The organism is Tabrizicola oligotrophica, assembly GCF_011008935.1.
GTDB classification, from domain to species: Bacteria; Pseudomonadota; Alphaproteobacteria; order Rhodobacterales; family Rhodobacteraceae; genus Tabrizicola_A; species Tabrizicola_A oligotrophica.
On record NZ_JAAIVJ010000003.1, the window covers coordinates 221,717 to 333,132 of the forward strand.

Sequence of the window (111,416 nt, forward strand, 5' to 3'; positions counted from 1 at the left end):
GATCGTCAAGCGGCTTCTGGGCGTGGTGACGGATCTCAAGGCCAGGGGCGTCGGCATCCTGTTGATCGAGCAGTTCACCGACCTTGCACTGGGCATTGCCGAAAGCGCCGTCGTGCTGCGCGGCGGCAAGATGCGCTATAACGGCCCGGCAAGCGCATTGGCCGAGGATTCCCGGCTGTTGCACGAGGCCTATTTCGGGATCTGAAGGAGGCAGGATGTTCGGACTTCAGGGCAAGACCTGTCTCATCACCGGTGGCGCGGGCAGCATCGGGCTGGCCTCGGCGCAACTTTTGCAAAGCCATGGGGCGCTGGTTGCCTTGGTAGACCGTGACGAAGATGCTCTGGACAAGGCCGCCCAGACGCTTTCCCCCGGCGCTCTGTCCATCGCCGCCGATGTCGCATCGGAACCTGACACCGCCCGCTATGTCGCCGAAACCGTCGCGCAGTTCGGCAAGATCGACGTGCTGTTCTCCAATGCCGGGAACTTCGGCACCGTGGCCCCGATCGAGACCTATCCGACCGAAACCTTCGACGCGGTGCTGGCGGTGCATGTGCGCGGGGCGTTTCTCGCGGCGAAACATGCCGTGCCACATATGGGCACGGGCGGCAGCATCATCATCACCTCGTCAGTCGCAGGCCTGCGCGGCGATCCTGGCGTCTACGGCTATATCACCGCCAAACACGCCCAGACCGGGCTGATGCGGGTCTTGGCCAAGGAACTTGCGCCGCGCGGCATCCGGGTGAACACCATCAACCCCGGTCCGGTGGCCAATGCCTTTCAGCAAAGGGTCGAAGACGACCTGACCCCGCTTCTCGGCCGCGATGCCACGCAGTTCTTTGACGCCAACATCCCGATGGGCCGCCACGCCAGACCCGAGGAAATTGCCGCCTCGGTGCTGTATCTCGCTTCCGACCAATCGGCTTTTACCACCGGGCTGATCCTGTCGGTCGATGGCGGGATGAGCGTTTAGGATGCAGCCCCGCCCGCTGCCGGCAGCTGCGGTAATGCTCAGGTTGTTTGTTTCAGCTACTGCATTTGATCTCTGAAGATGGCGTTTGCGATGGCGAGCACGCGCCCTGCAATTGCGATGAGTCTGCGCGGTCTTCCCTTTGTCACGTAGGCGCCGGACATTGTTTGCGAAGGGGCTGGCGGCGCGCGGCGCCGAAGGGATCTGTGCCACGCCATTGCCGCCCTAGTGGGCGCGGAGCGGGGCGATCCCGTCCGCTGAGGCGATAGCCTTGCGGTCCAACTGGCCCAGGTCGGGCAGATGGGCCGGTGGTGGCCCTGTCCGAGGACCGGCCTGACTTGTTCAGGCCGGCACAGGGGCTCACCACCGGTTCCAATCCTGGCATGTGACAACCAGACAGGAAGGTGCCGGGTGTTCGGGCTGGCGCTTGTGGCGCTGCCGGTTACTTCTTTTTCGGCGGCACGAAGCGTTTGGAGGTGTCGCGCGCATCGGTTCTGGGCGCGGCCGGTTTTGCCTTGGCGAAGGGCTTCTTGCCTTCGGCGGCGTGGCTCTTGAAGCCCGCGGCCTTGGCCGGCCCGGATTTCTTGGCGAAAGGCCGGGCCTCGGCGCCGTCCTTGCGCGGGGCATAGGGGCGTTTTTCTTCGCCGTAGCTGTCGCTGCGCGGCTTGGCAGGGCCCTCGCTGCGGTGGCTCTTGTAGCCCTCGGCGCGGGCCGGGCGGTCGGCCGAGCCGCCATGGGACTTGTAGCCAGCCGATTTCGGCGCCGGCTTGTCCCCGGCACTCCAACGCGGCTTGCGCTCGTCATCCTCGCGTTTGGCATAGGGCTTCGGCCCATCCTCGCTGCGCTTGGGGTAGGGCTTGCGCTCGCCATCCTCGCGCTTGGCGTAGGGCGCGCGCGGCGCCTCATCACGCTTGGCGTAGGGCTTGCGATCCTCGCCATCGCGCGAGCCATAGGGCTTGCGCTCGCCGGCGGCGCGCGGAGCATAGGGTTTGCGCTCGCCGTCCTCGCGGGGCGCGTAGGGCTTGCGCTCGGCAGCCTCACGCGGGGCGTAGGGTTTGCGCTCACTCTCTTCGCGGGGTGCGCGTGGCGGGCGGGCGGGGCCGTCGCCCTCGTCCTCGATAAAGCGCGAGGGCTTGGGCGTGTAGACCGGCTTGTCGGCGCGCGGCGCACGGGGCGCACGCGGAGCCGGAGCGCCACGCGGTGCCCGTTCGGGGCGTTCAAGGTTCGGCTCGCCCGCGATCTTTTCCATGCTCAGGCCGGATTCCAGCTCTTGCGCGGCGGGGAAGCGCCCGGCAACGGCTTCGGCGATCTGGACGAAGGTTTCGTCCTGTTGCACGCGGATTGCGCCGATGCTGTCCCGCGAAATGCCGCCTGCCTCGCAGATCTTCGGCAAAAGCCAGCGCGCCTCGGCGCGGCCGGTGTGGCCGACCGACAGCTTGAACCAGGTCGAGGGGCCGAACTCGCCACGCTCGCGTGGGGCGCGCGGTTCGGCGGGGGGCAGGGCGTCGGACAGCACCTCAGGGGCCGAGCGGCCCTCGCGCCACATCCGCACGAAGGCGGCGGCGACCTGTTCGGCGCCGAAGCGCGACAGCAGGGTGTCGGCCATCGCGGCCTCGTCGCCGGGGGCAGAGGCCAGGGCGGGATGTTCCAGAATGCGCAGGTCATCCTTGGCCTGCACATCGTCGGCGCTGGGGGCCGGGCCCCATTCGGCGACAACCTTGGCGCCCGCCAGCAGGCGTTGGGCCTTGCGGAATTCGGACGGCGCGGCGATCAGCGCCGAGACGCCCTTCTTGCCGGCGCGGCCCGTACGGCCCGAGCGGTGCAGCAGCGTTTCAGAGTTTTGCGGCAGGTCGGCGTGGATCACCAGCTCCAGCCCCGGCAGGTCAATGCCGCGCGCGGCAACGTCGGTTGCAATGCAGACGCGGGCGCGGCCGTCGCGCAGCGCTTGCAAGGCGTGCATGCGTTCGGTCTGGCTGAGTTCGCCCGACAGCGCCACAACCTGAAAGCCGCGGTTGCCCATGCGGGCCAGAAGGTGGTTCACATTGGCGCGGGTCTTGCAGAACACGATCGCCGTGCGCGCCTCATAGAACCGCAGAATGTTGAAGATCGCATGTTCGCGGTCGCGCACGGCGACCGAGATGCCGCGATATTCGATGTCGGAATGCTGCTTGGCCTCGCCCTGCGCCACGATCCGCAGCGCGTCTTTCTGGAAGGTCTGCGCCAGTTTGGCGATTTCCTGCGGCACGGTGGCCGAGAACATCAGCGTGCGGCGGGTGTCCGGCGCAGCGGCGAGGATGAATTCCAGATCTTCGGCAAAGCCGAGGTCGAGCATCTCGTCGGCCTCGTCCAGCACCACCGCCTTGATCCCAGACAGATCAAGGCTGCCGCGTTCGATATGGTCGCGCAGGCGGCCCGGCGTGCCGACGACGATATGGGCGCCACGATCGAGCGCGCGCTTTTCGGTGCGATAGTCCATGCCGCCGACGCAGGTGGCCAGCTTGGCGCCGGCCGAGCCATAGAGCCATTCCAGCTCGCGCGCGACCTGCTGGGCCAACTCGCGCGTCGGCGCGATGATGAGAGCGGCAGGGGTGTCGGCATAGAGAAGCTGGTCGGCGCCGTTCAGGATTTCCGGGGCAATCGCCAGACCGAAGGCCACTGTCTTGCCCGAGCCGGTCTGCGCCGACACCAGTGCGTCGCGCCCGGCGACACCATCGGCCAGAACGGCCTCTTGCACGGGGGTCAGGGATGCGTAGCCACGGGCCGACAAAGCCGCCGCGAGCGGCGCGGCGATATTCAGGTTCTGCATGTTCATTTCCAAAAGGGGGGCGGTCTTGCCGCCCGAGGGCACCAGTCCGGCACCTTTCCCCTTTGCTGGCAGCCGGGCCTCCCTGCCCGAACGCTGCCCAAGGATGCTTGCGCCGATGGGGGGCCATAACGGAAAAGGTGGCGCCTGTATAGCCCCGCCTGCGCGTGCTGCGGGGGATTTTGCGGCACGACCCGAATGTGATCCTGATCGGGGAAATCCGCGATGAGGAGACCGCCGAGATTGCGGTTCGGGCGGCGCAGGTGGGGCGGCTGGTCTTGTCGACCCTGCACACCAATTCCGCTGCCGGGGCAGTGACGCGGCTGGTCGATCTTGGGGGTGCCGGAGTTTTTGGTGCGCGATGTTTTGCGCGGCGTGCTGGGGCAGGAGTTGCTGGTCACCCCCTGCCTGGCTTGCAGCGGGGCGGGCTGTGCTGCATGCGGCGGGGCGGGGGTGGGGGAGCGGCGCTTGGCGGCGGAGTTGTGGGAGGGGTGAGGGGGTGTCCCGAGTCGGGACATTATTTTTGTTGTTTCATTTCAATCGGATAGGGTGGTTGGATTAGAGGTTTGTTAGGGTTTGGCGTCGGGTGTCTTGGGCACAGCGTAGCGCACAAATTGCGTATACTATGGCATGCCTACCTTCTTTAGACCATTTTGGAGGCTTCGCATTGAAATAGGTCTGTCAATCCTGTCATTTGCCGCTAGCCATTTACTAAAGGCGTTTATCGGAGGTTTAAACAATAAAGCTCCGTGAGGCTTAATGTCGGAATACCTCAATACACAGGTTCTAAACTCCTCCTTGGTCATCGTTTGAGCGCTGTCACTAAAGAGATCGTTGGAAGTCAAGAACTCAAAAAGCGAGTCGATCAACTTTACGGAGTGTTCGTAAAATTCTGGAATGTGCTCAACCGACTGCAACATCAACGCGAAGCTTGTAATCGCTCTGTCATTCCTTTCTGAAGTGCTCATGGTCTTCGCTCCACTCTGCTGATTAGGCCCGATATCTCAACAAGATTGCCAGTTGTCCGATCCCGAACAAAAACACTGCTGTTCGCATGTATTGATGCTTCACGACTGAGTTGTTGCCTTTTCGAGGCGTTCATACTTGTGACCTCAATAGGGTTCCCTACGACTTTTCCGTCCTTGATGACAACAATGTCAAGTCTTCGGCCCCTGTTATCATCTCCCTTTAGAATTTTTCCATTCGAGTCCCTAAGGTATTGCTCGGTTTGCACGCTCGCACCTGGGTTCTTGGCCTTCTGTATGGCAACTTCCTCTGCTTGTCTCCGTGCACCATCAATTTGGTTTTGTCGAATACCGCGAGGGCGGTCTAAGATGGCATCGGCTACTTTCTTTCCAACTGCAACGTTCCGCCTTGACATGTCGGTCATCATGTCAAGGACTTGCATAGACAGGCTCATGATCTCATTGACCGTGGAATGGTCGATTTGAGACTGGATTGCATCTCTCTCAGCAACCAAATCGGCAATGTCAGAAGGGTCAATACTTTCTCCGTTCGACATTGCGTCGTATGCCGAGTCGATCATGCCAGACAGTTGGTCGTGCTGCCGCTCGAGCGACCCCAGCGTTTCATTCCCCCCGGATCCATCTTGTTGACCGGATCCCCAAACGAATAGGCATACCGGTTGGTCCCGACGCCGGGTTTGGTGACTTCGAACCAATCCGGCTGGAGGAACATGCCAAGCTCGGGGTCGTAGTAGCGGGCGTTGAGGTATTGGAGGCCCGTTTCAGGATCAAACCGCTCGCCTATCCAGCCTTTGTCCTCGCGGTCTTCAGGTCCCGTGGCGAGATTGATGGTTGCCACCCGCTCGCCAAAGGGCTTGCAGACCGTCGCCGGGTGCCGCTGCCCTTGCCGCTTTCGCCCGCGCCCTCAGCTTTCGCGGAAAGCGACCGAGAAGTAATCGGTGAAGGGCTTCAGCAGATAGGCCATCGGGCTGCGGGCGCCGGTTTCGATGAAGGCTTCAACCGGCATGCCCGGGATCAGGGTCAGGCCTTCAAGCCGCTGCATCTCGCCGGGGTCGAGCACGATTTCGGCCTTGTAGAAGGCCATCTTGGCCTGTTCGTCCACCAGTGCATCGGCGGAAACCGAAACCACATGGCCCCAGAGTTCCGGCGTGGTGCGCGACGAAAACGCCGGGAACATCAGCCGCACTTTCTGGCCGACATGCACTTCGTCGACGTGGATCGTCTGCACCTGCGCGTTGATGACCAGCGGCCGGTCCTGCGGGATGAGATACAGCACCGGCTCTGCCGCCCGGATAACCGAGCGCGGCGTGGTTACGGCAAGGCCCAGAACCGTACCTGACACCGGCGCGCGAATCTCCAGCCGGGCGATCTGTTCGGACAGGGCGCGGCGGCGTTCGGCCAGTTCCAGCACCTTGGCGCCGATGTCGCGCAACTGGGTGTTGGCCTCTTCACGGCGCACGGCGGCCAGCCGCAAGACCTCCAGCTCGACTTCGGTCGCCCGGCCCTCGGCCTGCGCGCGCGAGGATTGCAGCTCGCCGACCGAACCCTGCAGGCGCGAAGCTTCGCGCTCCAGCGCCAGCACGCGGGACGATTGCGCCAACCCCTTTTCCAGCAGGCTGCGCTGGTCGGAAAGCTCTTGCTCGATCAGCGCCAGCTGTTCGGACAGCGAGGCGACCTGCGCGTCGATACCTTCGATCTGGGCGGCAATCTGGGCCGAACGTTTCTGCAACTGTTCGGACTGCTTCAAGATCGTTTCACGGCGGGCGACGAACAGGCTGCGCTGCCCTTCGACCAGTTCGGCAACCTCCGGCCGCTCCTTGGCCAGTGCCGCGATCTCGCCGGAAAACACCGGCTCTGCCGCGTCGTCGCGTTCGGCTTCCAGCCGGACCGAGCGGGCCATGACCTCGAACAGCTGGCCCTCGACGATGGCGAGTTCCGATTTCACCAGCGCCCCGTCAAGCCGGATCAGAAGATCGCCCTGCTTGACCGGCTGGGCCTCTTTCACCGCGATTTCGGCCACGACGCCACCATCGGGGTGCTGCACGATCTGGCGGTTCTGCGACACCTCGATCTGGCCCGAGGCCACGACCGCGCCCGAGATTTCCGACAAGACCGCCCAAAGGCCAAAGCCAAAGACCAGCACGCCCGCCGTGATGCCGCCCAGCAACAGCGATTTGCGCGCCGAAAGCAGATCCTGCACCTCGGCCTCGGTTGGCGGCTTCACCGGGGCGGCGAGATCGGTCCTGGCCGGTTTCGCCGGCAGCTTGGCGTCCTTTGCCTCGACGGCCCCGTCGGCAGGTTTCTTGCGCAACAGGCTCATGACACGCCTCCCGGCCCGGCAGAGCGGACAATTTCCGTGTGATTCTTGACCATTTCCTTCAGCACCTGATCGCGCGGGCCAAAAGCGCGACGCATGCCATCCTCGATGACCAGCAACAGGTCACATTCCTGAATGGCGGCGGGGCGGTGCGCCATGATGATGACCGATCCGCCAGCGGCTTTCAGGCTGCGGATGGCGACGTTCAGCGCCACCGTACCGTCATTGTCGAGGTTCGAGTTCGGCTCATCCAGCACCAGCAGCACCGGGTTGTCGTAAAGCGCCCGGGCAAGGCCGATGCGCTGGATCTGGCCGCCGGAAAGCCGCCCGCCAAGTGTGGAGACGCGGGTGTCATAGCCTTCGGGCAGACGCAGGATCATCTCATGCGCGGCGGCTTTCTGGGCGGCCTCGACGATCTTGGCGCTGTCCGCGTTCGGATGCAGACGGGCGATGTTTTCGGCAATCGTCCCCTCGAACAGCGTCACGCGCTGCGGAAGATAGCCGATATAGCTGCCCAGAACGTCAGGATCATACTGATCCAGCGCCGCACCATCCAGCCGCACCTTGCCCGCGGCGGGGCGCCAGACGCCGATGATGGCGCGGGCCAGCGTGGATTTGCCGGCGCCCGACGGCCCGATGATGCCAAGCGCCTGGCCTTCACCCAACTGGAAGGTCACGCCACGCAGAACGGCCTGGGTTTCTCCCGGCGGCACCACCGAAAGCGCCTGCACGTCCAGGTTGGCGCGCGGGCGCGGCAGGGCGGTGCGCTGCGGTTCCGGCGGCACGCGGGTCAGGAGTTCTGCCAGACGATGCGTGCCTTCCTGCGCCCGGGTCACCATGGCCCACTGGCTCACCGCCTGCTCGATCGGTTGCAGCGCCCGTCCCATCAGGATCGAGCCGGCAATCATCGCGCCGGGCGACAGTTCGTTCTGCAACACCAGCCATGCGCCCACGCCCAGCATGGCCGATTGCAGGAACAGTCGGAACGTCTTTGACACCGAGCCGAAGCGGCCGCCAAGATCGCCGGCCTTGAGGCCCTCGGCCAACGCCGCGCCGCGCGCCTTGTGCCAGCGCTGGAAGGCCGCGCCGGTCATGCCAAGGGCCTGCACCGCCTCGGCCTCGGTCTTGATGAGATCGGACATCCGCTCGGCCTGCAGGGTCAACCCGTTGGTGCGGTTGACCGGGGCCTGGGTCATGCTCTGGTTCAGGATCGTGACGGCGATCAGGAAAGCGCCACCAGCGACGGCCAGCCAGCCCAGAAGCGGATGAAAGACGAAGATCGCGGCCACGAAGAACGGCGTCCAGGGAATGTCGAAGATCGCCATCAGCACCGGCGAGGCCCAAAGCCTCTGCACTGCCTCGAGATCGCGCTGGGCGGCAAGTCCGACCTGATCGGTCGGCATCAGTGCCAGTCGCTTCATCGCGGCGGCAAAGACCCGGCGGTCCAGCTTGTCCTGCATGGCCGCGCCGATGCGGGCCATGACCCGGCCGCGGGCGTGGTCAAGCAGACCCATGGCCAGAAACAGGAAGCCGACCAGCAGGGACAGCGCGACCAGCGTCGCCTCGGACCGGCTGCCCAACACGCGGTCATAGACCTGAAGCATGTAAAGCGGCCCGGTCAGCATCAGAAGGTTGACCAGAACCGAAAAGAGACCCACCGCCCAGAACAGCTTGCGATGATCGGCCCGTGCGGCCTTCAGCTCGGCATAGCCCCGAGCGAATTCACTTTGAGACATGCGTCCCCCTGCCTGCTGCCCGCGGATGCCAAACTGGCATCGGCGGAAAATGTCCTGCGTCACCCGATGGCCACGTTTGGCCGTTGTCTTGGTCCGGGTGGCAACTTATCCCTTGCCTTCCGCGGCGCCAGTCTATGCTAGCTTGCTTCCGGCGGGAACCTAGACCCATGCAGCTTGCGATTCCATCACTTTCGATGCCCATGACACGGAAATTTGTGCCCTCGGTTCTGCTCTGTTGCCTTGTCGGCGCAGGGTTTTGCGGATGTTCGCGGACGGTCGATCCGATGGCGACGCGCGATCCGCTTGAGCCTTTCAATCGGCAGGTTCACGCCTTCAACCGAAGCGTTGACGAATTCGTGCTGCGACCGATGGCGGTTTCGGCCAAGGGGAATGGAGAGCTGGCCGAGCGGATCAGTGATTTCTCGGCCAACCTCGGCAAGCCCGCGGATATCGTGAACAACGTGCTGCAATTGCGGCTGGTGAAGGCGGGCGAGAACGTGTTGCGCTTTGGCATGAACACCGTTTTTGGCGTGGGCGGGCTGTTTGATGTGGCGACCGCCGCCGGCATGCCGGAAAACGACACCGACTTTGGCGAAACCCTGCATGTCTGGGGCTTTGGCGAAGGGGCCTATCTTGAGGTTCCCTTCATCGGGCCCTCGACGACGCGCGATCTTGCCGGCTCGCTGGTCGATCTGGCGATTGACCCGCTGAACCATCTGAACCGCGATCAGGTGCGCGGCGCAACTGTCGCCCGGCTGGCCTCAAGGATTGGTGACCGCGGGCGCTATTCCGAACTGGTTGATTCCGTTCTATATGAAAGTGCCGACAGCTATGCGCAGGCGCGTCTTCTGTATTTGCAGAACCGCCGCTACAAGCTGGGCCAGACTGCGGACGAAGGCAACTTCGTTGACCCCTACGAGGACCCCTATGCTGAATGACACCTCCACCCTTTCGCGCCGCCGCTTCGCGGCCGGTCTGGCGCTTGGCACCGTGGCCTTCGCCTTGCCGATGCGCGCCGCAGCGCTGACGGTGGATCAGGCCCGCTCGCTGATTGACAAGGCTGTGGGCGACATCAACGCCGTCATCGGCTCGGGCAAGTCCGAAAGCGCGATGATCGGCGATTTCGAGCGCATCTTCGCCAAATATGCCGACGTGCCGGTCATTGCGCGTTCGGCCCTTGGTCCGGCCGCGAAACAAGCCTCCAAGGCGCAGATGAGCGCCTTTACCAAGGCGTTTCAGGGCTACATCAGCCGCAAGTACGGCCGTCGTTTCCGTGAATTCATCGGCGGCACCATCGAAGTGACCGACGCCAAGCCGGTGAAAAGCTACTATGAAGTGATCTCGATTGCCCGGCTGAAGGGCGAAGCGCCGTTCGACCTGCGCTGGCATGTGTCGGATAAATCCGGCTCGCTCAGGTTCTTCAACCTCATCATCGAAGGCGTGAACATGCTGGCCAGCGAACGTGCCGAAATCGGCGCCATGCTGGACAAGCACAAGGGCGACGTGGACGCGCTGACGGCGGCACTGAAGAACACCTGATCCTTGCAAGCCGGGCTTTCCTGCCAGAGCGGGGTGCGGTATACGATAGTATGCAGATGACCCTGACCGAGATCTATGACGCCAAGGCGGCCGCAGGCGCATTGCGCCCTGATCCGGCGCAGCACGCGGTCTTGCCGGCGCTGGAGGCTTTGCGGATCTGGCTTGAGGCCAACGCGACACGCAAGGTCGGGCTTTTTGCCGGGCTGTTCGCCAGACCTGTCACGCCGCCACCGGGGCTTTACCTTTGGGGCGGGGTCGGGCGCGGCAAGTCCATGGTGATGGACCTGTTCGTCGAAAACACCGCGATCAGCCAGAAGCGCCGGGTGCATTTCCACGCCTTCATGCAGGAAATCCACCACGGCATGCACGAGGCCCGCAAGCAGGGCGTGGACGATGCCCTGGCCCCGGTTGCCGAGGCTGTGGCGCGCGACATCCGCCTTCTGGCCTTTGACGAAATGCAGATCACCGACATCACCGACGCGATGATCGTCGGGCGGCTGTTTGAAAAGCTGATGGCGGCGGGGGTGGTGATCGTCACCACCTCGAACCGGGCCCCGGAAGAGCTGTACAAGAACGGCCTCAACCGCCAGCTTTTCCTGCCCTTCATCGCCATGCTGCGCGACCGGCTGCAGGTGGTGGAGCTGGAAAGCCCGAACGACTATCGCCAACACCGTCTGGCCGGCGCGCAGGTCTATTTCCACCCTTCCGGCAAGGTGAAGGGCGAAATTCAAGGCATTTGGGACGACCTCACCGGCGGGGCGCCGGGCATGGCGCTGGTTCTGCCGGTCAACGGCCGCACCATCGATGTGCCGCGTTTTGCCAATGGCGTGGCGCGGGCGACGTTTTGGGATCTCTGCTCCCGTCCGCTGGGCCCCGGCGACTATCTGGCCATTGCGCAGGCGGTGCGGGTGCTGATCCTTGAGGATGTTCCCCAGCTTTCGGCGGAAAACTACAACGAGGCCAAGCGCTTCGTCACGCTGATCGACGCGCTTTACGAATCCAGGGTGCGGCTGATCTGTTCGGCCGCCGATGTGCCGGAGCGGCTTTATCTGGAAGGTTCGGGCGCCTTCGAATTCGAACGCACCGCCAGTCGCCTGCGGGAAATGCAGGGCGCGGGTTGGGGACAGGACTGACGGCCGGCGCTTGTTCGCGGCGAGGCGGGCTACACGAGGCCAAAACCCTCTCCCCATCCCCCTGTGCCTTCACAGATGACGTGCAGCACAGCTGAGGTTGTGTTGCGAAGGACAAGCCATATATGCACCTGAGCGGCGTGGAGCGGCTTTGCGATGCGCCATTTTGCACAATGCTGCCACTGCCACAGAGCGCAAGCCTCGGCGCGGCATCACAGATCCTGACTGCCCTGCCCGCCGCTTGCTGACACACGACAACAGCGGCAAGTTCGTCGCCCATGCCGGGATCGTGACCCACCTCACCCTCGCCTGCTGGCCCTTCGCGCCCCAACGCCCCCCGGCAGAAAGACAGCGCCGGAAACGCGGCGATCTCAGGCGCGTCCTGCCCCGCAAAACCTCGCAAAGACCGAATTTGACTGCAGGCTCGAACCATACATCGAGACACCCGGAAGATTCCTCGGATACAAACCTCCCCAAGCGAAGTTTTCAATCAAACCCTTGCACTTCAAACGTGGACCGAGAGGCAGCGGCCGGGGGACTGGTTCAGCCGATCATCGCCTTGATCGCCGCGGCGTGTCCCGGTTTGGCGACCAGCACATCGGCGGCCAGCGTCTTTGCGGTTTCCATCAGCGCGTCACCCGGCACGATGCGGTCGATCAGACCGCAGGCCAGGGCCTCCTCGGTCTCGATCCGCGCGCCGGCCATCAGGATCAGCTTGGCGCGCGCCGGACCGACCAGCGCCACCAGCCGGGCGGGGTCGGACGGCTGGGGCAGGAACCCGAGCTTCATCACCGGGTAGAAGAATTTCGCACCCGGCACCGCCAGTCGCAGGTCACAGGCCAGCGCCATGCCCATCGACCCTCCCGCGAGCGTGCCATTCAGCGCCGCGATGGTCAGACCGGGGAAGCCCGCGATGGCCGCGGACAGACGCTCCCAGACCGGATCGGTCGCCAGCCCGGCGCGGGCATCGTCCAGATCGGCCCCGGCAGAAAACACCTTGCCCGTGCCGGTCAGGATGAGCGCCGCTACACCAGCAGCGCGCGCCGCATCCACGGCGTCGGCAAGCGCGGTCAGCATGGCCTTCGTCACCGAATTGGCCTTGTCGGGGCGGTTGAGTGTCAGCACCCACAGCCCGGTATCGCGTGAAATCTCGATCATGAGTAAAGCCCCGCTGCCTTGCGCACCGCTTCATCGCGCAAGGAGATGTCGTTGCCAAGCCATGGATCGGCCTCCGGCCCGCACATCCACAACAGCGCCCGTGCAGGCCAGCGTGCCGGGATATGCACAGAGGGGTCCAGCTGGCTGACCGGGTTGAGACCGCTCGCCTTGATCTTGACCTGCATTTCGGTCGCCACGGTTCCGGGTGACAGGCCCAGAACCCGGATGCCGTGCGGGCCTTCCTCCAGATGTGCAGCCTGTGTCAGCATCAGGGCTCCGGCCTTGCCGGCGCAATAGCTGGACCAGCCCTCATAGGCGTTGCGCGCCGCGCCCGACGAGACCGTGATGACCGTGCCGCCACCTTGCGCCCGCATCACCGGCAGCGCCGCGCGCATGCCGTGAAACACGCCTTTCAGGTTCACATCAATGCCGCGGCCCCAGGCCCCGGGCTCTGCCTCGGCCAGCCGGGCAATCGGTTCGATGGTGCCGGCGTTGTTGATGAACACATCCAGCCTGCCGAAATGCTGCACCGTCGTCGCCACCGCCCGCTGCACCGAACTCCAGTCGGACACATCGCAGCGCAAGGCGAGCGCCTGCGGCCCGATCTCGGCGGCAAGCGCGTCAATCTCGGCCCGGTTCCGCGCCAGAAGCACCACCTTGGCGCCAGCTTCGGCGAAAACGCGCGCCGCCGCCGCTCCGATCCCGCGGCTGGCGCCGGTTATCGCCACCACCTTACCCTGCATCACGCACCTCTTGCTGGCCCCCGCCCCAGTGTTACCCCATGGCAAAGCCGAAGGGGAACCGCCGATTTGAAGCTTGACGCTGGTCTGCGGCGGGCGGATGTTTCGGGCGATCCATTTCTCGCAAAAGGGCTTCAAGATGCAACCGTGGAAATTGGCCGGCAGCGCCGCCATTCTGGCCCTGACGACCGGCACCGCCGCCCTTGCCGATGTGACGCCGGAAGAGGTCTGGCAAAGCTGGCAGGACTTTTTCGCCACCTCGGGCAGCACTATCACCACCGGATCGGCGGCGCGGGACGGCGACAGCCTGGTCATCACCGATTTCAAGGCCGCCTTTGACGGCGCAGAAGGCAAGGGCGAGACCGCCATTGCCGAGATCCGCCTGCGCGACAAGGGCGATGGCACGGTCGAAATGACCCTGTCGGAAGAGGCGAGTTTCTCGTCTTCCTCGCCGGGAAGCGAGGGCGGCAAACCGCGGGGGGCAACCGGCACCATGAAGATGCCCGGCCTTGTCGGCACGGTTTCCGGTTCTGCCGAGGATATGGCCTATGCCTTTGATTTCCCAAGTGTCGAAATCGCGCTGGAACCGAGCGAGGATGGCAAGCCGGTGGGCACGTTCGGTGTTCTGCTGTCAGGCAGCACCTCCAGCTATCACCTGACCGGGCCGGCCGAGGCCAAGGTGTTCGACGGCAGCTTTACCGCGGCTTCGGCGGCGATGAACCTTGAAGGCAAGGATGAGGCGACAACCTTTATGGGCTCCGTCAATGTCGCCGATCTGTCAGGCTCGACGAAGGGCACCTTCGCCGGTGTCGAACACGAGGACATCGCGGTGGCGCTGGGCAAGGGCTTTGCGCTGGACAGCAGCCTGTCGTTCGGCGCGCTGAGCTATGATTTCGACATCACCGACGACACCGGCCCGGCCAAGCTGACGGGCGGGTCGGAAGGCGGGTCGTTCCAGATGGCGATGGACGCGGCGAAAATGCTGCTGGCCGCGGCAGGCAAGAACGTCGAAGTCACCTTCTCGGGTGCGCAACTGCCATTCCCCGAGGTGAAGCTGACCTATGCCGAAAGCGGCTTCAACCTGACCATGCCCCTGTCGAAATCCGACGAGGCGCAGGAGTTCTCCTTCCTCACCAAGATCGTCGACCTGCAGGTCTCCGAGGAAATCTGGGGCATGTTCGACCCGACCGCGGCGCTGCCGCATGATCCGGCGACCGTGGTGATCGACACGGCCGGCAAGGCGCGGCTGAAGGCCGACCTGATGGCGACGCCGGAAGGTGGTCAACCGGACGGCGAGCTTCTGGCGCTGGATGTCAAGGATCTGACCGCGCGCATTGCCGGGGCGGAACTGACGGGCAACGGGGCCTTCACCTTCGACAACACCGACCTTGCAACCTATGACGGCCTGCCGGCGCCGACCGGGACGCTGGATCTGAAGATGACAGGCGGCAACACGCTGCTGGACAAGCTGGTGGCGATGGGTCTGGTCAGCGAGGATGAGGTCATGGGCATCCGCATGATGGTCGCCATGTTTGCCAAGGCGGGCGAGGGTGAGGATGTGCTGACCTCGACCCTGGAGTTCAAGGACAAGCATTTCTTCGCCAACGGCCAACAGCTGCAATAGCCGTCGCAGAAGGCAGGGGCGGCCCCGTATCGGGTGGCCCCCTGCTTTGGCCTTGCGGACCGGCCGCGCTTGTGGCCCAAAGCACGGGACAAAGGAGTTTTCCCATGCCCGAGATGCTTCAGCGCCTGACCCAAGCCCTGCTGGACGCCGCCCGCAAGGCCGGAGCCGAGAGTGCCGATGCCATGGCGCTGGATGGCAGCGCGACGTCGATCGACATTCGCGGCGGCGCGCTGGAACAGGCCGAACGGTCCGAGGCGGTGGAGATCGGGCTCAGGGTGCTGATCGCTGGACGGCAGGCTTGCGTTTCGGCCTCGGATACGTCGCTGGCCACGATTGCGGCGCTGGCCGAACGCGCCGTCGCCATGGCGCGCGAGGCGCCGGAGGACCCGACGGCGGGACTGGCCGACCCCTCGCAGATCGCCCGGACCTGGGATCTGGCGGGCCTTGAGCTTGCCGATCCTGCCGAAGAACCTTCGGCCGCCGCCTTGGAACGCGATGCCCGCGCGGCCGAGTCCGCGGCCATGGCGGCCAAGGGGATTACCCAGGTGCAGGCGAGTGCAGGCTATTCTGCCCGGCGGGTTTACCTGGCGGCCAGCAATGGTTTTTCCGGCCATTACGCCCGCACCTCGCGGTCGGTTTCCGCCGTGGCCTTCACCGGCAGCGGAACGGGAATGGAGCGGGATTTCGCGGGCGAGGGCCGGGTGTTTCAGGCCGATCTGCCGGATGCGGGCGGCATCGGCGCCCTTGCGGCCGAGCGCGCCTTGGCCCGCGCGGGGGCGGTGAAGCCAAAGACCGGCCATTTTCCGGTGCTGTTCGATGAGCGCATCGCCGCATCGCTGGTCGGGCATCTCTTGTCTGCCGTGAACGGCACCTCGATCGCGCGGGGGGCAAGCTGGTTGCTGGATGCCTTGGGTAGCCAGGTGCTGCCCAAGGGGATGTCGATCCTCGAAGATCCGCTGCGCCCACGGATTTCCGGCTCGCGGCCCTTCGACGGCGAGGGGCTGCCGACGGCGCGGCGGATGATCGTGCGGGATGGCGTGCTGATGGGCTGGACGCTGGATCTGGCCACCGGACGCAAGCTGGGGATGGCCAGCACGGCAAACGCGGCGCGGGGCACCTCCTCACCGCCCTCGCCCGCCACTTCGAACATTGACCTTGCGCCGGGGGCATATAGCCGTGACGATCTGATCGCCCGGATGGGCACCGGATTGCTGGTAACCTCGCTGATCGGGTCCACCATCAACCCCACCACCGGCGATTATTCGCGCGGAGCCTCGGGCTTCTGGGTCGAGGGCGGCGAGGTGACATTCCCGGTCAATGAATGCACCATCGCCGGCAACCTGCGCGACATGCTGCGCAGCATGATCGCCGCGAACGATGCCCGCCCGCATCTGTCGACCCGCGTGCCCAGCCTCCTGGTCGAAGGTCTGACCCTTGCCGGGGCCTGACCTTCTTCTGATCGCCGCGGCCGCCCGTGACGCCGGCCTCCTTGCGTTGCGCTACTGGAAAGCAGGTCCCAAGGTCTGGGAAAAGCCGGGCCTTGGCCCGGTGACAGAGGCCGATCTGGCGGTCAACGAGATGCTCGCCGACCGTCTGCGGGGCGCGCGTCCGGGCTATGGCTGGCTGTCCGAGGAAACCCCGGACGATCCCGCACGGCTTGATTGCGAACGGGTGTTCATCCTTGATCCGATTGACGGCACGCGCGCCTTTATTGCCGGAGAAAGGCACTTCGCCGTGTCGATTGCCGTGGCGGAAAAGGGCAACGTGGTCGCGGGGGCAATCTATCTGCCCGCACTGGATCGGCTTTACACGGCAAGCACAGATGGCTCCGCGCTATGCGACGGCCAACCGATCCGCTGCGCGCAAAGGGGCAGCTTGAACGGGGCCAACCTGCTGATGTCGAAAAGTTTTCTTGCGCCGGACCATTGGCGCCATCCGCCGCCGGATCTGAAGCGCAGCTTCCGGTCCTCCATCGCCTACCGGCTGTGCCTGACGGCGGAGGGCGCGTTCGACGGCATGATATCCACCCGCGACGCCTGGGAATGGGACATCGCGGCCGGCAGCCTGATTGCCGCACGGGCAGGGGCTGCGGTCAGCGACCGGCAGGGCGGACCGCTGCGCTTCAACTCGCCCGCCGCAAAAACCGCCGGCATCCTCGCCGCGCCGGGGCCGCTTCATCGGGAAATTCTGGCCGGGTTTCGGGCCTGATCCGCCCACTTCCCCCGGCCGCTCCCTGTCGGTCCACGATTGAAATGCAAGGGTTTGATTGAAGGCTTCGCTTGGGGGTCGCAGGGCCAACGAGCGGCTGGCCCTGGGCGGTCAGGACCGGCGATGCCGCGCCGAGACTTGCGCTCCGTGGCGGTGGCCGCATTCTGCAAGATGGGTACGCCGCAAAGCCGCCTCGGACACAGGCCTGCAGGCCCGACGCAGGCACCGAATCCCCACGCTCGCGCCCGTGAGAGTGCGCAAGCCGCGCCGCTCAAACGCACCTATGGCTGGCCCATCGCAGCACAACCTTGGCTGTGCTGCACCTTATCCGTGAAGGTTCAGGGGTGGGGAGCCCTGACGCCTCAGGTCGCCAGGCGTGGCCCGAACAGCCACCACTTGCGGCGGGGTTTCTTCGCCCCGTCGCGGCTGACCAGCATCAGCAGCGACGGCGTGACGATCAGCGTCAGGATGGTGGCGAAGGCAAGGCCGTAGACGATGGCCGAGGACAGCGAGATCCACCATTGCGTCGAGGGTGCGCCGATGGTGGTCTCGTGGTTCAAAAGCTCAAGGTTCAGCCCGAAGGCAATCGGCAACACCCCGAAGATCGCGGTCAGTGCCGTCAGCACCACCGGCCGCGCCCGCTCGCGGCAGGTTTCCAGAATTGCCTCGATCTTCGACATGCCGTGGTGGCGCAGATCGTCATAGGTGGCGATCAGCACGATGTTGTTGTTCACCACCACCCCGGCAAGCGCGATCACGCCGATGCCGGTCATCACCACGCCAAAGGGCTGGCCCATGATCATCAGGCCAAGGAACACTCCGATGGTCGACATCAGCACCGCCGACAGCACCAGCCCGACCGAGACGAATTTGTTGAACTGCGCCAGAAGGACACCGAAGATCAGGAAGACCGCCGCGCCGAAGGCCTTGGTCAGGAAGGCCCCGGCCTCGGCCTGTTCTTCGTCCTCGCCCGCCATGGTCCAGCGATAGCCGGCGTTTGCCAGACCCTTGTCGCGGAACGCAGCCTCGACCAGCTTTGCCACCGCGTCACGCACCGGCTGCTCCTGCACGCCTGCCGCGATGCCCGCCTGAATGGTGATGGCGCGCGCGCCGTCGATACGGGTCAGCGTGCCGACAGTGGGCGCCGGCTGGCGGCTGACAAAGTTGGAAATCGGCACCGGACCATCCTCGGTTTCGATGCGCAACTGGTCCAGCGCGGCAATGTTGCGCTGTTCGGGTGGCAGACGCAGCACGATGTCCACTGCATCATCGCTGCCCGCCGGACGGTATTCCGACAGTTTCAGCCCCGAGGTGACCATTTGCACCACCGCCCCCACGGCCCCCGGCGAAGCGCCATAGCGCGCGGCCTCGGCCCGGTCGACCCGCAGCTCCCAGTCGATGCCGGGCAGCGGCAGACCGTTCGAGACATCAATCACATGTTCGACGGCTGCGATCTTTTCGGCCAGATCGCGGGCAACCTCATTCAAACCGGCCGGATCATCGGCCGAAAGCCGAAGCTGGATGGCCTTGCCGGTGGGCGGCCCTGCCTGCGGCACCGATACCTCGATATCGACACCCGGAATGCCGACCATCGCGGCGCGCAGGTCATTCAGGATCTCGTTGGCGTTCTTTCGCTCGCGCCAGTCGACGAATTCGTATTGCAGCACCCCCACCGCATCGGCCGGGCCTTCGCCCATCGACTGCCCGGCGCTGCCGACGCGGGTGTAGATAGCCTTGACCCCCGGCCAGCCCAAGAGCCGCGCCTCGGCCTGCTTGACCAGCGCGTCCTTCTCATGGATCGACAGGTTGCCGCGCGCCTTGACATACAGAAGGCCGTAATCCGGCTCGACGTTCGGGAAGAACTCCACCCCCTTGCCGATCACGCTATAGCTCGCCGGCACCGCCACCAGACTGCCGACCGCCAGCATCAACACGATCCAGGGATGCCGGATGGCCCGGCCGACCAGCATCATATAGGCCCCGTCCTTGTGGCGCGGTGGCTCCTTGAACGGCCGGGCGATCAGCGCGCCCAGAACGGGGACGAAGATCAGCGCATAGGCCATGGAGGCGGAAAGCGTGGCGATCAGGGTGATCGGCATGTATTTCATGAACTCGCCCACCACGCCGGGCCAGAACAACAGCGGCGAGAAGGCGGCAATGCGCGTCATGGTCGAGGCGATCACCGGACCCGACATCCGATGACTGGCTTCGGCAAAGGCCTGACGGCGCTCCTGCCCCTCGGCCATGCGGCGTTCGGCATATTCCACCACGATGATCGCATCGTCGACCAGCATGCCGACAGCCAGGATCAGGCTGAACAGCACGACAAGGTTCACAGTCAACCCGGCCATTTGCAGGCCAAGGATGCCCATCAGGAAACTCGCCGGAATGGCAAGGCCGATCAGGATCGAAGACCGCACCGTCAGCGCATAAAGGATGACGATGAACACCAGCACCACAGCGGTCAGCACCGAGTTCTGCAGGTCTGACAGCAACTGCCGGATGGTGGTGGACTTGTCCTGACTGAACGACACCGCCACGCCTTCGGGCAGGTCTTTCAGCAGGGCCTCGGTGGTGGCTTTGACCGCATCCACCGTCTCGATCAGGTTGGCGCCGATCCGCTTTGACACTTCGATGGCCACGGCGGGCTTGCCGTCCAGCCGGGTGATTGTCTCGGGGTCCTTGTGCGTCGGGCGGATCTCGGCCAGATCCAGCGCCCGCACCACCGCGGTTTCCGAGGCGACCACGGGCAGGCGGGCCACATCTTCGGCGGTTTCGATCAGCGAAGGAACCTTGATGGCATAGCGGCCCTCGGCCCCCTCCATCGACCCCGCCGCGATCAGCTGGTTGTTGGCCATGACGCCGGCGATCATCGTATCGGGGCGCAGGCCATAGGACGACAGTTTCGCCGGGTCGATGATGATTTCCACCAGATCGTCCCGCGTGCCGCGCAGGCCGGCCTCCAGAACGCCGGGAATCTCCTCGATCCGGTCGCGCAGCGTGCGGCCTGCCGCCGTCAGCACCCGCTCCGGCACATCGCCCGACAGGGTGACAACCAGCACCGGAAATTCCGAGATGTTGACCTCGTTCACCGTCGGCTCGTCGGCCTCGGTGGGCAGGTCGCGCCGGGCATCGTCAACCTTGTTGCGCACATCGGTCAGCGCCTTGTCCAGATCGGCCCCGGCCTGAAACTCCATCAGCACGTTGCCGCCGCCCTGATAGGCGGTCGCGGTCATCTTCTTGATGCCCTGAATGGATTTCAGCGCGGTTTCCATCGGGCGCAGCAAGAGCCGCTCGCTGTCTTCGGGCGAGATGCCCTCGTAATGCATCGAGACATAGATGATCGGAATCTTGATGTCCGGCTCGGCCTCTTTCGGGATGGTCATATAGGCCATGGCCCCCGACAGGATCAGGAACACCAGAATCGACAGGGTCAGCCGCGTGTTGCGGATTGCGAATTCGACAAGATTCATGGCTCGGCCGCCTTTTGCGCTGCCTCGGCCTCGGCCCGGGTCATTTCCTTGGCAATGACCGGATCACCGTCGCGCACCAGATCCTGCCCCGCCACGATGACCCGCGCGCCCTGCGGTACGCCCGCGACGACGAAACCCTCCTCGGTGTCGTCGATCAGTTGCACGGGCAGAAAACCCGCCACGTCGCCCTCGTTCACCACGCGCAGGCCCACCTGCCCGGCCTCGTTCAAGGTCAGGACCGAGCGCGGCACCGTCAGCGCGGGTTGCATCGCTGCGGAAAGCCGCACCTCGGCTGTCATGCCTGACGGAATGTTGCCTTCCGGATTCGGCAGATCGACCTCCAGCGCGAAAGTGCGGGTCTTGTCGCTGGCCTTGCGCGCCAGATGCCGCACTGTGCCCTCCAGCTCCACCCCCGACACCAGCCGGACCAAGGCCTTTGCCCCGACGGTGACATGGGCCACATCCTGTTCGCTGACCTCGGCCTTGACCACGATGGGATCAAGCGCAATCAGGGTTGCAATCGGCGTTCCGGCCTGCACCCATTCGCCGATCTCGACGTTTACCGCATCCACCGTGCCCGCAAAAGGCGCGGTCAGCGACAGGCGGTCGGCGGCGGCCTGCGCCTGTGCCAGCCCGCCCTCGGCGGCGGTCTTGGCCGCCCGGCGCGAGGTGACTTCGGTTTCGGGCAAGCTGCCCTTGGCGTTCAACGCCTCGCCCACGGCCAATTGCTCGGCGGCCTGCGCCAGCTGATCCTCGGCGGCCTTGACTGCGGCGCGCACATCCTCGCCCTCCAGCAGCAGGACGGTCGCCCCGCGTTCGAGAACATCGCCCGGCTCTGCCCCCAGTTCCTGCACAACGCCATTGGACCGCGCGGCCAGGATTGCCAGCTTGTCCGCCTCGGTCACACCCGGGATGCGGATCAGCCGCGCATAATCGGCCACCTCGGCCCGAACCACGGCAACGGTGCGTTTCGGCGTTTCCACCAAGGGCTCGGCGGCCTTCGCCTCGCTTGCCTCGGCTTCTTCGCTGCCTACGGCGGCGAAATGGCCGGTCAAGACCCAAAGGGCAGCAGCCACAAAGACCACCAAAGCCAGAAGTCGGTGAAGAGGAATGCGGGAGAACATGTCAAATGCCTTTGCAAAAGCCGCCACACTGCGGAGCATGCCCGGCAGCCGTGACACATGGGCGGAAAGATCATGGCTTTTCAGAAAAGGTCAATGGCGCGTGCAGCTTTTCTTCCGGCAACGCCCGTACCTTCCCTTACGTCAAATCATTTTCAGCGCGTCCTTGCCCACTGCCAGCACATAGCCGCGGCGCGCAATGGTCTTGACCAGCAGTTCACTCACCAGCTGATTGCCCAGCGCATCGCGCAGCCGCTTTACCCGCGTCGCGCCGGCCGCTTCGTCGCAATCGGCCTCGCTCCGCCCCGAGATCACCGCTTCAATCTGCGCGCCGGTCAGCACCTCGTCATCCATGCGCGCCTCGGCCAGCACGGCCAGCGTTTCCAGCGCGGCTTCGGTCAGCGCGAACTCCATGTCGTTGATATAGACCGCCCTCGCCTCACGCGAGATGAGCATGGTGGCCACCTGAATGCCCGAGCGCTGGATGGCCGAAATACGGCGGTTCAGCGCGACGATGGTGACAAGAAACACCAGCGACGCAATCAACAGCGCGGTGGCAAAGACCAGCAGCACGAAGATCACCGAGCGATAGCTGGTCAGCACTTCGGAAAACGAGGTGCCAGACTGGGCGAGAATCTCCAGCAGCTTGATCTCGGCCCCCGATTTCAGGTCGCTTTCGACGAACAGCCGCTCCACCCGCGCGTTGAAGGCGTTGGCGTCGGGCAGGTTCAGGAACAGGAACACCGCCGCACCCAGCAGGATCAGGACGATCGCCGCGATACCGAAAGCCACCACGCGGTTGCCCGCGCGCAAACTGTCAGAAGCGGAGGAAGTATTCGGCTGCACTCGGTTTCCTTTCCTCCAGCCCCTCGGGGCCAAAGACACTCAGCACATTCAACAACGTCCAGCCGGCGGCGGCAAGACGGTCGGCAAGTTCGGCCTTGGCGGCGGCCTTGTTGCACTCTGCCACCTGCGCCACGCCGTAATGCAGCCGCAAGGGCGCGTCCTGCTTGGCCTTGTAATCGGCATAACATTCGGCCTGCGCCGGCAGGGCAAAGGCCAGCATCAAGCTCAGGGCAAGGGGTAGGTGGCGCATGGGAACGCACTCCTGAAAGGTCTGGGGCCATCCTGCGCATGGCCGGCGGGCTATTCAATATCCAATCGGGTTTATGGCATTGTTATCGCCTAGCAGCGCGGCGTTATTGCGTGGCCTTGCCCGCCGCCCTCAGGGTTTGCCCATGAGACGCAATCCCGGAACGGGCCCAAAGCAGGAGACACCCATGGCAAAGACGATCCATTCCCCCACTCTCGCGGAAACCGCACTCGGCCTGAAGTCCGAAAGCCCGCTGGCGCGGATGATGGCGGGTTTTACCGGCTTTGCCGTAGCCGTGACGCTGATCCTTGCCACAGTCCTGCCGGTCGAAGCCCATCGCAACGTCTGCGCCAAACCCGTTGATGCCGTCGCGGCCTGCGTCGCCGAATAGGCGCCGGGACGATCCCGCCCGGCGCTGTCGGGGGCAGAGGGGTGAGCAGCCTCTGCCCCCTTTTTCTTTGCCGCCATCCGCGCTAGGCCAGTGCCATGGCCCGCATACCCCCCGATTTCAGTTTTGAATCCGCCGCGCTTGGCCGCGGCCTTGCCCGGGTGTGCGGGGTCGATGAGGTCGGGCGCGGCCCCTTGGCCGGCCCTGTCACCGCCGCCGCCGTGATCCTTGATCCGGCGCGGATTCCGCCGGGTCTGGGCGACAGCAAGGCGCTGACACCGGCGAAGCGCGAACGGCTGTTCGGCGAGATCATGGCCTCGGCGCAGGTTTGCATCGCCCATGCCACGGTCGAGGAGATCGACAGCCTGAACATCCTGCGCGCCAGCCATCTGGCGATGGAGCGCGCGGTGGCAGGGCTACCCATCACCCCGGCACATGCCCTGATCGACGGCAACCTGATTCCCGCCGGACTGAAAGGCCGCGCCGAAGCGATCGTCAAGGGCGACGCCAAATCATTATCCATCGCCGCCGCCTCGATCGTCGCCAAGGTGACGCGCGACCGCATCATGGTGGATTTGGCGCAACAGCACCCCGGCTATGGCTGGGAAGCCAATGCCGGCTACCCGACAAAAGCGCATCTTGAGGCGCTCCTAAATCTTGGTGTCACCCCTTGGCATAGACGTTCGTTCCGGCCCGTCCACAATATCTTGTATCAAGACATTTCTGTAAGTGATTGATTCAAAAAAGAATTTGACGGCGAATCGGTCCTGACTCATCTTGATGGCAACCCACGGCACACAAGATGCCGGGGTAGATGAGGCAAAGATGGCGACGAAAATGAAGACCGAGCAGGGCTCTCCCCTGCCGTTGAACCAGATCGTTCCCGGTGACTGTGTTGACGTGATGAACAGCCTGCCCGCCGGGTCGGTTGACCTGATTTTTGCGGACCCCCCCTATAACCTGCAGCTGAAGGGCGAATTGCATCGCCCCGACAATTCCCGCGTCGACGCGGTGGATGACCACTGGGACCAGTTTTCCAGCTTCGCCGCCTATGACCGGTTCACCCATAACTGGCTGGCCGCCGCCAAGCGCCTGCTGAAGCCGAACGGCGCGATCTGGGTGATCGGCAGCTATCACAACGTCTTTCGCCTTGGCACCGCCTTGCAGGATCAGGGCTACTGGCTCTTGAATGACGTGGTCTGGCGCAAGTCGAACCCGATGCCGAACTTCCGCGGCAAGCGGCTGACCAATGCGCATGAAACCCTGATCTGGGCCTCGCGCGATGAAAACGCCAAATACACCTTCAACTATGAAGCGCTGAAGGAGCTCAACGACGGGGTGCAGATGCGCTCGGACTGGGTGCTGCCGATCTGCACCGGGCATGAGCGGCTGAAGGACGAACACGGCGACAAGGCGCATCCGACGCAAAAGCCGGAAAGCCTGCTGCACCGGGTGATTCTGGCCACCACCAACCCCGGTGACGTGGTGCTGGACCCGTTCTTCGGCACCGGCACCACAGGCGCGGTGGCCAAGATGCTGGGCCGCGATTTCATCGGGATCGAGCGCGAGGAAAGCTACCGCAAGGCCGCCCAGGCCCGCATCGACCGGGTGCGCAAGTTCGACGCCTCGGCGCTGGAGATCACCGGATCGAAGCGGGCCGAGCCGCGCGTGCCCTTCGGGCAGGTGGTGGAACGCGGCATGCTGCGCCCCGGCGAGGAGTTGTTCTCCATCGGCAACCGCTTCAAGGCCAAGGTCCGCGCCGATGGCACGCTGATCGGCAATGACGTGAAGGGCAGCATCCATCAGGTCGGCGCCGCGCTGGAAGGCGCGCCCTCCTGCAACGGCTGGACCTACTGGCACTACAAGCGCGACGGCAAGATGGTGCCGATCGACCTTCTGCGCCAGCAGATCCGCGCCGAGATGGAAGCCGACGAGCGCCGCCCGAACTGATCCGGCGGATGGGCAACATCGCCCATCCCGCCCTTCCCCCGACCATATGGTTTACGCCTGTGCCGCAGTCCGCCTGCGGCACAACTAGCCCCGGCATGATCAACTCATGCCGGGGCCTTTTGGCATTTCCGTCTTGAGTTTGATCCGATCAGGTGGGTTGAAAACCCACCCAACAAGGAAGTGTGAACGTCAGGCGAACCTAGATGCGTCTCAGTCGGCCTTCCCCGCCTTCGCCCAATCCGTCACGCCGGGGTAGAACTGCTTGCGCCACGCCCGGACCCGCGGGTTCATCCTCCGCCGCCACAGGGGCGGAAACATCGCCAGCGTCGTCATCGCCGGATAGCCGAACGGCAGCATCGGCGCCTCGGTTTCCGGATAGGTCTGTAACAGGGGAAAGCGGCGGTCGGGTTTGTAGTGGTGGTCCGAGTGGCGCTGCAAATTGATGAGCAACCAGTTCGACGCCCTTTGCGGCGCGTTCCAGCTGTGATGCGGGCGAACGGGTTCGTATTTGCCACTCGGCAGCTTTTGCCGCACCAGCCCGTAATGCTCGACGTAATTGGTCAGCTCCAACTGCCAGACGGCAAAGAAAGCCTGCATCAGAAACAGCCCAAGGCCCTGGGCCCCGCCAACCAGCCATGCGGCCAGCAACGCCAAGACCTGCAGCCCCGCATAGCGCCAGAACGGGTTCGAGCTGTGCCAGACCGGACGACCCACCTTCGCCAGCCGCTCCGCTTCGGCCTGCCACGCCGAGCGCGGACAGGCGAACAGCACCCGCAGGAAGAAGCGATGAAATCCTTCGTTATAGGGCGCGGACACCGCATCGCGCGGAGTGCCGACATGGATGTGATGCACCAGAAGATGTTCGGTGCGGAAATGGCTGTACAGCACCGTAGCCAGCAGAAGATCGCCCAGCCACCGCTCGCCGCGATGACCCTGATGCAGAAGCTCGTGGGCATAGACGATGCCGATGGTGCCTGAAGCCACCCCGACCCCGAACATCAGCGCGATGACCTCGATCCAGCCCATGTCGGCCCGCACCACCCACCAGATCGCGCCATAGATGATCGCCGCCTGCACCGGAAACCAGACCAGCGTGACCAGCCGATACCAGAACAGCTCACGCTCGTCGGTCGTCGTGTCGGGGTTTTCCTCGTTCAGCCCCAGCAGCAGATCCAGCACCGTGACCAGCGCCCAGGCGTACAGCGGCATCAGCACCACCGACCAGCCGCCAACCGTGACACCGATCACGGCCAGGGGCACCAGCCCGAGCGACAGCCAGAACGGCAAGGCGGCACGCAAGGTCTTGGACATCATGAAACTCCCCTTCGCCACAAGTCTAGGTGGGGATTTGCCATCACTCAACCGCGCGCAGGGTCGCAGCATCCCAGGCCTTGCGCATCACGGTCGGAAGATCGTCAGGGCGGAAGTCGGCCATGAACCCACCCCGCTCGGGGTTACCCGCGCCGGTTGCCACCATCACCCGCAACTGCAGATGAAAATGCGTGAAGGTGTGCCGCACCTCACCCGCGTCCGTCCAATTGGCCGACACCGGGGCCGGGCCGCCACCGCCATCCCAGGCGTCGCCGGGAAACCCCAGCATCCCCCCCAAGAGCCCGCGCTCCGGCCGGCGCTCGACCAGCACTGCGCCGTCGGGCCGCTGCAAGACCCAGACCACCCCCTGCCGCACCGGCTTGACCGGTTTGGCAAGCTTGCGCGGCAGCTCCGCCGCAGCCCCTGCCGCCTGACCCGCACAAAGCCCAAGCAACGGGCAAATGCCGCACGTCGGATTGCGCGGCGTGCAGATCGTTGCGCCGAGATCCATCATCGCCTGCGCATGATCGCCCGGGCGAAGGTCTGGCGTCAGAAGCCCGGCCAGCCGCACCAGCTCTGGCTTGGCCGCGGGCAGCGGCGTCTGCACGGCAAAGAGCCGCGCGCAAACCCGCTCCACATTGCCGTCCACCACCACCGCAGGCGCATCAAAGGCGATCGAGGCCACCGCCGCCGCCGTGTAGGGCCCCACGCCCGGCAAGGCACGCAAGCCTTCCACCGTCTTGGGAAACTGCCCGCCATGGTCGCGCACCACCGCCCGCGCACAGGCCAGCAAATTCCGCGCCCGGGCGTAATAGCCAAGCCCGGCCCATTCCCCCATCACCGCGGCATCCTCTGCCGCCGCCAGATCCTCCACCCGCGGCCAGCGCGCCAGGAACCGCCGGAAATAGTCGCGCACCGCTGCAACCGTGGTCTGCTGCAACATCACTTCCGAAAGCCAGACGTGATAGGGATCGGGCCGCACCCCCACCGCCCGATCTGCCGGCCCGACGCGCCAAGGCATCGCCCGCGCGTGGGCGTCATACCAGCGCAACAGCCGCGCCCCTGCCACTTCACAGTCGATCTCACGCAAGATTTATCCCTGCCATCCCACTTCTGCCCCCCGACTGAAAACTCATATCCAGTTGAGAAAAATTGCCTTTCATCTGGTCCACAAATGGCCCACGGGGGGGTGGGGGGAGGATCCTCCCGGCGGCCAGAGCCACGCAATACGCTTCCCTTTCCACCCCGCCGCCGTAGAATAGCGCCAATTCCGGATAGGACCAGATGGCCCGCACACCGACCCCTCCTCCCACCCGCCGCGAGCGCGGCTTTGAACCCACCGGTGGGCTGTTGAAGCAGCAGATCCGTGCCGCCGGGGAAGCGCGGGGCTTTGCGGTGGCGCGGCTGTTGACCCATTGGGCCGAAGTCGCAGGCGAAGACCTTGCCCGCGTCACCCGGCCGGTGAAGGTGGGTTACGGGCGTGAAGGCATGGGCGCGACGCTGACGCTGCTGACCACGGGTGCCATGGCCCCCATGGTCGAGATGCAGAAGGAACGCCTGCGCGAACGGGTAAACGCCATCTACGGCTATGCCGCGATTTCACGCATCCTGCTGACCCAGACCGCCGCCTCCGGCTTTGCCGAAGGACAGGCCGAATTCGCCCCGGCCCCGAAAGCCGTGCCAAGGCCCGATCCGGCCATCGTAGCCAAGGCCGCCGAAACCGCCGCCCCGGTGCAGGACCCCGCGCTTCGGGCCGCGCTTGAATCCATGGCGCAAAACATCTTAACCCGCCGCAATCCAAAGGAAGGCGCATGACCATGAAAACCACCCTTGCCTCCGGCCTTATGGCCCTGACGCTGGCCTTTGGCCTCGGCGGCTATGCCTCGGCGCAGGAGGCCGCCCCGGCGGCAGTCACCGAGCTGAAGGATTTCTCCATCGGCGCTCCGGATGCCAAGGTGCAGATCATCGAATATGCGTCTTTCACCTGCCCGCATTGCGCGAACTTCCACGAGACCGTGTTCAAGTCGCTGAAGACCGATTACATAGACACCGGCAAGGTGCAGTTCACCTACCGCGAGGTCTATTTCGACCGCCCCGGCCTTTGGGCCGCGATGATCGCCCGCTGCGGTGGTGACATGCGCTATTTCGGGATCTCCGACATCCTGTTCGAAACCCAGCAGGAATGGCCCGCCTCGGATGACCCGGCCGTCATCTTCGAAAACCTGAAGAAGATCGGCCGCACCGCCGGGATGGACGATGCGGCGATGGATGTCTGCATGAAGGACGCCAACACCGCGCAGGCCATGATCGACCGCTCCGAAGCCAACATGACCGCCGATGGCGTCGAAGGCACGCCTACCCTGATGATCAACGGGGTCAAGCATTCGAACATGACCTATGCCGACCTGAAGGCGATCCTCGACGAAGAGCTGGCCAAATAAGATGAATACTCCGCTTGCCGGCATCAAGGTTGTCGAACTCGCCCGTATTCTGGCCGGTCCCTGGGCCGGTCAGACCCTTGCCGATCTGGGGGCTGACGTAATCAAGGTGGAGGCGCCGGAGGGTGACGACACCCGCCGCTGGGGCCCCCCCTTCATTGACCGCGACGGCGAGAAATCGGCAGCCTATTTCCACGCCACCAACCGCGGCAAGCGTGGCATCACCTGCGATTTCCGCACGCCCGAGGGGCAGGAAACCGTGCGCCGTCTGGTTGCCGACGCCGATGTGCTGATCGAGAATTTCAAGGTCGGCGGGCTGACGAAATACGGGCTGGACTATGAAAGCCTGAAGAAGGTGAACCCCCGGCTGATCTATTGCTCGATCACCGGCTTTGGCCAGACCGGGCCTTATGCCCACCGCGCGGGTTATGACTTCATCATCCAGGGCATGGCCGGGCTGATGAGTGTCACCGGCGAAAAGGGCGGCCAGCCGCAAAAGGTGGGCGTCGCGGTGACCGATGTGTTCACCGGCATCTATGGCGCGACAGCCATTCTGGCGGCGCTGGTGCAGCGCGGGCGCACAGGCGAAGGCCAGCACATCGACATGGCTTTGCTGGACGTGGCCACCTCGATCATGGCCAATCAGGCGATGAATTTCCTCGTCTCGGGCAAGGCCCCGGCCATGATGGGCAACGCCCACCCCAACCTTGCCCCCTATGCGGTCTTTGATTGCGCCGATGGCTGGATCATCCTCGCCACGGGCAATGATGCGCAATACCAGCGGTTGTGCGCCATTCTGGGGCTGGACGATATGGCCCAAGCGCCCGAATACCTGACCAACGCCGACCGCATCGCCAACCGGACCGAAATGACCGACCGGATCACCGAGGCGACGAAACGCTGGGCCAAGGCCGACCTTCTGCAAGCCTGCGAGGATCAGGGCGTTCCTGCCGGGCCGATCAACAATCTGGCCGAGGTCTTCGACGACCCGCAGGTGCAGGCGCGGGGCATGAAGATCACCCCCGGCGGCCTGCCCGGCGTGCGCAGTCCGATGACCTTCTCGGGGGCCGATCTGGCGCTGGATCGTCCTGCGCCGAAACTCGGGGAACATCAGGACGAGGTCTTGGGTTAATCCAGAAGACGGACGACAATCACCTGACCGGCAATGCTCAGGGCATCGTCGGTCAGAAGCAGGTCTTGCGCCGCCATGTCACGGCCATTCACCCTGCTTGGTGCAAGGGCATAGACCGCCAGCAACCCGCCCGCCGGAACCTGCGCCGCGCCGGTGACAACAGCCACTTCCGGGCGTGGCAAGGCACGGTCCGTCATCACGTTGAAATCATCCGACGGGGCGCTGACGCCTTCGGCGCGGATCGGCAGATCGCCGGCAAAGGCGACCGGCACCAACGGACGCGCGGGCAGATGCAGCCCCTGCCCCACCAGATCAAACCCCGGCCCGGTCAGCACAGTCAGGTTCCGTTCCACCCCCGGAAAGATCGAGAAATCGCCGTTCTCCACCACCGAGGCGCGGGAAAGCCGCCATTTCAGCTGGCCACCATCCAAGGTCTTCAGCATCTCGATCGTCGTGCCCTTGCCATTGGCCCAAGGCATCACGGTGTAATCGGCGGGGGTCAGATGGCGCATCATTCGGCGGCTTGCGGTCCAAGGAGGGGGGAAGGGTCGCTCGGCTTCAATTCCTCGAAGTCGAAATTGTCCAGCCGCGCGGCCCGTTTGCCCGCGCGTTCGGCGGCGGTGGAGATCCCGTCAAGGTCTTGTCGCGCCTGATTGAAATGGGTGTTCAGCTTGTCCACCCGCTCCACCACGATCTCCACATCGCGGTGCAACTGGCGCAGCGCAGTGCGGATCGCCCCGGCCTGTTCGCGCATCCGGGCGTCTTTCAGCACGGCGCGCATGGTGTTCAGCGTCGCCATGCAGGTGGTGGGCGACACGATCCAGACCCGCGCGGCAAAGCCCTCGCGCACCACTTCGGGGAAATTGGCGTGCAACTCGGCATAGACGGCTTCCGAGGGCAGGAACATCAGCGCGCCATCCGCCGTTTCGCCTTCAAGAATATACTTCTCGGCAATTGCCTTGATGTGGGCGCGGACGGCGCCACGCAGCAGGGTCTGCGCCTCAGCCAAGGCGCGCGGATTGTCGGCGCGGCGCAGGGCCTCATAGGCCTCCAGCGGGAATTTCGCGTCGATCACGATGGGGCCGGGTGGATTGGGCAGATGGATCAGGCAATCGGCCCGCTTGCCGTTCGACAGCGTCGCCTGCATGGAATAGGCGTCCGCGGGCAGGGCCTTTTGCACGATGTCGTTCAACTGAATTTCGCCAAATGCGCCGCGCGCCTGTTTGTTGGCCAGAATATCCTGCAAGTTCAGCACATTGCCGGAAAGCTTTTCGATATTGGCCTGCGCCTTGTCGATGGTTTCCAGCCGCTGCTGCAACTCGCCCAAAGACCGCGCCGTGCGGGTCGCCGTACCCTGCAGGCTTTCGCCCATCTGCCGCGTGACCTCGGCCAGACGTTGCTCCATCACCTTCAGCATCGCGGTCTGGCTGACCGCCTGATTTTCCGACACATGGTGCAGGCCACCGGCGAGCCGCTCCTGTCCATCGGACAGGGACTGCACCCGCTGCGACATCCACGCCATTTCGCGCATCAACGGCTCGGCCGATTTCGCCGACCGCCCCGCGCTGCGCAGCGTCAGGAGGAGAAGGCCGACGAGCAGCACAAGCAACCCGCCGACCAGCAATACCTCGGGGGAGTTCCACGCATAGCTTTGGCCAAAAAGCGTAATCATCTGCGACCAAACAATCGTTCAATATCGTGAAGCTGCAACTCGACATAGGTCGGGCGGCCATGGTTGCACTGGCCGGAATGCGGCGTCGCCTCCATCTCACGCAGCAGGGCGTTCATCTCATCAGGCCGCAACTGGCGACCCGAGCGGACCGAGCCGTGGCAGGCCATACGGCTGAGGATCGCCTCGATCTTTGCCTGCAGGCTGTCGCTGCGGCCAAGATCAGCCAGTTCATCCAGCACATCGCGCAGCAGGGCGGCGGCAGACACGGTGCCCAGAATGGCCGGGGTTTCGCGCACCGCAACCGCGCTGCCTCCAAAGGGTTCGATGGACAGGCCAAGCCGGGCCAGTGCTTCGGCATGCTCCAGCAGGCGGCTGGCATCTGTGGCGGAAAGCTCCACTATTTCAGGGATCAACAGCGCCTGCGCCTTGATCCCCGTCTCGGCCATCTGTCGCTTCAGCCGTTCATAAACCAGCCGTTCATGGGCGGCGTGCTGATCCACGATCACCATGCCGCGCGCGGTTTGGGCCACGATGTAATTGCCGTGCAGTTGCGCCTTGGCCGCACCCAAGGGGAAGGCCTCATCGTCAACTTGCGGGTTCTGCCCGGCGGGCTCCATTCTGGCTTGCGGCATTTCGGCAAAGCCATGGCTCTCACCCGCGACCTCGGGCGCTTGCCATGTCGCGGCGCGGGCGAAGCTGGCCTGCGACGGCCAATTCTGACCAGACCGGTCCATCTGATAGACGCGCGGGGCAAAGGCGGGCATTTCCGGGCGCATGGCGGCCAGCGTCGCATCGGCCACAGTGGTCGAGGCGCGGTGGCCTGCCCCCGAAAGCGCCGTGCGCAGACCGGTGATGATCAGACTGCGGGCGGCCTCGGGCTCGCGGAAACGCACCTCGGATTTCGCCGGATGCACGTTCACATCCACCCGCTCCGGATCGCAGATCAGGTTCAGCACGGCTGCGGGGTGACGGTCGCGCGACAGGAAGTCGAAATAAGCCACTCGCAGCGCCCCGAGAAGCATACGATCCAAGACCGGACGGCCATTCACAAACACGAATTGCTGCACCGAAGAGCCGCGCGAATAGGTCGGCAGCGCGGCATAGCCGGTCAGGTGCAACCCGTCGCGTTCGATGTCGATTTTCAAGGCATTGGCGGTAAACTCTGCTCCCAAGACCCCCGTCAGCCGCCCATGCAGCGCATCAAAGAAATCCCCTGACTGCGGATCAGCGCGGAAAATCACCCGGGGCGCTTCGCCCTCGGCCACTTCCGACAGGGTAAAGCCGACCGAGGGTTCGGCCATCGCCAGACGCCGCACCACCTCGGCAATCGCCTGCGCCTCTGCCCGATCCGAGCGCAGGAACTTCAGCCGCGCCGGCGTGGCATAGAACAGGTCGCGCAGCTCAATCACGGTGCCCTTTTGCGCCGCCGCCGGGCGCGGACCCGTCAGACGCCCCCCGGCCACGGTGATCTGCGCGCCATCGCCGCCCTCAACCCGGCTGGTGAGGGTCAGCCGCCCCACGGCCCCAAGACTGGCCAAGGCCTCGCCACGAAAGCCGAAGGAGCGGATGTTCAGCAGATCCGAGCCGTCGATTTTCGAAGTGGCATGGCGGGCGACGGCCAAGGGCAGATCTTCGGCCGTCATGCCGCAGCCGTCATCCGTGACCCGGATCAACACCTTGCCGCCCGCCGCGTAGTCGACCGCAATGCGCCGCGCGCCGGCGTCCAGCGCGTTTTCCACCAGTTCCTTGACCGCAGAAGCGGGGCGCTCCACCACCTCGCCCGCTGCAATGCGATTGATCGCCGCCTCATCCAAGGGACGGATCACCGGGCGCGGAGAACCGGATATATTGGGGGCGTACAGCGTCATACCCCCAAGCCTAGCAGGGTGGGTGGGGCAAGGCCACAGATTCGAGCGGGCGTGACTCTATTCCGTAGCCACCACGCCTGCCGGTTCGCCCACCACGACAAAGGACAGATTTTCCGGTTTCAGCAACCGGGCAGCGACGCGACGGATGTCCTGCATCGTCACGGCGTTCACCTTGTCATTGCGGGTTTTCGGATAGTCAGAGGACAGGCCCAGCATCTGCATGCCGACAAGAATGCTGGCAATCGGGCCGTTTCCATCAAAGCGCAGCGGGTAGGCGCCGGTCATATAGGTCTTGGCGGTGGCCAGTTCCTGCTCGGTCACGCCCTCTGACGCCATCCTGGCCCATTCGTCGCGCACGACCTTGATCGCCTCGGCCACCTTGTCATTGCTGGCCTGAAACTGCCCGACCCATTCCGCCGACAGGTCGCGGCTGGCCAGCCCCGTGCCGATGCCATAGGTCAGCCCGCGCTTTTCGCGCACCTCCTGCATCAGCCGGGACGAGAAACGCCCGCCGCCAAGGATGTCATTCAACAGGCTGGCGGCGAAGAAGTCCGGGTCGTCAAAGCCGATTCCCCCATGGCCGAACAGCACCACCGATTGCGGGCCGGGGAAGGCCTGCACCACAACCCCGGGCTTTTCGTCCAGTGCGGCTTTCGGCGGCATCGGCCAGCCGGTTGCGGGCAGGTCGGACAACAGCTTGTCAAGCAGCAGCCCCAGTTCCGCCGCCGAAATATCGCCCGCTGCCGCGACATAGAGGCGATCCTGCGCCATGGCCCCCTGCCACGCGGCCAGCACATCGTCACGGGTCAGCGAGGTGACGCCTTCAATCGTGCCGTCGCCTGATGATCCATAGGGTTGGTCGCCATAGGCCCGGGCGCGGGCAAGCCGGGCGGCAATCGCCGAGGGATCTTGCTCCTCGGCCCGCAGCCCGGCCAGAACCTGTCCCTTCACCCGCTCCACCGCGTCCTGATCAAAGCGCGGCGCGGTCAGCGCAAGGTGCAGAAGGCCCATCGTGGTATCGCGATTTTCGGTAAGGGTCTGGGCTGAGACGGAAATCTCATCCGACCCCGCGCCGAAGCCGATTTTCGCCGCCAGCCCGTCACGCGCCGCGGCAAAGCCCTGAGCGTCCATCTCGCCCGCACCTTCCTCCAGCGTCGCGGCCATCAGGTTGATCGCGCCACGTTTGCCCGGCTGGTCCAACGAAGTGCCACCGCGAAAGCGCAGTTCCAGTGCCATGAAGGGAATGTTGTGATCTTCCACCAGCCAGGCCTTGATGCCGCCGGGCGAAGTAACTTCCTGAATGGCGATCTCGGCGCGCAGCGGGGTGGCCAGCGCCACAAGGAAAAGGGCAATGCGCAGGATCATTCCTTGGCCTCCTTCACCGGGGCGGGGGTTTGCAGCCAGCCGGTGACGGCGCGGCGCTTGTCGAAAACCTCGGTCGCGGCGGCCATGATCTCTTCCTCGGTGACAGATTGCAGGATGTCGGGCCAGTCCTGCACATCCTTGACCGTCAACCCGACGGCCAGCGCCTGCCCATACATGTTCGCCAATCCCTCGGCATTGTCGCGGCCATAGATGGTAGAAGCCCGGACCTGGGTCTTGATCCGGGCAAGTTCCTCGGGGTCCACGCCGTCCTTGAGAAAGCCGTCGATCACCGCGTCCAGGGCCGCTTCGGCATCGGCCAGTGCGACATCTGGAACCGGCATGACATAGACTCCGAATGTAGCGGGGTCGACCGACGTGCCGTCGTAAAACGCCGCCGACCACGTCGCCACACCGCGATTGAACTGCAATTCGCGGGCAAAGACCGAGGTGGTGGGATTGCCGCCCAGAAGCTCGGCCAGCAGGGTCAGGGCCGCGGCCTTGCGCTGGTCGCCCGGGTTGCGCTCGGTCGCAAGGTAGCTGCGGACGACATAGGGTTCCGAGACCCGCTCATCCTGCAGCACGATGCGGCGCTCCGACAGGTGCGGCGGCTCTGACGGACGCGCGCGGGGGGTGATGCTGGCCGAGGGCTCCAGCGGGCCGTAATGGGTTTCGGCAAGCTTCAGCGCCGCATCCGGCGTCACATCGCCGGCGACCACGACAATCGCATTGTTCGGCGCGTAGTTGGCCCTGTAGAACGCCAGCGCATCGTCGCGGGAAAGCGCGGTGATCTCGTGCAGCCAGCCGATCACGGGGCGGCCGTAGGGGTGGTTCAGGTACTGCGCCGCGCCCATCTGTTCGCGCAAGAGCGCGCCGGGGTCGCTGTCGGTGCGCTGGCCGCGTTCTTCGACGATGACCTGCCGTTCGGTTGCCACGTCCTGCTCGGACAGCGTCAGGTCGCGCATCCGGTCGGCCTCCATCTGCATCATCAGGTCCAGACGATCTGCGGCAACCCTTTGGAAATAGGCGGTATAATCCCAACTGGTGAAGGCATTGTCATTGCCGCCCTGCGCCTCGACCGTGGCGGAAAACTCGCCCGGCGCCAGATCATCGGTGCCCTGGAACATCAGGTGTTCGAAGAAGTGCGCGATGCCGGAATGGCCAGGCGCCTCGTCGGCGGCCCCGATGCGATACCAGACCATCTGCGTCACCACCGGGGCGCGGTGATCTTCGATCACCACCAGTTCCAGCCCGTTTTTCAAGGTGAAGGTCGAGACCTCTTCGGCAGCGCGGGCCGGTCCGGCACAGGCCAGACCCAGTGCGAGGGCAACAAGGGAAGGGCGCATCGGAAACCTCCGGCATAGGCAAGCCACGGATTAACCTAGGCCGTGGCGGCGAGCCATGAAAGCCCGCTTGCGGAAATGTGATGGGCAAGAAGGCCTTAGCGTTCGCCCAACTGGCGCGGCGGGGCCGATGGCGTACCTGCGCCCGCTGCGCGCCAGCGCTCCAGCTCCAGCTGCTGGTCCAGCGCCTGCTTGCGATAGGCGCGGAAATAGACGTTGGTGCCGAACAGCCGCTCCAGCAACCGGCCATTGTTCTTGCGCCGATGATCGACATCCTCCGCCGCGAGCGTCGGGCGGATGTCGGCCGCAATGCCGTTGCGGGCGGCATGGGACAGAAGCGCCCCATCTGCGGCCGGGACGCTTTCGCTGGCCGTGCGCGGGGTGCCGCCCAGCGCCAGCACGGCGTCGTCCTTGGGCCGCGGATCGGTGAGGTTTTCGCCGCCCGGCGTCGGTTCGGGCAAGGCGGCCAGATCTTCGGGCATTTCCAGCGGCTTGGGCGGAACGATGGAAAACTCATCCGGGCCATTGGTGGACGACCGCAGGTTCATCAGATGCGGGGGCTTGTCGCGCCAGCCGCCGCAACCCGCCAGCACCAGCAGCGAAGCGCCCGCAATTGCGAGTACCAAACGTGCTGCCGTCATGCCTGCCTCCTTTTTCCCCTTCGGGACTTTGGCCCTTCTAGCGCAAAGCCCTGCCCTCGTCACGGGGTCTTGTCAGCGCTTGCGCGCCGCCTTGCCACCTTGGCCTTTCCCGGTGAAGAGAACAAGGCCAATGGCCCCGGCAAAGATGGCGATGTCGGCGATGTTAAAGGCATAAGGGTTTTCGATGCCGCAGCAGGACATGTTCAGGAAATCGGCAACATAACCGTAAGCCAGCCGGTCGATCACATTGCCCATCGCGCCGCCGACCAAAAGCCCGGCGGCGATCAGACCCCAGCGGCCAAAGCGGTCTTTCCTAGCCCAGCGGATCACCCAGCCCGATATCACCACCGCCAGCACGACCAAAAGCCAGCGCGTCACTTCGGAATCGCCCGACAGGAGCCCGAAGTTGACACCCCGGTTCTCCGCCCAGCGAAAATTCAGCAGCGGGTCGATCACGTCGATCTCGCCCCGCTCCGGCAGATCCAGCGCGTGGATCATCAGCAGCTTGGAGGCCTGATCGGCCACCAGGGACACGAACGCTGAAACGGCAAGAGCGCGCATGACGACTCAGTGCCGGAAATGCCGCTGGCCGGTGAAGACCATGGCAAGGCCCGCCTTGTCGGCCGCCTCGATCACGGCGGCGTCGTTCATGCTGCCGCCGGGTTGGATCAGCGCGGTGGCCCCGGCCTCGGCCGCCGTCAGCAGCCCGTCGGGGAAGGGGAAGAAGGCATCCGAGGCCACGACCGAACCGATGGTGGGCGATTGCGCCAGCCCCAGCACCTCGGCCATATCCTGCGCCTTGCGCGCGGCAATCCGGGTCGAATCCACGCGGCTCATCTGGCCGGCCCCGACGCCGACCGTCGCACCGTCCTTGACATAGACGATGGCGTTCGACTTGACATGCTTGGCAACCTTCCACGCGAACAGAAGGTCGGCCAATTCGGCCTCGGACGGCGCGCGCTTTGTCACCACCTTCAGGTCGGCGGCAGTGATGCTGTCGACATCACCATCCTGCACCAGAAAGCCGCCTGCCACCTGCCGGAAGGCCAGCCCACCCTTTTTCGCATCGGGCAGCCCGGCGGTCGTCAGCAGCCGCAGGTTCTTCTTGGCGGCAAAGATCGCCTTGGCCTCGTCGCTGGCGCCGGGGGCGATGACGACCTCGGTGAAGATCTTCACAATCTCCTCGGCAGTCGCCGCGTCGAGCGGCTGGTTCAGCGCCACGATCCCGCCAAAGGCCGAGGTCTGGTCGCAGTGATAGGCGCGCTTGTAGGCCTCAAGCAGGCTTGCGCCCTTGCCGACGCCACAGGGGTTGGCGTGTTTGATGATCGCGCAGGCCGGGCCTTGGCCCGCAAATTCGGCCACCAGTTCAAAGGCGGCGTCGGTGTCGTTGATGTTGTTGTACGAAAGTTCCTTGCCCTGCCACTGCTTCGCGGTCGAAACGCCCTCGCGGCGCGAGCCGTCGGTGTAGAAGGCCGCCCCCTGATGCGGGTTCTCGCCATAGCGCAGGGGCTGGGCCAGCTTGCCCGCGAAGGAGCGATAGCGCGGCGCGGTTTCCTGCAGCTCCCCGGCAAGCCAGGTGGAGACCGCGGTGTCATAGGCGGCCGTGCGGGAATAGGCAGTCAGCGCCAGCTTTTGCCGGAACACAAGCGTCGTTGCCCCGTCATTGGCCTTCAACTGGTCAAGAAGCTGGGTATAGTCGCAGGGATCCGTCACCACAGTAACAAAGCGGTGGTTCTTCGCCGCGGCCCGGATCATCGCCGGCCCGCCGATGTCGATGTTCTCGATGCAGGTGGCGTGATCGGCGCCTTTCGCAACAGTTTCCTCGAACGGGTAAAGGTTGACGATCAACAGGTCGATCGGGTCGATGCCATGCGCGGCCATCGCCAGAAGGTGTTCGTCATCATCACGCAGCGCCAGCAGCCCGCCATGCACATTCGGGTGCAGGGTTTTCACGCGGCCATCCATCATCTCTGGGAAACCGGTGATCTCGGAGACATCGCGCACGGCAAGCCCGGCCGTGCGCAGCATGCTGGAGGTCCCCCCGGTCGAGACCAGCTCCACCCCAAGGGCCGACAGCGCACGGGCAAGGTCCAGAAGCCCGGTCTTGTCGGAAACGGAAATCAATGCGCGTCCGACATAGACATGATCGGTGGCGACGGGATGGGTCATGGCAGCCTCACCTCTTGGGGGAACCTCAAAGGGGCACAGGCATTTCCCCAAGGTCCAGATCGCGGATGGCCAGCGGAGTATCCTGTGCCTTCGCCAAGGTCCAGCCCAGAGGGGTTTCAAACGCCATCGCACGGCCCGAAAGCACGATCTGGCGCGCCGGGCGGGGCTTCAACCGGCCCTTTTGCAGATAGACAGAGGGTTCCAGCGCCAGGATTGCCGCCGAATTGTGCCGGAACACCCAGATCTCGCCGCTTTTCAGGGCAATCGAAACCGCGGTGCCGCCCATGTCCAAAGTCGCATCGGCATCGGGGTGCAGGTGAAAGCGCAGGGCAAAGCCCACGCCCGACAGGCGACCCTCGGTCATCAGTCGCTCGAATCGCGCGTGCTGGGCCGGTGTGACGGCAATCAGATTGTCCTGCCCGACCAGTCGGCGACCATCCGACGACAAGGTCAGCGTCCGCAGGTGTGACAGACCGTGGGTCTTGGCCCAGCCATCATGGCTGGCTGAAAAGAACGGCCCACCCTCGCCCGCGCCCAGCCGCAGGTGATGCACCTCGGCCCGGTCCGACAGCAATTCGGATCCCGGCTTGAACCGCGACGAGGAGAACCCCTCCAAGGCCAGCGTCGAGTGGCTGGGCGTCGCCCGACCGGCCAGCCGCCACTCCGGCCCGAACGGCACGCCCGAGCCGCAAGAGACGATCAGGGGCCGCCGCCCCGAGGTCAGTTCAAAGGCCAGGGTCGAGGCATGCGCCGACGTCCCTGCCCGCCCTTCGGGCGGCGCGGCGGCATCGACGATCACGCTGGTACGCCCGCCCTGCAACCGGGCAAAGCCCATGGCCAGCCCTTGCCCACCCGTCGCCGCGGGCTTCACCCCGGCTGCGGCCAGGGCCTGCTCCAGCCGCCCTTCCATGCCGCGCCCGCCGGAGTGGAACCGGGCCAGGCCGCCATCCGAATGCCGCAGCGCCCGCAAGGTCGGGGCAATCCGCTCGATTGCACCGACCAGCGGCTCGGGCGCGATGCGCCCCGCTTCGGCCAGCGCCTTCTCGGCCCAGGTCAGCAGCGTGAAGACCTCCAGCAGGTCTTCGGGATTGCGCGTCGGAATACCGCCCTGCCGATCCACCTCGCGCCCGCATTCGGCGGCCAGTGCTGCGACCGCCGGCGTCACCAGCTTTTCCATGCCCGTCAGCGCCAGCCCGGCAATCACCAGCCCCACCAGCGCCTCAAACCGCGGCAAACCCGGTGCGGCCTGTTTCCAGCGCCATGACAGGAACACCGTCTGCGCCGTGACCTGCGCGTAATAGGCATCCGATTGCGCCTTGTCGCGCCCCATCAGAAGAAACAGCGCATGGTTGATCCAGCGGATCAGCCGTCGCCCGGTCAGGTCGGGCGACCATCCGGGGCCACGCCCGACGCCAAACCGCTCGATCCATTCCCAAAGCCAGCCCTGCGCCCGCACCCGCGCCTGCCCGTCCCCCGCCGCAGCCAAATCGTCCAGCCAGACAAAGCCATGCACATCATCGGCCTGCCCCGGATCGGGCTGCGCAATGTCCCACAGGCTTCGGCCCTGCAATTCCACCAATTGCCCGCCGAACAACACGTTTCCGGCAATCATCTGCCGGCCCTTGGCGTAAAGCCCGATCGAGCGCGGTTCAGGCTGCGAGACAAACCCGCTGGCCGGTCGCGCCCGCAACGCACGCGAAACAGCCCAGCGATTGCCGAGACTGCCCTTCGCCGTCGGGGTCCTGCGCGATGCCATGGGGTGATCTGCTCTCGTCACTCGCCCGCTGACCGGGCCGTCTTTGGCCCAGTCTACCCAAGCCGGCCCGGCCTGTCACGCCAAAGCCGGGCGAAAACGCATCGCCCGGCGCAAGTGGCGCATCAGGCCAGATGATCGACGCGGGCCATGTATTGCGCCAGATGGCCCACCTGACCCAGGAACTTGGCGGTCAGTTTCGGATCATGCGGCGCAGCATGGACGCCTGCCGGGAACTCGCGCGCCAGAACCGATTCGATGGCCAGCGACACCGGCACCGACACCAGCCGCCCCATGGCCGAACCGCGCGCATCGCCCCAGGCATCCATCGCCCAGGTCCGGTCGAACACCGCACGGCCGTCGCGTTCCGCCTTCAGGCTGACGAACAGCACCACCCGGTCCGGCTCGCCCGGCGCATAGGAATTGACCTTGAGCAGCGCATCGGCCCGTGCGGTCAGCGCCGCGTTGATCTCGGCATCCGACTTGCCCTCCAGCCCCTCGATCTCGCGGAAGATCGGCGCCCAGGCCTCGGCCCAGCCGTTCAGGCGAATGGTGCCACGCACGAAATCGCGCACCTTCCAGGCCTTGTCAAAGCGGTAATCCTCCATGAACGGATAGCTGTCGCGGTTCGGATAAACCTCAAAGCTTTCCGGTTGCGGCAGGGGCGCGTCATAACGGGTAATCGCGTCCCAGGGCCGGTTCACGCGCAGCTCGCTGAAGTTCTTCAGCGACCGCGAGGGCGAGCGCAACGCCTTCAGCACGCCGGCGGGCGCCCAGGAGAACTTGTAGCGGAACGGGTTCGGGATCTTCGGCACGCCGCCGCAGTAGGAGACGAAGGAAAGCACGTTGTCGACATGATAGGCCGGCGAGGCGCGATAGGCCGCGACCAGATCATGCGCCATCAGATGGTCGATGCCCGGGTCAAGGCCGACCTCGTTGACCGAAACCAGACCCTTCTGGCGGAACTCCTCGTCCAGCGCCCGCATTTCCGGCGCGATATAGGAGGAGGAAACGAAATGCGCCCCCTTCGAAAGGCAGGCCTTGGCGATCGACACATGCTGGTCCGCCGGCAGCATCGACACCGCGATGTCACCCGGCTCCAGCGCGGCGGTCAGCGCCTCGAGGCTGTAGGCGCGGATGTCGCCGGTCAGATCGCCCACCACCTCGCGGGCCTTCTCGACGGTGCGGTTCCAGACCACCACCTTCCGGCCGCCCTCCAGCAAGCGCCGCAGACCCGGCCCCGACGACAGCCCCGTGCCGCACCAGTGAATCGTCATTCTCTCTCTCTCCCAGATTGCGCGACCCGGAGCTTTGCAAGACTCCGGACCGATTTCTGCCCAGAAATCGGCCTAAAGGCCGGATGTGTGTTTGTCGAAATCCGCCTTTGCCCGACCCCAGACCCCTGCGTTCAGGTCAGTCAGGGTCAAGAGGCTGGGCAACAATTGCGCGGCGTAGTCGATGCTCGATTCCACCGGCATCAGCGAGGGCAGGTTGTCGATCGCGGTGACGTCCAGCACCGGGTTTTCAGCCACCCGCAGCGCGGGCGCGTCCCAGTCGGTCGCGCGGTCATAGACCTTGATCGGCGAAAAATCCGAGGTCGGATCGCAGGCGATGTCGCCGATCACCGTCAGCTTGCGCGCGGGATCAGTCTTGGCTGCAGCCGGCACGAAAACCGGGCAGCCCGGACGGGCCAGGATGCAGTTCAGGAAGATCTCGTGCTGCAGCACTTCGGGGAAGGGTCCGCCACTGGCGGTTTCCGCCATGTCCCATTTGGTCACGGCAACGCCCATCGCTTCGCACAGGTCCGCCGCCCCGGTGCCGACCCGGCCATTCGCGCCGATGATGATGGCGCGGGGGCGGGAAAGGCCCTGCAGGTCCGCCGCCAGTTCGGTCAGAAGCGCATCTTTCGAGCCAACCTTCCTTACCGCTCCGGCAATGCCGCCGCGCGCCTGCGCCGCCCAGCATTTCAGCGAAACTGCCGCCCCGGCATAGCCCGCCCAATAGCCGAAGGCCGCCACGCGCCGCCCGGTCTCATCCACCAGATATTCCAGATCGTAAAGTGTGCCGCCGCCCGCCTTGAAGCGCTTGAGCAGCACCTGACCCGCCGGCTGGCCCTTGAAGGCATGGCCGAACATGATGTGGCGATGGGTCAGGGGCGTGCCATCCTCGGGCAGTTCCTTCAGCCCGAAGATGATCGCGTCGGCGGGCGCTTTCGGCCAGAGGTTTTCTTCTGCAATCTCGCAGCCCGCCTGCACGTAGCCCTCCAGCGCAATTGCCCGGACCGAGGATTTCTCCACCGTCACCCGGATACCCGCCTTGACCAAGGCCGCCGCGCCCTCGGGCGTCAGGCCCACGCGTTCCTCGTGCGGGCGCTGTTCGGCCCTTACCCAGAGATGAGTCATGCATGCCCCCGGCGACTGGTTTTTCCCGCGCCGAAATACCAGATATGACGGCAATGAACAGGGGGCGAATTCGGAGGCGGGGAATGCGGCGCAGGATGATTTTTGCCCTGCCTCTGGCGCTGGGCACATGGGCCGCGGCAGCGTTCTGGCTTCGCCCGCCCCTCCGGCAGGCGCCGCGCCGGATGGACGCCCTGCCCCGGCCGAAAGGCCCGCTGAAAACCTTCCACTTGGGCCACAGCCTTGTGGGCCGCGACATGCCCGCCATGCTGGCCCAACTCGCGGGACATGGCTATCACAGCCAGCTGGGCTCGGGCGCCTCGCTTGCAGATCACTGGAACGGAACGGTCAAAGGCTTTGCCGAGGGAAATGCCCATCCTGCGCATCGCCCGGTGCGCGAGGCGCTGGAAAGCGGCGATTATGATGCGGTGATCTTCACCGAGATGGTCGAGCTGAAAGATGCCATCCGCTATCACGACAGCCCCGCCATGCTGGCCGAGTGGGCCAGTCTGGCGCGAAAGGCCCGCCCCGAGGTGCGGCTTTACCTTTACGAGACGTGGCACCGGCTGGATGACCCCGCAGGCTGGTTGCAGCGCATCGATTCCGATCTTCGGGCGCTTTGGGAAGATCAGATCCTTGGCCCCGCCATCCTGCAGGCGGGTGACATTCGCATGATCCCCGCCGGGCAAGCCATGGGTGCCGCCGCCCGTGCGGCAGAGGCGGGACAATTGCCCGGCATCTCCGACCGCCACTCCTTTTTCAGCGATGACATTCACCTGAATGATCTGGGCAACTGGCTGGTGGCGATGACCCATTATGCAGTGCTTTACCACCGCGCCCCGATTGGCCTGCCCGCCCACCTGACCCGGGCCGATGGCATGCCCGCCACGCCGCCACCTGCTGATGCGGTTCGCCCCTTGCAGGAACTGGTCTGGCGGGTGGTGACAGGCTATCCTCTCGCCGGAATGTCAAAGGGATAGTCGATGTCGGTGTTTTCCTTCCTTGCAGATGTGCTGATGGTCGGGCACAGCCTGTTCGGCGGCGACACCGCGGTTCTGACCGAATCCGCCCTGCGCGAGATGACCGGTCCATCGGTGGTGGAAACCCAGATCATCAACGGCGCCAGCCTTGCCTACAACTGGGAGAACTCTGCCAAGGCCGAGGGTGCCGACGCCCGCGCTCGCCTTGCGACCCGGCCCGCCGATGTGCTGATCCTGACCGAGGCGATTCCGGTTGCAGGCCATGTGCAGTGGTCCGACACCGCAGGGAATGTCGCCAGGTTTGCGGGCCTCGCCCGCGACGCCAACCCCGAGGTGCGGGTCTATCTCTTTGAAGGCTGGCCCAGCCGCGCCTCCGGCCCCGGTGCCGATGCCGCGGATGATCCCGATGCCAGCCTGCCTTGGCGGGAACGGCTGGTGAAAGACTTGCCGCTTTGGCAGGCCGCGGCTGGCGAAGGGGTAAAGGTCATCCCGGCCGGCCAGGCCTTGGCCCGGCTGGAGGACGAGACTGCCGCAGGCAGGGTGCCGGGCATCGACCGGCTTGACGATCTGTTTTCTGACGACATCCACCTGAACGGCAAGGGCCAGTATTTCATTGCCATGGTGATCGCAGGCGCCATCACCGGACAATCCCCCGAAGGCCTGCCCGCCCGGCTGACCCGGGCCTGGAGCAGCCGGGACGACTATCTTTCCGCCGCTCAGGCTGCGGCCCTGCAGCGGGTGGCGTGGCAAGCGGTGTCAGCCAGCGCTGCCGCAGCCCCGGCAAGCGCCGCGCCAAAGGCTGCACCCACACCGCAGAAGGATCCGCCCGCTCAGGTTCAGGCGCTGCCGATGGGCGCCTTCGCGCCTGTCACCAACCCCAATCTCGCCTTGGGCCTTGCGGGCGTGACCGACTGGTCGGTGCAGCAACCTTTCCTTGACGTGATGAAAACCGCCCGGCCCTGGGTGGGACATCTGCCCGGCCAATGGGGCGGCTGGGGCCATGACGATCTTGCCGCCAAGGGCTATCTTGACGAAAACGGCTGGCCGAAGGCCCTGCCGCCGGACCTCTCCGGCATCACGACGCTGATCCTGACCGACCTGCCCGAAGAGGCAGGCGGCGTTGCCGGGCGCTATCTGCTGACATGGGCGGGCAAGGGTACGCTCGTCCTTGAGGGCCGGGCGGTCGTGGCAGAGGCGCAGCCCGGGCGCATCCTGTTCGACTACACCCCCGGGGAAGGGGCGGTGTTGCTGACGGTGACTGCGATCGACCCCTCTGACCCGATCCACGACATCGTGGTCGTGCGGCAGGACCGGGCCGAAGCCCTGGCGGCGGGGCAGATCTTCAACCCCGACTGGCTGGCACGCATCCGGGGGGTGACAGCCCTGCGCTTCATGGACTGGATGGCCACGAATGACAGCCCCCTGTCCCGCCGCTCCGATCGCCCCAAGCCCGCCGATTACACCTGGGCGCGTCAGGGCGTGCCGATGGAGGTGATGATCGCGCTGGCCAACGAGCTGAACGCCGACCCGTGGTTCACCCTGCCGCACCTGTCCGAAGATGCCTTGGTGCGGGACTGGGCCGAGCTTGCCCACAAGGATCTGAACCCCGGCCTTGTTGCGCATGTGGAATATTCCAACGAGGTCTGGAACTGGCAGTTCGCGCAGGCCAGGTGGGCCGAGGAACAGGGCAAGGCGCTGTGGCACAAGGATGGCACATGGGTGCAGTTCTACGCCCGCCGCGCCGCCGAGGTGGCTGACATCTGGGCCGATGTGTTCAGGGACGATCCCCGGCGGCTGATGCGGGTGATTGCCATGCAGACCGGCTGGCTGGGGCTTGAGGACCAGATCCTCGACGCCCCTCTTGTGGTGGCCGAAGGTCGCAAGGCCCCGGTCGCAAGCTTTGATGCCTATGCCGTAACCGGCTATTTCAGCGCCCTTTTGGGCGCGGATGACAAGGCGGCGCTGGTCAGGGGCTGGCTCGCGCAATCGCGCGACGCCGATCCCGCGCAGCCCTACCGGCTTGCCAATGAAATGGCCGCGAAGGAACTGCGCGACGGTTCGATTTCCGGCAACCGGGAAGACACGCTTGCCCGGCTCCTCGCCGAGCTTCTGCCCTATCACGCCGCCATCGCCGCCGACCGGGGGTTGAAACTGGTGATGTATGAAGGCGGCACGCATGTCGTGGGCTTTGGCGCGCAGATGGAAGACGCAGACCTGACCGCCTTCTTCGAACAGCTGAACTATGCACCGGAAATGGGAATGCTTTATGCAGAGCTTCTGGCGGGGTGGGGCCAGATCTCCGATCAACCTTTCAACGCCTTTGTCGATGTCTACGCCCCCGGCAAATGGGGCTCATGGGGCGCGCTGCGGCATCTGGGCGATGATAACCCGCGCTGGCAGGTTCTGGCGAAAGGCTGCGCAAAGTGCTGAGCGTCATCATCCCCGCCTGCAATGAAGAGGGCTACATCGGCGCCTGCCTGACGGCGCTGTTTGAAAGTCACGCCATCCCCGGCGGGGCCGAGGCGATTGTCGTGGCCAATGGCTGCCGCGACAACACCGCTGATCGTGCCCGCGCCATGGCAAATGCGGCCAGGGCGGCGGGTTGGGGGTTTCAGGTGCTGGATCTTGCCGAGGGCGGCAAGCCCAAGGCGCTGAACGCCGGCGACCGGGCAGCAAGCGGCGCGACGCGCGCCTATCTCGACGCCGATGTGATCGTTTCGCCAGCTGTGATGGCCGACCTAGCCCATGTGCTGAACGGTGACTCCCCCCTCTATGCCGGAGCCACTCCACGCATTCCGCGCGCGCGCAGCGCCATCACCCGCGCCTATGCCAGGTTCTGGCTGCGCCTGCCCTTTGCCCGAAGTGTAGCTCCGGGATATGGCCTGTTCGCCGTCAACGCCGCGGGACGCGCCCGTTGGGGCGAATTTCCCGCCATCATTTCGGATGACACTTTCGTCCGCCTGCAATTCACCCCTGCCGAGCGGGTGCAAGTCGCCAGCCTCTACGACTGGCCGATGATCGAAGGCTTCGCAGCCTTGGCCCGCGTGCGCCGCCGACAAGACGCGGGTGTGGCCGAGATCGACCGGCTTTACCCCGGCCTGTCGGACCGCGACGGCAAGACCCCGCTGACCAAGATCAACCTCGCGAAGTTGGCACTACAAGATCCCGTCGGCTTTGCCACCTATGCCGCCGTCTCGCTGGCGGTGCGCCTTGGCGGGTCGGGCGGCTGGACGCGAGGACGCTAGGCCTTGCCCCCGCGCCGCCCGCATGACACCAAGGGTGCATGCTGCCGATCCTTCTGAAAACCCTGCCGTTCTTTGCGATCATCGGCCTAGGCTTCTGGGCCGGGCGGACGAAGTTCTTCTCCTCGGAAGCCACGGTTTTCCTGACGAAGTTCGTGTTCTATTTCCCGCTTTCGGCGATGCTGTTCCGCTTTGCCTCGAACCTGTCGTTGGCGGAAATCTTTGAGCCGCGCTTTGTCGCGGCCTATCTCCTCGCCTCTTTCGCGCTGTACGCGCTGGTGCTGGCGGTCGGCAAACTCCGCGCCCTGCCATGGCCCGAGGCGGCGATGGAGGCCCATGCGGCAGTGTCCGGCAATACCGGGTTTCTGGGTGTGCCGATGCTGGTGATGCTGCTTGGACCCGCCGCCGCCGGCCCGGTGATGATGGTGCTGAGCGTCGACATGGTGATCTTTTCCAGCCTCATCACCCTTGTCGTCACCGGCGCGCGGGAAGGACAGCTCCGCCTGCAAACCCTCGCGGTTCTGGGCAGGGGGCTGCTGGCCAATCCGATGATCGTGTCGATCGTCCTTGGCTTCCTCTGGTCCGGCCTCGGCCTGCCGTTGCCCGACGTGGTCAACGATTTCATGGCGCTCCTCGGCAATGCCGCCACCCCTTGCGCGCTCTTTGCCATCGGCGCAAGCCTTGCTGGGCGGCGCGCAGACCGGCTGCAACTCGCGGGCTGGATCGCGGCGGCAAAACTCTTGATCCACCCCGCGCTGGTCGCCGCTTCTGCCTTTGCCTTCGGCGTGGAGCCCTTTGCGGCAGGCGTGATGATCGCGGCAGCCAGCCTGCCCGTTGCGGGCAATGTTTTCATCCTTGCCCAGCATTACGGGGTTGCGCCGCAGCGGGTTTCAACGGCAATTCTGATCTCGACGGCAATCTCGGTGCTGACAGTTTCGGGCGTGATCGCCCTGATCGGGCCAATGGTGGGGAAGATATGAAGACGATCTCGGAGAACCGGTGTTTCGGCGGCGTGCAGGGGGTGTATTCGCACGCCTCGCAGTCCACGGGCGGCGACATGACCTTTGGCCTTTTCCTGCCGGAAGAGGCAGAGACCGGCGCGGTTCCGGTGATCTGGTATCTCTCGGGCCTGACCTGCACCCATGAAAACGCCATGACCAAGGCCGGCGCCCAGCGCTGGGCGGCCGAGATGGGCGTGGCGCTGGTCTTTCCCGACACCTCGCCGCGCGGCGAGGGTGTGGCCAATGACCCGGCCTATGATCTGGGTCAGGGCGCAGGATTTTATGTCAACGCCACGCAGGCGCCCTGGGCTCCGCATTTCCGGATGTGGGATTATGTGACCGATGAGCTGCCGCGCGTGCTGTTCAACTCCTTCCCGCTGGCCGAAGAGGCGCAGGCGATCACCGGGCATTCCATGGGGGGCCACGGCGCACTTACCATCGCCATGAGTTTCCCCGGCCGGTTCCGGTCGGTCTCGGCCTTTTCGCCGATCTGCAACCCGACCGCCAGCGACTGGGGCCGCAAGCAGTTCACCGCCTATCTCGGCAGCGATGAGGCGACATGGGCGCCCCACGACGCCACCCTGCTGATGAAGAAGCGCGGCTTTGACGGGCCGATGCTGATCGACCAGGGCACAGCTGACCAGTTCATCGACTTGCTGAAGCCCGAGGCGCTGGCCGGCGCCATGGCCGAGCGCCGTCAGGGCGGCACTTTCCGCATGCAGAAGGGCTATGACCACAGCTATTTCTTCGTCTCCAGCTTCATGGAGGAGCATGTCGCCTTCCACGCGCAGGCGCTGCATGGGTAAGGGAATGGTGGGTGGATCACCCACCCGACGGGGCCGGAAATGACGATATGGATCGACGCCGACGCCTGCCCGGTCAAGGACGAGGCCGAGCGGGTGGCGACGCGCCACCGCATCCGCATGGTGCTGGTGTCGAACGGCGGCATCCGGCCAAGCCAGAACCCGCTTGTCGAAAGCGTCTATGTCACGTCCGGCCCGGATGAGGCCGACAAACACATCGCCAGCCATTGCCAGCCCGGCGATGTGGTGGTGACGGGCGATATTCCCCTTGCCGCCAAATGCGTTGCCGCCGGCGCACAGGTCATCAAGCCCAATGGCGAGGTGTTGACCTCTGCCAACATCGGCATGGCGCTGGCCACCCGCGACCTCATGCAGGACCTGCGTTCGGCCGATCCGTTCCGTCAGGGTGGCGGCAGGCCGTTTTCCAAGGCGGACCGCTCACGCTTACTTGACCAGTTGGACCGTTTGGTCAAAGCCGTCCTTTGATGTCGCGAGCAAGACAGATTCCGGTGTTCGGCCGGCCTTGATTGTCGCCATGAACGCGCATCCGAAAAGCAATGCCTCGGGCATTCTGCTGGCCTTGGGCGGCGGGGTGATCCTGTCAATGAACGATCTGGCGATCAAGGCGCTGTCGGGCGCCTATGCGCTGCACCAGATCATCCTGATCCGCGCCTTCATCGGAATTTCACTGGCGCTGGCGCTGATGTGGATATCGAAGGCCGGGTTCCGCCAGATCCTGACCCGACGGCCCGGGGCGCATCTGATCCGCGTGACGATCGTCATGGTGTCGAACATCACCTATTTCGTCGGCCTGTCGCTGATGCCACTGGCCGATGCGGTGGCGGTGGCGTTCGTCGCCCCGCTGTTCGTGACCATGATGTCGGCGCTGATCCTTGGCGAACAGGTCGGCCCCCGCCGCTGGGCCGCCGTGGCGATGGGGCTTCTGGGCGTCGTCATCATGACCCGCCCCGGCCAGGGCATGATCCAGCCTGCCGCGATCCTCGTGCTGATTTCGGCCTTCTGCTATGCCTCGAGCCACATGATGACGCGGCGGATGCGCGACACCGAAAGCGCGGCGACCCTGTCCTTCTATGTGCAGGTCGGCTTCATCCTCGTGTCCTCCACCTTCGGCATCCTGACCGGAGACGGCCAGATGGCCCAGGCCCCCGGCACGACATGGGAATTCCTGTTCCGCCCCTGGATCCTGCCCCCCGTGGCCGACTGGTGGGCCTTCGTCGCCACCGGCCTTGCGGTGGGCATCGGCGGGTTGATGATGAGCCAGGCCTACCGCACCACCGAAGCCGCGCTGGTAGCTCCCTTCGAATATGTCGGCATGCCGATGGCAATCTTCTGGGGCGTGGCGGTTTTCGGTACCTGGCCCGATCAGACCGCCTGGGCAGGGATTGCGCTGATCTGCGGGGCGGGGCTTTATACGCTCTGGCGCGAAACGGTCAGAAGGAAAGTGGAAGATGTCGCAGCCCCAAGCGGTGATCTTTGACATCGGAAATGTGCTGACCCGCTGGCAACCCGAAGCCTTCTACGACCGGGTGATCGGCGAGGAGCGCCGCCGGGCGCTCTTTGCCGAGGTCGATCTGCACCACATGAACGATCTGGTGGATGGCGGCGGGCTTTTCCGCGAAACCATCTACGGCTGGGCCGAGACCTATCCGCAGTGGCGCGATGAAATCCGCATGTGGTACGACCGCTGGATCGAACTTGCCTCGCCGCGCATCGAAGGCTCCGTCGCCCTGCAACGGGCGCTCAGGGCCAAGGGTGTCCCGGTCTTTGCCCTGACCAACTTCGGCAAGCATTCCTTCGAGGAAGCCTTGCCGAAGATGGATTTCCTGACCGACTTCGACCGACTTTATGTCTCGGGCCGGATGGGCGTCATCAAGCCTGATCCGCGCATCTATCAGATGGTGGAAGACGATTGCGGCTTGCCCCCGCAAAGCCTGCTCTTTACCGATGACCGCGCCGACAACATCACGGCGGCGGCACGGCGCGGCTGGCGGACGCACCAGTTCGAAAGCTGGCAAGGCTGGGCGGCGCGACTGGTGTCCGAGGGACTTTTGACAAGGGAAGAGGCGGGGATATGACCATGCAGATCGTGCCGAAAGAGGCGGAAAGCCTGCTGAGCTGGGCCGGGCTTCTGGACGCTTTCGAGGCTGGCCATCGCCTGCCCATGCCCGACATCAAGGACTTGTTCGTCTATCGCGGCGCCGACACCATTCTGGATCGGGCGACCTGGATTGACGGCCTTGGCGCGCTGGTGAAGGTTGCCACCGTCGTTCCCGGAAATTCCCAGCGCGGGCTGCCGACGATCTTCGGCTCGGTCACGCTTTACGACGACATCACCGGGGAGCTGACTGCGCTGGTCGACTTCCATCTGGTGACGAAATGGAAAACCGCGGGCGACAGCCTGCTTTCCGCCCGCCGACTGGCCCGCAAGGACGCTCGCAACATCCTTCTGGTCGGCGCCGGCACTGTGGCGCGCTCAATGGTCGAGGCCTATTCCTCGATCATCCCGGACGCCAGGTTCACCGTCTGGAACCGCAGCCGCGCCGGGGCCGAAGCGATGGGTCTGGCGGTGGCGGACAATCTGGAAACGGCTGTGAAGCAGGCCGACGTCATCTGTTCGGCCACTATGGCGACCGAGCCGCTGATCAAGGGAGACTGGCTGCAGCCCGGCCAGCACATCGACTTGATCGGCGCCTTCAAGCCCGGCATGCGCGAGGTGGACGACACCGCCATGTCTCGCGCACGACTGTTCGTCGACAACCGGGCAACCACGATCCACCACATCGGTGAGTTGATCGAGCCGTTGAAATCGGGCGCGATCACCGAAAATCACATCGTCGCCGATTTTTACGACGACCCGGCGCTCTATGCCCGCCGCTCGGACGACGAGATCACCATTGCCAAGAACGGCGGCGGAGCGCATCTCGACCTGATGACGGCCAGCTACATCGCCGCAATGTGGTCGCAGCGCTAGGGCAAAAAATACCCTCCCGGCGAAGCGGGTTTCCCCGAAACCTGCGCAGGGGGCAAACCCCCGGGGCGTCCTGTCAGCCCGCCCCCAGGATCGGCGGCTGGGCATTCAGGATCTCGACCGAAAACCCGGACAACTGCTTGTATTTCTCGGCATGGGCCGCCAGTTCGGCGCGAGGGATGACGGTCTCGATATCGTCATAGACCCCACCCGAGCGGTCCTCGACCATCTGCATCACCGCATCCGGCCCCTTGCCGCGATTGGCGCGCAAGACACCCTCGGCACGCGGGCGCATCTCGGCCTCATAGGCCAGCAGTGCCGCCCGGTTCACCCCATGGGCGCGAAAGGCCGCGCCAAGCTTGCGGGCGTCGATGATCGCCAGCGACGCGCCGTTGGAGCCGACCGGATAGGTCGCATGCGCCGCATCCCCCATCAGCGTGACGCAGCCGTCGGTCCAGCTAGGCAGCGGCTCACGGTCCACCATCGGATATTCGTAAACCGTCCCCGAGGCGCGGATCATCGCGGGGCAGTCCAGCCAGTCAAAAACCCAATCCTCGAAAGCGGGCAGGAAATCGGCCTTGTCAGCGGGGCGGTTCCAGTCGCCCTTGGACAGTGCGCGTGACGGATCAACCCGCAATTCGGCAATCCAGTTGATCTCGGCCAACCCGGTCACGGGGTCTTCCCCGGAAATCGGATAGGCGACAAAGCGCTGGCTGTCATGGCCCGCCAGCGCCATGGCATGGCCGCCCAGAAAGTGCCGGGCCTGCGTAGTGCCGCGCCACATGATCGCACCATTCCAGATCGGGTCGCCCTCGGTCGGAACCATCTGTTTGCGGATGGCGGAATGAATGCCGTCTGCGGCGATCACCACATCGCCCGCCACCCGCCGCCCGTCGGCAAGGATCAGCGTCGCGTCGGTGTCGGTGGTCTCAAAGCCCGCCACGCCCGCGCCGGTGACTACGCATTCCGCCCCGGCCCGTTCCCGCAGCACGCGCAAGAGCATCATCTGGAACTGGCCGCGATGAATGGAGTACTGCGGCCAGTGATAGCCCGCATGCAACCCGCGCGGCTCCACCCAGATCTTGCGGCCGGTCTTGGAATAAAAGCCATATTGCCGGGTGCGCACGCCAATCGCCTCCAGCTCGTCCTCCAGCCCCAGATCGAACAGTTCCCGCACCGAATTCGGCTGCAGGTTGATCCCGACGCCCAAGGGTCGCGGCTCTGCCACCCGCTCATACACCCGGAAGGGCAGGCCCAGTTGATGCGCCGTCAGCCCCATCACCAGCCCTGCGATGCCGCCGCCTGCGATCAGGATCATGGTCTTCCCCCTTGCCCTCCGGCACCGACTGCGGGCACCATCCGCCCCGACCATAGGGAGAAAGCCATGACCGCGACAAGTCTCGGCGCAGAGGCCAGCCCCGGAAAACCTGCGCTGCGCTCCGTCTGCGCGATCCGCGCCGATCTGGGTGCGGCGGTAGAGTTCGAGACGGCAGAGGGCACGGTGAGGGCGATGTTCCCGATCGTCTCCGGCGCAGTACAAGGCGCGGCTCTGGCGGGCGAAATTCTTCCCGGCGGCGCCGATTTCGCCCGGCGCCGCCCCGATGGCGCCTATGACATCGAGGCGCGCTATTGCCTGCGCCTGAATGACGGAACGCCGCTGATGGTGACGAACGCCGGCCGCATGCAGCCGATGGCCGACGGCAGCTATCAGGGGCGCACGCGAGCCGTGATCGAGGCCCCGCCCGGCCCGCATGGTTGGCTGTCGGATGCGGTGCTGTTCGGCACCGTCTGGACCGAACCGGACGATGAGGCGCGGGTGTTCATCGAGTTGTGGCAAGCCGTGATCTGAAGGCCCTCCGATCATGGCGGATTTCCAACTCATACCTTGACCCCCCGGCCCTTGAGTGCCACTTCATCCTTTGACCAAAGCCGGAGGAATCCCCCATGCCCGCCTATCGTTCCCGCACCACCACCCATGGCCGCAACATGGCGGGCGCGCGTGGCCTCTGGCGCGCCACCGGCATGAAGGACGGCGATTTCGGCAAGCCGATCATCGCCATCGTCAACAGCTTCACCCAGTTCGTCCCCGGCCACGTCCACCTGAAGGATCTTGGCCAGATGGTCGCCCGCGAGGTCGAGGCGGCGGGCGGCGTGGCGAAGGAGTTCAACACAATCGCGGTCGATGACGGCATCGCCATGGGCCATGACGGCATGCTCTATTCGCTGCCCTCGCGCGAGATCATCGCCGACAGCGTGGAATACATGGTCAACGCCCATTGCGCCGATGCCATGGTCTGCATTTCCAACTGCGACAAGATCACCCCCGGCATGCTGATGGCCGCGATGCGGCTGAACATTCCGGCGGTGTTTGTGTCGGGCGGGCCGATGGAGGCCGGCAAGGCGCTGGTGAAGGGCAAGGAACTGGCGCTCGATCTTGTCGACGCCATGGTTTCGGCCGCCGACGACAAATATACCGACGAAGAGGTCGAGGCGATCGAAAAGGCCGCCTGCCCGACCTGCGGCTCCTGCTCGGGCATGTTCACCGCCAATTCGATGAACTGCCTGACCGAGGCCCTTGGCCTGTCGCTGCCCGGCAACGGCTCGACCCTTGCCACCCATTCCGACCGCCAGCGCCTGTTCGTCGAGGCGGGGCACCTGATCGTCGATCTGGCCAAGCGCTATTACGAGCAGGACGACGCCAGCATCCTGCCGCGCAACGTGGCCAACAAGCAGGCGTTCGAAAACGCCATGGCGCTGGATATTGCGATGGGCGGGTCGACGAACACCATCCTGCATATCCTTGCCACCGCGCATGAGGGCGGGATCGACTTCGATCAGGACGACATCGACCAGCTGTCGCGCCGGGTGCCCTGCCTGTGCAAGGTGGCCCCGGCCAAGCAGGACGTGCATATGGAGGACGTCCACCGCGCCGGCGGCATCATGGCGATCCTTGGCCAGCTCGACAATGCGGGCCTGCTGAACCGCGATTGCGTGACGGTGCATTCGCCCAGCATGGGGGCCGCGCTGGACCATTGGGACATCAGCCGCACCAACCACGACAACGTGCGCCAGTTCTTCAAGGCCGCGCCGGGCAATGTGCGAAGCGCCACCGCCTTCAGCCAGTCCAAACGCTATGCCGAGTTGGACCTTGACAGGCAGCACGGTGTGATCCGGTCAGCCGAACATGCCTTCACCAAAGAGGGCGGGCTTGCGGTCTTGAAAGGCAATATCGCGCTGGACGGCTGCATCGTGAAAACCGCAGGCGTGGATGAGAGCATTTTCGTGTTCTCGGGTCCGGCCCGGGTGTTCGAAAGCCAGAATGCCGCCGTCGAGGCGATCCTGTCGAACAAGATCGTGGCGGGCGATGTGGTGGTGATCCGCTATGAGGGGCCGAAGGGCGGGCCGGGCATGCAGGAGATGCTGTATCCGACCAGCTATCTGAAATCGAAGGGCCTTGGCAAAGCCTGTGCGCTTCTGACCGACGGGCGGTTCTCGGGCGGCACCTCGGGCCTGTCGATCGGCCACGCCAGCCCCGAAGCGGCGGCGGGCGGGGCGATTGGCCTTGTGCGCGAAGGCGACATGATCGACATCGACATCCCGGGCCGCCAGATCAGCCTGCGGGTCAGCGATGCCGATCTGGCCAAGCGCCGGGCAGAACAGGACGCGAAGGGCTGGAAGCCGGAAAAAGCCCGCCCGCGCAAGGTGTCGGCGGCGCTCAGGGCCTATGCCCTGCTGGCGACCTCGGCTGACAGGGGCGCGGTGCGGCAGTTGCCCGACGATCTGTGATCCGGGAAAGATGTTCGGAAAGGCCCGGCATTCTTGCCGGGCTTTTTCATTTCGGGCCGCCGATCCGGGCCATGACCGCATCCATGCCGGCGTGCAGGGCCTGCGGACCGCCTTGCTCTCCGAACACCCGCCAGATCTGTTCGTTCAGCCCGCCCCTGGTGGCGTGATCGTGGCGCAAGGTCTCAAGGCTGCGGCTTTGGTCGCGGATGGTCTGGCCCAGATTGGCGAAAAGCCCGCGCATGTAGGTTTGCGCATCGGCCGCCGGGATGCCGTGATCTGCCATCCAGCCCGCCGCCGTCTCGGCCATCCCGAACCAGGTCGCCATCACGGCGCTGCCGGTGGCATAGGCGTCGAAGGCCGGCAGATCGTGGACCGGCAGGGCCTGACCCAGCGCGCCGAACAGCTGCATCGCCGCGGGGTGCGGCGGGAAAACCGGAGTGACGCAGGCCCGATCCTCGACCGAGGGCAGGGGAATGGCGCGGCAGATCTCGCGCGCGCGCGTCCAGGCCGCAAGATCTTCGCGCGAGGTGGCCGCGATCAGGCTGATGACCGGGCGGTCCGGGCGAAACCGCAAAGGCTTCAACACCTCGGCGGCGACCTGCGGGCGCACCGCCAACACCACCACATCCGCCGCGTCAAGGACGGCCTGATTGTCGGCCGCCACGTTGACACCGGGCAGGCGGGCGAGTTCGGCGGCAATCGCCTCGCTGCGCGGTGACAGGATGACCTGCCAGTCGGCAAGCCCGGACCCTTTCAGCCCCCGCACGATATGGGCGGTGATGGTGCCTGTACCGATAAACCCCAGCCGCATCTGTCCCCCTTACGCCACCGCTTGCGCGCCGGTGATTTCCACCAGCGAACCGCACATGAAAGCGGCTTCGTCCGAGGCAAGGAAGGCCACCAGCGCCGCCACTTCCTCGGGCTTGCCGATGCGGCCATAGGGCACGAGTTTGTCGAGATCGGCAATGGTGCGGCCCGAGCGTTTCACGCCGGCCTCCAGCATGGGCGTGTGAATCTCGCCGGGGCAGACTGCATTGACGCGGATCTTTTGCGGCGCGTAGTCGCGGGCGAGGTTCTGGGTGAAACTCGCCACCGCCGCCTTGGTGACGTTATAGGCAATGTGGTTCGGCGCCGGATAAAGCCCCCATTGCGAGGCGGTGTTCACGATGGCGCCGCCGCCGGCTGCGATCATATGCGGCAACGCCGCCTGGCAAAGGTGGAACATCGCATCGACGTTGACGGCGAACGACAGATCCCAGTCCTCGGCGCTCAGCGACAGCAGCGGGCCGCGCCGGTTGATCCCGGCATTGTTGCACAGCACGTCGATCCGGCCTTCGTTCGCCATGGCATCGGTGATGACGGCCTTGCAGCCTGCCGCGCCGGAAATGTCCGACGCAAAGCCCCGCGCACGGCCGCCGGTGGCGCGAATGGCAGCGGCGGTGGCCTCCACCCCTTCGGCGTTGACGTCGGTGACGATGACGCGCGCACCCTCGTCGGCGAACCGCTGGGCGATGGCGGTACCGATGCCGCCCGCCGCTCCGGTGACGATGACGACCTTGTCCTGAAAGCGCATGCTGTTCTCCTTAGCGCAGATAGCTGCCGCCGTTCACATCCAGAACCGCGCCGTTGAGCGAGGCCTGTGTGGGGCGGAAAATGAAGGCGACCAGTTCGCCAATCTCGTTGGGGGTGGCCATGCGGCCGATGGGAATGCCGTTCAGCGCTGCCGCCTCGCCGTGTTGGGCGATGAAGGCCTCGGCCATTTCGGTGCGCACCCAGCCGGGGGCCAGCGCGACGGCGGTGATGCCCTCGGCCCCGTGGCTTTGGGCCACCGATTTCGTCAGATTGATGAGCGCGGCCTTCGAGGCGCCATAAGCCATGGCGTTCGAGGCATAGCCGCGCTGGCCGGCGCGGCTGGCCATGTTCACGATGCGCCCGCCGCCAAGGCTGCGGAAGTGCAGGATGGCCGCGCGGGTCAGATCGACGGCGGACAGGAAATTCACCCGCATTTCCCGTTCCCATGTCGCCTGCCAGTCGGCCAGATCGGCGGTGACGGCAACCTCCGAGCGGATGCCGGCATTGTTCACCAACCCGGTGATCTGGCCCTCGGCGCGCACCGCGGCATCGAACAGCGCAGGTGCCGCGGCAGGGTCGGAAAGATCGGCCGGAAGACAGGTGCCCTTGCCACCAATGCTGCGCAGCAATGCATCTGCGGCATCGCGGTTGCGACCATAGTGGATGACCACACGGGCGCCCTCGGCGGCAAGGCGTTCGCAGATCGCCCGCCCGATGGCGCCCGTGGCGCCGGTGACAAGGATGGTCTGGTTTGCCAGCATCAACTTCCCCATGTGTCCGAAAGCGTAAACCCCTGCGGGAAGGGATCGGTCGGGTCCAGCCCGATCTGGCTGATGCCATAGATCCAGGCCTGACCGGAAACCCGGTTCCTTGTGGCGGTGTAGGGGCCGACCCTGGTTTCCTCGACAAACTCGGTCTGGAACTCGCCACCGATGATGGAGCGCGACACGACCACATCGCCGGGCTTCACCCGACCGCGCGCCGCCCATGCCGCCATGTTGGAATTTGACCCCGTGCCACAGGGCGAGCGATCCGCCCGGCCGGGGCGCAGCGTGGTGCAGGTGCGAAGAGCGCCGTCGGGTTCGTTACTGCGGAACATCACATAGGAGACGCCATTCAGGGCCGGTGTCGTCGGGTGCAGCGCCGGTTCCAGCCCGGCAATCCGGGCGCGCAGGTCGACGCCGGTCATCGCCAACTGGCGGGCGTTTTCGGGCGCGATGGTCAGGGCGATCTGATCCACGTCGATCAGCGCATAAAAGATGCCGCCGAAGCACAGGTCATAGCGGACCGGCCCCCATTCCGGCGTGTCGATCACCGCATCCTTGGCCACCACGAACGACGGCGGCATGTCCAGCGTCACCTTCACCACCTTGCCACCCTGACAAGTGGCCGTGGCCTTCACCAGCCCTGCGGCGGTATCGAAGGTCACCACGCTGACCGGCTCCACCATCGGGATCATGCCGGTTTCCAGAAGCGCCGTCGTCGCGCACATGGCGTTGGAGCCGGACATCGCATGCGCCTGATCGGGTTGCAGGATGATGAGCCCCACATCCGCCGCCGGATCGCAGGCCGGAACCAAGAGGCAGAACGACCCGGCCGGACCGGAGCGCGGCTCCGAGCAGAGCCAGCGCCGCAGGTCATCGTTGCCGCTGTTCAGATGCGCCAGTTTTTCCGCCATGGTCGCGCCGGGGATGTTCAGCACGCCTCCGGTGATGACGCGGCCGATCTCGCCCGCGCAATGCACGTCAACGGTTTGTATGGTCCGGTTCCAACGCATGTCTTACCCTTTCAGATACCAGCCCCAGGGCTCGTCGCTGACCAGCCGGGTGATCTGTTTGGTCTCAAGGTAGTTGTCCAACCCCCAGCGGCCCAGTTCACGCCCGATGCCGGACTGCTTCATGCCGCCCCAAGGCGCTTCGGTGAAGGTGGGTTGGCTGCAGTTGATCCAGACGATCCCGGCGCGGAAGGCGGCGGCGACCCGCTCGGCCCGCGCGCTGTCGGCGGACATCACGGCGGCGGCAAGGCCAAAGCGGCTGTCATTGGCAAGGGCAATCGCCTCGGCCTCGGTGTCGAAGGGGCGGATGCAGACAACGGGGCCGAAGATTTCCTCAACCCAGGCCTCCGCGTCCGGGGCCACATCGGTCAGGATGGTGGGGGTGACGAAATAGCCCCTGTCCTTTGCCGCCTTGCCCCCGGTGGCCAGTGTCGCCCCGGCCGCGACGGCGCGGCTGATAAAGCCCAGAATCTTCTGATATTGCTGCTCGTTGACCAGAGGGCCAAGCAAGGTTCCGGCGGCCAGCCCGTCCCCGATGGTGATCTTTTCTGCCTCGGTGACCAGACGCGCCAGAAGCGGAGCGTAAAGGCTGCGCTCCACCAGCACCCGAGACGTCGCCGAACAGACCTGCCCCTGATTCCAGAAGATGCCGAACATGATCCATTCGACGGCCTGTTCGATGTCGGCATCGCCAAAGACCACGAAGGGCGACTTGCCGCCCAGTTCAAGGCTGATGTTCTTCACATCGCGCGCCGCCGCCGCCATCAGCCGCGCGCCGGTCGGGACCGAGCCGGTAAAGGCCAGCTTGTCGATCTTCGGGTGGTCGACCAGCGCCTGGCCGACATCAGCCCCAAGACCCGTGACGATGTTCAAGACCCCCGGCGGCAGGCCTGCCTCGGCCACGATGGCGCCAAGTTCCAGCGCGGTCAGTGACGTGTGTTCCGACGGTTTCAACACCATGGCGCAGCCCGCCGCCAGCGCCGGGGCAACCTTCCACGCCGCCATGAGCAGGGGGTAATTCCACGGGATGATCGCCACGGCGACGCCCACCGGCTCGCGAACCACTTTTGAAGTAAAGCGGTGGTCGGGCAGCGCGATCTGCTGCACCTCGCCGTCCAACTCCTCCGCCAGCCCGGCGTAGAAGTCGAAACACCCGGCCGCGTCGCCCAGGTCCCATTCGGCTTCGGGCAGCGGCTTGCCGTTGTCGATCACTTCCAGCCTGGCAAGCTCCGGCAGACGGGCGCGAATGCCCGCTGCGATGGACCGCAAGACCTTGGCCCGCTCGGCCCCCGACATCCTGGGCCAAGGCCCATGGTCAAACGCCGCGCGGGCGGCTTGCACGGCAGCTTCGGCGTCTTCAGCGGCGGCGGCGGGGATGTGGTGAACCACCTCCTCGGTTGCCGGATTGATAACCGGAAGGGTGCGACCCCTGGCCGGGGCGACCCATGCGCCGTTGATGAAAAGCTGCGTCTGCATTTGGCCTCAGATATGTTTGGTCACACCGCCATCCACCCGCAGACTTTGGCCGGTGACATAAGAGCTGTCGTCTGTCAGAAGGAAGGCCGCCGCCTTGGCCTGTTCCTCAACCCGGCCTATCCGCTTCAGCGCGGTGAGTTCGCCGTATTTCGCCACGTCCAGACTGTCGGTAAAGCCCGGCATCAGGCAGTTCATGCGGATGTTGTCCGGGCCGTAGCGGTCGGCGTAAAGCTTGGCAAAAGCCGACACCCCGGCACGGTAGACGCAGGAAGCCGGGAACCAGAGCGAAGGCTCAAAAGCGGCATAGGTGGTGATGTTCACGATCGACCCGCCACCCTGCGCCTGCATGATCGGCGTCACCAGACGGGCCATGCGCACGACCGACTTGACGATCATGTCATTGGCCAGATCCCAGTTTTCATCGGAGATATCCAGAAGATCACCCTTCGGCGGGTGGCCGGTGTGATTCAGAACCGCGTCGATGCGGCCATAGGCGGCCATGGCGGCATCGACGATGCCCTTCAGGTCGGCCTCGGACTGAGCCACCCCGCGCCGGGCAACGCCGCCCAGTTCGGCCGCGAGCGTTTCGCAGCTTTCCGAGGGCGACATCAGCGCCAGCCTGTAGCCGCGGGCGTGCATTTCGCGGGCGACCGCGGCACCAATTCCGCGGCCTCCGCCGGTAACGAGACAGACTTTTTGCGTCATTTCTTGCTCCTTAGAACCGGTTGACCCGATAGGGATGCAGATCGACCGAGGGCTTGGCCCCGGTGATAAGCTCGCCCATCAGCCGCGCTGTGGTGGCGGCATAGGTCAGACCAAGGTGTCCGTGTCCGGTGGCATAGTAAACCCCGCGCGTCCGGGCGCTGGCCGAGAGGATCGGCACCGTATCCGGCAGCGCCGGGCGGTGTCCCATCCATTCGCTGGTGGTCTCCCGGCGAAGGTTCGGCAGCGCAGTCATCGCCCGCTTCACCGTCACCTTGGCGCGGCGATAATCCGGCGCGGCCTCCAGCCCCGCCATCTCCACCGTGCCGCCGACGCGGATGCCGCCCGCGGTCGGTGTCACCATGAAAACCCGTGCAGGCCAGATGATCGAATGACGCATCGAAATACCCGGCGCCATGATCTGCGTATGATAGCCGCGCTCGGTCTCCAGCGGGATCGGTTCGCCCAACAGCTTCGACAGCCGGTGCGAGAAGGCCCCGGCGGCGATCACCACCTCATCAGCGGACAGACGGCGGCCGTCCTTCAGCACCACCTCGCGGATGGTCTCGCCGCGGGCAAAGCCCACGACCTCGCCGCGCTCGATCCGCCCCCCCTGGGCGGTGAAGCGTTCGGCCAAGGCCAGGACCAGCTTGTAGGGGTCTTTCATCGAGCGGTTCTGCGGGAACAGCACGGCAAGGCCGATGGTCTTGGCCAGCTCCGGCTCCAGCTCTCGCGCTTGATCGCCGGTCAGCCGTTGATGGGCAAAGCCGAAGCGTTCGAGGATTTCAATGTGATCGCGGTCAGCGCGGAATTCGGCCTCGTCGGTGTAAAGCGAGAGGCAGCCTTCGGTGCTGATCTGGTCCGACAAGCCGGTTTCGGCCAGCAGCGCCAGCGTGTCGTCCAGCGCCCGGGCGCAAAGCACCGCGCCCTGCGCTTCCAGCGCGCGCAGCTTCGAAGGGCGCGAGGCGGCGATGAAGCGCAGGAACCACGGCATCAGTTTCGGCACATAGCCGGGCCGCACCCGCACCGGGCCTTCAGGATCCAGCATCCAGCCGGGCATCTGCTTCCAGACTTGCGGGCGCGAGGCGGGCATGAATTCGGTCACGGCAATCGACGCCATGTTGCCGAACGAGGCGCCCATGCCGGGGCTGTCCCGGTCGATCAGCACCACCTGACGCCCGCGCTTTTGCAGGTCATGGGCAATCGCCGTGCCGATGATGCCTGCGCCCACGACGACCGTGACCATGGGCTTATTTCCAGTTCAGGATCGGCTGCATGGCGGCGGCAAACTCCGCCTTCTCGGCCTCGGTCAGCGGGCCGAAGGGCATGCGGCATTCGCCCACCGGATTGCCCTGCAACTCGCAACCGTATTTCAGCTTTTGCACGAACTTGCCGGATTCCAGCACGTTCATCGCCGGCCAGACCGCCTGCATGATCTCCTTGGCGCGGGCGTGGTTGCCTGCCCGGAAGGCCGTATCCATCTCGCAGACCGGCTTGGCCATGCAGTTCGCCGGACCGCAGATCCAGCTGTCAGCGCCCCAATGCATGAAATCCCAGGCGATGTCGTCGGACCCCGACACCAGCTGGATGCGCCCGGCATAGCGGGTGGAGATGCCGATGGCGCGCTGCATCACGCCCGAGGATTCCTTGATGCCGATCACGCGCGGATTGTCGGCCAGCGCGTCCAGCGACTCATACTCGATCTCCACCCCGTCCTTGCCGGGATAGGAATACAGCACGATGTTCATGTCGGTGGCATCGATCACCGCGTTGAAGTGGCGGATGATCTCGGCCTGCGTCGGCTTGGTGTAGAACGGCACGGCCAGCAGCACCGCGTCATAGCCCATCGCCTTGGCGCGCTTGGTATTGGCAATGACCCCGGCGGTTGACGGCGCATTGGTGCCGGCGATCAGGGTTTCACCGGGCTTGGCGAAATCCTTGACGAATTGCAGGACCGAATCGCGCTCGGCATTCGACATCAGATTGTATTCGCCCGAAGACCCGCAAGGCACCCAGCCCGACACGCCCGCAGCCCGGAGCGCGGTCAGATGCGCCTCGAATGCCACAAAGTCGATCTCGCCCCCGGCGTCATAGGGGGTGACCAGCGCGGGCATCACGCCTTGCAGTTTCAGCATGGGAAGACCTTTCGGATCGGGCCGCGCAAAACGAGGTGTCCGGGCGGCAGTAGACTTGTCGCCCATCTTGCCGACACCGTGCCGACAAGTCAATGGGAAGAATGTTCCGTGTCGACACGCTGCACCGCAAAGGCTAACCATGGCTCAAAGCAAGGGGATCGGAACGATGGACGTTGAAAGCGACGTGAAACGCACCAAGGGCACGGGCGCGCGCTTTGCCTACGAGACACTGCGCGACGAGATCCTGTCGCTGGCGCTGGCCCCGGGCCAGCTTCTTGACGAGACAACCTTCGCCGAGCGATTCGGCATGTCGCGCTCTCCCGTGCGCGAGGCGTTCATCCGGCTGGCGGGGGAAGGCATGGTGGTGACGCTGGCCAACCGCTCCACCATTGTTGCGCCGATCGATGTGCAGAGCTTTCCGAAATACGTCGAGGCGCTCGACATTGCCCAGCGCATGAACACAAGGCTGGCGGCGGATCTGCGAACCGACGCCGATCTGGTCCGCATCGCCGAAGCACAGAAGGTCTTTGTCGAAGCCGCGCGCCGCGGCAATCATCTGGAAATGTCGGAGGCGAACAAACGCTTCCACATGACCATCGCCGAGGCAGGCCGGAACCCCTATCTCGCGGGGTTCTACGAGCGCCTTCTCGATCAGGGCCGGCGCATGTTGCACCTGCATTTCGACTATCTCGAACGCACCCATGACGGCCATCTTCTGACCGACGACCATGTTGCCATGCTGGAAGCCATCCGCGCCCGCGACGTCGAGCGCGCCGATGCGCTGGCCCATGCCCATACCCGGCAATTCCGCGACAACTTCATCCGCTTCATGCAGGAAAACTATGCGCAGGCCATGCCCTTGGCCGGGCCGGCAAAGCCGCTGTGAAATGGAAGCAAGTGAAAGGAAAATTTGGTCGGAGCGAGAGGATTCGAACCTCCGACCCCCTGCTCCCGAAGCAGGTGCGCTACCAGACTGCGCTACGCTCCGACCGTGGAGGGCGGGTTAAACGCTTCTGGCGGGAATGGCAAGGGGATTCCCGGCGGGAATTCCAGTCAATCTGAGCCGCGGCGCAACAGCAGGCCGATGCGCGGCATCAACCCGGTCTCGGCGCGGGATTTGTTCGACAGGACGGGGCTGTTCTTCGACACCGTGGGCGTGCCTTCACGCAATACGATGTAGACCCCCGAGGCGATGATGACCGCGGTGCCGACCATGGTCCACATGTCGATGCTTTCTTCGAAGAACACCGTGCCATAGACCGCGGCCCAGAGGATCTGCGAATACTGCATCGGCGCCACGATCACCGCGGGCGCGGTGCGATAGGCGGCGATGGTCAGCATGGCGGCAACAAAGCCAAGACCGGCAATCACCCCCATCAGCGCCAGATGCTCCATCTCCATCGGACGATAGACGAAGGGCATCGTCGCCCCGGTGAGGAAGAAGGTGGCAATCATCGGATAAAGCATCAGCACGGCCGACCGCTCCGCCGTACCGATCTTGCGCACGATGACAGAGTTCAGCGCGCCGCTGAAGGCCGCGCAAAGCCCGATCAGGTGGCCGAATTGCAACTCGGCCTGACCGGGGCGCAGCACGATCATCACGCCGATCAGGCCCACCAGAACCGCCATTCCGCGCCGGATGCCGACATGTTCGCCCAACATGGGGATCGACAGCAGCGTGATGAGCAAGGGCATGGCGAAGAAGATGGCATAGGTCTGCGCCAGCGGCAGCACCGAGAAGGCATAGAAGGCCGCCGCCCCGGTCGTCACTGTGGTCAGCGCCCGCGTCACCGACCACCAGGGATGGCGGGCGATCAGGTTGCCGTCGGTACGGTCCGACAGCAGCATGATCGTGACTAGAGGAAAGCCCAGCAACCCCGAGAAGAACAGGATCTGGAAGGCCGAATACTCCGAGCCCAGCACTTTGATCGCAACGTCATGCGTGGCGTAGATGCCAAAGGCGGCAAGCGCCAGCAGCGCGCCTTTCAGGTTCGGTCCCATGAGTTCGCCCTATCCGCGCAGCAGGCCGTGTTGCGCTGGCGGCTTGTCGCAGAAAGGCGCGCAAGGCTCAAGCCGGGGTGGCGGCGGTTTTGGGCAAGTCGGCAAGAATTAACAGCCCCGCCGCAATGATGTTGGCCAGAGCGAAAGCGGCGCCGCGCCGACGGGCAGGGACCGAGGCGTTGCCCTTGAGCGGGAAACGGCCCCCGCAACGGGGGCCGAAGATCTTACAGGCTGGCGTCCAGCGCGGCGATGATCGCATCGCCCATCGCCGAGGTCGACACCGGGGTGCCGCCTTCGGGACCCATCAGGTCGGCGGTGCGCACGCCGTCGGCCAGCACCTTTTCCACCGCCTTCTCGACGCGGGTCGCCTCGTCGCCCATGCTGAACGAATAGCGCAGCGCCATGGCGAAGGACAGGATGCAGGCGATCGGGTTGGCCTTGCCCTGACCGGCAATGTCCGGGGCCGAACCGTGGACCGGCTCATACAGCGCCTTCGGGCGGCCATTGGCCATCGGGCTGCCAAGCGAGGCCGAGGGCAGCATGCCGAGCGAGCCGGTCAGCATCGCCGCCATGTCCGACAGCACGTCGCCAAAGAGGTTGTCGGTGACGATCACATCGAACTGCTTGGGCCAGCGACAGAGTTGCATCGCGCCGTTGTCGGCATACATGTGGGTCAGGGCGACATCCGGGTATTCCCGGTCATGCACTTCCTGCACCACTTCGCGCCACAGGATGCCCGATTCCATCACATTGGCCTTCTCCATCGAGCAGACCTTGTTGCCCCGCTTGCGGGCCAGCTCGAACGCCGACCGCGCCACGCGGGCAATCTCGGATTCGGTATAGCGCTGGGTGTTGATGCCGACGCGCTCATTGCCTTCCTTGAAGATGCCGCGCGGCTCGCCGAAATAGACGCCCGAGGTCAGCTCGCGCACGATCACGATGTCCAGCCCCGCGACCACGTCCTTTTTCAGCGACGAGAAATCGGCCAGCGCGTCAAAGCACTGGGCCGGGCGCAGGTTGGAAAACAGGTCCATCTCCTTGCGCAGGCGCAGAAGGCCGCGCTCGGGCTTCACCGAGAAATCCAGCACGTCGTATTTCGGCCCGCCCACGGCGCCCAAGAGAACCGCGTCGACTTGCTGCGCGCGTGCCATGGTGTCGTCGTGCAAGGGTGTGCCGTGCTTGTCATAGGCGCAACCACCGACGAGGTCTTCACTGACGTCGAACTGGACGCCGCGTTTGGCCCCCATCCAGCCGATGATCTTTTTCACTTCGGCCATGACTTCGGGGCCGATGCCGTCGCCGGCGAGGATAAGAAGGGAGGGGTTGGCCATCGGGCGCTCCTGCTGAAATGGGTCGCGGTTGGCCTAGCCAAAGGGGCGCGCGGGGTCAAGCAGGCAAGGGCGCAGCGGGGCCTCAGGGCAGGCGCAGATCGACCCAGACCGGGCGGTGCCGGGAGGCGGTGGCAAGCGTCCTTGCCATCTCGTCCTCTTCTGGCGGCCCCAGCACCCCCGCTGCCGCCACCGGCAGATCGGCCGAGGGCAGGATCACCTCCACCCGCAGGCCGCCGAGATCGTCATAAAGCGCGGTATCCAGCGCCGGATCGCCCTGTTGCCCCGGATCTTCCCGACCAGACTGGCCGCGTGGTGCCGGGTCCTGCAGGGCTGGATGGGAAAGAAGCGCGCGCAGGGCCTCTGGCCTGCCACCGCCATCTTCCGGGTCAAGACTGGTTTGTCCCAGAATCACGAACGGCGGCTCGGGCGGGGCAAGCGGCAGATCGCCCGCCAGAAGCCGCAGCCAGAAGGCCGCCTCGTCATGGTTGCGGCGGCCATTGCGATCCTCTGGCCCGTCGAATGCGGGCGGGGAGGCGTAAAAGGCCAGAAGCCGCAGGGTCCGGCCATCGGGCAAAAGCACCGGCACCTCATGCGCGCCGGTGGTGTGCAACCGCTGGACGTCGCGGGCCGGGTCGGTGTCGGGCATCAGATTGCCCTGCAGATCGGCCCAGAGATAGGTCGAGAAATCCCGCCCATCCGCGCCCAGAGGCAGACGGGACAGAACCGCCATCCCGCCTTCACCCGGAAAGCGGCCCCACCCCTGCGCATCGCGGGCCTCGCCCAACTGGCCGTTGCCGTCCAGGTCGCGGCCGGTCGGCACCCCGGTATTCGGACGCAGGGCGATGCGGTGCGGATAGGAAAGCCCCGCCGCCTCAAGCCTGTCCGCCAGCGCGCCCAAGGCCTCTCCGCCCAGATCGAAGTCGATGCCGGTCAGCAGCAGCACATCCGCATCCAGCGCGGTGATCGCCTCGACCACGGCAGCGCGCTGCGCAGGAAGCTCCTTCTTGCGCAGGTCAAACAGCAAAAGCCCCGGACCGGGGGCGGAAAGATCGGCATTGTAGGTGGCAATCCGCAGCGTTTCGGCCGACGCGCCCAGCGCCCAGAGGCCCGCGGCGAAAGCGGCAATCAGGCCGCGGCAAGCCCGTCGCGCGCGCCCTGCAGCGCGCGGTTGGCATTGCGGCGTTCCTGAATCATGTCGGCGACCCGTCCCATGGCAATGCCGCGCATGAACAAGCTTGCAGGTAGAAAGGCCCATGCCGTCATCGTCCAGATCAGGGTTTGCGAATTTGCCGCGGACAGCGGCTCAAAGCTGGTGGAGGAGATCATCACCACGGCGGGGGTCAGGAAGGGCAACAGGAACCCAAGGGCAATGTTGATGCGCGCATCGCGTTGCAGGCGCACCACGACATCGCCGCCTGCTGTCGGATCAAACGTCGGCAGGTTGACCCAGACATTGAAGGTCCGGCCCCGCGACGGCCAGTTGCCCGACTTCAGCGCAACGACAAAGACCGACAGCGACACCAGCGAGATCAGATAGGCCATCCCCGCAGCAGTGCGCACTTCGGCAATCTCTTGTGCCGATGCCCCATCGGACATCATCAGCGTGGCCAGACGCACCGGGCTATAGGCGAAATCCATCGAGGCGCCGACCACCATGCCCACGGCGCTGGTGAATTCGGTAAAGGAGGTCGGCGCAACCTTGCCGCGTTCGATGGTCGACAGGAAGAACACGATGGCAAACAGCATCAGGAAACGGATGCGGTTGAACGGCGGCGCATCGCGGAATTCGACAAGGCTCGGGTAGGTGGAGTTGTATTCGACAAAGGTCAGCAGGCCCAGGAACAGCGCCACAAGCGCCACCATCTGCTTGGTGTCAGAGGTCACGTCCAGAAGCAGCATGGAGGGTGTTGCCACCACAACCATTACCAAGACTGCACGCATGAGCGCACTTGTCAGTTGCGATACCACTGCCTTGCCATCCTCAACCCGATCGAGGCTGGTACTGTGCCAGCCCCTTGTCCCGGAATTGCCCCGCACTTTGTGGCGGATTGCCTCAATCTTGCCCAATTTGTGCCTTCTTTCGACGAATCCCGCAATCGGATGATTCATCTTGCGCCCACAGTTTGGCGATTTCGCGGTCGGGGTGTCGCCGGAATGCATCAAACTTGCGGTCGAAAAAAGGCCGCCCTGATTGTTTCCAATCGGGCGGCGCAAGATATTGTGGTTATTGGCTTATCAAGCCCAAGGACGCAGGGCGGCGTTCTTGGCCTCGAAGCTGTCAATTGCGGCGGCCTTCTCAAGCGTCAGGCCGATATCGTCCAGACCGTTCATCAGGCAGTGCTTGCGGTGCGGGTCCACGGCAAATCCGAAGGACAGCCCGTCCGAGGTGGTGACGGTCTGGGCGTCCAGATCAACCGTGATCCGCGCATTGGCGCCCTTGCGGGCATCGGCCATCAGCACATCCACCTGATCCTGCGGCAGCACGATCGGCAGGATGCCGTTCTTGAAGCAGTTGTTGAAGAAGATGTCGGCAAAGCTGGTGGAGATCACGCAGCGGATGCCGAAATCCAGAAGCGCCCAGGGCGCATGCTCTCGCGACGAACCGCAGCCGAAATTGTCGCCCGCCACAAGGATTTCCGCCTTGCGATAGGCCGGCTGGTTCAGCACGAAATCGGCCACTTCGTTGCCGTCGCGGTCAAAGCGCATCTCATCGAACAGGTTCTTGCCCAGGCCCGAGCGCTGAATGGTCTTCAGGAACTGCTTGGGGATGATCATGTCGGTGTCGATGTTGACCAGCGGCATCGGCGCGGCAATGCCGGTCAGGGTGGTGAATTTTTCCATGTTTCGGTTCCTTACACCTTTTCGCCCATCATCTCGCGCACGTCGGTCAGATGACCGGTGATCGCGGCGGCGGCGGCCATGGCCGGGCTCATCAGATGGGTGCGGCCCTTGTAGCCCTGACGCCCCTCAAAGTTGCGGTTCGAGGTGGAGGCGCAGCGTTCGCCCGGCGCCAGCTGGTCGGGGTTCATCGCAAGGCACATCGAGCAGCCGGCCAGACGCCATTCAAACCCGGCGTCGATGAAGATCTGCGCCAGACCTTCTTCCTCGGCCTGCGCGCGGACCAGACCGGAACCCGGCACCACCATGGCGCGCAGCCCGGCCTTGATCTTCTTGCCCTTCAGCACGGCCGCAGCCGCACGCAGGTCCTCGATCCGGCCATTGGTGCACGAGCCGATGAACACGGTGTCGATCTGGATGTCGGTCAGCTTCTGACCGGCCGTCAGGCCCATGTAGTCGATCGAGCGGGCCGCAGCCTCGACCTTGCCGCCGGTGAAATCCGAAGGCGCCGGCACGACACCGGTGATCGGCAGCACGTCCTCGGGGCTGGTACCCCAGGTCACGACCGGGGCGATATCTTCGCCCTTGATCGTCACCACCTTGTCGAAATGCGCGCCTTCATCGGTAAACAAGGTCTTCCAATAGGCCAGCGCGGCCTCCCACTTTGCGCCTTTCGGGGCATGCGGGCGGCCCATGCAATAGGCGAAGGTCTTTTCATCCGGCGCAATCAGGCCGGCGCGAGCGCCGCCTTCGATCGCCATGTTGCAGACCGTCATCCGGCCTTCCATCGACAGCTCGCGGATCGCCTGACCGCAATATTCGATGACATAGCCGGTGCCGCCCGCCGTGCCGGTTTCGCCGATCACCGACAGCGTGATGTCCTTGGCGGTGACGCCGGGGCGCAGGCTGCCGGTGATTTCCACCTTCATGTTCTTGCCCTTGCGCTGGATCAGCGTCTGGGTGGCCAGCACATGCTCCACTTCCGAGGTGCCGATGCCATGCGCCAGCGCGCCGAACGCGCCATGCGTCGCGGTGTGGCTGTCGCCGCAAACCACGGTCATGCCCGGCAGGGTCCAGCCCTGTTCGGGGCCGACGATATGCACGATGCCCTGCCGCACATCGGAGACCGGGTAATAGTTGATGCCGAAATCCTTGGCGTTCTTGTCGAGCGCCGCGACCTGAATCCGGCTGTCCTCGGTCATGGTCGAGGCATTGGCGCGGTCCAGCGTGGTGGGCACGTTGTGATCCGGCACCGCGATGGTCTTTTCTGGCGCGCGCACCTTGCGGCCGGTCATCCGCAACCCTTCAAAGGCCTGCGGGCTGGTGACTTCGTGCACCAGATGGCGGTCGATGTAGAGCAGGCAGGTGCCATCTTCGGCCTGATGGACGACGTGATCGTCCCAGATCTTGTCATAGAGTGTACGCGGAGCCATGGCTCATCCTTTTTGGAGTTGGCTGTGATGGAGAACGGGCAAAGCGGGCGCGTCGGCGCCGGTTTACCGAAGTCGTGCCAGAACAGACCGATCCAATGCGGTGAAACGCCAAGGCAGGCGTTCGTGATCGGCCATGTCGAAAAAGCGGGTCATGGGGGCGTTCTATACGCCCGAATCCCCGGCCGATCAATCGCTATGCTGGGTGTCAGTAGCCTGCGAACTTGCCCAGATCGACTTCGCGCTCGCGGCGCTCGAGGTCGTAAAGGCTGACGGATTGCGCCAGATAGGCAAGTTCGGCCTCGCGGCGGGACTGGCGGCGCGGAAAGAAGGTGCGAAGGAAGGTCATGTGCGTGTCTCCTGATGCTCTCCCTCGCCCCCAGAGATGCTGCACCGCGGCATCCATGTGAAGGCCCAGCGCCGCAAAGGCGGCATGACGAGAGCGCATGGCTTGCAGTTTCACCCGGCAGCCTGTATCCGCGCGCACTTGCCGCCGTTGAGAAACCCGATTCCCGGTGTTACTCTGGGGCATGGCCCGGTGCCGGGGATGTCAGGCACGCCGCATGGAGGACCATGGTCCTGTCACATTCTGACCCGTCGACCGGATTGCCGGTCGGACCGCGCGCAGACCGCATGGCTGCCCCGGACTACACTTCCGAACAGATTCTGGCCGCTGTGCTGGCGTCAGTGGACGACGACAAGGCCGAGGACATCGTGCAGATCGACCTGCGCGGCCGGTCCGACGTGGCCGATTACATGGTGATCTGCTCGGGCCGGTCCTCGCGTCAGGTGGCGGCGATTTCGGAAAAGCTGGCCGAGCGGCTGAAGGACGCCTTCCGCATCGTGGTCAAGATGGAAGGCAAGGAAACCGGCGACTGGGTGCTGATCGATTCGGGCGATGTCATCGTCCATGTCTTCCGCCCCGAGGTCCGCGACTTCTACCAGCTTGAAAAGATGTGGATGCCGGGCAGCGCCCATCGCGGGGCCTGATCCTTGCGGGTGCATCTGTGCGCCGTGGGCCGGCTGCGGTCCGGCCCCGAGCGCGAGCTGATCGCCGATTACGTCCAGCGTTTCGACCGCACCGGGCGGCCCCTTGGTCTGGGTCCGCTGGTCGAGCATGAGGTCGAGAACAAGAAGAACGCCGGCATGGGGGCTGAGGCCGATTTGCTGGCCCGCGCCGTGCCGGCGGGTGCGGTGCTGGTGACGCTGGACGAACGCGGCAAGTTGCTGACCAGCCCCGAGTTCGCGGCGCAGCTTGCGCGCTGGCGCGACGGCGGGCGGCAGGACGTGGCCTTTGTCATCGGCGGGGCGGACGGGATTGATCCATCCTTGCGCGCGAAAGCCGACTTCCCGATGTCCTTCGGCGCGATGGTCTGGCCGCATATGCTGGTGCGCGTCATGCTGGCCGAACAGCTTTACCGCGCGGCCAATATCCTGTCTGGCGGGCCCTATCACCGGGCCTGAGGTTCGGGTGATCGCGCCGACCGCCATGGCCGAGGCTACCGCCGAGGCCAAGCAGCACATCAGCCCCATTTCCGCCGGAGGCCAGAAGCCTCCGGCGGGCGCCGGCCTCCGTCTGTTCTGGTGGAGCCGGTCCTGCGGGACGGGGATTTCTGCGGGCGGGGAAAAGCGGTGCTTTTCCTTGCCCGCCCGATCTGGCCTTGGGTCAACTGGGTTTTTGCCCCCCGTCAGCCAGAGACCCGTCGCATCAGCGCCGCAAGTTCGGCCCGCGGGCTGGCCTCGGCCCAGCCTTCCAGCCCCGCCGCCGCGCCGGCGCGCTGGTCGGGCGTCTTGTTCTGGCCCAGCTTCCAGGTGCCGTCCACGGCTTCAATGACCAGCCGGTAGGGCAGGATCATCCGCAGCATCCGCTCCATCACCCCGTCCGACATCTTGCTGCTGACCCAGGGCTTCTTGGGCAGAAGCCGGGCCTCGAACAGGGCCGACAGGTCGTCGACCATCGGGCGCAGGGCCTCAAGCGGCAACGGCTCCAGCCGCCCGCGCAGATGCACGGCGACATAGTTCCACGTCGGCACCTGATCGGCCGACCCGTACCAATCGGGCGAGATATAGCTTTCCGGCCCCGTCACCGCGATCACCGCCGGCGCGGGCAGGGCAGAACGGGCAATCGCGTTCGACCGGGCGAGATGCACCAAAGCACACAGCCCGCCGGTTTCCGTCACCAGAAACGGCACATGCGCCAGAAGCGGCCCCGATTCACCCGCCGCCTCCCCGTTCACGCACAGCGTGCCAAAGCCGCGCGCTCGAGCAAAGGCCAGACTGTCTTCGGCGGGCACCTGACGGAAGGCAGGGTTGGGATGCATGGCGCGAACCTTTCGGGACAAATGAAAAAGCCGCCCCGGGTTTCCCCTCGGCGGCCCTGTCATGCTTGCTGGCGCAACACTCAGCCCTGACGGGCCTTGTAGCGCTTTTGCGTCTTGTTGATCACATAGACGCGGCCTTTGCGGCGCACGATCTGGCAATCGCGGTGACGCGTCTTCAGCGAGCGGAGCGAGTTCGCAACTTTCATCGGCCTTCTCCTCTACGCGGCGCGTCTGCGCCGATTGAAAACAACGTGCCCCACAAGGGGGCGGTGAATGGTGGGCGGTACTGGGATCGAACCAGTGGCCACTACGATGTCAACGTAGTGCTCTACCGCTGAGCTAACCGCCCACGTTCCAGCCTGATTCCACCCGTCCCCAAAGAAAAGGACGCGGGCGGAACCGCGTCGGATGGGGGGGCTATAAACAGAGTCGCCGGCACGTTCAAGGGGGTATCGACAGGATATGGGCTACCTTTCCGTGCAGTTTTGCCCTTATATCAACAGCGTGAGCAACTGGCGCGTGATTTGACCGATGACCGCAGGGGTTTTTCGTCTTCACCAACCCGCCCGGCAGGAAACGCCGGTCATCTTCGCCTCTCCCCATAGCGGAGCGGCCTACCACCCCGATTTTCTGGCACAATCCGTGCTGGATGCCCGGCAAATCCGCTCGTCCGAGGATGCATTCGTTGACCGCCTGCTGGCCGATGCCCCGTCTCATGGCGCGGCCCTGCTGGTGGCCGAGGTGCCGCGCGCCTATCTTGACCTGAACCGCGCCCCGGACGAACTGGATCCGGCGGTGATCGAAGGCATCAGCCGCGCGCCGCACAACCCGCGCGTCTCCTCGGGGCTTGGGGTGATTCCCCGCGTGGTTTCGGGCGGGCGGTCGATCTATCGCGGCAAGCTGAGCCGCGCCGAGGCCGAAACCCGCATCACCGGATTCTGGCATCCCTATCACCGCGCGCTGCGCGATCTGGTGGAGGCCACCCACTCCCGTTTTGGCCAGGCCATCCTGATCGACTGCCATTCCATGCCCCACGAGGCGCTGGAACATCACAGCCGCCCCGGTGTTGATCTGCCCGATGTGGTTCTGGGTGATCGCTTTGGCGCGGCCTCGGCGCCCTGGGTGATGACCGCCGTTGAGGCCGCCTTTCAGGCCGAAGGCTTTCGCGTGTCGCGCAACACCCCCTTTGCCGGGGCCTTCATCGCGCAAAGCTATGGCCGCCCCTCGGCGGGCCGCCATGTCGTGCAGGTCGAGATCGACCGCTCGCTTTACATGGACGAAGACGCCATTGCCCCCCTGCCGCAATTCGACGCCTTTTCCGCGCGCATGGGGCAGGTGGTGCGGCGCCTGTCGGGGATCGGACGGCAGGACATACCGCTGGCCGCCGAATAGTCAGCGCAAGGACCGCCCCTTTACAATCGCATCATGCCCGAACCTAGCCCGGATGGCATCGGTCGCCCGCTCGGCCTTGGCCCGCTTCGCGGCGTCCGGGTCCAGCAGATCGCCGGAAAGATCGGCCTGTTCTTCCGGCGCCAGATCGGCAATCCCGACGCCGATCAGCCGGAACGGCCCGCGCCCCGCCTCGAGCCGGAACATCTCGACGGCGGCGCGATAGATGCGGTCGGTCAGCTGCGTCGGATCAGACAGCGCGTGCCGCCGCGAGAGCAACTGGAAGTCGCCCTTCTTCAGCTTCAACGTCACTGTTCGCCCACTTAGAGCCTTTGCCTTGGCGCGATCTGCCACTTGCTCTGCCAATCTCCAAAGATGGCCGTCAAGAATATCCGGGTCGGACGTGTCTTCGAAAAACGTCGTCTCCTTCGAGATGGATTTCAGCTTTTCATCGCGGTTGACCCGGCGATGATCCTCGCCCCGCGCCAGATGCCAAAGCCGTTCCCCCATGGATCCGAAGCGCGCCACCAGATCGGCGCGGTCCCAGCGCAAGAGATCGGCAATCGAGCGGATGCCTGCCTTTTCCAGCGCGCCCTGCGTCGCCGTCCCCACGCCCCAGATGATCCGCACCGGCCTTGGCCGCAGAAAATCCGCCGTTTCCGCCCGTCCGATCACCGAAAACCCCCGAGGCTTATCAAGATCGGAGGCGATTTTCGCCAGAAACTTGTTGTGCGACAGCCCGATGGAGCCGGACAGGCCCAGTTCCGTCTCCATCCGCCGGACCAGCCGCGCCAGCGTCACGGCCGGCGGGGCGCCGTGCAACCGGTCGGTTCCGGTCAGGTCAAGAAACGCTTCATCCAGCGACAGGGGTTCGATGGCGGGCGTCAGCTCTTCCATCATCGCCCGGATCGCCCGGCTGACTTGCACATAGACCTGCATCCGCGGCTTCACCACCACCGCCTGCGGGCAAAGTTTCAGCGCCTGAAACATCGGCATGGCCGAGCGCACACCATGGATGCGCGCCAGATAGCAGCAGGTCGAGACAACGCCCCTCTGCCCGCCGCCGACGATCACAGGAACGTCTCTAAGTGCCGGATTGTCACGTTTTTCGACGCTGGCATAAAACGCGTCACAATCCATATGGGCGATGGAGAGGCTGCTCAACTCTGCATGCGCAAGGACACGCGGGCTGCGACAGGCGGGGCAGCGCGGTCCGGTCTCGAACGGGGTCAGGCAATCGCGGCAAAGGCTGGGCATGGCGAATTATCCGCGCCTTCCGGCCCGCTGTCCATGCCGGTTTCCCTTGCGCGCCGCCCCCTTCCCGCTCATCCTGACGGCAAATTTAGGGGAGGCCGAAATGAATTTCCAACAGATTGCCGGCAGCGGTGCGGTTTACCTCGCCATCGCGCTGTTCATCATTGTCGCGATTTTCAAGGCGGTGCGCATCGTGCCGCAATCGGAGAAATTCGTCGTCGAGCGTTTCGGCCGCCTCCGCGCCGTTCTGGGGCCGGGGATCAACTTTACCGTGCCCTTCCTGGACCGCGTGGCGCACAAGGTTTCCATTCTTGAACGTCAGCTGCCCAATGCCCGGCAGGATGCCATCACCGCCGACAACGTGCTGTTGCAGGTGGAAACCAGCGTGTTCTACCGGGTGACCGAGCCGGAAAAGACCGTCTACCGCATCCGCGATGTCGATGCCGCCATTGCCACCACGGTTGCGGGCATCGTCCGGTCGGAGATCGGCAAGCTGGAACTGGATCAGGTGCAGTCGAACCGCGCGCAACTGATCGACCGCGTGCGCGAACATGTGAAGGCCATGGTCGATGACTGGGGCGTCGAGGTGACACGCGCCGAGATCCTTGACGTCGCGTTGGATGAAGCCACCCGCCACGCCATGCTGCAGCAGTTGAACGCCGAACGCGCCCGCCGCGCACAGGTGATGGAAGCCGAGGGCAAGAAGCGCGCCGTCGAGCTGGCCTCGGATGCCGACCTTTACGCCGCCGAGCAACAGGCCAAGGCCCGCCGCATCACCGCCGATGCTGAAGCCTATGCCACCGGCGTCATTGCCGGGGCGATCAAGGAGAACGGGCTGGAGGCAGCGCAGTTTCAGGTGGCACTCAAGCAGGTGGAGGCCTTGCAGGCGGTGGCCTCGGGTCAGGGCAAGCAGACCATTCTGGTGCCGGCCAATGCGCTTGAGGCCTTTGGCGACGCTTTCAAGATGCTGAAAGGGCGCGGGTAAGATGTGGAATGTCTGGTGGGTCTGGATCGTGGCGGGCTTCGCGCTGGGGGTGCTGGAAATCCTTGCGCCCGGCTACATCTTCCTTGGCTTTGCCATGGGGGCGCTGCTGACCGGGGTGCTTCTGGGTTTTGGCGTGTTGGGCGGCTCGTTGCCCTTGCTGCTCATGGTCTTTGCCGTCCTGTCACTGATCACCTGGCTCATCCTGCGCCGGGTTGTCGGGGTGACGAAGGGGCAGGCGAAGATCTGGCACAAGGACATCAATGACTGACGTCATCGGCGCCAAGGCGGCGCTTCTGTGCGGCGGCACCATCCTGACCTATCTGCGCGACGACAAGCCCGGCCTGCCGTGGCCCGGCCATTGGGATCTGCCCGGCGGCGGTCTGGAAACGTCAGAAACCGCCGAACAGGGACTGTTTCGCGAGGTCCACGAAGAATTCGGCCTGCACCTGTCGTCGTCGCATCTGGTCTGGCGCGCGACCTTTCCGACCCTGCACACACCGGGCAAGATGGCGGCCTTTTTCGTCGGTCACCTTGCCCCGCAGGATGTCGCCGCCATCCGGTTTGGCAGCGAGGGTCAGTTCTGGCGCATGATGCCGCTTGCCGAATGGCTGACGCTCGACCGGGCGGTTCCCGACCTGCAACGCCGTACCGCGCTTGCGCTGCAAGCATTGGGGCTGGCGCCCTGAGGTCAGGGCAGGCTGAGCTTGGCCATCCGCCCGCCGTCCACCGTCCAGACCTGCCCGGTGACAAAGCCCGCCTCCTCCGAGGCCAGCCATGCCACCAGTGCCGCGACTTCCTCGGGCTTGCCGGTGCGCCCGACCGGGTGAATGCGGCCGATGTTGGCGCGGAAGGCGGCCGGATCGGGCATGGCCTCGACGAAGGCTTCGTTCAGCTCGGTGTCGATCCAGCCCGGCGCGACCGCATTGCAGCGCACGCTGGTCGATTCGTCCACCGCCACGGCGCGCGTCAACCCGTGCAGGCCGGCCTTGGACGCTGAGTAGGCCGCGTGGGCCGGGTTCGACCCCAGCCCCTCGATCGAGCCGATGTTGACGATGGCGCCCTTTGCGGCGCGCAGATGCGGCATGGCCGCCTTGATGAACAGGAACGGGGCCGTCAGGTTCACCCGGATATTCCGCTCCCAATCGGCAAGGCTCATGTCCTCGACGCGGGCTTCCTGCATCATGCCCGCGTTGTTGACCAGCACATCCAGACGGCCGGCGCGGGCGACTACCTCAGCCACCACCTTTTCCGGGCTGGCGGTGTCGGTGAAGTCGGCCTCAATGCCTGCAAACTCGGCATCCGGCCCCCGCTGGGCGGTGAACACCCGCGCGCCTTCTGATGCCAGACGCCGGGCAATCGCTTGCCCGATGCCAGACCGCCCGCCGGTCACAAGGGCGGTTTCCCCAGCAAAACGGCTCATTTGACAGGCTTCCCGCCGTTCACCTCGACCACCGTGCCGACCATGTAGCGCGCGGCGTCCGAGGCGAGGAACAGGATGACATCGGCGATATCCTCGGGTTCGGCAATCCGGCCCAAGGGCACCGTCTTGCCCAGTTCCGCCACGGCGGTATCCGGGTCAAAGCCGCGCTTGGCAAAGCCGGTGCGCAGCATCGGCGTGTTCACCTCGTTCGGTGCAACCGCGTTGATGCGAATACCCTTGTCGGCATGATCCATGCCCATGCACTGCGTCAGCGAGGCAATCGCCGCCTTGGTCATGCAGTAAACCGCATGGCCGGGACCAGGGCGCAGCCCCCAGCAGGAGGCGACGTTGACGATGGCCGATCCGGGCGGCAGAAGCGGAATGGCGGCGCGGCAGATGCGGAACGGCGCCTGCACGTTCACCCCGACCGAGAGGTCCCAGTCGGCATCGGTGGTCTCGTCCACCTTGCCGCGCGTGATGACGCCGGCGTTATTGACGACGATGTCCAGCCCGCCAAGCGCCGCCTTTGCCGCCGCCGGCAGGCCATCGGCATAGGCCGCTTCCAGAAGATTGCCCGGCAGATGGGCTTCCGCCTCAATCCCCGAGACATCGCGGTCCGCCACCGCGACCTGCGCGCCGCGCGCCCGCAGTGCGCGCACCACCGCGGCACCGATGCCGCCCGCGGCCCCAGTGACCAGCGCCTTCTTTCCCTTCAGATCGCTCATCTTCTCTTACCCTCAGCCGAATGACAGAACCGGATTGCCGAAAATCCCCTCGTCGGGCACCACGCCCAGACCGGGGCCGGCGGGCAGCCTGATGTGCCCGCCCTCGATCTTCACGCCGTTGCGGCTGTCGTAATTGCCCTCGATATAGGGTTGCGCCAGCCAGGCGCCTTCCATGAGCCGCGGATGCACGGTTGCCCCGACATGAGTGCAGGCGGCCGCAATGATGTCACCGCCCCAACTGTCGTCGCAGGTGTGCGGCAGGTTGCGCACGGCGCAGATGTCACGGAAGATCCGCATCGGGTGCAAACCGCCGATACGCGTCACCTTCATGCCAAAGCCATCCACCAGCCCGGTGCCGACGGCAGAGATCACGGTGTTCAGGTTGACGCTGTTTTCGTCCATGTAGATGCCGTGGCGAACCTGCGGGCGGATCTTCTGCAGATCCTCGACCGTGTTGCAGGGCTGCTCCATGATGAAGGGGATGTCGGAGCATTCGCGGCTGAGCGTCAGCGCATCGCGGGTGATCAGGCTGCGGTTGCCGTCCACCGCCATGCGTACGCCTGTACCGCGGATTGCTTCCCAGACCTTGCGGACGGTTTCGATGTCGATCTCCACCGGGCGGCCGCCGACCTTGATCTGCAGGCGCGGATAGCCCTCGGCGGCCTTTTCGGCAGCGATGCGGGCGGTCTCGTCGGGGCTGCCGACGATGGTGGAATAATAGGAGGGCACCCGGTCGGTCAGCGCCCCGCCCAGCAGTGTTGCGACCGAAACACCAAGGGCGCGCGCCATGAGGTCATGGGCGGCAATGTCGATGGCGGCCTTGGCATAGTTATGGCCGTTCAGAAGCGCGTCCATCCGGGCGTGCAGCAGGACCGGGGCGACCTCGGCCCCGATCAGGCCGGGCGCCATCGCCTGCAAGGCGGCGCGCGCGCCACCCACATGCATTTCGGCATAGGTCGAGCCGACTGGGCAGGTTTCGCCCCAGCCGACATGTCCGGTATCCGAGACAAGCTTCACCAGCGTCGTCGGCAGGGTCCAGACCTCGGTCATCGCCATGCGGTAGGGGCCGTTCTTGACCGGCAGGTCATGGGCGTAGATGTGGACTTCGGTGATCTTCATGAAAGCCTCTGGGTCAGCGGATATTGGCGGCGGCCAGCGCGGCGCGCGCGGCATGCATGGCCGCCTCATAGGCAATCTCGCGGCCCTGCAGCCGGGCGGCCTGCGTCATGCCTTCGTGCAGGAGAAACAGGGTTTCGGCGAGATGGCCGGTATCCTGCCCCGGCGCAACATGGGCCAGACGCAGGCGGAACTCGTCGGCCAGACGGGCCTTGTGATCCTTGACCACCGCGGCAATCGCCACGCTGTCGGGATATTCCGCCCAGGCGTTCAGGAACAGACAGCCGGTGTTGGCCACCTCGCCCAGCCAGTCGCCAAGGCGCACCAAGGGGTGCAGCACATGCGCCGCGCCGTCTGCAGGCCCGCCCGCCAGCCATTCGGCATAGGCCGCATCGCGGTGTTGCAACGCGCCGATGATCATCGCCTCGCGCGAGGGGAAGTGCTTGTAAAGTGTGCGCAAGGAGACGTCAGCCTGCCCGCGCAAGGCCTCGACCCCCTGCTCGGCAAAGCCGAGGCTGGCGAAGCTGCGTTCCAGATCGGATGCGATTCGTTGTTTGGTGTTCATGGCACGATGGTAGAGCGATCACTCTACCTATGCAAAGGAAAAGTAGAGTGATCGCTCTACTTTTACCGCTCAGGCCAGAAAAAATGGCCGCCCCGAAGGGCGGCCAGTCACAGGGAGATCAGTGTTCGGTGTTCAGCTCGTCCACCGCCGGAATCTCGCGTTCACGCCGGGCGATGTAATCCAGAAGCGCCTCGTTCACGCCGTCGTCCAGCTTCGGCTCCTCGTAGTCGGCCAAGAGCTTTTTCGCGTGGGTCAGCGCGCGTTCGGTGATCTCGACCGAGCCTTCGGCCTGCCATTGTTCGATGGAATTGTTGTCGAACATCTTCGGCATGAAGAAGGCGCGTTCAAAGTTTTCCAGCGTATGCGGATGGCCAAGGTAATGCCCGCCGGGGCCGACATCGCGCACTGCGCCCATCGCCTCGTCGAAGTCGTCCCAGCGCGGGCCTTCGGCCATACGGTAGCCCATGGCGCACATCTCGGCATCGACCACGAATTTCGCGGTGGAGCAATGCATCCCGGCCTCATTCCAGCCCGCCGAATGCCAGATGTAGTTGGCCCCCGCGTGCAGCACGGCGTTCATCGTCATGGCGGACTCGTAGCCGGCCTGCGCGTCAAAGGTCTTGGCCCCGCCCAGCAGGTTCGAAGTCCGCCACGGCACGCCATAGAACCGCGCCATCTGGCCGATCATGAAGTTCATGAGGGAAATCTCGGGCGTCCCCGCCATCGGAGCGCCGGACTTCATGCTGACAGTGGAAAGGTAATGCCCATAGATCGCCGGGGCGCCCTTGCGGATGACCTGCGTATAGGCCAGCGCCGACAGCGCCTCGGCATTCAGTTGTGCGACGGCGGGGGCAACCGACGCCGGAGTGTTCGCCCCGCCAAGAACGAAGGGCGAGCACAGAACCGGCTGCTTGCGCTTTACGAAGGCGCGCATCGCCGACAGCATGGTTTCGTCCCAGACAAGCGGCGAGTTGCCGTTGCAGTTGCCGGTGGTGACGGGGGTTTCTTCCATCGCCTCACGACCGAACAGGATCTCGCACATCGCCATGACATCCTCGGCGTTCTTGCCGCTGGTGGTCATGCCCATGAAGGTCTTGTCGGAGTGCTTCATCGACGAATAGGTGATGTGAAGGTGCCGGTGCGACACCTTGATGTCCATCGGCTCCACGATGTGATGGGCGGTGGAATGCAGCGCCGGCGACATGTGCGCCAGCTTGTGGAACATGTTCAGGTCGGCAATCGTCGGCCAGCGCCGCACATCATCGAGATCGCGGATGAACGGTGCGCCGGTCATCGGTACGAAGATCGAATGCTTGCCGCCGAAGGGCAGGCTTTTCTCCGGGTTGCGCGCCCGGTAGGACCAGCCCGAGGGGATGGTGGAAATCAGCTCGCGCACCAGATGGCGGTCAAGATAGACCCGCTCGCCCACCACCTTTGCGCCTGCCCGCTTCCAGTCGGCCAGCGCAATCTCGTCGCGGAAGATCACCCCGACTTCTTCCAGAATGGCCATCGACGCCTCGTCGATCCGGCGCACCTGTTCGGGCGTCATCGGCTCGCATTCCGGCAAGCCGCGTTTCAGGCTGGGCAGCATCTCGAAGTCCGGAGCCGCCCTCATTGCCCTGCGCGCGCCGCGACCACCTGCTCGTGCCGTTCGAATGGAAAGGTCCGACATGTCTTGCTCCTTTTGGGCCGATACCCCCCTTAAAAGCAGGCAAATCGGCCGCCGCAACAGCCCCCGAGGCGAAGCGAACGGGACAAAATGCGACATGGCAAAACAACAGGGCGCCTTCGGGCAAGCAGCTTGCATTGTCCCTTGCTCGGGGTATTCCTGAGCGGGATCAGAAGGGGTGCAAGGCAATGGCAGATCAGACCGACGGCGACCAGACCGACCGCAAGCGCGGATCGGGGGCAAGGCTGGTCTATGACACGTTACGCGATGAGATCCTGAGCCTGACCCTCGCCCCCGGCGAGACCATCGACGAGGCCGCGCTGGCAGACCGTCTTGCCATGTCGCGCACGCCGATTCGCGAGGCGCTGGTGCGGCTGGCTGCCGATGGGCTGGTGTCGATGCTGCCGAACCGCTCCACCATCGTCGCCCCCATCGACTTTCTGAACCTGCCGCATTTCTTCGATGCGATGACGCTGATGTATCGCGTGACGACGCGGCTCGCCGCCACCAACCACACGCCCGCCGATCTGACGACCATCCTTGAGCGGCAGGCGATCTTTGCGCGCGCGGTGGCTGCGGGCGAGTCGATGGCGATGATCGCCGCCAACCGCGATTTCCACCTCTCCATCGCCGAGGCGGGCGGCAACCCCTATTACAGCCAGCTTTTCGCCCGGCTTCTGGACGAGGGCCGCCGCATCCTTTTGCTTTACTACTACCCCAGTTTCGAATCCCGCCTGCCGCATCCCTACATTGTCGAGCATGAGGCAATCATTGCCGCCGTCATCGCCCGCGATGTCGAGGAATGCGACCGGCTGGCGCGCGACCATGCCGATCAGATCGTGGCGCAGATCCAGGCACTGATTGCCCGGGACCGCCGGCAACATCCGGCGCTCTGAGGGTGCAGATTTTAGTCGACTTGAAAAATACTAGAGTTATACTGCCTGCATCACCAGCAGATTCGCCCTCTTTTCAGGAGCCCGTCCCATGAACGCGAACATCTTCTCCGGCACCATCCCCGCCCTGATGACCCCCTGCACCGCCGCTCGCAAACCCGACTTTGACAAGCTGGTCGAAAAGGCGCGGGAGCTTGTGGGACTTGGCATGTCCGCCGTGGTCTACTGCGGCTCCATGGGCGATTGGCCGCTTCTGACCACCGAAGAGCGGATGGAAGGCGTCGAACGTCTGGTGAAGGCCGGGATCAAGGTTGTCGTCGGCACGGGCGCGGTGAACACTGCCACCGCTGCGGCCATTGCGGCGCACGCGCAAAAGGTGGGCGCCCATGGTCTGATGGTGATCCCTCGCCTGTTGTCGCGTGGTACCGTGGTGGCCGCCCAGCGCCTGCATTTCAAAACCGTCCTGGCCGCCGCGCCGAACCTGCCCGCCGTGATCTACAACAGCCCCTATTACGGCTATTCGACCAAGGCTGACCTCTTCAACCAGATCCGGGCCGAACACCCGAACCTTGTCGGCTTCAAGGAATTCGGCGGCTTTGCCGATCTGTCTTATGCCGGTGAGGCGATCACCAGCGCGGGCGATGACATCAAACTGATGATCGGCGTCGATACCGCTGTCTATCACGGCTACATCAACTGCAACGCCGATGGCGCGATCACCGGGATTGGTAACGTCTTCCCGCGTGAGGTTCTGCATCTGACCAAGCTGTGCAAGGCCGCCATGGCCGGGGATGCGACCGCACGGCGGTTGGCCTATGAACTGGACGGCGCCATGCAGGTTCTGTCCGAGGTCGATGCCGGGCCGGATCTGGTGCTGTTCTTCAAACACATGATGGTTCTGAAGGGCGACGCGGCCTACAAGCTGCACTTCAACGAAGGTGATGCGCTGTCGCCCAGCCAGCAAGGCTTTGTTGAAAAGCAATTCGCGCTGTTCAATGCATGGTATGCCGATTGGTCCAAGTCTTTGGACAAGAAACACGCGGCGTAAACCATGACCGGGGTGATCGTCATCGGCGCGGGCGTGGTGGGCTTGTCCGCCGCGCTCACGCTTCAGGCGCGGGGGATTTCCGTCACGGTGATCGACCGGGAAGGCCCGGCGGCAGGCGCTTCGGCGGGCAACGCCGGGGCCTTTGCCTTTACCGATATTCTGCCGCTCGCCTCGCCCGGTCTGATGAAGAAAGCCCCGAAATGGCTTTTGGACCCGCTTGGGCCGCTGTCCATCCCGCCCGCCTATGCGCTGCAAATCGCGCCGTGGATGTTCCGGTTCTGGCGGGCCTGCGCGCCGTCGCGGGTGGGGGCATCGACCGCAGCACAGACCGCGCTGATGGACCTGTCTAAAGGCGCGTTAGAGCCTTTTTTGGCCGCGACTGGCACCGAGGGAATGCTGCGCAAGAAGGGCAACTTGCAGGTCTATGAATCCGAGGCCGAGTTTCGCGCCAGCCTGCCGGGTTGGCAGGCGCGGGCGGATCATGGGATCGAATTTCACCATATGACGCCTGCGGAGATGGCCACGCTACAACCCGGCCTCTCACCCCGCTTTATCCACGGCACCTTTACCCCCGGCTGGTATTCCATCGCCGACCCCAAACTTTACACCGAGGCGCTGGCTGATCGGTTCCGCGCGAATGGCGGGCGGTTGGAGATTGCCGAGGTTCTCGCCCTGCGCCCTGTGGACGGCGGGGTTGAGGTGCTGGCTCAGGGGCAGAGCTTCACCGCCGATCAGGTGGTGCTGGCGGCGGGGGCGTTTTCGCACCGCATCGCGCGGACCTTGGGCGAGAAGATTCCGCTGGAAACCGAGCGCGGCTATAACACGACCCTGCCCGGCACGGCCTTTGATCTGCGCGTGCAGGTCACCTTTGGCGGGCATGGCTTTGTCGTCAGCCCGCTTTCCACCGGGGTTCGGGTGGGCGGCGCGGTTGAACTTGGCGGCCTCAACCTGCCGCCGAACTACAAACGCTCCGAGGCGATGCTGAAAAAAGCGCAGGCCTTTTTGCCGGGGCTGAACCCGACGGGCGGCGTGCAATGGATGGGGTTCCGCCCGTCCTTGCCCGACAGCCTTCCCGCCATTGGCCGCGCCCGCGCCACGGGTCGCGTCACCTATGCCTTTGGCCACGGCCATCTGGGCCTGACCCAATCGGTCGGCACCGCCCGGCTGGTGGCCGATCTGGTCACGGGCCAGACACCCGCCATCGACCTGACCCCGTTCAACCCGCAACGTTTCTAAATGCGGGCATCCGCCCGCGGAGGTTCTGACCCATGGCTGTTTACACCTTCTCCTGCCTTGACGGGCATACTTGCGGCAATCCGGTGCGGTTGGTGTCGGGTGGCGGGCCGCGTCTGGAAGGCGCCACCATGCTGGAGCGCCGGGCGCATTTCCTGCGTGAATTTGACTGGGTGCGTACCGGGTTGATGTTTGAGCCGCGCGGGCATGACATGATGTCGGGGTCCATCCTTTACCCGCCGACGCGCCCCGATTGCGATGTGGCGGTGCTGTTTATCGAAACCTCGGGCTGTTTGCCGATGTGCGGCCATGGCACCATTGGCACCATCACCATGGCCATCGAAAACGGGCTGATCCAACCGCGCGAACCGGGGAAACTGTCGATCGACGCGCCTGCGGGCAAGGTGGACATCACCTATCGGCAAGAGGGCCGCTTTGTTGAGGAAGTGCGGCTGACCAATGTGCCGTCATACCTCCACGCCGAAGGGCTGACCGCCCATGTCGAGGGCTTAGGTGAGGTGGTGGTCGATGTGGCCTATGGTGGCAATTTCTATGCCATCGTCGAGCCGCAAAAGAATTTCCGCGATATGGCCGACCATACGGCGGGGCAGTTGGTGGGCTGGTCGCCCAAGTTGCGCGCGGCGCTGAATGAGAAATACGAATTCATCCACCCCGAACACCCGGCCATTCAGGGCCTGAGCCATATCCAATGGACCGGCAAGCCGACCGTTGCGGGGGCGCATGCCCGCAATGCGGTGTTCTATGGCGACAAGGCGATTGACCGCAGCCCCTGCGGCACCGGCACCTCGGCCCGGATGGCGCAGTTGGCGGCCAAGGGCAAACTGGCCGTCGGCGATGCGTTTGTGCATGAATCGATCATCGGCAGCCTGTTCAACGGACGGGTTGAAGCGGCGGCAACGGTGGCGGGCAAAGCCGCCATCATCCCCTCCATCGCCGGATGGGCGCGGCAAACCGGGATCAACACCATCTTCATCGATGATCGTGATCCCTTTGCCCACGGCTTTGTGGTGGTCTGACGTGAAGACGCTTCAGGCGTAGATATAGCCGCCCGAAACGATGATGTTCTCGCCGGTCATATAGGTGTTCCTCGGACCACCGGCCATCAACACCCATTCTGCCATCTCCTCGGGCTCGCCGCCGCGACCCAAGGGGCTGGCCTTGGCAAGTTCACCTAGGAACCCCGCCTCACGCGCCTTTTCGGTGGCCATGCCAGCGGGCGCGACCGAATTCACCAGAATGCCATCGGGGGCCACCGCATGGGCCATGGATTTCGTCAGCGACACCACGGCGGCCTTGGTGGCAGCATAATGCGCGTTCTGCGGATGGGCCTTGAAGGCGTCGACCGAGGTGATGTTGACGATCCGCCCGCGCACATGACCCTTGGGATCTTGCCCCTGCATCTGACGAATGGCGGCGACCATCATGTGATAGGTGCCTTTGACGTTGATCGCGTTTGAGGCATCCCAATCGGCGTCGGAAATCTCAAGGATCGGTTTGCGCGGATAGATCGCGGCAGAGTTGATGAGCGTATCGACGCCACCAAGATCAGCGGCCACCTTGGCAAAGGCAGCATGCGCCGCGTCTGCCGTGCGGATGTCACAGGCGGCAAAAGCTGTCTTGAGGCCTGCCGCGCGGGCGGGGGCCAGAACAGCCTCGGCGGCCTCGGCGTTCAGATCGATGATGCCCAGAGCTGTCGCCCCACGCTCTACCGCCATGCGGCCCAAAAGCGCGCCCAGACCCGCACCGCCGCCGACGATCACAACCGAAAGTCCCCGCATTTATTTGCCCTTTCCCTGGCCGCCCGTGGCTGTCGCCTGATGTGTTGGAAGAATGTCGAACCGCGCCACATCGACCGATTGCGGCAAGGCGAGGGTGGCCAGCACCATGTCGGCAAGGTCTTTGGGCTGCACAGCGGAATTGCCCGCATACATCGCCGCCCGCGCCTCGGGTGACAGAAGATCCTTGTAAAGCCCGGTTTCCACCCGGCCCGCGACAATTTCCGTCACCCGCACGCCATGCGGGGCCATGTCCAGCCGCAAGGCTTGGGCAAAGCCGCCAATCGCGGCCTTGGTGGCGCAGTAGACCGCCAGATTGGCAAAGGGCGCATGGCCTGCGGTTGATCCGGTGAAGAAGATATGCCCCTTGCCCGCCGCCCGCATCCCCGGCGCAACTGTGCGCGTCAGGTGGATCACGGCAGAAAGGTTCACCTCCAGCGCGCGGTCAATGTCGTCTTGCGCCTGATCGCAGAAATTGGCCATCGGCGGCATGATGCCTGCGTTCAGCACCAGAACATCGGGCGCAGAACCACCCAGACGCGCGGCCACCGCGGCGCGGTCGGTGACATCCAGCGCCTCGGCCTGAAGACCTGCCGACCGCAATTCGGCCAGCGCGCCTGCGTCGCGCCCCAGGGCCAGCACCTGATAGCCCGCGCCATGAAGGCCAAGCGCAATCGCGCGGCCAATGCCGCTGGTGGCTCCGGTGACTATTGCATTGAAGTTTGGCGCCTGTCTCATCTTTCCTCCCAGACCGGCTGCTGCCAGTTCTCGCCTTCGACCCAGGCGCAAAACGCTGCAATCGCCTTGACCCGCCGATGCGCCTTGGGCAGCACCATGTAGAACCCCGGGATCAGATGCGCCGGCATCTCGTGCATCAGCCGCGTGCCGAAGGGGGCGACCAGCTTGCCGGTGACAAGATCTTCCTCGGCATCAATTTCTGACAACAGACCCACGCCCAGACCCGCCAAGGTGGCCCGCCGCATCGTCGCCGCATCTTCGATGCGAATGTCTCCCTTGCCCGCCGTCGCATTCACCCCGAAATGCGCCAGAACCGAGACCCACAACCGATCGGTCAGCACCGGATGCAGAAGCGGCAGGTTTGCCAGGTCGGCCGGGGTCTTGATCTTGGCCGCCATATCAGGGGTGCAGCACAGGATTTTCACATCCTGCAAGAGCAGCACCTGATCCAGCCCCTTCCAGCCGCCAAAGCCCCATTGGATCGCCACATCGACATCATCGCGCACGAAATCCGGCAGGTCGACGATGGTGGTCAGCCGCAGATCCGCATCCGGCATGATTTCCCGGAACCGCGCCAAGCGGTCGAGGAGATAGCGTGTGGCAAAATAGGGGCTGGCATTGACGTTGATCCGGCTGCGCAGGCCAAGTTTCGTCACCCGGCGCACGCCCTCGGCCATCTCGTCAAAGCCCGCCTGCACGAAATGGGCAAGTAGGATTGCCTGTTCGTTCGGCTCTACCGCGCGGCCCTTGCGGGCAAAGAGTTCCTGCCCCAGCGTGTCTTCCAACAGCTTGATCTGCTGGCTGACGGCCTGCGGTGTTACCAAAAGCTCATCCGCTGCCGCCCGGAAACTGCGGTGCCGCACGACCACCTGAAACACGCGCAGCGCGTTCAGCGGCGGCAGGCGTGTCGGGCGGTCGGGCGGGGCCATCAGATGACGGCCTTTTCCAGGAAGGGACGGCCCTCGACAATACGTTCATAGCCCACCTCCGAAAGGTCCAGCGTCCGGAAACCGCCATACGTGATCAGCTCCGCAACTCCGCGCCCGGCGGCGGGGCCTTGCTGAAGGCCATGGCCCGAGAACCCGTTGGCATAGATGAAGTTCGTCACCTCGGGATGCCGCCCGACGATCAGGTTATGGTCCAGCGTGTTGAAGTCGTAGTGTCCGGCCCACTGGTTGACCAGCTTGATCGCCTCGAACCCCGGCGAGCGGTTGGCAAGGTTCGGCCAGATGATGTCCTCGAACTCTTCCCAACGCGGCTCGAAGTCGTCCCAATCGACGCCGGGGTCTTCAACCGGCGGGCAACCGGCAAGGAAATAGCGCCCCTCGGGGCGGCAAAAGGTGCCCGTGGTGTCAATCATCAGGGGCAGGTGACCGCCGTTCACGGTGGCCGAACCCTCCGGCGTTCTGGCGCAGTCGAACACGAACAGCGTGCGCTTGCGCGGTTCCACCGGCACATCCAGACCCGCCATCCGCGCCGTCAGCGCCGCGCGTGGACCGGAGGCGTTGACCACCGTCCCGCACGGCACCACCGCGCCGGATTTCAGCGTCACCGACGTCACGCGCGCGCCGTCGCGGCCAATTGCAACCACCTCGTCATGCACATAATCCGCGCCCAACTCGCGCGCCTTGGCGCGGAAGCCGTTCATCAGCCCGGTGTTGGAGAACCACCCCTCGCCCGACTGGCCGTAGGAGGCGAGCGTGATGTCATCGACATTCAGATGCGGGAAAGCGCGAGCCAGTTCCTCCTGGTTCCACAGCACCACATCGGCGCCACAGGATTTCTGGACCACATGGTTTTCGCGCAACACCGTCTCCTGGTCCGGTGTCGCGGCAAGGAACAGATAACCTCCGGAGTGGAAGTTCAGATCCGGCGCGGGCTCGCCCTTGACCTGCATGGTGGTGGCGAAATTCTGGATGAAATCCGTGCCGAACTGGCTGATCTTCACATTGATCGCATTGGAAAACTGCGTCCGGATCGAGGCGGCGGAAAGCGAGGTCGAGGCCTTGGCGAAGAACGGGTCGCGCTCGACGATCAGCACCGAGCCTTTGAAATCCGGGTTGGCCATCAGGAAATAGGCCACGGCCGAGCCGATGACGGCCCCGCCCACGATCACGACGTCATAGCTGGATTTCATTTGGATGCCTCATCATCAGGGTGGCCCAGATCGACAAACCAGCCGCCCAGATGCTGGACGGCAGGGGCGCGGGCGTCGGGGGGCGGGAACTTGGCCTCAAGGCCGACACGGAAGGGTTCGCTGCTGTCTTGCGGTTGCCAGCCGAGATGCGCCGAAAGCCGGTTGTCCACCGGCTTTACCGCATTGTCCGACAGGCCATGCGCGACGGTAAAGCCGACACGCGGGGCCGTCAGGCTGGCCGCCACCAGGCGCACGCAATCGTCAAACGACAGCCAAGACCACAGCATCCGCCGGTCGGCCGGTTCGGGGAAAGAGGAAAAGATCCGCAGTGCCGCTGTCTCGATGCCGAACTTGTCCCAGTAAAGCCGGCCAAGGTCTTCGACAAAGCATTTCGACAGGCCATAAAGCCCGTCGGGCCGATGCGCGGCACTGGCGTCGATCTGGTCTTCCAACCGGTGATAACCGATGGCATGCACGGAACTGGCATAGACCACGCGGCGAACGCCGGCTTTCCGCGCCCCTTCGTAGATGTGATAGCTGCCGCGGATATTGGCGTTCAGGATGCTGTCCCAGCTGCGTTCCAACGGTACGCCGCCGAAATGCACGATGGCATCAACGCCCTGACAAGCCGCATGCGCCGCCGCCTCATCGGCCAGATCGAAGATCAGGGCCTCTTCGTTCGGCTTGAGATCGGCAATCGCCGCCACATCCGCAAGCCGCAGTTTGCGGGCCAAAGGTGCAAGGCCCTTGCGCAGTTCGGTGCCAAGGCGACCCGCGGCGCCGGTAATCAGGATCGTGTCGAACCGCGCGGTCATCTCGCAGGCTCCAGCGCGGCAACGGCGCGGGCGATGCGGGCCATGGCCTCGGTCAGGACGGCGTCCGACGTGGCGGTCGAGATGCGGAAGAACGGCGACAGGCCATAGGCCGCGCCCGGAACGGCGCTGACATGACCTTCGGTCAAAAGATAGCTGACGACGGCGGTATCATCGGCCAGAACCTCGCCCTTCGGCGTGCGCCTGCCGATCAGATCGGCACAGCCGATATAGGCGTAGAAGGCGCCTTCGGGGGAAGGCAGCGTCAGGCCGGGGATCTTGGCCACAGCGGCCACCACCAGATCGCGGCGACGCTCAAAGGCTGCACGGAAGGTCGGAATGCAGTCCTGCGGACCGGTCAGTGCCGCCAGCGCCGCCGCTTGCATGGGGGCCGCAACCGAGGTGACGGATTGGCTTTGCACGGTGTTCATCGCTTTCAGCAAGGGCGCGGGCCCCGCCGCATAGCCGACGCGCCAGCCGGTCATGGCATAGGCCTTGGCCACGCCGTTGACGATCAGCGTGCGGTCCTTCAGCTCGGGGCAGGCACGCCCGAAGCTTACGAACTGGCGGCCATCGAACAGGATGTGTTCATAGATCTCATCCGACAGGATCAGCACCTGGGGATGCCGCGCCAACACCGCGCCCAAGGCCTGCAATTCGGCCAGCGAATAGACCGCGCCAGACGGATTGCCCGGCATGTTCAGGAACAGCCATTTGGTGCGGGGCGTGATCGCCGCTTCCAGCACCGCAGGGGTCAGGCGGAAACCGGTTTCCACCCCGCAGACCGGCATGACCGGAACGCCGCCCAACAGCTTGGCCATTTCAGGATAGCTGACGAAATAGGGCGCGGGGGTGATAACCTCGTCGCCGTCGTTCAGCGTCGCCATCAGCGCGTTGAAGATGATCTGCTTGGCTCCGTTGGCGACCACAATTTCGTCCGGGCCATAGTCCAACCCGTTTTCCCGCCGGAACTTTTCTGCAACGGCGGCGCGCAGGGCCAAGGTGCCCGCCGCTGCGGTATACAGCGTTTCGCCTGCCAGCGCCGCCTTGTGCGCCGCCGCGGCCACATGGGCGGGGGTCGGGAAGTCCGGCTCGCCAAGACCCAGATCGATCACATCCACTCCGGTCGCCCGAAGCGCCTTGGCAGCCATCGAGGCGGCCATCGAAGCCGAAGGTTTCACCGCTGCTAGGCGGCCTGCGACGTAGCTCATTTCCCGGTCTCCGTGACATAGCCCCGACGCGCATCCAGTGCCCGCGCGCCCGCGTTCCGCCGTGCAGGATCGCCATACCCGCCCCCGCCCGGCAGATGCAACACCAGCCGACGCCCGGCCGGCACATGCTGCCAGCCCTTCGGTTTCAGCGCGGTGCCATCATTCAGCGCCACGATGCCCGCAGCGCCATCCCTGCCGCCGTCCCGGCCCTTGGCCGCATGGTTCACCCGGTCGAACATCGCCGAGAAATCGAACTCATGCCCGGGCGCGGGCTCAATCTCGATGATCTGGCCCAGCCCGCCGCGATGCTGGCCATCGCCCCCCGACCCCGGCCGCAATTCCTTGCGCCAGACCACCACGGGGCCGACCTGTTCGGTCGCCTCGATCGGCATGGTCATTACGCCCGAGGGAAAGGCCGTGGCCGAAAGCCCATCCAAGCCCGGTCGCGCGCCCATGCCGCCTGAGTTGAACATCAAAATCTCGGCCCGCCGCCCTTGTGCGCCCGCCACCGGACGCACCGACATGTGAATGTTCCACAGGGCCGCCGCGCCTTCTGCCAGCACCTTGCCCGGCAGCGCCTTGGCCAAGGCCCCCAGCACCAGATCCGGCACCAGATGGCCAATGACATGGCGCACCGACACCGGCGCCGGGCGCGGGGCATTCAGGATGTTTTCCGGGCTGGAAACGGTGAACGCCTCAAGCGAAGCCCAGTTGTTCGGAATTTCCGGCGCGACGACGCATTTCAGCGCATAGCTGGCATAGGCCTTGGAATAGATGATCGGCACGTTGATGCCGCGCGGGTTGACGCCGTCGGTGCCGGTGAAATCAACATTCACAACGTCGCCCACGATCCGCACCGTCGCCGCAAGGCGCACCGGGGCATCATAGCCGTCGGTGTCCAGCGTGTTCGACCATTCGCCCTGCGGCAGGACGCGGACCCGCTCCAGCATGGCAGCCCGGGTGCGGGTGAAGATGAAGGCGCCAAGGTCGTCCAGGCTTTCCAGCCCGATCTCGGCCATCATGTCGATAAGCCGGCGGTGGCCGACCTCGTTGCAGGCGGCGAGCGAATAGAAATCCCCCACCACCTGCCCCGGTTCGCGCACGTTCGATCGCAGGAACGCCAGCAAGGTTTCATTCACCTCGCCGCGTTCAGCGAACTTCAGGATCGGGATCTGGATGCCTTCCTCGTAAACCGACTTGCCATCAGCCCCAAAGCCGCGCCCCCCCACATCGACCACATGCGCGGTGCAAGCAAAGAACCCGACCAGGCGGTCGCCCTTGAAACTGGGCGAGACCATGGTGATGTCGTGCAAATGCCCGGTGCCAAGCCACGGATCATTGGTCACATAGGTATCACCGGGATACATCCGGTCGCGCGGAATGGCGGCGATAAAATGGCCCACGGCCTCGGCCATGGTGTTCACATGGCCCGGTGTGCCGGTGACAGCTTGGGCCAGCATCCGGCCATCGGGGTCAAAGACGCCAGCCGAAAGATCGCCCGCCTCGCGCACGCTCGTCGAAAAGGCGGTGCGCAGCAGCGTCATCGCCTGTTCTTCGACCACCGAAATCAGCCGGTTCCACATGACCTGCATGCGAATTTCGCGTGTCTGGTCGGTCATTTGCTGAAACCTTTCAAGGTAAGGGTTTGGTTGGGCCGCGCCCCCCACCCCCAGCCCCTCCCCACAAGGGGGAGGGGAGGAGCTGCCTGGTAACGCTCATCAAGCGACGCGACGCAGGCCGGAAAAGCGGTCCCCCTCCCCCTTGTGGGGAGGGGAGAGGGGTGGGGGGCGGCTTGCCGAAAACCATATCTTGTCATGCCCGACCGCCTTTGCGCACCAAAAGCAAACTGCCGTCGCTCTGCATCACCGCATCAAAGGGCGAGGTGACAACGGTTGAGGTTTCGCGCTCCACAATCACCGCCGGGCCTTGCACCCGCTGGCCGGTTGCAAGCGTATCCCGCGGGACAATGGCAGTTGGCAGGGGCTTGCCCTTGGCCGGATCGAAGACCGCGCGTGAGAGCGTCGCGGGGGCATCAGACCCGCCAAGGGCAAGGGCGTGACGGTCAGGTGCAGGCAGAATATCCTCGGCGCGCACCGACCAGGTGACGATTTCAATCTCCATCCCGTCCATGCCGTCGATGGCACGGCCAAAGTGGCGGGCATAGGCGGCGCGGAAGGCATCCCGCAGCCCAACTGCGTCATCGGCGGCAAAGGCGCGGTCCGGCAGGGGCACCGGAATTTCCCAACCCTGCCCGACATAGCGCATGAACCCCGTGATCTCGCGCCGGATCGCCCCGCCAGAGCCTGCCCGGACAAACCGTTCCGCCGTGGCACAAAGATCAGCCAGCATCGCGTTCACCGCCGCAGGGTCAAAGCCCGACAGCCGCGTGATCTTTGACGCCAAAGCCTCATACCCAAAGGGGGCCTTCAGGAACCCGATGGCCGACCCCACCCCCGCCCCCGGCGGGACCAGACACAGGTCAATCCCAAGCTTTTCGCACAGCCGCGCGGCATGCAAAGGGGCCGCCCCGCCAAAGGCGATCATCATGTTGTCCGAGATGTTCTTGCCGTTTTCCACCGCATGCACGCGGGCGGCATTGGCCATGTTTTCGTCCACCACCTCGCAGATGCCAAAGGCCGCTGCTTCGGCCCCAAGGCCCAGCTTGTCGCCCACATCGCGGGATACTGCGGCAAGGGCGTTCGCCGTAGAGAGTTTGATTGCCCCACCGGCAAAGTTGTCGGGGTCAAGTTTGCCCAGCACCAGATCGGCATCGGTGATCGCCGGGCGATCGCCGCCGCGCTGATAGCAGGCCGGCCCCGGTTCCGACGCCGCCGATTCCGGCCCGGTCTGAATTCGGCCCAGGGTATCGACCCAGGCGATGGAACCACCGCCCGCGCCGATTTCGATCATCTCGATCACCGGAATGGAGATCGGCATGCCCGAACCTTTGGCAAAGCGGGTCGAACGGGCGACTTCAAAGGTGCGGGCGGTTTTCGGGGCGAAATCTTCAATCAGGCAGATCTTGGCCGTGGTGCCGCCCATGTCATAGCTGACCACCTTATCGAGCCCAAAGCGCCGCGCCACGTCGGCGGCAAAAATCGCGCCGCCTGCGGGGCCGCTTTCCACCAGCCGCACCGGGAATTCCGACGCCGTTTCAACCGAGATCAGCCCGCCGCCCGAATGGATCATGAAGACCGGGCAAGCGGCGCCGATGTCTTTCAGCCTCACCTGCAACCGGCCCAGATAATCGGCCATCTGCGGGCGCACATAGGCATTGGCGCAGACGGTGTTGAAGCGTTCAAACTCGCGCATCTGCGGCGAGACTTCGGAGGAGATCGACACCGGAACCGCGACCTTGGCCGCGATGATCTCCCGCGCGCGGGTCTCATGTGCGGGGTTCATGTAGGCATGGATGAAGCCGATCGCCACCGCGCCATAGCCACCCGCCGCGATCCGGTCGGCAATCGCCTGCAAGCCCGCTTCGTCAAGCGCCGCAAGCTCTTGGCCCTGTGCACCGATCCGGCCCCTGACGGTGAAACGGTCTTCGCGCGGCACAAGCGGCGCGGGCAGCTCAAGGTTCAGGTCATACTGATCGAACCGGCTTTCGGTGCGCATTTCGATGACATCGCGGAAACCTTCGGTCGTCACAAAGGCCATCTTTGCCCCGCGCCGTTCGATCAGCGCGTTGGTGGCCAGCGTCGTGCCGTGAATGACGATCTCCAGATCGGCAGGGGTCAGACCCGCCTCTTTCAGCACGATCTCCATGCCGTCCAAAATCGCCTGCTCGGGGGCGGCGTAATTGGTCAGCACCTTGGTCGAATGGAACCGCCCCCCCACCTCCAACGCGATGTCGGTGAAGGTGCCGCCAATATCCGCGCCGAGACGAATGGTCATTTCTGGGCCTTTGCCGCCAGCGCATTGGCGCGCATCTGGGACAGCGTCACGCGCGGGGTCAACGCCTCGGCCGCGATGTTCAGATCCAGCACCGCCCCGGTTTTTGAGGAAAGCGCGCGGTCAAAGGCGGCGGCGAAATCGACGGTTGTCTCCACCCGTTCAGCATGGAAGCCATAGGCGCGGGCAAGACCGGTGAAATCGGGGTTCTCCAGATCGGTGCCGGACACGCGGGCAGGATAGTTGCGCTCCTGATGGGCGCGGATCGTGCCATAGGTGCCGTTGTTCAGGATCAGCACGATGGGCTGCGCGCCGGCCTGCATCGCCGTGCCAAGTTCCTGGCAGTTCATCTGGAAATCGCCGTCGCCGGCAAAACAGACCACGGTGCGCTCCGGGCAGGCCACCTTCGCGGCCACGGCGGCGGGCAGGCCATAACCCATCGCGCCGGATTGCGGCGCCAGAAGCCGGGCCTTGGGGCCGAATTTGAAGAACTTGTTCGGCCAGATGGTGAAGTTGCCCGCGCCATTGGTCAGAATGGCGTCTTCCGGCAGGACCGCGTTCAGATGCGCCGTGACCTCCACCATGTCGACGGGCGAAGGCTGTTTCGGCAGCGTGAAGGTCGCCTCGTAATCCGCCCGCGCCCGTACCCGCCACGCCGCCCAATCGCCCTTGACCGGAGTCAGCGCGGCGACAAAGGCATTCGGCCCGGCCGGGATGCCAAGGGTTGGAATGTAGATCTTGCCGATCTCGGCGGTCGAGGCATGGACATGGATGATTTTCTGTTTTGCCACAGGCACTTGGAACAGCGTGTAGCCTTCGGTAGAAATCTCGCCGAAGCGGGTGTTGAGCGCCAGGACCACATCCGCCTCGGCCATGGTCTTGCGCACGCCTGCCGCCAGCCCCAGCCCCAGATCGCCCGCATAACAGGGCGAGTGGTTGTCGAACATGTCCTGATAACGCAGGGCCGCCACGACGGGAATGTCGGAGGCCTCGGCAAAGACCTTGAGCGCGGCCTTCCCGGCCTCGGACCAGTTGCAGCCCCCCAGCAGGATTGCCGGACGCTTGGCCCCGGCCAGCAGGTTGAGAGCTTCGGCAAGCGCGCCAGCCTCGGGGGCGGGTTCGGCGATGCGGGCCGGGCCGGTCAGGGCGGGAACATCGGTGTCGCTGGTCAGCATATCCTCGGGCAGGGCCACGACCACCGGACCGGGACGGCCCGTCGTGGCGGTGATCCAGGCGCGCGACAGGATTTCGGGAATACGCTCGACATCGTCGATCTCGACGACCCATTTCGCCATGGTGCCAAAGACCGCGCGATAGTCGATCTCCTGAAACGCCTCGCGGCCCTTCATGTCGGTGCCGACCTGGCCCACAAAGACCAGCATCGGCGCGGAATCCTGCATCGCGGTATGGATGCCGATCGAGGCATTCGTCACCCCCGGGCCCCGCGTCACCATGCAGATGCCGGGCTGGCCGGTCAGTTTGCCATAGGCCGCCGCCATGAACCCCGCACCGCCTTCGTTGCGGCACAGCACATAGTCAAGCTTGCCTTGAGTGTCATGCAGCGCATCCAGCACCGCCAGATAGCTTTCGCCCGGTACGCCGAAGGCCTTGGTCGCGCCCAAGGCCACAAGGCTTTCCACCAGAACCTGCCCACCGTTTCGCATCGCATGATCTCCCAAAGCGAAAGGCGGAAAGGTGCCTTCCATGCCCGGTCAAAGATGCCCGCACACCCTGTCGCAGGGAAGCAAGATTTCTGGCGATTGGACAAGAATTTCTTGTCATTCTGCCGACCCTTCCAGCAAAGCGAAAGGCCACCCGATCAAGGGCGGCCTTTCCTTTTTCGTCATGCAGGCACAGGCAATAGCCCTTTCAGGCCCACCAAGCGCAGTGCCATCGGAACTTTACCCCGAACAGGTCAGAGGCCAAGCTCCGCGCGCACCGCTGCCAGCGCCTCTGCCGAGAGAACCCGACCGTTGGTGGCGTCCAAAAGGGCGGCTTCCTCGGTTTCGGCGGCTGTTTCCAGCTCGGTCGTCGCCGTCTCCAGCGCTGCGGTGGCGCCGTCGATGGCAACCTGCGCGTCGGCAATCGCCTGATCGCGCAGCGTGATTTCATCGGCGTTCGTCGCCGGAAGCGCCTCGGCTTCCGCCATCATCTCTTCCGCCGTCGCCAGATCGGCTTCGGCATCCGCAACGGCGCCGACTGCGCCCTGCGCCGCGATGGCGGCATCGCGGTAAGCGGCAATCCGGCCAACCTGGCTGTTCGGAGCGGCATTCTCAAACGCCTTGGCATTGGCATGAATGGCATTCATCCCCTTCAGCTCCGAAGCAATCGCGCCCTTGCCATGGCTGCCGGCGGTTTCGCTCTTGCCGTGGCCATTGCCGCCGGCGTTGCCATTGCCGCCGCCATTCCCCCCGCCATTTCCACCGCCGTTGCCACCACCATTTCCGCCGCCGTTACCTTGGGCGAAGGCCGCGCCAGCGTCGGAGGACGGGTTCAGCAATTCGGGTGCCACGGACAGCGATGCGGCCAGAAGGCTGAAGATCGCGACTGAGGATTTAAGAGTTTTCAAGGTCATATCCTTTCCTTGGGTCGGTCCGACCAGACCAGGAAAGGCCCCAGCCGGACGATACACGGAACTTGGCTCTCACAAAGCCATGGCGAAAATGCGGCAAATGAAAGGGCCGGACAACCATTGGCTGCCCGGCCCTGCGAGAACTCGCCGCCCCAAAGAAGGAAATCAGCGCTTCTTTGCCACTCGGGCATTGCGCGTCGCAATCAGCTTCAGGCGCAGCGCATTCAGCCGGATGAAGCCTTCGGCGTCCTTCTGGTCATAGGCGCCGGCATCTTCCTCGAAGGTCACGTGCTTTTCGGAATAGAGCGACTGCTCCGACCAGCGCGCCACTGTCCGGGCCGACCCTTTGTAGAGCTTCACCCGCACCGTGCCCGACACATGCTCCTGCGTCTTGTCGATCAGCGCCTGCAGCGCCTCGCGCTCGGGGCTGAACCAGAAGCCGTTGTAGATCAGCTCGGCATAACGCGGCATGATCGAATCCTTCAGATGACCTGCGCCGGCATCCAGGGTGATCTGCTCGATCCCGCGGTGTGCTTCCAGAAGAATCGTGCCGCCGGGGGTTTCATAGACGCCGCGGCTCTTCATGCCGACATAGCGGTTTTCCACCAAATCAAGCACCCCGACCCCATGCTTGCCGCCAATTTCGTTGAGCTTGGTCAGGATGGTCGCGGGCGACATCCGCTCGCCATTGATCGCCACGGCATCGCCGCGCTCGAAGGTGATCTCGACCATTTCGGCCTGATCCGGGGCTTCTTCGGCGGGCACCACGCGTTGCAGGACGTAATTCGGGAATTCATCGGCCGGATTTTCCAGCACCCGGCCCTCGGACGAGGTATGCAGCAGGTTCGCGTCCACCGAGAACGGCGCCTCGCCGCGCTTGTCCTTGGCGATCGGAATCTGGTTGGCCTCGGCGAACTCCAGAAGCTTGGTGCGGCTGGTCAGATCCCACAGCCGCCACGGCGCAATCACGCGGATGCCCGGGTCAAGCGCCGCCGCCGACAGCTCGAAGCGCACCTGATCGTTGCCCTTGCCGGTCGCGCCATGCGCCACGGCATCGGCGCCATGCTCCTGCGCGATCTTCACCAGATGCTGCGAGATCAGCGGCCGGGCAATCGAGGTGCCCAGAAGGTAAAGCCCTTCATAAAGCGCGTTGGCGCGGAACATCGGGAACACGAAGTCGCGCACGAATTCCTCGCGCACATCGACGATGTGGATGTTCTCTTCCTTGATGCCCATCAGCAGGGCCTTCTTGCGCGCCGGCTCCAGCTCTTCGCCCTGACCCAGATCGGCGGTGAAGGTGATGACCTCACAGCCGTATTCGGTCTGCAGCCACTTGAGGATGATCGAGGTATCCAGCCCGCCGGAATAGGCGAGAACGACTTTCTTCGGCTTCTGCATGAGAGGCTCCATCACGGTTTGCGCCGCGATAGCCGGAAAAGCGGGCATAAGCAAGGGAAGGACACCTCGCGCGGCAGTTGACTTGCGGTGGAAATCGGCCCCCAATCAGAACTGCAATTTCATCCGGAGGTTTCCATGAAGGGCGTTCAGATCTTTGCACATTCGTTGCGCCAGGTGACGGCCAATCTGCCGGCCGCCCTGCGGATTTCAGGTGTGCTTTACCTCGTGCAATTCGGGGTTGCGGCGCTGTTCGGCGGGGCAATGATGGGCATCGGGATGCACGGCGGCATGGGCGGCGCCGGGATGGGCCTCGGCGCCATTGTGGTCTTTCTGGTCGCGCTGGTGACGGCGGTCTGGATCGCCGTTGCCTGGCACCGTTTCGTGCTGCTGGCCGAAAGCCCGACCGCTCCGGTTCCGCCGCTGATGCAGGACCGCATGATGGCCTATTTCCTGCGCGCGCTTCTGTTGACCCTGGTCATCGTGGTGGCCGGCGCGATCATCGGCACGGTGGTGGGCATGCTCGCCGGGGGGCTGTTCATGCATGGGGCCGGATTTCTGGGTCTGCTGGTCATGGCATTGTTCGTCCAGCTGCCGCTGATCTTCGTCGGGCTCCGGCTTGCGACCGCGCTGCCCGGTGCAGCACTTGGCAGCGAGCAGGCCTTTCTTGCCGGGTGGGAGGCAACCAAGGCCGACTGGCAAACAATCCTGCAACTTGCCGCGATTCTTGCGCTGGCGATGTGGGTCATCAATATCGTCGGGTTCTATGTGTTCGGCGGCTATGGCATCGGGGCGCTCTTGTGGCAATTCATCTCCGGCTGGCCGGTGATGATGGTCGGCCTCTCGGTGCTGACCACGCTTTACGGCCATTACATCGAAGGCCGCCCGCTGGTCTGAGGCTTGCGCCCGGGGGCGGCATCCGGCACATCTTGGTCATGACCCATTTCGCCGATGCCGCCCGCCAGACCACCCGCGCCCTGCGCGAGCTTTTTCCGCGCACCCCGCTGCAACGGAATGACTTCCTGTCGCGCAAATACGGCGCCGAAATCTGGCTGAAACGCGAGGATCTGACCCCGGTGCGCAGCTACAAGCTGCGCGGTGCCTACAACGCCATGCGCAAGGTGCGCAGCCTGAACCCCGGCCAGCGCCATTTCGTCTGCGCCAGCGCCGGCAATCACGCGCAGGGCGTGGCCTTTGCCAGCCACCATTTCGGCGTGCAGGCCACCATCTTCATGCCGGTCACGACGCCGCAGCAGAAGATCGACAAGACCCGCGCCTTTGGCGGCGACAATGTCCGCATCGTGCTGACCGGCGACTATTTCGACCAGACGCTCGCCGCCTCGCAGCGCTTCTGCGCCGAGGAAGGCGCACATTTCCTGTCGCCCTTCGACGACGAGGATGTGATCGAAGGTCAGGCCTCGGTCGCGGTCGAACTCCTTGACCAGCTTGGCCAGTCGCCCGATCTCGTCATCCTGCCGGTCGGCGGCGGCGGGCTTTCCTCGGGCGTCACCCGCTATCTGCGAGCCGAATCGCCGCAGACCGCCTTCCGCTTTGTCGAGCCGAAGGGCGGCGCCAGCCTGACCGCCGCGCTTGCCGCACATGAGCCCGTCACCCTGAAGCGTGTCGACAATTTCGTCGATGGCGCGGCCGTGGCCCGGATCGGGGACCGCACCTTTGCCGCGCTGAACTGGGTCAACCCCGCCGAGGTTCTCATCGCCCCGGAAGACCGCATCTGCACCACCATGCTGACCATGCTGAATACCGAAGGCATCGTGCTGGAACCCGCCGGGGCGCTGGCCGTCGACGCGCTGGCCGACCTTGGCCCCGAGATCGCCGGCAAGACCGTGGTCTGCGTGACCTCGGGCGGGAATTTCGACTTTGAGCGCCTGCCCGAAGTCAAGGAACGCGCCCTGCGCTATTCCGGCGTGAAGAAATACTTCATCCTGCGCATGCCGCAACGCCCCGGCGCGCTGCGCGAGTTTCTGGCCATGCTGGGGCCAGATGACGACATCGCCCGCTTCGAATACCTGAAGAAATCTGCCCGCAACTTCGGCTCGGTGCTGATCGGGATCGAGACGAAGGATGCCGCGAATTTCCAGAAGCTGTTCGACCAGCTTGACGCCGCCGCGTTCCAGTACCGCGACATCACGCAGGACGAGATCCTGTCGGAATTCCTGATCTAGCCGTCAGTCCTGATAGCCGGTCCCCCGCGCCGCCCGCAGCGTGTCGCGCGGGGACAGGCCGTAGCGCGCCGCATAGGCCTGCGAAAACCGGCCGAAATGCGAAAACCCCCATTTCAGCGCCACCTCGGTCACCGAGCCGCGCCCGGCCACCAGATCGCCATGCGCCCGCGCCAGCCGCGCATCGCGCCAAAAGCCCAGGGGCGTGGTGTCGCGGTATTGCCGGAACACCATCTGCAAGCCGCGCGCCGAAATTCCCGCCGCCGCCGCGATGTCCTCTACCGTCAGCGGCTGGTCGAGATGCGCCTCGATGAACCCCTCGGCCAGCCGCAGATGCCGGGGCCGCGGCGCCGCCCGCACCCGGCCCAGCCGGTCGCGGTAGTCATGCCGGTGCGCCTCCAGCAGTCCGGCGATCAGCGTGGTCTCCACCTGCCGCCCCATCAGCCCCGCACCCAGCGCCACCCGGCCCTGATCGGCCTCGGCCACCAGAAACATCACCATCTGTCGCAAGGTCGCCCCGGCGCCCGTCGTCAGGTCCATCGGCCCCTGAAAGGCCAAGGGTTCCTCGGCCCGGTGGCCAAGCTGCGCCGACAGATGTTCCATCATCGCCCGCCGGTCGATCTGCACCAGCACCTGCCGCGTGCCTTCCTCCCAGATCATCGTCGTCGGGTCCTGCGGGTTCAGCACCGCCGCCTGCCCCGGCCCGGTGGCATAGTGCTCGGCGCCATTGGCAATCGCCGCCGCGCCGACAAGCGGGATCTGCATCAGGTAGAACCGCTCCAGCAGCCCCGGCGCGATCAACGTCTTGGCGCCATATTCAATGTAGTTCAGGCTCACCCGCTCGCCGCGCAGGTGATGGTGCCGCGCCGCAATCCGGGCGCCGCGCCCGATGGTGTCCAGTCGGTGCGGGCAAAACACCGCCGCGACACGCTCGCGCGCCTCGTCCAGATCGTCTGACTGAAACAGCGCATAGGCCCCCAAAGGCCGCTGCACCCCAGCACCCTGCATTGCCATCCTCCCCGACCGGCAATCTTGGGCCAGCCTAGCATGAATCCGCGCCACACCACCCCCGCGCCCCAGATTTTTTCGTTTTCCGGATAGTCGCCCCGTTTGCCGGATAGCGCGCGGCCCGGCCCTGCCCAAGACTTCTTCAAATTTCAACGAACAAAGGGGGGTCCGATGAAAGGGCTGAAGGGGAAAACCGCCATCGTTCCGGGCGGGGCCACGAAGATCGGTCAGGCGGTGGTGCAGGCCTTTGTCGAGGCCGGCGCGCGCGTCATGGTCGCCGACATTGCCGAAGATGCCGGGCGCGCGCTGGAGCGTGACGGTGTCGCCTTCCACAAATGCGACATCCGCAGCGATACCGACATCGCCGCCCTCGTCGCCGCCACCAAGGAGAAATTCGGCCGCATCGACTTTCTGGTCAACGTCGCCTGCTCCTATCTCGACAACGGCGCCGCAACCACCCGCGCCGACTGGCTGACCGCGCTCGACATCAACATCGTCGGCTCGGTGATGCTGATGCAGGCCGCCCGCGCCGAGCTCGCCGCCACCAAGGGCGCCATCGTCAACTTCGGCTCGATCTCGTCGCGCGTGGCGCAGACCGGGCGCTGGGTTTACCCGGTGTCCAAGGCCGCGATCCTGCAACTGACCCGCAATCAGGCGATGGACCTTGCCCCCGAGGGCATCCGCGTCAATGCCGTCTCGCCGGGTTGGACCTGGTCGAACATCATGGACCAGCTGACCGGCGGCAACCGCGCCAAGACCGATGCCGTCGCCGCGCCCTTCCACCTTCTGGGCCGCGTGGCGAACCCCGAGGAAGTCGCCGCCGCCGTGCTGTTCCTTTGCTCGGACGACGCCAGCTTCATCACCGGCACCGATATCTGCGTCGACGGCGGCTATACCGCCATGGGGCCGGAACAGGCCGTCCCCGCCATTCCAAAACTCATGTCTTAAGGCCGTTCAGAGCCACAACAACAGGGAATCCATCATGCGCAAGTTCACCATCATCGGCGGCGGCCAATCCGGCCTCATGGTCGCCATCGGCCTCTTGAAAGCCGGCCATCAGGTTCGCGTCGTGCAAAACCGCACGGCGGACGAGATCGAAAACGGCCGCGTCCTCTCCTCGCAATGCATGTTCTCCAACGCCGTGCAGAACGAACGCGACCTCGGGCTCGACTTCTGGTCGGAAAGCTGCCCGCCGGTGCAAGGCATCAACTTCATCGTACCGAACCCCGACGGCTCGGGCACCAAGCTGATCGACTGGGCCTCGCGCCTTGAGCAAAACGCCTATGCCGTCGACCAGCGCGTGAAGATGCCGCGCTGGCTGGCCGAATTCCAGCGCCTCGGCGGCCAGCTTGTCATCAAGGACGCCGGACTTGCCGACATCGACGACTACGCCCGGCAGGACGATCTCGTGATCGTCGCCTCCGGCAAGGGCGAGGTCGGCCAGATGTTCACCCGCGACGCCCAGAAATCGGCCTATGACAAGCCGATGCGGGCGCTTGCGCTGACCTATGTGAACGGCATGACCCCGCGCCAGCCGCATTCGGCGGTGGAGTTCAACCTGATCCCCGGGGTGGGCGAATATTTCGTCTTCCCGGCGCTGACCACCACCGGCCCCTGCGAGATCATGGTGTTCGAAGGCATCCCCGGCGGCCCGATGGATTGCTGGGCCGATGTAAAGACGCCTGAGGCGCATCTCGCGAAATCGCTCGACATCCTGAAAACCTTCCTGCCCTGGGAATACGAGCGGTCGAAGAATTGCACGCTGACCGATGACAACGGCATTCTTGCGGGCCGCTTTGCGCCCACCATCCGCCACCCGATCGGCACCCTGCCCTCGGGCCGCAAGGTGCTGGGCCTTGGCGATGCCGTCTGCCTGAACGATCCGATCACCGGGCAGGGGTCGAACAACGCCTCCAAGGCCGCCGCGATCTATCTGCGCTCGATCCTTGCCCACGGCGACCGGCCCTTTGACGAGGCCTTCATGCAGGCCACCTTCGACCAGTTCTGGGATTACGCCCAATGGGTCGTGCAATGGACCAACATGCTGCTGATGCCGCCGCCGCCCTTCATCCTCGACATCATGGGCAATGCGCAGGGCCTGCCGAAACTGGCGCACCGCATGGCCAACGGCTTTGACGACCCGCGCGACTTCTTCCCGTGGTTCGCCGATCCGACCGCCGCCGCCAATTACCTCAGCGAACTGAAGGCGGCCTGAACCATGACCGCCCCCATCGAAGCCGCCGCCTTCCGCGCCGCCATGTCCCGCTTCCCGGGGGCGGTCACCATCGTCACCACCGGCAGCGGCGAAAACCGCCGCGGCATCACCGCCACCGCCGTCTGTTCCGTCACCGCCGACCCGCCCAGCCTGCTGGTCTGTCTCAACCGCAAGACCGGCACCTGTGCCGCGGTGGCGGAAAGCGGCGCCTTCGCCGTCAACCTTTTGCCCGGCGACGGCGGCCCGCTGGCGCTGGCCTTTGCCGGGGCGACCGGCGCCACCGGCGAGAGCAAATTCGCCACCGGCGACTGGCAGGCCGACGAACGCGGCCTGCCGCGCCTCGCCTCCGCCGTCGCCAGTTTCTCCTGCGAAGTGACCGACGAGGTTCAGGCCGGCACCCACAGCCTGTTCATCGGCCGGGTGCTTGCCGTGACCACCGGCGAGGGCGCGCCGCTGCTGTACGAACAGTCGCGCTTTCACCTCCTCCAGCCGGTCTGACCCCTTCCTTCCGCCGGCAGCCGTGCTAGCCATGGGCAACCAGATGCAAAGGTTTCCCATGCCCCGCGCCCGTGATCTTGGCCTGCCCTTCCCCGGCACCCCCGGCCCGCTCAACGCCATCACCGATGTCGCCGGCCTGACCGTCGGCACCTGCACCCTGCTTGACCCGGCCCGCCACATCCGTACCGGCGTCACCGCCATCATTCCGCGGATGGACGCCGGAGCACCCGAACCCGTCCGCGCCGGGCAGGCCACGCTCAACGGCAATGGCGAGATGACCGGCGCCCACTGGATCAACGACGGCGGCTATTTCCTCGGCCCGGTGCTGATCTCCAACACCCATGCCATCGGTGCCTGCCACACTGGCGCGACCCGCTGGATGATCGACCGCTACGCCGAGCATTTCCGCGACAGCATCGCCTGGGCCATGCCGGTGGTGGCCGAAACCTATGACGGCATCCTGAACGACATCAACGCGCTGCCGGTGCAGCCCGAACATGCCATCGAGGCGCTGAACGCCGCCACCTCCGGCCCGGTTGCCGAAGGCGCGGTCGGCGGCGGCACCGGCATGATTGCCTATGAGTTCAAGGCCGGCACCGGCACCGCCTCGCGCCGGGTCAGCCTTGGCGGCAAAACCTATACCGTCGGCGTTCTGGTGCAGGCCAACCACGGCAAGCGCCCATGGTTCAACGTGCTGGGCCAGCCGGTCGGCCGCCTGATGCCGTTCGAGGGGCTGGTGCCCCGTGAAACCGGCTCGATCATCGTAGTCATTGCCACCGACGCGCCGCTTTCGACCATCTCACTGCGCCATCTCGCCCGCCGCGCCGGGCTGGGTCTTGGCCGCGGCGGCACGCCGGGGGGCAATTCCTCGGGCGACATCTTCCTCGCCTTCTCCACCGCCCCTTTCGGGCCGATGCCGCAAAAGGCGGGCCCCCTGATCCAGCGCAGCGAGATCAACGCCGAGCTGATCGACCCGCTCTACCTTGCCGCCGTCGAGGCGGTCGAGGAATCGGTGGTCAATGCCATCACCGCCGGCACAGACACCCCGACCTTCCGCTTCCCCGGCAAGGTGATCCCCGGCATCGACTGCGCCGCGCTGGCCGCGTTGTTCTCCGCGAGGACTGCCTGAAAGGCTCGACGGACCTCAGCGCTGGCCTTCGAAGAACCGGGCGATCCGCTCGGCGATCACCGCGCTGTCGGCCTGCTCGGCCAGCGAGCTGCGCGCCCGCGCCACCACCTCGGGCGGCAGTTCCTCGGCATATTCCTCCACCAGATCCCCGATGAAGCCATGGCTCATCTCCGGGTGATACTGCGTCGTCATCACCCGGCCCGGAATCGCGAAGCTGCCCACCGGGCAACCGGCCGTGCTGCCCAAGAGCACCGCGCCCGGCGGCAGGTCCACCACCTGCTCGACATGGCTGCCGTAAAGCTTCAGCGGCACACCCTCGATCTCGGTCTCCACCAGCCCGAACACCCAGCCTCCGGGGTTGCGGGCAACATGGCCGCCCAGCGCGATGGCAATCGCCTGATGCCCGAAACAGGCGCCGAACATCGGCTGCCCCGCGGCCACCAGCCGCCGGATCAGCGCGAAAAGCTGGCCCACCCAAGGGTCCGAATCATGCACCGAGGCCGGGCTTCCCCCGATCATCCAGCCGTCGAATTTCGCGCCCTCCGGCGGAAAGACCCCGTCCTTCACCGGGAACACCGTAACCGCCCAGTCGGGCCGAACCGACTGAATCATCGTGGTGAATTTCTCGCCATCCTTCGGGCGGGCTTGGGCAAATTCCGATTCATCCGTGTTGGTCATCAGCAGCGCGATATGCATGATCTTCCCGCTTTACATATTTATGAACCTGTTTAGTATATTTTGAAATCGGCATTGCGGCAAGGGAGAGCAAGCATGACCGTCTGGACCCCGACCGATAACGGCCATGCCGACCTTGGCAGCCATGATACCTTTCTGAACGGCCCGCCGCACAACACCTTCAGGCGCCTGCGCGACGAAGACCCGATGCATTGGTCCGACTGGTCGGGCGGCGAGGGCTACTGGTCGGTCACCCGGCACGAGGACATCACCAAGCTGAACGGCCAGCCCGACCTGCTGTCCTCGGCCCGCGGCATCCGGATGGAGGATCAGACCTACGAGGAATACCTCGCCCGCCGCACCTTTCAGGAAACCGACGCGCCCGAGCATATGCAGACCCGGATCAAGGTCGCCAAGGCCTTCTCCAAGCCAGTGATCGCCCAGTTCGAACCGATCATCCGCGACCTCTGCGGCCCGATCCTGGATGAGGCGCTGGCCAAGGGCACGTTCGACGCCACCAAGGACATCGCCCGGCAACTGCCAATGCGCATGCTGGGCCGCATCCTTGGCACGCCCGACGAAGACCTGCCCTGGCTGGTGGAAAAGGGCGACACGCTGATTGCCAACACCGACCCTGACTTCACCCAGCACGTGCTGGACAAGATGACCACCGACGAGTTCCGGATGATGCCGTTCAACTCGCCGGCGGGGGCAGAGCTGTTCGTCTATGCCAAGGAGCTTCTGAAGAAGAAGGAAGCCTCGGGCGACACCTCGGGCGTGCTGCATCTCATCCTGCAACCCGGCCCCGACGGCACGGTGATGCCGGAACACGAGTTCCGCAACTTCTTCTGCCTGCTGGTCGCCGCCGGCAATGACACCACGCGCTATTCCATCGCCGCCGGCATTCAGGCACTGGCGCATCAGCCCGAGCTTCTGGGCCAGATGCAGCAGGGCGGCGCGGTCTGGGAAACCGCGCCGGATGAAATCATCCGCTGGGGCACCGCCACCACCTATTTCCGCCGCACCGCCACCCGCGACTTCGAGTTCCACGGCAAGGAGGTGAAGGCCGGTCAGAAGGTGATCTACTGGTGGGCCTCGGGCAACCGCGACGAGCGGGTGTTCGAAGACCCCTTCCGCGTCAACCTCATGCGCACGCCCAACCGGCACATGTCCTTCGGTCAGGGCGGCCCGCATGTCTGCCTTGGCATGTGGCTGGCGCGGCTGGAAGTGCGGGTGCTGTTCGAAGAACTGGCCAAGCGGCTCAAGTCCATCGAACCGGCCGCGCCGCACAGGTTCCTGCGCTCGAATTTCATTGGCGGGATCAAGGAACTGCCCGTTACAGTGACACTGCAATAAGCGGCGCCCAGACCGCCCTCAGGGAGTTAGAAATGTCCGACAACCCCGCGCGTCTGCGCGCCATGTTCTGCGATCATCTGTCGATCATGCGCGGGAAATACCTTCCCGCCTCGAAGATGCGCGACGACGAAAGCCGATTTGCCCGACCGACCTTTTCGGTGCATTACGACAAGGACCTGCTGATCGAGGCGCCCGGCACCATGTGCCTTGAAGGCCTGCCCGACATGGCCCTGCGCTGGACGGGCGACGAGATCCGCCCCGGCTGGGAAGCCGGCACCCATGTGGTGATGGGCGATCTTCACGCCGGCGACGGCAGCCCGGTGCCAATGTGCCCGCGCGGCGCGCTGAAACGCGCGGTCGCCGGCTGGGAAAAGCACGGGCTGACCCCCAAGGTCGGCATCGAGTTGGAGGCCTATGCCTTTGTCCGCAACGTCGACGGCCAGATCGTGCCCTATGACACCCCCGGCGGCGTGGTCTACGGCACCGGCAATTTCACCGATCCCAATCGCTTCACCGACGCGATCTGGAACAAGGCGCAGGAGATCGGCCTGCCCCTGGACCTCATCACCGCCGAATATGACAGCCCGCAGTTCGAATTCACCCTGACCTTCGACACCGCGGTCGAACATGTCGACACGGTCGTCCTCTTCCGCCAGATGGCCCGCGAGATCGCCTGGGACCATGGCGTGCTGCTGACCTTCCTGCCGAAGCCGCATCTGAACAAGGGCGGCTCGGGGATGCATGTCAACTTCTCGCTGACCGACCGGAAAGAGCACAACGCCATCGCCAATGGCGAGCGCGGCGATCCGGCCAACCTCAACGACATCGCCCGGGGCTGCATCTCGGGCTGGATGCAGCATCACAAGGCCATGGCCGGCCTGATCGCGCCGAACGCCCTCAGCTATCTGCGGCTGCAACCGGCGAGCCTCTCGGGCTTCTGGTGCAACTGGGGCGGCGACAACCGCAACGTCACCGTCCGCGTCAGCGCCGAGGGCGGCAAGAAGGCCCGGCTGGAACACCGCATGGCCGACGCGGCCGCCAACCCCTATACCGTGGTCGCCACCGTCCTGCAGGCGGCGCTTCTCGGCTATGAGAACAAGTACCCGCTGCCCCCCGCCGAAACCGGCGACGGCTTTACCGGCAACGATGCGCCGCATGGCACCGCCGCCAGCCTGACCGAGGCGCTGAACGATCTCGAGGCCGACAGCGCCCTGTCGCAAGCCGTCGGCGCCGGGCTGGTCGAGAACCATCTCTACATGAAGCGCGCCGAGGTCGATAAGACCGCCAGCCTTGAGGGCGAGGCGCTGCGCGACTGGTATATCTGGTACATCTGAGGACACACGATGCACGCCACCTGGATCCTGCCCGACGGGCAGACAATCACCGCCGAGGTCAAAGAAGGCCAGAACCTGATGGAGGCCGCCGTCACCGCCAACATCCCCCGCGTGATCGGGGAATGCGGCGGCTCGCTCTCCTGCGCCACCTGCCATGTTGTCGTCGATGACACCTGGGCCGCGCGAACCGGCGAAACCGGCCCCTTCGAGGATGCCATGCTCGACGTCGCCGAGGCCGAGCGTCAGCCGACCTCGCGCCTGTCCTGCCAGATCAGGATGAGTGCCGATCTGGACGGCATCGTGCTGCACGTTCCTTCCGTCAGCTGACCGGATACCTGCGGCACCGGGACGCCCGCCCTTCATCCGGTGCCGACACAAATAGGTAACAGCCTGCCTATTCCATTTTTCGACCCGTTTCTTTCGCGGAGTCCCGTGCTAAGGCTTTCGCCTGAGAGGCAAAGCGCCACCC

The 111,416-nt window shown here is 65.0% G+C and carries 106 protein-coding genes, 2 tRNA genes and 1 pseudogene (1 of these 109 cut by a window edge); 46 read left to right on the top strand and 63 right to left on the bottom strand.

The annotated features are described in order from the left end of the window. Window positions 1-205 carry the end of an ABC transporter ATP-binding protein gene (locus tag G4Z14_RS07545; protein ID WP_164624293.1) on the top strand. It extends 500 nt beyond the left edge of the window, so 205 of the gene's 705 nt are visible here — the last part of the coding sequence; its start codon lies beyond the left edge, outside the window; the stop codon is at window positions 203-205. 10 nt (window positions 206-215) lie between these two features. Next, entirely contained in the window at window positions 216-971 is a 756-nt protein-coding gene (locus G4Z14_RS07550; RefSeq protein ID WP_164624296.1) for an SDR family NAD(P)-dependent oxidoreductase, read from the top strand. A 439-nt stretch (window positions 972-1,410) separates the two neighbouring features. Here G4Z14_RS07550 and G4Z14_RS07555 read toward each other — a convergent pair whose 3' ends face one another. After that, window positions 1,411-3,774 (bottom strand): DEAD/DEAH box helicase, encoded by a 2,364-nt coding sequence (locus G4Z14_RS07555; protein WP_164624300.1) that lies wholly within the window; start codon window positions 3,772-3,774, stop codon window positions 1,411-1,413. Window positions 3,775-3,938: 164 nt separating this feature from the next. On the opposite strand from G4Z14_RS07555, the gene G4Z14_RS19160 reads away from it, so the two are divergent. Then, window positions 3,939-4,319 (top strand): ATPase, T2SS/T4P/T4SS family, encoded by a 381-nt coding sequence (locus G4Z14_RS19160; protein WP_407703809.1) that lies wholly within the window; start codon window positions 3,939-3,941, stop codon window positions 4,317-4,319. Between the two features lie 416 nt (window positions 4,320-4,735). Here G4Z14_RS19160 and G4Z14_RS19080 read toward each other — a convergent pair whose 3' ends face one another. The 4 genes and pseudogenes from G4Z14_RS19080 to G4Z14_RS07580 all read right to left on the bottom strand — a co-directional run bounded on the left by G4Z14_RS19080 (window position 4,736) and on the right by G4Z14_RS07580 (window position 8,810). Then, window positions 4,736-5,317 (bottom strand): hypothetical protein, encoded by a 582-nt coding sequence (locus G4Z14_RS19080; RefSeq protein WP_164624302.1) that lies wholly within the window; start codon window positions 5,315-5,317, stop codon window positions 4,736-4,738. Further along, window positions 5,314-5,601, bottom strand: a pseudogene (locus tag G4Z14_RS07570) (RHS repeat-associated core domain-containing protein); the annotation flags it as partial. The gene G4Z14_RS19080 and the pseudogene G4Z14_RS07570, both read right to left, overlap by 4 nt. Before the next feature lie 60 nt (window positions 5,602-5,661). Continuing rightward, entirely contained in the window at window positions 5,662-7,077 is a 1,416-nt protein-coding gene (locus tag G4Z14_RS07575) for an HlyD family type I secretion periplasmic adaptor subunit (protein ID WP_164624306.1), read from the bottom strand. Beyond that, window positions 7,074-8,810 (bottom strand): type I secretion system permease/ATPase, encoded by a 1,737-nt coding sequence (locus G4Z14_RS07580; RefSeq protein ID WP_164624308.1) that lies wholly within the window; start codon window positions 8,808-8,810, stop codon window positions 7,074-7,076. The genes G4Z14_RS07575 and G4Z14_RS07580 overlap by 4 nt, the downstream gene beginning before the upstream one ends. Window positions 8,811-9,010: 200 nt before the next feature. Between G4Z14_RS07580 and G4Z14_RS07585 the strand changes: the two genes are divergently transcribed. Genes G4Z14_RS07585 through zapE form a run of 3 tightly spaced genes read left to right on the top strand, consistent with a single transcriptional unit; the run spans window position 9,011 to window position 11,482 of the window. Continuing rightward, on the top strand, window positions 9,011-9,748 hold the full coding sequence (locus G4Z14_RS07585; RefSeq protein ID WP_164624310.1) for an MlaA family lipoprotein: 738 nt from the start codon (window positions 9,011-9,013) through the stop codon (window positions 9,746-9,748). Further along, a complete protein-coding gene (locus tag G4Z14_RS07590) occupies window positions 9,738-10,349 on the top strand; it encodes an ABC transporter substrate-binding protein (protein ID WP_164624313.1) in 612 nt (203 codons plus the stop codon). Before G4Z14_RS07585 ends, G4Z14_RS07590 begins: the two co-directional genes overlap by 11 nt. Before the next feature lie 50 nt (window positions 10,350-10,399). Further along, a complete protein-coding gene (gene zapE / locus G4Z14_RS07595; RefSeq protein WP_227751587.1) occupies window positions 10,400-11,482 on the top strand; it encodes a cell division protein ZapE in 1,083 nt (360 codons plus the stop codon). A gap of 540 nt (window positions 11,483-12,022) precedes the next feature. Here zapE and G4Z14_RS07600 read toward each other — a convergent pair. After that, window positions 12,023-12,637: an enoyl-CoA hydratase/isomerase family protein gene (locus tag G4Z14_RS07600; protein WP_164624318.1), complete on the bottom strand. Its 615-nt coding sequence runs from the start codon at window positions 12,635-12,637 to the stop codon at window positions 12,023-12,025. Next, window positions 12,634-13,380 carry an SDR family oxidoreductase gene (locus G4Z14_RS07605; RefSeq protein ID WP_164624321.1) on the bottom strand — a complete coding sequence of 249 codons (747 nt, stop codon included), beginning with the start codon at window positions 13,378-13,380 and terminating at the stop codon, window positions 12,634-12,636. Before G4Z14_RS07605 ends, G4Z14_RS07600 begins: the two co-directional genes overlap by 4 nt. Before the next feature lie 73 nt (window positions 13,381-13,453). Between G4Z14_RS07605 and G4Z14_RS07610 the strand changes: the two genes are divergently transcribed. The 3 genes from G4Z14_RS07610 (at window position 13,454) to G4Z14_RS07620 (ending at window position 17,209) form a co-directional block, all read left to right on the top strand. Then, window positions 13,454-15,001 carry a DUF2125 domain-containing protein gene (locus G4Z14_RS07610; protein ID WP_164624323.1) on the top strand — a complete coding sequence of 516 codons (1,548 nt, stop codon included), beginning with the start codon at window positions 13,454-13,456 and terminating at the stop codon, window positions 14,999-15,001. A gap of 104 nt (window positions 15,002-15,105) precedes the next feature. Next, entirely contained in the window at window positions 15,106-16,449 is a 1,344-nt protein-coding gene (locus G4Z14_RS07615) for a TldD/PmbA family protein (protein WP_164624325.1), read from the top strand. Then, complete coding sequence (locus tag G4Z14_RS07620; protein ID WP_164624327.1) at window positions 16,436-17,209, top strand: 3'(2'),5'-bisphosphate nucleotidase CysQ; 774 nt, start codon at window positions 16,436-16,438, stop codon at window positions 17,207-17,209. The genes G4Z14_RS07615 and G4Z14_RS07620 overlap by 14 nt, the downstream gene beginning before the upstream one ends. Before the next feature lie 362 nt (window positions 17,210-17,571). Here G4Z14_RS07620 and G4Z14_RS07625 read toward each other — a convergent pair whose 3' ends face one another. The 4 genes from G4Z14_RS07625 to G4Z14_RS07640 form a co-directional block, all read right to left on the bottom strand. Next, window positions 17,572-20,682: an efflux RND transporter permease subunit gene (locus G4Z14_RS07625; protein WP_164624329.1), complete on the bottom strand. Its 3,111-nt coding sequence runs from the start codon at window positions 20,680-20,682 to the stop codon at window positions 17,572-17,574. Then, window positions 20,679-21,806 (bottom strand): efflux RND transporter periplasmic adaptor subunit, encoded by a 1,128-nt coding sequence (locus G4Z14_RS07630; RefSeq protein ID WP_164624332.1) that lies wholly within the window; start codon window positions 21,804-21,806, stop codon window positions 20,679-20,681. Before G4Z14_RS07630 ends, G4Z14_RS07625 begins: the two co-directional genes overlap by 4 nt. 141 nt (window positions 21,807-21,947) lie before the next feature. Further along, complete coding sequence (locus G4Z14_RS07635; protein ID WP_321573015.1) at window positions 21,948-22,649, bottom strand: winged helix-turn-helix domain-containing protein; 702 nt, start codon at window positions 22,647-22,649, stop codon at window positions 21,948-21,950. Continuing rightward, on the bottom strand, window positions 22,621-22,899 hold the full coding sequence (locus tag G4Z14_RS07640) for a hypothetical protein (protein WP_164624335.1): 279 nt from the start codon (window positions 22,897-22,899) through the stop codon (window positions 22,621-22,623). The genes G4Z14_RS07635 and G4Z14_RS07640 overlap by 29 nt, the downstream gene beginning before the upstream one ends. 184 nt (window positions 22,900-23,083) lie before the next feature. Between G4Z14_RS07640 and G4Z14_RS07645 the strand changes: the two genes are divergently transcribed. The 3 genes from G4Z14_RS07645 to G4Z14_RS07655 all read left to right on the top strand — a co-directional run bounded on the left by G4Z14_RS07645 (window position 23,084) and on the right by G4Z14_RS07655 (window position 25,234). After that, window positions 23,084-23,287, top strand: coding sequence for a hypothetical protein (locus G4Z14_RS07645; protein ID WP_164624337.1), 204 nt, complete (start codon window positions 23,084-23,086; stop codon window positions 23,285-23,287). Between the two features lie 95 nt (window positions 23,288-23,382). Then, window positions 23,383-24,021: a ribonuclease HII gene (locus G4Z14_RS07650; RefSeq protein WP_164624339.1), complete on the top strand. Its 639-nt coding sequence runs from the start codon at window positions 23,383-23,385 to the stop codon at window positions 24,019-24,021. 88 nt (window positions 24,022-24,109) lie between these two features. After that, window positions 24,110-25,234: a site-specific DNA-methyltransferase gene (locus tag G4Z14_RS07655; RefSeq protein ID WP_164624342.1), complete on the top strand. Its 1,125-nt coding sequence runs from the start codon at window positions 24,110-24,112 to the stop codon at window positions 25,232-25,234. A 210-nt stretch (window positions 25,235-25,444) separates the two neighbouring features. Here G4Z14_RS07655 and G4Z14_RS07660 read toward each other — a convergent pair whose 3' ends face one another. Both G4Z14_RS07660 and mutY read right to left on the bottom strand, forming a co-directional pair. Next, entirely contained in the window at window positions 25,445-26,548 is a 1,104-nt protein-coding gene (locus tag G4Z14_RS07660) for an alkane 1-monooxygenase (protein WP_164624344.1), read from the bottom strand. A gap of 40 nt (window positions 26,549-26,588) precedes the next feature. Continuing rightward, a complete protein-coding gene (gene mutY / locus G4Z14_RS07665) occupies window positions 26,589-27,635 on the bottom strand; it encodes an A/G-specific adenine glycosylase (RefSeq protein ID WP_164624347.1) in 1,047 nt (348 codons plus the stop codon). Between the two features lie 194 nt (window positions 27,636-27,829). Between mutY and G4Z14_RS07670 the strand changes: the two genes are divergently transcribed. Genes G4Z14_RS07670 through G4Z14_RS07680 form a run of 3 tightly spaced genes read left to right on the top strand, consistent with a single transcriptional unit; the run spans window position 27,830 to window position 30,115 of the window. Then, the gene (locus tag G4Z14_RS07670) at window positions 27,830-28,360 is read left to right on the top strand and encodes a DUF721 domain-containing protein (protein WP_164624350.1); all 531 of its coding nucleotides are present in this window, start codon (window positions 27,830-27,832) and stop codon (window positions 28,358-28,360) included. 29 nt (window positions 28,361-28,389) lie between these two features. After that, window positions 28,390-28,986: a DsbA family protein gene (locus tag G4Z14_RS07675; RefSeq protein ID WP_407703816.1), complete on the top strand. Its 597-nt coding sequence runs from the start codon at window positions 28,390-28,392 to the stop codon at window positions 28,984-28,986. A gap of 1 nt (window position 28,987) precedes the next feature. Continuing rightward, window positions 28,988-30,115 carry a CaiB/BaiF CoA transferase family protein gene (locus G4Z14_RS07680; RefSeq protein WP_164624356.1) on the top strand — a complete coding sequence of 376 codons (1,128 nt, stop codon included), beginning with the start codon at window positions 28,988-28,990 and terminating at the stop codon, window positions 30,113-30,115. On the opposite strand, the gene G4Z14_RS07685 is transcribed toward G4Z14_RS07680, so the two are convergent. The 11 genes from G4Z14_RS07685 to G4Z14_RS07735 form a co-directional block, all read right to left on the bottom strand. After that, on the bottom strand, window positions 30,112-30,627 hold the full coding sequence (locus tag G4Z14_RS07685; RefSeq protein WP_164624358.1) for a HutD/Ves family protein: 516 nt from the start codon (window positions 30,625-30,627) through the stop codon (window positions 30,112-30,114). The genes G4Z14_RS07680 and G4Z14_RS07685 overlap by 4 nt on opposite strands. Beyond that, a complete protein-coding gene (locus G4Z14_RS07690) occupies window positions 30,627-31,787 on the bottom strand; it encodes a DNA recombination protein RmuC (protein WP_164624361.1) in 1,161 nt (386 codons plus the stop codon). Before G4Z14_RS07690 ends, G4Z14_RS07685 begins: the two co-directional genes overlap by 1 nt. After that, a complete protein-coding gene (gene mutL, locus G4Z14_RS07695) occupies window positions 31,784-33,655 on the bottom strand; it encodes a DNA mismatch repair endonuclease MutL (protein ID WP_164624363.1) in 1,872 nt (623 codons plus the stop codon). Before mutL ends, G4Z14_RS07690 begins: the two co-directional genes overlap by 4 nt. Window positions 33,656-33,712: 57 nt before the next feature. After that, complete coding sequence (locus G4Z14_RS07700; RefSeq protein WP_164624366.1) at window positions 33,713-35,020, bottom strand: M16 family metallopeptidase; 1,308 nt, start codon at window positions 35,018-35,020, stop codon at window positions 33,713-33,715. Continuing rightward, complete coding sequence (locus G4Z14_RS07705) at window positions 35,017-36,363, bottom strand: M16 family metallopeptidase (protein WP_164624368.1); 1,347 nt, start codon at window positions 36,361-36,363, stop codon at window positions 35,017-35,019. Before G4Z14_RS07705 ends, G4Z14_RS07700 begins: the two co-directional genes overlap by 4 nt. A gap of 95 nt (window positions 36,364-36,458) precedes the next feature. Further along, window positions 36,459-37,001, bottom strand: coding sequence for a DUF3035 domain-containing protein (locus G4Z14_RS07710; RefSeq protein WP_164624371.1), 543 nt, complete (start codon window positions 36,999-37,001; stop codon window positions 36,459-36,461). 72 nt (window positions 37,002-37,073) lie between these two features. Beyond that, window positions 37,074-37,562 (bottom strand): signal peptidase II, encoded by a 489-nt coding sequence (gene lspA, locus G4Z14_RS07715; RefSeq protein WP_164624374.1) that lies wholly within the window; start codon window positions 37,560-37,562, stop codon window positions 37,074-37,076. A 6-nt stretch (window positions 37,563-37,568) separates the two neighbouring features. Further along, the gene (gene purH, locus G4Z14_RS07720) at window positions 37,569-39,170 is read right to left on the bottom strand and encodes a bifunctional phosphoribosylaminoimidazolecarboxamide formyltransferase/IMP cyclohydrolase (protein WP_164624377.1); all 1,602 of its coding nucleotides are present in this window, start codon (window positions 39,168-39,170) and stop codon (window positions 37,569-37,571) included. Between the two features lie 25 nt (window positions 39,171-39,195). Further along, the gene (locus G4Z14_RS07725) at window positions 39,196-40,926 is read right to left on the bottom strand and encodes a heparinase II/III family protein (RefSeq protein WP_164624381.1); all 1,731 of its coding nucleotides are present in this window, start codon (window positions 40,924-40,926) and stop codon (window positions 39,196-39,198) included. 122 nt (window positions 40,927-41,048) lie between these two features. After that, entirely contained in the window at window positions 41,049-42,200 is a 1,152-nt protein-coding gene (locus tag G4Z14_RS07730; protein ID WP_164624383.1) for a saccharopine dehydrogenase family protein, read from the bottom strand. Between the two features lie 72 nt (window positions 42,201-42,272). Further along, entirely contained in the window at window positions 42,273-43,325 is a 1,053-nt protein-coding gene (locus tag G4Z14_RS07735; RefSeq protein WP_164624386.1) for a saccharopine dehydrogenase, read from the bottom strand. Between the two features lie 83 nt (window positions 43,326-43,408). Between G4Z14_RS07735 and G4Z14_RS07740 the strand changes: the two genes are divergently transcribed. Genes G4Z14_RS07740 through G4Z14_RS07780 form a run of 9 tightly spaced genes read left to right on the top strand, consistent with a single transcriptional unit; the run spans window position 43,409 to window position 52,340 of the window. Then, window positions 43,409-44,302 carry a hypothetical protein gene (locus tag G4Z14_RS07740; RefSeq protein WP_227751588.1) on the top strand — a complete coding sequence of 298 codons (894 nt, stop codon included), beginning with the start codon at window positions 43,409-43,411 and terminating at the stop codon, window positions 44,300-44,302. 3 nt (window positions 44,303-44,305) lie between these two features. Then, window positions 44,306-46,732 carry an SGNH/GDSL hydrolase family protein gene (locus G4Z14_RS07745; RefSeq protein ID WP_164624390.1) on the top strand — a complete coding sequence of 809 codons (2,427 nt, stop codon included), beginning with the start codon at window positions 44,306-44,308 and terminating at the stop codon, window positions 46,730-46,732. Beyond that, window positions 46,726-47,547: a glycosyltransferase family 2 protein gene (locus G4Z14_RS07750; RefSeq protein ID WP_321573016.1), complete on the top strand. Its 822-nt coding sequence runs from the start codon at window positions 46,726-46,728 to the stop codon at window positions 47,545-47,547. Before G4Z14_RS07745 ends, G4Z14_RS07750 begins: the two co-directional genes overlap by 7 nt. A 38-nt stretch (window positions 47,548-47,585) precedes the next feature. Then, window positions 47,586-48,524, top strand: coding sequence for an AEC family transporter (locus G4Z14_RS07755; protein WP_164624392.1), 939 nt, complete (start codon window positions 47,586-47,588; stop codon window positions 48,522-48,524). Continuing rightward, on the top strand, window positions 48,521-49,351 hold the full coding sequence (fghA, locus tag G4Z14_RS07760) for an S-formylglutathione hydrolase (protein WP_164624394.1): 831 nt from the start codon (window positions 48,521-48,523) through the stop codon (window positions 49,349-49,351). Before G4Z14_RS07755 ends, fghA begins: the two co-directional genes overlap by 4 nt. 39 nt (window positions 49,352-49,390) lie before the next feature. Beyond that, window positions 49,391-49,834, top strand: coding sequence for a YaiI/YqxD family protein (locus G4Z14_RS07765; protein WP_164624396.1), 444 nt, complete (start codon window positions 49,391-49,393; stop codon window positions 49,832-49,834). A 49-nt stretch (window positions 49,835-49,883) separates the two neighbouring features. Then, entirely contained in the window at window positions 49,884-50,846 is a 963-nt protein-coding gene (locus G4Z14_RS07770) for a DMT family transporter (RefSeq protein WP_164624398.1), read from the top strand. Then, window positions 50,818-51,444 (top strand): HAD family hydrolase, encoded by a 627-nt coding sequence (locus tag G4Z14_RS07775; RefSeq protein WP_164624400.1) that lies wholly within the window; start codon window positions 50,818-50,820, stop codon window positions 51,442-51,444. The genes G4Z14_RS07770 and G4Z14_RS07775 overlap by 29 nt, the downstream gene beginning before the upstream one ends. Next, on the top strand, window positions 51,441-52,340 hold the full coding sequence (locus tag G4Z14_RS07780) for an ornithine cyclodeaminase family protein (RefSeq protein WP_164624403.1): 900 nt from the start codon (window positions 51,441-51,443) through the stop codon (window positions 52,338-52,340). Before G4Z14_RS07775 ends, G4Z14_RS07780 begins: the two co-directional genes overlap by 4 nt. Before the next feature lie 73 nt (window positions 52,341-52,413). Here G4Z14_RS07780 and G4Z14_RS07785 read toward each other — a convergent pair whose 3' ends face one another. Next, the gene (locus tag G4Z14_RS07785; protein WP_164624406.1) at window positions 52,414-53,655 is read right to left on the bottom strand and encodes a flavin-dependent oxidoreductase; all 1,242 of its coding nucleotides are present in this window, start codon (window positions 53,653-53,655) and stop codon (window positions 52,414-52,416) included. 66 nt (window positions 53,656-53,721) lie between these two features. On the opposite strand from G4Z14_RS07785, the gene G4Z14_RS07790 reads away from it, so the two are divergent. Both G4Z14_RS07790 and ilvD read left to right on the top strand, forming a co-directional pair. Beyond that, entirely contained in the window at window positions 53,722-54,186 is a 465-nt protein-coding gene (locus tag G4Z14_RS07790) for a DUF3237 family protein (protein WP_164624409.1), read from the top strand. Between the two features lie 95 nt (window positions 54,187-54,281). Continuing rightward, complete coding sequence (gene ilvD / locus G4Z14_RS07795) at window positions 54,282-56,123, top strand: dihydroxy-acid dehydratase (RefSeq protein ID WP_164624411.1); 1,842 nt, start codon at window positions 54,282-54,284, stop codon at window positions 56,121-56,123. Window positions 56,124-56,169: 46 nt separating this feature from the next. Here the strand turns inward: ilvD and G4Z14_RS07800 are convergent, their stop codons facing one another. From G4Z14_RS07800 to G4Z14_RS07835, 8 genes are read right to left on the bottom strand one after another with little or no spacing between them, the layout of a single operon-like run. After that, window positions 56,170-56,934: a pyrroline-5-carboxylate reductase gene (locus G4Z14_RS07800; RefSeq protein WP_164624413.1), complete on the bottom strand. Its 765-nt coding sequence runs from the start codon at window positions 56,932-56,934 to the stop codon at window positions 56,170-56,172. Window positions 56,935-56,943: 9 nt separating this feature from the next. Continuing rightward, on the bottom strand, window positions 56,944-57,696 hold the full coding sequence (locus G4Z14_RS07805) for an SDR family NAD(P)-dependent oxidoreductase (RefSeq protein WP_164624415.1): 753 nt from the start codon (window positions 57,694-57,696) through the stop codon (window positions 56,944-56,946). A gap of 10 nt (window positions 57,697-57,706) precedes the next feature. Then, complete coding sequence (locus G4Z14_RS07810; protein WP_227751589.1) at window positions 57,707-58,456, bottom strand: SDR family NAD(P)-dependent oxidoreductase; 750 nt, start codon at window positions 58,454-58,456, stop codon at window positions 57,707-57,709. Next, entirely contained in the window at window positions 58,456-59,472 is a 1,017-nt protein-coding gene (locus G4Z14_RS07815) for a proline racemase family protein (RefSeq protein ID WP_164624421.1), read from the bottom strand. Before G4Z14_RS07815 ends, G4Z14_RS07810 begins: the two co-directional genes overlap by 1 nt. Window positions 59,473-59,475: 3 nt before the next feature. Continuing rightward, window positions 59,476-60,945, bottom strand: a complete 1,470-nt coding sequence (locus tag G4Z14_RS07820) for an aldehyde dehydrogenase family protein (RefSeq protein WP_164624424.1) — start codon at window positions 60,943-60,945, stop codon at window positions 59,476-59,478. 6 nt (window positions 60,946-60,951) lie between these two features. Further along, the gene (locus tag G4Z14_RS07825) at window positions 60,952-61,650 is read right to left on the bottom strand and encodes an SDR family oxidoreductase (RefSeq protein ID WP_164624427.1); all 699 of its coding nucleotides are present in this window, start codon (window positions 61,648-61,650) and stop codon (window positions 60,952-60,954) included. A 10-nt stretch (window positions 61,651-61,660) separates the two neighbouring features. Next, the gene (locus G4Z14_RS07830; RefSeq protein ID WP_164624430.1) at window positions 61,661-62,893 is read right to left on the bottom strand and encodes an NAD(P)/FAD-dependent oxidoreductase; all 1,233 of its coding nucleotides are present in this window, start codon (window positions 62,891-62,893) and stop codon (window positions 61,661-61,663) included. A gap of 4 nt (window positions 62,894-62,897) precedes the next feature. Next, complete coding sequence (locus G4Z14_RS07835; RefSeq protein ID WP_227751590.1) at window positions 62,898-63,782, bottom strand: dihydrodipicolinate synthase family protein; 885 nt, start codon at window positions 63,780-63,782, stop codon at window positions 62,898-62,900. 166 nt (window positions 63,783-63,948) lie between these two features. Between G4Z14_RS07835 and G4Z14_RS07840 the strand changes: the two genes are divergently transcribed. Then, window positions 63,949-64,668, top strand: a complete 720-nt coding sequence (locus G4Z14_RS07840) for a GntR family transcriptional regulator (protein ID WP_164624432.1) — start codon at window positions 63,949-63,951, stop codon at window positions 64,666-64,668. Between the two features lie 25 nt (window positions 64,669-64,693). Here G4Z14_RS07840 and G4Z14_RS07845 read toward each other — a convergent pair. The 8 genes from G4Z14_RS07845 to G4Z14_RS07880 form a co-directional block, all read right to left on the bottom strand. Beyond that, window positions 64,694-64,770: transfer RNA gene (locus tag G4Z14_RS07845), tRNA-Pro, on the bottom strand. Between the two features lie 65 nt (window positions 64,771-64,835). Next, window positions 64,836-65,783: a DMT family transporter gene (locus G4Z14_RS07850; protein WP_164624436.1), complete on the bottom strand. Its 948-nt coding sequence runs from the start codon at window positions 65,781-65,783 to the stop codon at window positions 64,836-64,838. 224 nt (window positions 65,784-66,007) lie between these two features. Next, on the bottom strand, window positions 66,008-67,114 hold the full coding sequence (gene leuB, locus G4Z14_RS07855) for a 3-isopropylmalate dehydrogenase (RefSeq protein ID WP_164624438.1): 1,107 nt from the start codon (window positions 67,112-67,114) through the stop codon (window positions 66,008-66,010). A gap of 82 nt (window positions 67,115-67,196) precedes the next feature. Beyond that, window positions 67,197-68,189, bottom strand: a complete 993-nt coding sequence (locus G4Z14_RS07860) for an endonuclease/exonuclease/phosphatase family protein (RefSeq protein ID WP_407703817.1) — start codon at window positions 68,187-68,189, stop codon at window positions 67,197-67,199. Window positions 68,190-68,239: 50 nt separating this feature from the next. Continuing rightward, a complete protein-coding gene (locus tag G4Z14_RS07865) occupies window positions 68,240-69,055 on the bottom strand; it encodes a hypothetical protein (RefSeq protein ID WP_227751592.1) in 816 nt (271 codons plus the stop codon). Window positions 69,056-69,349: 294 nt separating this feature from the next. Continuing rightward, window positions 69,350-69,955: a 3-isopropylmalate dehydratase small subunit gene (gene leuD, locus G4Z14_RS07870; RefSeq protein WP_164624442.1), complete on the bottom strand. Its 606-nt coding sequence runs from the start codon at window positions 69,953-69,955 to the stop codon at window positions 69,350-69,352. An 11-nt stretch (window positions 69,956-69,966) separates the two neighbouring features. Then, a complete protein-coding gene (leuC, locus tag G4Z14_RS07875) occupies window positions 69,967-71,385 on the bottom strand; it encodes a 3-isopropylmalate dehydratase large subunit (protein ID WP_164624444.1) in 1,419 nt (472 codons plus the stop codon). 205 nt (window positions 71,386-71,590) lie between these two features. Continuing rightward, on the bottom strand, window positions 71,591-71,731 hold the full coding sequence (locus tag G4Z14_RS07880) for a DUF3563 family protein (RefSeq protein ID WP_164624446.1): 141 nt from the start codon (window positions 71,729-71,731) through the stop codon (window positions 71,591-71,593). Window positions 71,732-72,057: 326 nt separating this feature from the next. On the opposite strand from G4Z14_RS07880, the gene rsfS reads away from it, so the two are divergent. After that, complete coding sequence (gene rsfS, locus G4Z14_RS07885; protein WP_407703818.1) at window positions 72,058-72,372, top strand: ribosome silencing factor; 315 nt, start codon at window positions 72,058-72,060, stop codon at window positions 72,370-72,372. Window positions 72,373-72,375: 3 nt separating this feature from the next. Continuing rightward, the gene (gene rlmH / locus G4Z14_RS07890; protein ID WP_164624450.1) at window positions 72,376-72,846 is read left to right on the top strand and encodes a 23S rRNA (pseudouridine(1915)-N(3))-methyltransferase RlmH; all 471 of its coding nucleotides are present in this window, start codon (window positions 72,376-72,378) and stop codon (window positions 72,844-72,846) included. A gap of 224 nt (window positions 72,847-73,070) precedes the next feature. Here rlmH and G4Z14_RS07895 read toward each other — a convergent pair whose 3' ends face one another. The 3 genes from G4Z14_RS07895 to G4Z14_RS07905 form a co-directional block, all read right to left on the bottom strand. Further along, window positions 73,071-73,703: an FMN-binding negative transcriptional regulator gene (locus G4Z14_RS07895; protein ID WP_164624452.1), complete on the bottom strand. Its 633-nt coding sequence runs from the start codon at window positions 73,701-73,703 to the stop codon at window positions 73,071-73,073. A gap of 80 nt (window positions 73,704-73,783) precedes the next feature. After that, complete coding sequence (gene ykgO / locus G4Z14_RS07900) at window positions 73,784-73,909, bottom strand: type B 50S ribosomal protein L36 (protein WP_100196728.1); 126 nt, start codon at window positions 73,907-73,909, stop codon at window positions 73,784-73,786. 68 nt (window positions 73,910-73,977) lie between these two features. Continuing rightward, window positions 73,978-74,052: transfer RNA gene (locus tag G4Z14_RS07905), tRNA-Val, on the bottom strand. A gap of 182 nt (window positions 74,053-74,234) precedes the next feature. Here G4Z14_RS07905 and G4Z14_RS07910 point away from each other — a divergent pair. Further along, window positions 74,235-75,095: an N-formylglutamate amidohydrolase gene (locus G4Z14_RS07910; RefSeq protein WP_164624454.1), complete on the top strand. Its 861-nt coding sequence runs from the start codon at window positions 74,235-74,237 to the stop codon at window positions 75,093-75,095. Here the strand turns inward: G4Z14_RS07910 and G4Z14_RS07915 are convergent, their stop codons facing one another. Then, complete coding sequence (locus G4Z14_RS07915; RefSeq protein WP_164624456.1) at window positions 75,096-76,349, bottom strand: DNA polymerase IV; 1,254 nt, start codon at window positions 76,347-76,349, stop codon at window positions 75,096-75,098. Between the two features lie 100 nt (window positions 76,350-76,449). On the opposite strand from G4Z14_RS07915, the gene G4Z14_RS07920 reads away from it, so the two are divergent. From G4Z14_RS07920 to G4Z14_RS07930, 3 genes are read left to right on the top strand one after another with little or no spacing between them, the layout of a single operon-like run. Continuing rightward, complete coding sequence (locus G4Z14_RS07920) at window positions 76,450-77,331, top strand: SPFH domain-containing protein (RefSeq protein ID WP_164624458.1); 882 nt, start codon at window positions 76,450-76,452, stop codon at window positions 77,329-77,331. A 1-nt stretch (window position 77,332) separates the two neighbouring features. Further along, on the top strand, window positions 77,333-77,599 hold the full coding sequence (locus G4Z14_RS07925; protein ID WP_164624460.1) for an NfeD family protein: 267 nt from the start codon (window positions 77,333-77,335) through the stop codon (window positions 77,597-77,599). Then, complete coding sequence (locus tag G4Z14_RS07930) at window positions 77,592-78,017, top strand: NUDIX hydrolase (RefSeq protein ID WP_164624462.1); 426 nt, start codon at window positions 77,592-77,594, stop codon at window positions 78,015-78,017. Before G4Z14_RS07925 ends, G4Z14_RS07930 begins: the two co-directional genes overlap by 8 nt. Window positions 78,018-78,019: 2 nt before the next feature. On the opposite strand, the gene G4Z14_RS07935 is transcribed toward G4Z14_RS07930, so the two are convergent. The 5 genes from G4Z14_RS07935 to G4Z14_RS07955 form a co-directional block, all read right to left on the bottom strand. Next, window positions 78,020-78,751 carry an SDR family NAD(P)-dependent oxidoreductase gene (locus tag G4Z14_RS07935; RefSeq protein ID WP_164624464.1) on the bottom strand — a complete coding sequence of 244 codons (732 nt, stop codon included), beginning with the start codon at window positions 78,749-78,751 and terminating at the stop codon, window positions 78,020-78,022. Beyond that, entirely contained in the window at window positions 78,748-79,476 is a 729-nt protein-coding gene (locus tag G4Z14_RS07940; protein WP_164624466.1) for an SDR family NAD(P)-dependent oxidoreductase, read from the bottom strand. Before G4Z14_RS07940 ends, G4Z14_RS07935 begins: the two co-directional genes overlap by 4 nt. A 12-nt stretch (window positions 79,477-79,488) precedes the next feature. Further along, a complete protein-coding gene (locus G4Z14_RS07945) occupies window positions 79,489-80,595 on the bottom strand; it encodes a mandelate racemase/muconate lactonizing enzyme family protein (RefSeq protein WP_164624468.1) in 1,107 nt (368 codons plus the stop codon). A 13-nt stretch (window positions 80,596-80,608) separates the two neighbouring features. After that, window positions 80,609-81,157, bottom strand: coding sequence for a TetR/AcrR family transcriptional regulator (locus G4Z14_RS07950; protein ID WP_164624470.1), 549 nt, complete (start codon window positions 81,155-81,157; stop codon window positions 80,609-80,611). Between the two features lie 118 nt (window positions 81,158-81,275). Further along, window positions 81,276-82,829: a trimethylamine methyltransferase family protein gene (locus G4Z14_RS07955; RefSeq protein WP_164624471.1), complete on the bottom strand. Its 1,554-nt coding sequence runs from the start codon at window positions 82,827-82,829 to the stop codon at window positions 81,276-81,278. A gap of 185 nt (window positions 82,830-83,014) precedes the next feature. On the opposite strand from G4Z14_RS07955, the gene G4Z14_RS07960 reads away from it, so the two are divergent. The 4 genes from G4Z14_RS07960 to G4Z14_RS07975 all read left to right on the top strand — a co-directional run bounded on the left by G4Z14_RS07960 (window position 83,015) and on the right by G4Z14_RS07975 (window position 87,037). Beyond that, the gene (locus G4Z14_RS07960) at window positions 83,015-83,722 is read left to right on the top strand and encodes a GntR family transcriptional regulator (RefSeq protein WP_164624473.1); all 708 of its coding nucleotides are present in this window, start codon (window positions 83,015-83,017) and stop codon (window positions 83,720-83,722) included. Window positions 83,723-83,810: 88 nt separating this feature from the next. Beyond that, entirely contained in the window at window positions 83,811-84,767 is a 957-nt protein-coding gene (locus G4Z14_RS07965; protein WP_164624475.1) for a dihydrodipicolinate synthase family protein, read from the top strand. A 3-nt stretch (window positions 84,768-84,770) separates the two neighbouring features. Continuing rightward, the gene (locus G4Z14_RS07970; RefSeq protein ID WP_164624477.1) at window positions 84,771-86,003 is read left to right on the top strand and encodes an NAD(P)/FAD-dependent oxidoreductase; all 1,233 of its coding nucleotides are present in this window, start codon (window positions 84,771-84,773) and stop codon (window positions 86,001-86,003) included. Window positions 86,004-86,035: 32 nt separating this feature from the next. After that, entirely contained in the window at window positions 86,036-87,037 is a 1,002-nt protein-coding gene (locus tag G4Z14_RS07975; protein WP_164624479.1) for a 4-hydroxyproline epimerase, read from the top strand. Window positions 87,038-87,049: 12 nt separating this feature from the next. Here G4Z14_RS07975 and G4Z14_RS07980 read toward each other — a convergent pair whose 3' ends face one another. The 11 genes from G4Z14_RS07980 to G4Z14_RS08030 form a co-directional block, all read right to left on the bottom strand. After that, entirely contained in the window at window positions 87,050-87,799 is a 750-nt protein-coding gene (locus G4Z14_RS07980; protein WP_164624481.1) for an SDR family NAD(P)-dependent oxidoreductase, read from the bottom strand. Beyond that, complete coding sequence (locus tag G4Z14_RS07985; protein ID WP_164624484.1) at window positions 87,800-88,534, bottom strand: SDR family oxidoreductase; 735 nt, start codon at window positions 88,532-88,534, stop codon at window positions 87,800-87,802. Then, window positions 88,531-89,463, bottom strand: a complete 933-nt coding sequence (locus tag G4Z14_RS07990) for a LysR substrate-binding domain-containing protein (protein ID WP_164624486.1) — start codon at window positions 89,461-89,463, stop codon at window positions 88,531-88,533. The genes G4Z14_RS07985 and G4Z14_RS07990 overlap by 4 nt, the downstream gene beginning before the upstream one ends. Further along, the gene (locus tag G4Z14_RS07995; protein WP_164624489.1) at window positions 89,463-90,671 is read right to left on the bottom strand and encodes an NAD(P)/FAD-dependent oxidoreductase; all 1,209 of its coding nucleotides are present in this window, start codon (window positions 90,669-90,671) and stop codon (window positions 89,463-89,465) included. Before G4Z14_RS07995 ends, G4Z14_RS07990 begins: the two co-directional genes overlap by 1 nt. Continuing rightward, entirely contained in the window at window positions 90,668-91,486 is an 819-nt protein-coding gene (locus G4Z14_RS08000; RefSeq protein WP_164624492.1) for an NAD-dependent epimerase/dehydratase family protein, read from the bottom strand. The genes G4Z14_RS07995 and G4Z14_RS08000 overlap by 4 nt, the downstream gene beginning before the upstream one ends. Continuing rightward, window positions 91,483-92,694 carry a pyridoxal phosphate-dependent aminotransferase gene (locus G4Z14_RS08005; RefSeq protein WP_164624494.1) on the bottom strand — a complete coding sequence of 404 codons (1,212 nt, stop codon included), beginning with the start codon at window positions 92,692-92,694 and terminating at the stop codon, window positions 91,483-91,485. The genes G4Z14_RS08000 and G4Z14_RS08005 overlap by 4 nt, the downstream gene beginning before the upstream one ends. Beyond that, entirely contained in the window at window positions 92,691-94,313 is a 1,623-nt protein-coding gene (locus G4Z14_RS08010; RefSeq protein WP_164624496.1) for a hydantoinase B/oxoprolinase family protein, read from the bottom strand. Before G4Z14_RS08010 ends, G4Z14_RS08005 begins: the two co-directional genes overlap by 4 nt. A 193-nt stretch (window positions 94,314-94,506) precedes the next feature. Further along, window positions 94,507-96,588 carry a hydantoinase/oxoprolinase family protein gene (locus G4Z14_RS08015; protein ID WP_164624497.1) on the bottom strand — a complete coding sequence of 694 codons (2,082 nt, stop codon included), beginning with the start codon at window positions 96,586-96,588 and terminating at the stop codon, window positions 94,507-94,509. Beyond that, window positions 96,585-98,291, bottom strand: coding sequence for a thiamine pyrophosphate-binding protein (locus G4Z14_RS08020; RefSeq protein WP_227751594.1), 1,707 nt, complete (start codon window positions 98,289-98,291; stop codon window positions 96,585-96,587). The genes G4Z14_RS08015 and G4Z14_RS08020 overlap by 4 nt, the downstream gene beginning before the upstream one ends. A gap of 209 nt (window positions 98,292-98,500) precedes the next feature. Then, on the bottom strand, window positions 98,501-99,160 hold the full coding sequence (locus G4Z14_RS08025; protein ID WP_164624499.1) for a hypothetical protein: 660 nt from the start codon (window positions 99,158-99,160) through the stop codon (window positions 98,501-98,503). Window positions 99,161-99,322: 162 nt separating this feature from the next. Continuing rightward, a complete protein-coding gene (locus G4Z14_RS08030) occupies window positions 99,323-100,555 on the bottom strand; it encodes an argininosuccinate synthase (protein WP_164624501.1) in 1,233 nt (410 codons plus the stop codon). Between the two features lie 135 nt (window positions 100,556-100,690). Between G4Z14_RS08030 and G4Z14_RS08035 the strand changes: the two genes are divergently transcribed. After that, window positions 100,691-101,449: a hypothetical protein gene (locus G4Z14_RS08035; RefSeq protein WP_164624503.1), complete on the top strand. Its 759-nt coding sequence runs from the start codon at window positions 100,691-100,693 to the stop codon at window positions 101,447-101,449. A 38-nt stretch (window positions 101,450-101,487) separates the two neighbouring features. Then, window positions 101,488-102,735: a threonine ammonia-lyase IlvA gene (gene ilvA / locus G4Z14_RS08040; RefSeq protein WP_164624505.1), complete on the top strand. Its 1,248-nt coding sequence runs from the start codon at window positions 101,488-101,490 to the stop codon at window positions 102,733-102,735. Window positions 102,736-102,738: 3 nt separating this feature from the next. Here ilvA and G4Z14_RS08045 read toward each other — a convergent pair whose 3' ends face one another. Beyond that, complete coding sequence (locus tag G4Z14_RS08045) at window positions 102,739-103,746, bottom strand: AraC family transcriptional regulator (protein WP_164624507.1); 1,008 nt, start codon at window positions 103,744-103,746, stop codon at window positions 102,739-102,741. Window positions 103,747-103,911: 165 nt separating this feature from the next. On the opposite strand from G4Z14_RS08045, the gene G4Z14_RS08050 reads away from it, so the two are divergent. Genes G4Z14_RS08050 through G4Z14_RS08065 form a run of 4 tightly spaced genes read left to right on the top strand, consistent with a single transcriptional unit; the run spans window position 103,912 to window position 107,582 of the window. Next, a complete protein-coding gene (locus G4Z14_RS08050) occupies window positions 103,912-104,688 on the top strand; it encodes an SDR family oxidoreductase (protein WP_164624509.1) in 777 nt (258 codons plus the stop codon). A gap of 34 nt (window positions 104,689-104,722) precedes the next feature. Then, complete coding sequence (locus tag G4Z14_RS08055; protein WP_164624510.1) at window positions 104,723-105,955, top strand: styrene monooxygenase/indole monooxygenase family protein; 1,233 nt, start codon at window positions 104,723-104,725, stop codon at window positions 105,953-105,955. A gap of 3 nt (window positions 105,956-105,958) precedes the next feature. Continuing rightward, window positions 105,959-106,453 (top strand): flavin reductase family protein, encoded by a 495-nt coding sequence (locus G4Z14_RS08060; RefSeq protein WP_164624512.1) that lies wholly within the window; start codon window positions 105,959-105,961, stop codon window positions 106,451-106,453. A gap of 58 nt (window positions 106,454-106,511) precedes the next feature. Continuing rightward, a complete protein-coding gene (locus G4Z14_RS08065) occupies window positions 106,512-107,582 on the top strand; it encodes a DmpA family aminopeptidase (RefSeq protein ID WP_164624514.1) in 1,071 nt (356 codons plus the stop codon). Between the two features lie 15 nt (window positions 107,583-107,597). On the opposite strand, the gene G4Z14_RS08070 is transcribed toward G4Z14_RS08065, so the two are convergent. Beyond that, the gene (locus tag G4Z14_RS08070; protein ID WP_164624516.1) at window positions 107,598-108,278 is read right to left on the bottom strand and encodes a type 1 glutamine amidotransferase; all 681 of its coding nucleotides are present in this window, start codon (window positions 108,276-108,278) and stop codon (window positions 107,598-107,600) included. 75 nt (window positions 108,279-108,353) lie between these two features. Between G4Z14_RS08070 and G4Z14_RS08075 the strand changes: the two genes are divergently transcribed. The 3 genes from G4Z14_RS08075 to G4Z14_RS08085 are packed head-to-tail and all read left to right on the top strand — an operon-like array spanning window position 108,354 to window position 111,274. Continuing rightward, window positions 108,354-109,613 (top strand): cytochrome P450, encoded by a 1,260-nt coding sequence (locus G4Z14_RS08075; RefSeq protein ID WP_164624517.1) that lies wholly within the window; start codon window positions 108,354-108,356, stop codon window positions 109,611-109,613. Between the two features lie 32 nt (window positions 109,614-109,645). Further along, a complete protein-coding gene (locus tag G4Z14_RS08080; RefSeq protein WP_164624519.1) occupies window positions 109,646-110,947 on the top strand; it encodes a type I glutamate--ammonia ligase in 1,302 nt (433 codons plus the stop codon). Window positions 110,948-110,956: 9 nt separating this feature from the next. After that, window positions 110,957-111,274 carry a 2Fe-2S iron-sulfur cluster-binding protein gene (locus G4Z14_RS08085; protein ID WP_164624521.1) on the top strand — a complete coding sequence of 106 codons (318 nt, stop codon included), beginning with the start codon at window positions 110,957-110,959 and terminating at the stop codon, window positions 111,272-111,274. The last annotated feature ends 142 nt before the right edge of the window (window positions 111,275-111,416 follow it).

What these genes read in the sequence shown, in the direction of transcription:
- G4Z14_RS07615 (WP_164624325.1), top strand. Translation starts at nt 15,106, where the DNA reads ATGCCCGAGATGCTTCAGCGCCTGACCCAAGCCCTGCTGGACGCCGCC.
- lspA (WP_164624374.1), bottom strand. Translation starts at nt 37,562, where the DNA reads ATGCGCGCTCTTGCCGTTTCAGCGTTCGTGTCCCTGGTGGCCGATCAG.
- G4Z14_RS07740 (WP_227751588.1), top strand. Translation starts at nt 43,409, where the DNA reads ATGCGGCGCAGGATGATTTTTGCCCTGCCTCTGGCGCTGGGCACATGG.
- G4Z14_RS08005 (WP_164624494.1), bottom strand. Translation starts at nt 92,694, where the DNA reads ATGAGCTACGTCGCAGGCCGCCTAGCAGCGGTGAAACCTTCGGCTTCG.
- G4Z14_RS07790 (WP_164624409.1), top strand. Translation starts at nt 53,722, where the DNA reads ATGACCGCGACAAGTCTCGGCGCAGAGGCCAGCCCCGGAAAACCTGCG.
- G4Z14_RS08075 (WP_164624517.1), top strand. Translation starts at nt 108,354, where the DNA reads ATGACCGTCTGGACCCCGACCGATAACGGCCATGCCGACCTTGGCAGC.
- G4Z14_RS07590 (WP_164624313.1), top strand. Translation starts at nt 9,738, where the DNA reads ATGCTGAATGACACCTCCACCCTTTCGCGCCGCCGCTTCGCGGCCGGT.
- G4Z14_RS07625 (WP_164624329.1), bottom strand. Translation starts at nt 20,682, where the DNA reads ATGAATCTTGTCGAATTCGCAATCCGCAACACGCGGCTGACCCTGTCG.
- G4Z14_RS07810 (WP_227751589.1), bottom strand. Translation starts at nt 58,456, where the DNA reads ATGCTGGCAAACCAGACCATCCTTGTCACCGGCGCCACGGGCGCCATC.
- G4Z14_RS07640 (WP_164624335.1), bottom strand. Translation starts at nt 22,899, where the DNA reads ATGCGCCACCTACCCCTTGCCCTGAGCTTGATGCTGGCCTTTGCCCTG.
- G4Z14_RS07775 (WP_164624400.1), top strand. Translation starts at nt 50,818, where the DNA reads ATGTCGCAGCCCCAAGCGGTGATCTTTGACATCGGAAATGTGCTGACC.
- G4Z14_RS07950 (WP_164624470.1), bottom strand. Translation starts at nt 81,157, where the DNA reads ATGAACACCAAACAACGAATCGCATCCGATCTGGAACGCAGCTTCGCC.
- G4Z14_RS07725 (WP_164624381.1), bottom strand. Translation starts at nt 40,926, where the DNA reads ATGGCATCGCGCAGGACCCCGACGGCGAAGGGCAGTCTCGGCAATCGC.
- G4Z14_RS07880 (WP_164624446.1), bottom strand. Translation starts at nt 71,731, where the DNA reads ATGACCTTCCTTCGCACCTTCTTTCCGCGCCGCCAGTCCCGCCGCGAG.
- G4Z14_RS08080 (WP_164624519.1), top strand. Translation starts at nt 109,646, where the DNA reads ATGTCCGACAACCCCGCGCGTCTGCGCGCCATGTTCTGCGATCATCTG.
- purH (WP_164624377.1), bottom strand. Translation starts at nt 39,170, where the DNA reads ATGACCCATCCCGTCGCCACCGATCATGTCTATGTCGGACGCGCATTG.
- zapE (WP_227751587.1), top strand. Translation starts at nt 10,400, where the DNA reads ATGCAGATGACCCTGACCGAGATCTATGACGCCAAGGCGGCCGCAGGC.
- G4Z14_RS07705 (WP_164624368.1), bottom strand. Translation starts at nt 36,363, where the DNA reads ATGCGCCCTTCCCTTGTTGCCCTCGCACTGGGTCTGGCCTGTGCCGGA.
- G4Z14_RS08020 (WP_227751594.1), bottom strand. Translation starts at nt 98,291, where the DNA reads ATGGAAGGCACCTTTCCGCCTTTCGCTTTGGGAGATCATGCGATGCGA.
- G4Z14_RS07605 (WP_164624321.1), bottom strand. Translation starts at nt 13,380, where the DNA reads ATGCAGGGTAAGGTGGTGGCGATAACCGGCGCCAGCCGCGGGATCGGA.
- G4Z14_RS07745 (WP_164624390.1), top strand. Translation starts at nt 44,306, where the DNA reads ATGTCGGTGTTTTCCTTCCTTGCAGATGTGCTGATGGTCGGGCACAGC.
- G4Z14_RS07985 (WP_164624484.1), bottom strand. Translation starts at nt 88,534, where the DNA reads ATGAGACAGGCGCCAAACTTCAATGCAATAGTCACCGGAGCCACCAGC.
- G4Z14_RS07915 (WP_164624456.1), bottom strand. Translation starts at nt 76,349, where the DNA reads ATGCCCAGCCTTTGCCGCGATTGCCTGACCCCGTTCGAGACCGGACCG.
- G4Z14_RS07680 (WP_164624356.1), top strand. Translation starts at nt 28,988, where the DNA reads ATGAATACTCCGCTTGCCGGCATCAAGGTTGTCGAACTCGCCCGTATT.
- G4Z14_RS07920 (WP_164624458.1), top strand. Translation starts at nt 76,450, where the DNA reads ATGAATTTCCAACAGATTGCCGGCAGCGGTGCGGTTTACCTCGCCATC.
- G4Z14_RS08060 (WP_164624512.1), top strand. Translation starts at nt 105,959, where the DNA reads ATGACCGCCCCCATCGAAGCCGCCGCCTTCCGCGCCGCCATGTCCCGC.
- G4Z14_RS07730 (WP_164624383.1), bottom strand. Translation starts at nt 42,200, where the DNA reads ATGACGATTCACTGGTGCGGCACGGGGCTGTCGTCGGGGCCGGGTCTG.
- G4Z14_RS08030 (WP_164624501.1), bottom strand. Translation starts at nt 100,555, where the DNA reads ATGCAGAAGCCGAAGAAAGTCGTTCTCGCCTATTCCGGCGGGCTGGAT.
- G4Z14_RS07805 (WP_164624415.1), bottom strand. Translation starts at nt 57,696, where the DNA reads ATGCGCTTTCAGGACAAGGTCGTCATCGTCACCGGAGCGGCGGGCGGC.
- G4Z14_RS07830 (WP_164624430.1), bottom strand. Translation starts at nt 62,893, where the DNA reads ATGGTCACGGTCGTCGTGGGCGCAGGCATCATCGGCACGGCGATTGCC.
- G4Z14_RS07780 (WP_164624403.1), top strand. Translation starts at nt 51,441, where the DNA reads ATGACCATGCAGATCGTGCCGAAAGAGGCGGAAAGCCTGCTGAGCTGG.
- G4Z14_RS07580 (WP_164624308.1), bottom strand. Translation starts at nt 8,810, where the DNA reads ATGTCTCAAAGTGAATTCGCTCGGGGCTATGCCGAGCTGAAGGCCGCA.
- G4Z14_RS07700 (WP_164624366.1), bottom strand. Translation starts at nt 35,020, where the DNA reads ATGATCCTGCGCATTGCCCTTTTCCTTGTGGCGCTGGCCACCCCGCTG.
- G4Z14_RS07650 (WP_164624339.1), top strand. Translation starts at nt 23,383, where the DNA reads ATGGCCCGCATACCCCCCGATTTCAGTTTTGAATCCGCCGCGCTTGGC.
- G4Z14_RS19080 (WP_164624302.1), bottom strand. Translation starts at nt 5,317, where the DNA reads ATGATCGACTCGGCATACGACGCAATGTCGAACGGAGAAAGTATTGAC.
- G4Z14_RS07645 (WP_164624337.1), top strand. Translation starts at nt 23,084, where the DNA reads ATGGCAAAGACGATCCATTCCCCCACTCTCGCGGAAACCGCACTCGGC.
- G4Z14_RS07585 (WP_164624310.1), top strand. Translation starts at nt 9,011, where the DNA reads ATGACACGGAAATTTGTGCCCTCGGTTCTGCTCTGTTGCCTTGTCGGC.
- G4Z14_RS07555 (WP_164624300.1), bottom strand. Translation starts at nt 3,774, where the DNA reads ATGCAGAACCTGAATATCGCCGCGCCGCTCGCGGCGGCTTTGTCGGCC.
- G4Z14_RS07970 (WP_164624477.1), top strand. Translation starts at nt 84,771, where the DNA reads ATGACCGGGGTGATCGTCATCGGCGCGGGCGTGGTGGGCTTGTCCGCC.
- G4Z14_RS07850 (WP_164624436.1), bottom strand. Translation starts at nt 65,783, where the DNA reads ATGGGACCGAACCTGAAAGGCGCGCTGCTGGCGCTTGCCGCCTTTGGC.
- G4Z14_RS07840 (WP_164624432.1), top strand. Translation starts at nt 63,949, where the DNA reads ATGGACGTTGAAAGCGACGTGAAACGCACCAAGGGCACGGGCGCGCGC.
- G4Z14_RS07945 (WP_164624468.1), bottom strand. Translation starts at nt 80,595, where the DNA reads ATGAAGATCACCGAAGTCCACATCTACGCCCATGACCTGCCGGTCAAG.
- G4Z14_RS07865 (WP_227751592.1), bottom strand. Translation starts at nt 69,055, where the DNA reads ATGCGTGCAGTCTTGGTAATGGTTGTGGTGGCAACACCCTCCATGCTG.
- G4Z14_RS07965 (WP_164624475.1), top strand. Translation starts at nt 83,811, where the DNA reads ATGAACGCGAACATCTTCTCCGGCACCATCCCCGCCCTGATGACCCCC.
- G4Z14_RS07600 (WP_164624318.1), bottom strand. Translation starts at nt 12,637, where the DNA reads ATGATCGAGATTTCACGCGATACCGGGCTGTGGGTGCTGACACTCAAC.
- leuD (WP_164624442.1), bottom strand. Translation starts at nt 69,955, where the DNA reads ATGGAAAAATTCACCACCCTGACCGGCATTGCCGCGCCGATGCCGCTG.
- G4Z14_RS07990 (WP_164624486.1), bottom strand. Translation starts at nt 89,463, where the DNA reads ATGGCCCCGCCCGACCGCCCGACACGCCTGCCGCCGCTGAACGCGCTG.
- ykgO (WP_100196728.1), bottom strand. Translation starts at nt 73,909, where the DNA reads ATGAAAGTTGCGAACTCGCTCCGCTCGCTGAAGACGCGTCACCGCGAT.
- G4Z14_RS08050 (WP_164624509.1), top strand. Translation starts at nt 103,912, where the DNA reads ATGAAAGGGCTGAAGGGGAAAACCGCCATCGTTCCGGGCGGGGCCACG.
- G4Z14_RS07785 (WP_164624406.1), bottom strand. Translation starts at nt 53,655, where the DNA reads ATGATCCTGATCGCAGGCGGCGGCATCGCAGGGCTGGTGATGGGGCTG.
- G4Z14_RS07995 (WP_164624489.1), bottom strand. Translation starts at nt 90,671, where the DNA reads ATGAAATCCAGCTATGACGTCGTGATCGTGGGCGGGGCCGTCATCGGC.
- leuC (WP_164624444.1), bottom strand. Translation starts at nt 71,385, where the DNA reads ATGGCTCCGCGTACACTCTATGACAAGATCTGGGACGATCACGTCGTC.
- G4Z14_RS07960 (WP_164624473.1), top strand. Translation starts at nt 83,015, where the DNA reads ATGGCAGATCAGACCGACGGCGACCAGACCGACCGCAAGCGCGGATCG.
- G4Z14_RS07630 (WP_164624332.1), bottom strand. Translation starts at nt 21,806, where the DNA reads ATGTTCTCCCGCATTCCTCTTCACCGACTTCTGGCTTTGGTGGTCTTT.
- G4Z14_RS08070 (WP_164624516.1), bottom strand. Translation starts at nt 108,278, where the DNA reads ATGCATATCGCGCTGCTGATGACCAACACGGATGAATCGGAATTTGCC.
- G4Z14_RS08000 (WP_164624492.1), bottom strand. Translation starts at nt 91,486, where the DNA reads ATGACCGCGCGGTTCGACACGATCCTGATTACCGGCGCCGCGGGTCGC.
- G4Z14_RS07710 (WP_164624371.1), bottom strand. Translation starts at nt 37,001, where the DNA reads ATGACGGCAGCACGTTTGGTACTCGCAATTGCGGGCGCTTCGCTGCTG.
- G4Z14_RS07895 (WP_164624452.1), bottom strand. Translation starts at nt 73,703, where the DNA reads ATGCATCCCAACCCTGCCTTCCGTCAGGTGCCCGCCGAAGACAGTCTG.
- G4Z14_RS07575 (WP_164624306.1), bottom strand. Translation starts at nt 7,077, where the DNA reads ATGAGCCTGTTGCGCAAGAAACCTGCCGACGGGGCCGTCGAGGCAAAG.
- G4Z14_RS07835 (WP_227751590.1), bottom strand. Translation starts at nt 63,782, where the DNA reads ATGCTGAAACTGCAAGGCGTGATGCCCGCGCTGGTCACCCCCTATGAC.
- G4Z14_RS08010 (WP_164624496.1), bottom strand. Translation starts at nt 94,313, where the DNA reads ATGACCGACCAGACACGCGAAATTCGCATGCAGGTCATGTGGAACCGG.
- G4Z14_RS07815 (WP_164624421.1), bottom strand. Translation starts at nt 59,472, where the DNA reads ATGCGTTGGAACCGGACCATACAAACCGTTGACGTGCATTGCGCGGGC.
- G4Z14_RS08085 (WP_164624521.1), top strand. Translation starts at nt 110,957, where the DNA reads ATGCACGCCACCTGGATCCTGCCCGACGGGCAGACAATCACCGCCGAG.
- G4Z14_RS07765 (WP_164624396.1), top strand. Translation starts at nt 49,391, where the DNA reads ATGACGATATGGATCGACGCCGACGCCTGCCCGGTCAAGGACGAGGCC.
- G4Z14_RS08065 (WP_164624514.1), top strand. Translation starts at nt 106,512, where the DNA reads ATGCCCCGCGCCCGTGATCTTGGCCTGCCCTTCCCCGGCACCCCCGGC.
- G4Z14_RS07660 (WP_164624344.1), bottom strand. Translation starts at nt 26,548, where the DNA reads ATGATGTCCAAGACCTTGCGTGCCGCCTTGCCGTTCTGGCTGTCGCTC.
- G4Z14_RS07825 (WP_164624427.1), bottom strand. Translation starts at nt 61,650, where the DNA reads ATGACGCAAAAAGTCTGTCTCGTTACCGGCGGAGGCCGCGGAATTGGT.
- G4Z14_RS07670 (WP_164624350.1), top strand. Translation starts at nt 27,830, where the DNA reads ATGGCCCGCACACCGACCCCTCCTCCCACCCGCCGCGAGCGCGGCTTT.
- G4Z14_RS08035 (WP_164624503.1), top strand. Translation starts at nt 100,691, where the DNA reads ATGAAGGGCGTTCAGATCTTTGCACATTCGTTGCGCCAGGTGACGGCC.
- G4Z14_RS08055 (WP_164624510.1), top strand. Translation starts at nt 104,723, where the DNA reads ATGCGCAAGTTCACCATCATCGGCGGCGGCCAATCCGGCCTCATGGTC.
- ilvD (WP_164624411.1), top strand. Translation starts at nt 54,282, where the DNA reads ATGCCCGCCTATCGTTCCCGCACCACCACCCATGGCCGCAACATGGCG.
- G4Z14_RS07975 (WP_164624479.1), top strand. Translation starts at nt 86,036, where the DNA reads ATGGCTGTTTACACCTTCTCCTGCCTTGACGGGCATACTTGCGGCAAT.
- ilvA (WP_164624505.1), top strand. Translation starts at nt 101,488, where the DNA reads ATGACCCATTTCGCCGATGCCGCCCGCCAGACCACCCGCGCCCTGCGC.
- G4Z14_RS07925 (WP_164624460.1), top strand. Translation starts at nt 77,333, where the DNA reads ATGTGGAATGTCTGGTGGGTCTGGATCGTGGCGGGCTTCGCGCTGGGG.
- G4Z14_RS07770 (WP_164624398.1), top strand. Translation starts at nt 49,884, where the DNA reads ATGAACGCGCATCCGAAAAGCAATGCCTCGGGCATTCTGCTGGCCTTG.
- G4Z14_RS07800 (WP_164624413.1), bottom strand. Translation starts at nt 56,934, where the DNA reads ATGCGGCTGGGGTTTATCGGTACAGGCACCATCACCGCCCATATCGTG.
- G4Z14_RS07940 (WP_164624466.1), bottom strand. Translation starts at nt 79,476, where the DNA reads ATGAGCGATCTGAAGGGAAAGAAGGCGCTGGTCACTGGGGCCGCGGGC.
- G4Z14_RS07820 (WP_164624424.1), bottom strand. Translation starts at nt 60,945, where the DNA reads ATGCAGACGCAGCTTTTCATCAACGGCGCATGGGTCGCCCCGGCCAGG.
- G4Z14_RS08015 (WP_164624497.1), bottom strand. Translation starts at nt 96,588, where the DNA reads ATGACCATTCGTCTCGGCGCGGATATTGGCGGCACCTTCACCGACATC.
- G4Z14_RS07735 (WP_164624386.1), bottom strand. Translation starts at nt 43,325, where the DNA reads ATGACTCATCTCTGGGTAAGGGCCGAACAGCGCCCGCACGAGGAACGC.
- leuB (WP_164624438.1), bottom strand. Translation starts at nt 67,114, where the DNA reads ATGGCCAACCCCTCCCTTCTTATCCTCGCCGGCGACGGCATCGGCCCC.
- G4Z14_RS07655 (WP_164624342.1), top strand. Translation starts at nt 24,110, where the DNA reads ATGGCGACGAAAATGAAGACCGAGCAGGGCTCTCCCCTGCCGTTGAAC.
- G4Z14_RS07955 (WP_164624471.1), bottom strand. Translation starts at nt 82,829, where the DNA reads ATGTCGGACCTTTCCATTCGAACGGCACGAGCAGGTGGTCGCGGCGCG.
- G4Z14_RS08045 (WP_164624507.1), bottom strand. Translation starts at nt 103,746, where the DNA reads ATGGCAATGCAGGGTGCTGGGGTGCAGCGGCCTTTGGGGGCCTATGCG.
- G4Z14_RS07910 (WP_164624454.1), top strand. Translation starts at nt 74,235, where the DNA reads ATGACCGCAGGGGTTTTTCGTCTTCACCAACCCGCCCGGCAGGAAACG.
- G4Z14_RS07685 (WP_164624358.1), bottom strand. Translation starts at nt 30,627, where the DNA reads ATGCGCCATCTGACCCCCGCCGATTACACCGTGATGCCTTGGGCCAAT.
- G4Z14_RS07935 (WP_164624464.1), bottom strand. Translation starts at nt 78,751, where the DNA reads ATGAGCCGTTTTGCTGGGGAAACCGCCCTTGTGACCGGCGGGCGGTCT.
- G4Z14_RS07550 (WP_164624296.1), top strand. Translation starts at nt 216, where the DNA reads ATGTTCGGACTTCAGGGCAAGACCTGTCTCATCACCGGTGGCGCGGGC.
- mutL (WP_164624363.1), bottom strand. Translation starts at nt 33,655, where the DNA reads ATGACGCTGTACGCCCCCAATATATCCGGTTCTCCGCGCCCGGTGATC.
- G4Z14_RS07690 (WP_164624361.1), bottom strand. Translation starts at nt 31,787, where the DNA reads ATGATTACGCTTTTTGGCCAAAGCTATGCGTGGAACTCCCCCGAGGTA.
- G4Z14_RS08025 (WP_164624499.1), bottom strand. Translation starts at nt 99,160, where the DNA reads ATGACCTTGAAAACTCTTAAATCCTCAGTCGCGATCTTCAGCCTTCTG.
- G4Z14_RS07930 (WP_164624462.1), top strand. Translation starts at nt 77,592, where the DNA reads ATGACTGACGTCATCGGCGCCAAGGCGGCGCTTCTGTGCGGCGGCACC.
- G4Z14_RS07675 (WP_407703816.1), top strand. Translation starts at nt 28,390, where the DNA reads ATGGCCCTGACGCTGGCCTTTGGCCTCGGCGGCTATGCCTCGGCGCAG.
- G4Z14_RS07980 (WP_164624481.1), bottom strand. Translation starts at nt 87,799, where the DNA reads ATGCGGGGACTTTCGGTTGTGATCGTCGGCGGCGGTGCGGGTCTGGGC.
- G4Z14_RS07755 (WP_164624392.1), top strand. Translation starts at nt 47,586, where the DNA reads ATGCTGCCGATCCTTCTGAAAACCCTGCCGTTCTTTGCGATCATCGGC.
- fghA (WP_164624394.1), top strand. Translation starts at nt 48,521, where the DNA reads ATGAAGACGATCTCGGAGAACCGGTGTTTCGGCGGCGTGCAGGGGGTG.